The sequence below is a fragment of the Pseudomonas sp. WS 5532 genome, from assembly GCF_012985445.1.
Taxonomy (GTDB): domain Bacteria; phylum Pseudomonadota; class Gammaproteobacteria; order Pseudomonadales; family Pseudomonadaceae; genus Aquipseudomonas; species Aquipseudomonas edaphica.
On record NZ_JAAQWK010000005.1, the window covers coordinates 225,323 to 340,665 of the forward strand.

Annotated in this window: 97 protein-coding genes, 2 tRNA genes, 1 other RNA gene and 2 pseudogenes (2 of these 102 running past the window's edge); 60 read left to right on the plus strand and 42 right to left on the minus strand. The window is 58.0% G+C overall.

The genetic code is table 11. The annotated features are described in order from the left end of the window. On the plus strand, positions 1 to 27 hold the end of the coding sequence (gene ettA, locus HBO23_RS11605) for an energy-dependent translational throttle protein EttA (protein ID WP_056858231.1). The gene continues 1,638 nt to the left of window position 1, outside the view; only the last 27 of its 1,665 coding nucleotides appear in the window; its start codon lies beyond the left edge, outside the window; it ends in the stop codon at positions 25 to 27. A gap of 348 nt (positions 28 to 375) precedes the next feature. Next, on the plus strand, positions 376 to 1,713 hold the full coding sequence (gdhA, locus tag HBO23_RS11610) for an NADP-specific glutamate dehydrogenase (RefSeq protein ID WP_170038113.1): 1,338 nt from the start codon (positions 376 to 378) through the stop codon (positions 1,711 to 1,713). Here the strand turns inward: gdhA and HBO23_RS11615 are convergent. The 5 genes from HBO23_RS11615 to HBO23_RS11635 all read right to left on the minus strand — a co-directional run bounded on the left by HBO23_RS11615 (position 1,710) and on the right by HBO23_RS11635 (position 5,964). Further along, positions 1,710 to 2,198 carry a GreA/GreB family elongation factor gene (locus HBO23_RS11615; protein WP_017139298.1) on the minus strand — a complete coding sequence of 163 codons (489 nt, stop codon included), beginning with the start codon at positions 2,196 to 2,198 and terminating at the stop codon, positions 1,710 to 1,712. The genes gdhA and HBO23_RS11615 overlap by 4 nt on opposite strands. A 112-nt stretch (positions 2,199 to 2,310) precedes the next feature. Then, positions 2,311 to 2,664, minus strand: a complete 354-nt coding sequence (locus HBO23_RS11620; RefSeq protein ID WP_099547623.1) for a hypothetical protein — start codon at positions 2,662 to 2,664, stop codon at positions 2,311 to 2,313. 248 nt (positions 2,665 to 2,912) lie between these two features. Beyond that, a complete protein-coding gene (locus HBO23_RS11625; RefSeq protein ID WP_017139296.1) occupies positions 2,913 to 3,218 on the minus strand; it encodes a chorismate mutase in 306 nt (101 codons plus the stop codon). 288 nt (positions 3,219 to 3,506) lie between these two features. Continuing rightward, the gene (locus HBO23_RS11630) at positions 3,507 to 5,360 is read right to left on the minus strand and encodes a DUF4105 domain-containing protein (protein ID WP_065911148.1); all 1,854 of its coding nucleotides are present in this window, start codon (positions 5,358 to 5,360) and stop codon (positions 3,507 to 3,509) included. 115 nt (positions 5,361 to 5,475) lie between these two features. After that, positions 5,476 to 5,964: a DUF3015 domain-containing protein gene (locus HBO23_RS11635; protein ID WP_017139294.1), complete on the minus strand. Its 489-nt coding sequence runs from the start codon at positions 5,962 to 5,964 to the stop codon at positions 5,476 to 5,478. A 280-nt stretch (positions 5,965 to 6,244) separates the two neighbouring features. On the opposite strand from HBO23_RS11635, the gene HBO23_RS11640 reads away from it, so the two are divergent. Together HBO23_RS11640 and HBO23_RS11645 are read left to right on the plus strand one after the other, a co-directional pair. Beyond that, positions 6,245 to 8,683, plus strand: coding sequence for an ATP-binding protein (locus HBO23_RS11640; RefSeq protein WP_056858239.1), 2,439 nt, complete (start codon positions 6,245 to 6,247; stop codon positions 8,681 to 8,683). A 302-nt stretch (positions 8,684 to 8,985) separates the two neighbouring features. After that, complete coding sequence (locus tag HBO23_RS11645) at positions 8,986 to 9,315, plus strand: hypothetical protein (protein ID WP_099547625.1); 330 nt, start codon at positions 8,986 to 8,988, stop codon at positions 9,313 to 9,315. A 358-nt stretch (positions 9,316 to 9,673) separates the two neighbouring features. On the opposite strand, the gene HBO23_RS11650 is transcribed toward HBO23_RS11645, so the two are convergent. Beyond that, the gene (locus HBO23_RS11650; RefSeq protein ID WP_017139292.1) at positions 9,674 to 11,497 is read right to left on the minus strand and encodes a hypothetical protein; all 1,824 of its coding nucleotides are present in this window, start codon (positions 11,495 to 11,497) and stop codon (positions 9,674 to 9,676) included. Between the two features lie 162 nt (positions 11,498 to 11,659). Here HBO23_RS11650 and HBO23_RS11655 point away from each other — a divergent pair, with 162 nt between their 5' ends. Beyond that, entirely contained in the window at positions 11,660 to 12,148 is a 489-nt protein-coding gene (locus HBO23_RS11655; protein WP_017139291.1) for a TIGR00645 family protein, read from the plus strand. Positions 12,149 to 12,163: 15 nt separating this feature from the next. On the opposite strand, the gene HBO23_RS11660 is transcribed toward HBO23_RS11655, so the two are convergent. Together HBO23_RS11660 and HBO23_RS11665 are read right to left on the minus strand one after the other, a co-directional pair. Next, positions 12,164 to 13,597, minus strand: coding sequence for a glycosyltransferase family 39 protein (locus tag HBO23_RS11660; protein WP_017139290.1), 1,434 nt, complete (start codon positions 13,595 to 13,597; stop codon positions 12,164 to 12,166). Between the two features lie 127 nt (positions 13,598 to 13,724). Beyond that, the gene (locus HBO23_RS11665; protein WP_170038115.1) at positions 13,725 to 14,750 is read right to left on the minus strand and encodes a hypothetical protein; all 1,026 of its coding nucleotides are present in this window, start codon (positions 14,748 to 14,750) and stop codon (positions 13,725 to 13,727) included. A 230-nt stretch (positions 14,751 to 14,980) separates the two neighbouring features. On the opposite strand from HBO23_RS11665, the gene HBO23_RS11670 reads away from it, so the two are divergent. Both HBO23_RS11670 and HBO23_RS11675 read left to right on the plus strand, forming a co-directional pair. Next, positions 14,981 to 16,150 (plus strand): MFS transporter, encoded by a 1,170-nt coding sequence (locus HBO23_RS11670; RefSeq protein ID WP_170038117.1) that lies wholly within the window; start codon positions 14,981 to 14,983, stop codon positions 16,148 to 16,150. 457 nt (positions 16,151 to 16,607) lie between these two features. Next, on the plus strand, positions 16,608 to 17,237 hold the full coding sequence (locus HBO23_RS11675) for a LysE family transporter (RefSeq protein ID WP_017139287.1): 630 nt from the start codon (positions 16,608 to 16,610) through the stop codon (positions 17,235 to 17,237). A 153-nt stretch (positions 17,238 to 17,390) separates the two neighbouring features. Here the strand turns inward: HBO23_RS11675 and HBO23_RS11680 are convergent, their stop codons facing one another. Next, positions 17,391 to 17,753: an ASCH domain-containing protein gene (locus HBO23_RS11680; protein ID WP_099547629.1), complete on the minus strand. Its 363-nt coding sequence runs from the start codon at positions 17,751 to 17,753 to the stop codon at positions 17,391 to 17,393. Positions 17,754 to 17,810: 57 nt separating this feature from the next. Between HBO23_RS11680 and HBO23_RS11685 the strand changes: the two genes are divergently transcribed. Continuing rightward, a complete protein-coding gene (locus HBO23_RS11685; protein WP_170038119.1) occupies positions 17,811 to 17,963 on the plus strand; it encodes a hypothetical protein in 153 nt (50 codons plus the stop codon). Between the two features lie 40 nt (positions 17,964 to 18,003). Then, positions 18,004 to 18,444, plus strand: coding sequence for an Lrp/AsnC family transcriptional regulator (locus HBO23_RS11690; RefSeq protein WP_170038121.1), 441 nt, complete (start codon positions 18,004 to 18,006; stop codon positions 18,442 to 18,444). Between the two features lie 257 nt (positions 18,445 to 18,701). Here HBO23_RS11690 and HBO23_RS11695 read toward each other — a convergent pair whose 3' ends face one another. Together HBO23_RS11695 and HBO23_RS11700 are read right to left on the minus strand one after the other, a co-directional pair. Further along, a complete protein-coding gene (locus HBO23_RS11695; RefSeq protein WP_170038123.1) occupies positions 18,702 to 18,962 on the minus strand; it encodes a DUF6124 family protein in 261 nt (86 codons plus the stop codon). 674 nt (positions 18,963 to 19,636) lie between these two features. Continuing rightward, positions 19,637 to 20,199, minus strand: a pseudogene (locus tag HBO23_RS11700) (WYL domain-containing protein); the annotation flags it as partial. 141 nt (positions 20,200 to 20,340) lie between these two features. Between HBO23_RS11700 and HBO23_RS11705 the strand changes: the two are divergent. The 5 genes from HBO23_RS11705 (at position 20,341) to HBO23_RS11725 (ending at position 28,700) form a co-directional block, all read left to right on the plus strand. Beyond that, entirely contained in the window at positions 20,341 to 21,135 is a 795-nt protein-coding gene (locus HBO23_RS11705) for a hypothetical protein (RefSeq protein WP_170038125.1), read from the plus strand. A 1-nt stretch (position 21,136) separates the two neighbouring features. Continuing rightward, positions 21,137 to 22,876, plus strand: a complete 1,740-nt coding sequence (locus tag HBO23_RS11710; protein WP_170038127.1) for a hypothetical protein — start codon at positions 21,137 to 21,139, stop codon at positions 22,874 to 22,876. Beyond that, positions 22,848 to 24,581, plus strand: a complete 1,734-nt coding sequence (locus HBO23_RS11715; RefSeq protein ID WP_170038129.1) for a LeoA/HP0731 family dynamin-like GTPase — start codon at positions 22,848 to 22,850, stop codon at positions 24,579 to 24,581. The genes HBO23_RS11710 and HBO23_RS11715 overlap by 29 nt, the downstream gene beginning before the upstream one ends. Before the next feature lie 520 nt (positions 24,582 to 25,101). Next, entirely contained in the window at positions 25,102 to 27,399 is a 2,298-nt protein-coding gene (locus tag HBO23_RS11720; protein ID WP_346343057.1) for an AAA family ATPase, read from the plus strand. Next, the gene (locus tag HBO23_RS11725; protein ID WP_170038131.1) at positions 27,396 to 28,700 is read left to right on the plus strand and encodes an McrC family protein; all 1,305 of its coding nucleotides are present in this window, start codon (positions 27,396 to 27,398) and stop codon (positions 28,698 to 28,700) included. Before HBO23_RS11720 ends, HBO23_RS11725 begins: the two co-directional genes overlap by 4 nt. Positions 28,701 to 28,833: 133 nt before the next feature. On the opposite strand, the pseudogene HBO23_RS11730 reads toward HBO23_RS11725, so the two are convergent. Both HBO23_RS11730 and dcm read right to left on the minus strand, forming a co-directional pair. Beyond that, positions 28,834 to 29,274, minus strand: a pseudogene (locus HBO23_RS11730) (integrase arm-type DNA-binding domain-containing protein); the annotation flags it as partial. A gap of 413 nt (positions 29,275 to 29,687) precedes the next feature. After that, positions 29,688 to 31,124, minus strand: a complete 1,437-nt coding sequence (gene dcm, locus HBO23_RS11735) for a DNA (cytosine-5-)-methyltransferase (RefSeq protein WP_170038133.1) — start codon at positions 31,122 to 31,124, stop codon at positions 29,688 to 29,690. Positions 31,125 to 31,411: 287 nt separating this feature from the next. Here dcm and HBO23_RS11740 point away from each other — a divergent pair, with 287 nt between their 5' ends. The 6 genes from HBO23_RS11740 (at position 31,412) to HBO23_RS11765 (ending at position 37,845) form a co-directional block, all read left to right on the plus strand. Continuing rightward, positions 31,412 to 31,843, plus strand: coding sequence for a very short patch repair endonuclease (locus tag HBO23_RS11740; RefSeq protein WP_170038135.1), 432 nt, complete (start codon positions 31,412 to 31,414; stop codon positions 31,841 to 31,843). A 169-nt stretch (positions 31,844 to 32,012) separates the two neighbouring features. Continuing rightward, positions 32,013 to 33,647 (plus strand): ATP-binding protein, encoded by a 1,635-nt coding sequence (locus HBO23_RS11745; RefSeq protein ID WP_170038137.1) that lies wholly within the window; start codon positions 32,013 to 32,015, stop codon positions 33,645 to 33,647. After that, on the plus strand, positions 33,644 to 34,468 hold the full coding sequence (locus HBO23_RS11750) for an HNH endonuclease (RefSeq protein ID WP_170038149.1): 825 nt from the start codon (positions 33,644 to 33,646) through the stop codon (positions 34,466 to 34,468). Before HBO23_RS11745 ends, HBO23_RS11750 begins: the two co-directional genes overlap by 4 nt. After that, positions 34,461 to 36,281 (plus strand): DEAD/DEAH box helicase, encoded by a 1,821-nt coding sequence (locus tag HBO23_RS11755; RefSeq protein ID WP_170038151.1) that lies wholly within the window; start codon positions 34,461 to 34,463, stop codon positions 36,279 to 36,281. The genes HBO23_RS11750 and HBO23_RS11755 overlap by 8 nt, the downstream gene beginning before the upstream one ends. After that, a complete protein-coding gene (locus HBO23_RS11760) occupies positions 36,278 to 36,718 on the plus strand; it encodes an EcoRII N-terminal effector-binding domain-containing protein (protein WP_078739171.1) in 441 nt (146 codons plus the stop codon). The genes HBO23_RS11755 and HBO23_RS11760 overlap by 4 nt, the downstream gene beginning before the upstream one ends. A gap of 674 nt (positions 36,719 to 37,392) precedes the next feature. Continuing rightward, a complete protein-coding gene (locus tag HBO23_RS11765; RefSeq protein ID WP_222938108.1) occupies positions 37,393 to 37,845 on the plus strand; it encodes a hypothetical protein in 453 nt (150 codons plus the stop codon). A gap of 127 nt (positions 37,846 to 37,972) precedes the next feature. Here HBO23_RS11765 and HBO23_RS33845 read toward each other — a convergent pair whose 3' ends face one another. Then, positions 37,973 to 38,248, minus strand: a complete 276-nt coding sequence (locus HBO23_RS33845) for a hypothetical protein (RefSeq protein WP_078739170.1) — start codon at positions 38,246 to 38,248, stop codon at positions 37,973 to 37,975. A gap of 84 nt (positions 38,249 to 38,332) precedes the next feature. Then, positions 38,333 to 39,097: a hypothetical protein gene (locus HBO23_RS11775; protein WP_170038153.1), complete on the minus strand. Its 765-nt coding sequence runs from the start codon at positions 39,095 to 39,097 to the stop codon at positions 38,333 to 38,335. Between the two features lie 799 nt (positions 39,098 to 39,896). Here HBO23_RS11775 and HBO23_RS11780 point away from each other — a divergent pair. From HBO23_RS11780 to HBO23_RS11800, 5 genes are all read left to right on the plus strand, one after another. Beyond that, positions 39,897 to 40,433, plus strand: coding sequence for a LasR-specific antiactivator QslA (locus tag HBO23_RS11780; protein WP_170038155.1), 537 nt, complete (start codon positions 39,897 to 39,899; stop codon positions 40,431 to 40,433). Positions 40,434 to 41,498: 1,065 nt separating this feature from the next. After that, positions 41,499 to 42,899, plus strand: a complete 1,401-nt coding sequence (locus HBO23_RS11785; protein WP_032699727.1) for a YfjI family protein — start codon at positions 41,499 to 41,501, stop codon at positions 42,897 to 42,899. After that, positions 42,892 to 43,245, plus strand: coding sequence for a hypothetical protein (locus HBO23_RS11790; protein WP_170038157.1), 354 nt, complete (start codon positions 42,892 to 42,894; stop codon positions 43,243 to 43,245). The genes HBO23_RS11785 and HBO23_RS11790 overlap by 8 nt, the downstream gene beginning before the upstream one ends. Beyond that, complete coding sequence (locus HBO23_RS11795; protein ID WP_170038159.1) at positions 43,229 to 44,209, plus strand: integrase domain-containing protein; 981 nt, start codon at positions 43,229 to 43,231, stop codon at positions 44,207 to 44,209. Before HBO23_RS11790 ends, HBO23_RS11795 begins: the two co-directional genes overlap by 17 nt. Next, positions 44,206 to 44,475, plus strand: coding sequence for a hypothetical protein (locus HBO23_RS11800; RefSeq protein ID WP_170038161.1), 270 nt, complete (start codon positions 44,206 to 44,208; stop codon positions 44,473 to 44,475). Before HBO23_RS11795 ends, HBO23_RS11800 begins: the two co-directional genes overlap by 4 nt. Before the next feature lie 171 nt (positions 44,476 to 44,646). Here the strand turns inward: HBO23_RS11800 and HBO23_RS11805 are convergent, their stop codons facing one another. The 5 genes from HBO23_RS11805 to HBO23_RS11825 form a co-directional block, all read right to left on the minus strand. Then, complete coding sequence (locus HBO23_RS11805) at positions 44,647 to 45,903, minus strand: integrase domain-containing protein (RefSeq protein WP_170038163.1); 1,257 nt, start codon at positions 45,901 to 45,903, stop codon at positions 44,647 to 44,649. 186 nt (positions 45,904 to 46,089) lie between these two features. Continuing rightward, positions 46,090 to 46,486: a transfer-messenger RNA gene (gene ssrA, locus HBO23_RS11810) on the minus strand. Positions 46,487 to 46,590: 104 nt separating this feature from the next. Then, positions 46,591 to 46,869, minus strand: coding sequence for a hypothetical protein (locus HBO23_RS11815; RefSeq protein ID WP_170038165.1), 279 nt, complete (start codon positions 46,867 to 46,869; stop codon positions 46,591 to 46,593). 125 nt (positions 46,870 to 46,994) lie between these two features. After that, the gene (locus HBO23_RS11820) at positions 46,995 to 49,817 is read right to left on the minus strand and encodes an FAD-binding and (Fe-S)-binding domain-containing protein (RefSeq protein WP_170038167.1); all 2,823 of its coding nucleotides are present in this window, start codon (positions 49,815 to 49,817) and stop codon (positions 46,995 to 46,997) included. Positions 49,818 to 49,887: 70 nt separating this feature from the next. Further along, positions 49,888 to 51,582: a lactate permease LctP family transporter gene (locus HBO23_RS11825; protein ID WP_017139270.1), complete on the minus strand. Its 1,695-nt coding sequence runs from the start codon at positions 51,580 to 51,582 to the stop codon at positions 49,888 to 49,890. A gap of 252 nt (positions 51,583 to 51,834) precedes the next feature. Between HBO23_RS11825 and HBO23_RS11830 the strand changes: the two genes are divergently transcribed. Beyond that, positions 51,835 to 52,602 (plus strand): GntR family transcriptional regulator, encoded by a 768-nt coding sequence (locus HBO23_RS11830; RefSeq protein ID WP_017139269.1) that lies wholly within the window; start codon positions 51,835 to 51,837, stop codon positions 52,600 to 52,602. Positions 52,603 to 52,629: 27 nt separating this feature from the next. Here HBO23_RS11830 and smpB read toward each other — a convergent pair whose 3' ends face one another. Continuing rightward, on the minus strand, positions 52,630 to 53,112 hold the full coding sequence (gene smpB / locus HBO23_RS11835) for an SsrA-binding protein SmpB (RefSeq protein ID WP_003176160.1): 483 nt from the start codon (positions 53,110 to 53,112) through the stop codon (positions 52,630 to 52,632). 167 nt (positions 53,113 to 53,279) lie between these two features. On the opposite strand from smpB, the gene HBO23_RS11840 reads away from it, so the two are divergent. Both HBO23_RS11840 and HBO23_RS11845 read left to right on the plus strand, forming a co-directional pair. Beyond that, complete coding sequence (locus HBO23_RS11840) at positions 53,280 to 53,714, plus strand: type II toxin-antitoxin system RatA family toxin (protein ID WP_005791512.1); 435 nt, start codon at positions 53,280 to 53,282, stop codon at positions 53,712 to 53,714. Beyond that, positions 53,707 to 54,009, plus strand: a complete 303-nt coding sequence (locus HBO23_RS11845; RefSeq protein WP_170038169.1) for an RnfH family protein — start codon at positions 53,707 to 53,709, stop codon at positions 54,007 to 54,009. The genes HBO23_RS11840 and HBO23_RS11845 overlap by 8 nt, the downstream gene beginning before the upstream one ends. 63 nt (positions 54,010 to 54,072) lie before the next feature. On the opposite strand, the gene HBO23_RS11850 is transcribed toward HBO23_RS11845, so the two are convergent. After that, positions 54,073 to 54,600: an outer membrane protein assembly factor BamE gene (locus tag HBO23_RS11850; protein ID WP_017139267.1), complete on the minus strand. Its 528-nt coding sequence runs from the start codon at positions 54,598 to 54,600 to the stop codon at positions 54,073 to 54,075. A gap of 98 nt (positions 54,601 to 54,698) precedes the next feature. Between HBO23_RS11850 and fur the strand changes: the two genes are divergently transcribed. Next, positions 54,699 to 55,103 carry a ferric iron uptake transcriptional regulator gene (gene fur / locus HBO23_RS11855; RefSeq protein ID WP_017139266.1) on the plus strand — a complete coding sequence of 135 codons (405 nt, stop codon included), beginning with the start codon at positions 54,699 to 54,701 and terminating at the stop codon, positions 55,101 to 55,103. A 98-nt stretch (positions 55,104 to 55,201) separates the two neighbouring features. Here the strand turns inward: fur and recN are convergent, their stop codons facing one another. Further along, positions 55,202 to 56,875 carry a DNA repair protein RecN gene (gene recN, locus HBO23_RS11860; RefSeq protein WP_017139265.1) on the minus strand — a complete coding sequence of 558 codons (1,674 nt, stop codon included), beginning with the start codon at positions 56,873 to 56,875 and terminating at the stop codon, positions 55,202 to 55,204. A 254-nt stretch (positions 56,876 to 57,129) separates the two neighbouring features. On the opposite strand from recN, the gene grpE reads away from it, so the two are divergent. From grpE to HBO23_RS11900, 8 genes are all read left to right on the plus strand, one after another. After that, on the plus strand, positions 57,130 to 57,690 hold the full coding sequence (gene grpE / locus HBO23_RS11865) for a nucleotide exchange factor GrpE (protein WP_017139264.1): 561 nt from the start codon (positions 57,130 to 57,132) through the stop codon (positions 57,688 to 57,690). Between the two features lie 102 nt (positions 57,691 to 57,792). Beyond that, positions 57,793 to 59,709 carry a molecular chaperone DnaK gene (dnaK, locus tag HBO23_RS11870; protein ID WP_017139263.1) on the plus strand — a complete coding sequence of 639 codons (1,917 nt, stop codon included), beginning with the start codon at positions 57,793 to 57,795 and terminating at the stop codon, positions 59,707 to 59,709. Between the two features lie 318 nt (positions 59,710 to 60,027). After that, the gene (dnaJ, locus tag HBO23_RS11875) at positions 60,028 to 61,152 is read left to right on the plus strand and encodes a molecular chaperone DnaJ (protein WP_170038171.1); all 1,125 of its coding nucleotides are present in this window, start codon (positions 60,028 to 60,030) and stop codon (positions 61,150 to 61,152) included. Positions 61,153 to 61,162: 10 nt separating this feature from the next. Beyond that, positions 61,163 to 61,969: a 4-hydroxy-tetrahydrodipicolinate reductase gene (gene dapB, locus HBO23_RS11880; RefSeq protein ID WP_170038173.1), complete on the plus strand. Its 807-nt coding sequence runs from the start codon at positions 61,163 to 61,165 to the stop codon at positions 61,967 to 61,969. 258 nt (positions 61,970 to 62,227) lie between these two features. Further along, positions 62,228 to 63,364 carry a glutamine-hydrolyzing carbamoyl-phosphate synthase small subunit gene (gene carA, locus HBO23_RS11885; RefSeq protein ID WP_017139260.1) on the plus strand — a complete coding sequence of 379 codons (1,137 nt, stop codon included), beginning with the start codon at positions 62,228 to 62,230 and terminating at the stop codon, positions 63,362 to 63,364. A 105-nt stretch (positions 63,365 to 63,469) separates the two neighbouring features. Continuing rightward, complete coding sequence (carB, locus tag HBO23_RS11890; RefSeq protein WP_017139259.1) at positions 63,470 to 66,691, plus strand: carbamoyl-phosphate synthase large subunit; 3,222 nt, start codon at positions 63,470 to 63,472, stop codon at positions 66,689 to 66,691. Next, on the plus strand, positions 66,688 to 67,164 hold the full coding sequence (gene greA, locus HBO23_RS11895) for a transcription elongation factor GreA (protein ID WP_170038175.1): 477 nt from the start codon (positions 66,688 to 66,690) through the stop codon (positions 67,162 to 67,164). Before carB ends, greA begins: the two co-directional genes overlap by 4 nt. 28 nt (positions 67,165 to 67,192) lie before the next feature. Continuing rightward, a complete protein-coding gene (locus tag HBO23_RS11900; protein WP_170038177.1) occupies positions 67,193 to 67,597 on the plus strand; it encodes an MFS transporter in 405 nt (134 codons plus the stop codon). A gap of 8 nt (positions 67,598 to 67,605) precedes the next feature. On the opposite strand, the gene HBO23_RS11905 is transcribed toward HBO23_RS11900, so the two are convergent. Continuing rightward, a complete protein-coding gene (locus HBO23_RS11905) occupies positions 67,606 to 67,914 on the minus strand; it encodes a YhbY family RNA-binding protein (RefSeq protein ID WP_017139256.1) in 309 nt (102 codons plus the stop codon). A 105-nt stretch (positions 67,915 to 68,019) separates the two neighbouring features. Here HBO23_RS11905 and rlmE point away from each other — a divergent pair, with 105 nt between their 5' ends. The 16 genes from rlmE to HBO23_RS11985 all read left to right on the plus strand — a co-directional run bounded on the left by rlmE (position 68,020) and on the right by HBO23_RS11985 (position 84,218). Beyond that, positions 68,020 to 68,670, plus strand: coding sequence for a 23S rRNA (uridine(2552)-2'-O)-methyltransferase RlmE (gene rlmE / locus HBO23_RS11910; RefSeq protein ID WP_017139255.1), 651 nt, complete (start codon positions 68,020 to 68,022; stop codon positions 68,668 to 68,670). Positions 68,671 to 68,870: 200 nt separating this feature from the next. Further along, positions 68,871 to 70,781, plus strand: a complete 1,911-nt coding sequence (gene ftsH, locus HBO23_RS11915) for an ATP-dependent zinc metalloprotease FtsH (RefSeq protein ID WP_032865933.1) — start codon at positions 68,871 to 68,873, stop codon at positions 70,779 to 70,781. A gap of 8 nt (positions 70,782 to 70,789) precedes the next feature. Further along, a complete protein-coding gene (folP, locus tag HBO23_RS11920) occupies positions 70,790 to 71,641 on the plus strand; it encodes a dihydropteroate synthase (protein WP_017139253.1) in 852 nt (283 codons plus the stop codon). 15 nt (positions 71,642 to 71,656) lie between these two features. Then, positions 71,657 to 72,994 carry a phosphoglucosamine mutase gene (glmM, locus tag HBO23_RS11925; RefSeq protein WP_017139252.1) on the plus strand — a complete coding sequence of 446 codons (1,338 nt, stop codon included), beginning with the start codon at positions 71,657 to 71,659 and terminating at the stop codon, positions 72,992 to 72,994. 66 nt (positions 72,995 to 73,060) lie between these two features. Beyond that, entirely contained in the window at positions 73,061 to 73,816 is a 756-nt protein-coding gene (tpiA, locus tag HBO23_RS11930) for a triose-phosphate isomerase (protein WP_003194193.1), read from the plus strand. Between the two features lie 4 nt (positions 73,817 to 73,820). Then, entirely contained in the window at positions 73,821 to 74,204 is a 384-nt protein-coding gene (gene secG / locus HBO23_RS11935) for a preprotein translocase subunit SecG (RefSeq protein WP_010206600.1), read from the plus strand. A gap of 22 nt (positions 74,205 to 74,226) precedes the next feature. Beyond that, positions 74,227 to 74,312, plus strand: a tRNA-Leu gene (locus HBO23_RS11940). A 96-nt stretch (positions 74,313 to 74,408) separates the two neighbouring features. Next, positions 74,409 to 74,485 (plus strand) — tRNA-Met (locus HBO23_RS11945). A gap of 140 nt (positions 74,486 to 74,625) precedes the next feature. Beyond that, positions 74,626 to 75,084 carry a ribosome maturation factor RimP gene (gene rimP / locus HBO23_RS11950; protein ID WP_032865935.1) on the plus strand — a complete coding sequence of 153 codons (459 nt, stop codon included), beginning with the start codon at positions 74,626 to 74,628 and terminating at the stop codon, positions 75,082 to 75,084. 47 nt (positions 75,085 to 75,131) lie between these two features. Beyond that, the gene (gene nusA, locus HBO23_RS11955) at positions 75,132 to 76,613 is read left to right on the plus strand and encodes a transcription termination factor NusA (RefSeq protein WP_017139250.1); all 1,482 of its coding nucleotides are present in this window, start codon (positions 75,132 to 75,134) and stop codon (positions 76,611 to 76,613) included. A 27-nt stretch (positions 76,614 to 76,640) separates the two neighbouring features. Next, positions 76,641 to 79,160, plus strand: coding sequence for a translation initiation factor IF-2 (gene infB / locus HBO23_RS11960; protein ID WP_017139249.1), 2,520 nt, complete (start codon positions 76,641 to 76,643; stop codon positions 79,158 to 79,160). A gap of 159 nt (positions 79,161 to 79,319) precedes the next feature. After that, positions 79,320 to 79,715 (plus strand): 30S ribosome-binding factor RbfA, encoded by a 396-nt coding sequence (gene rbfA / locus HBO23_RS11965; protein ID WP_003176137.1) that lies wholly within the window; start codon positions 79,320 to 79,322, stop codon positions 79,713 to 79,715. 3 nt (positions 79,716 to 79,718) lie between these two features. Continuing rightward, a complete protein-coding gene (truB, locus tag HBO23_RS11970) occupies positions 79,719 to 80,636 on the plus strand; it encodes a tRNA pseudouridine(55) synthase TruB (protein ID WP_017139248.1) in 918 nt (305 codons plus the stop codon). A gap of 115 nt (positions 80,637 to 80,751) precedes the next feature. Continuing rightward, positions 80,752 to 81,021, plus strand: coding sequence for a 30S ribosomal protein S15 (gene rpsO / locus HBO23_RS11975; protein ID WP_003177875.1), 270 nt, complete (start codon positions 80,752 to 80,754; stop codon positions 81,019 to 81,021). Positions 81,022 to 81,216: 195 nt separating this feature from the next. Beyond that, the gene (pnp, locus tag HBO23_RS11980; protein ID WP_017139247.1) at positions 81,217 to 83,322 is read left to right on the plus strand and encodes a polyribonucleotide nucleotidyltransferase; all 2,106 of its coding nucleotides are present in this window, start codon (positions 81,217 to 81,219) and stop codon (positions 83,320 to 83,322) included. A gap of 296 nt (positions 83,323 to 83,618) precedes the next feature. After that, entirely contained in the window at positions 83,619 to 84,218 is a 600-nt protein-coding gene (locus HBO23_RS11985; protein ID WP_017139246.1) for a BON domain-containing protein, read from the plus strand. Between the two features lie 337 nt (positions 84,219 to 84,555). Here HBO23_RS11985 and HBO23_RS11990 read toward each other — a convergent pair whose 3' ends face one another. The 14 genes from HBO23_RS11990 to dksA form a co-directional block, all read right to left on the minus strand. Continuing rightward, positions 84,556 to 87,489, minus strand: a complete 2,934-nt coding sequence (locus tag HBO23_RS11990; RefSeq protein WP_170038179.1) for a DUF748 domain-containing protein — start codon at positions 87,487 to 87,489, stop codon at positions 84,556 to 84,558. 87 nt (positions 87,490 to 87,576) lie between these two features. Next, positions 87,577 to 88,593: a class I SAM-dependent methyltransferase gene (locus HBO23_RS11995; protein ID WP_170038181.1), complete on the minus strand. Its 1,017-nt coding sequence runs from the start codon at positions 88,591 to 88,593 to the stop codon at positions 87,577 to 87,579. Between the two features lie 56 nt (positions 88,594 to 88,649). Beyond that, the gene (locus HBO23_RS12000; RefSeq protein WP_170038184.1) at positions 88,650 to 89,519 is read right to left on the minus strand and encodes an oxygenase MpaB family protein; all 870 of its coding nucleotides are present in this window, start codon (positions 89,517 to 89,519) and stop codon (positions 88,650 to 88,652) included. Between the two features lie 18 nt (positions 89,520 to 89,537). Further along, on the minus strand, positions 89,538 to 91,475 hold the full coding sequence (acs, locus tag HBO23_RS12005) for an acetate--CoA ligase (RefSeq protein ID WP_017139242.1): 1,938 nt from the start codon (positions 91,473 to 91,475) through the stop codon (positions 89,538 to 89,540). Between the two features lie 105 nt (positions 91,476 to 91,580). Continuing rightward, complete coding sequence (pgi, locus tag HBO23_RS12010) at positions 91,581 to 93,245, minus strand: glucose-6-phosphate isomerase (RefSeq protein ID WP_017139241.1); 1,665 nt, start codon at positions 93,243 to 93,245, stop codon at positions 91,581 to 91,583. Between the two features lie 224 nt (positions 93,246 to 93,469). Further along, positions 93,470 to 94,321, minus strand: coding sequence for a pantoate--beta-alanine ligase (gene panC, locus HBO23_RS12015; protein ID WP_017139240.1), 852 nt, complete (start codon positions 94,319 to 94,321; stop codon positions 93,470 to 93,472). Next, complete coding sequence (gene panB / locus HBO23_RS12020) at positions 94,318 to 95,118, minus strand: 3-methyl-2-oxobutanoate hydroxymethyltransferase (protein WP_017139239.1); 801 nt, start codon at positions 95,116 to 95,118, stop codon at positions 94,318 to 94,320. Before panB ends, panC begins: the two co-directional genes overlap by 4 nt. 315 nt (positions 95,119 to 95,433) lie before the next feature. Continuing rightward, on the minus strand, positions 95,434 to 95,919 hold the full coding sequence (gene folK, locus HBO23_RS12025; RefSeq protein WP_017139238.1) for a 2-amino-4-hydroxy-6-hydroxymethyldihydropteridine diphosphokinase: 486 nt from the start codon (positions 95,917 to 95,919) through the stop codon (positions 95,434 to 95,436). A 2-nt stretch (positions 95,920 to 95,921) separates the two neighbouring features. After that, complete coding sequence (locus HBO23_RS12030; protein WP_099547644.1) at positions 95,922 to 97,325, minus strand: polynucleotide adenylyltransferase PcnB; 1,404 nt, start codon at positions 97,323 to 97,325, stop codon at positions 95,922 to 95,924. Between the two features lie 708 nt (positions 97,326 to 98,033). After that, positions 98,034 to 99,464 (minus strand): sigma-54 dependent transcriptional regulator, encoded by a 1,431-nt coding sequence (locus HBO23_RS12035; RefSeq protein ID WP_017139236.1) that lies wholly within the window; start codon positions 99,462 to 99,464, stop codon positions 98,034 to 98,036. Positions 99,465 to 99,486: 22 nt separating this feature from the next. Next, complete coding sequence (locus HBO23_RS12040) at positions 99,487 to 102,441, minus strand: sensor histidine kinase (protein ID WP_017139235.1); 2,955 nt, start codon at positions 102,439 to 102,441, stop codon at positions 99,487 to 99,489. Continuing rightward, positions 102,425 to 102,601: a hypothetical protein gene (locus tag HBO23_RS12045; protein ID WP_003176118.1), complete on the minus strand. Its 177-nt coding sequence runs from the start codon at positions 102,599 to 102,601 to the stop codon at positions 102,425 to 102,427. The genes HBO23_RS12040 and HBO23_RS12045 overlap by 17 nt, the downstream gene beginning before the upstream one ends. A gap of 62 nt (positions 102,602 to 102,663) precedes the next feature. Then, positions 102,664 to 103,551, minus strand: a complete 888-nt coding sequence (gene gluQRS / locus HBO23_RS12050) for a tRNA glutamyl-Q(34) synthetase GluQRS (RefSeq protein WP_099547646.1) — start codon at positions 103,549 to 103,551, stop codon at positions 102,664 to 102,666. Positions 103,552 to 103,646: 95 nt separating this feature from the next. After that, complete coding sequence (gene dksA, locus HBO23_RS12055; RefSeq protein WP_003194150.1) at positions 103,647 to 104,090, minus strand: RNA polymerase-binding protein DksA; 444 nt, start codon at positions 104,088 to 104,090, stop codon at positions 103,647 to 103,649. A 321-nt stretch (positions 104,091 to 104,411) separates the two neighbouring features. Here dksA and HBO23_RS12060 point away from each other — a divergent pair, with 321 nt between their 5' ends. Beyond that, complete coding sequence (locus HBO23_RS12060; RefSeq protein ID WP_170038186.1) at positions 104,412 to 105,584, plus strand: pyridoxal phosphate-dependent aminotransferase; 1,173 nt, start codon at positions 104,412 to 104,414, stop codon at positions 105,582 to 105,584. After that, positions 105,584 to 106,297, plus strand: a complete 714-nt coding sequence (gene sfsA, locus HBO23_RS12065) for a DNA/RNA nuclease SfsA (RefSeq protein WP_017139231.1) — start codon at positions 105,584 to 105,586, stop codon at positions 106,295 to 106,297. Before HBO23_RS12060 ends, sfsA begins: the two co-directional genes overlap by 1 nt. Here the strand turns inward: sfsA and HBO23_RS12070 are convergent. Next, positions 106,294 to 106,611, minus strand: coding sequence for a Rieske (2Fe-2S) protein (locus HBO23_RS12070; RefSeq protein ID WP_017139230.1), 318 nt, complete (start codon positions 106,609 to 106,611; stop codon positions 106,294 to 106,296). The two genes, sfsA and HBO23_RS12070, sit on opposite strands and share 4 nt — an antisense overlap. 156 nt (positions 106,612 to 106,767) lie before the next feature. Between HBO23_RS12070 and HBO23_RS12075 the strand changes: the two genes are divergently transcribed. From HBO23_RS12075 to HBO23_RS12085, 3 genes are read left to right on the plus strand one after another with little or no spacing between them, the layout of a single operon-like run. Beyond that, positions 106,768 to 107,646, plus strand: a complete 879-nt coding sequence (locus HBO23_RS12075) for an ABC transporter substrate-binding protein (RefSeq protein WP_170038188.1) — start codon at positions 106,768 to 106,770, stop codon at positions 107,644 to 107,646. Continuing rightward, entirely contained in the window at positions 107,643 to 108,680 is a 1,038-nt protein-coding gene (locus HBO23_RS12080) for an iron ABC transporter permease (RefSeq protein ID WP_099547649.1), read from the plus strand. The genes HBO23_RS12075 and HBO23_RS12080 overlap by 4 nt, the downstream gene beginning before the upstream one ends. Then, positions 108,680 to 109,447 (plus strand): heme ABC transporter ATP-binding protein, encoded by a 768-nt coding sequence (locus HBO23_RS12085; RefSeq protein WP_017139227.1) that lies wholly within the window; start codon positions 108,680 to 108,682, stop codon positions 109,445 to 109,447. Before HBO23_RS12080 ends, HBO23_RS12085 begins: the two co-directional genes overlap by 1 nt. Positions 109,448 to 109,690: 243 nt before the next feature. Here HBO23_RS12085 and HBO23_RS12090 read toward each other — a convergent pair whose 3' ends face one another. From HBO23_RS12090 to HBO23_RS12100, 3 genes are all read right to left on the minus strand, one after another. Then, on the minus strand, positions 109,691 to 109,963 hold the full coding sequence (locus HBO23_RS12090; RefSeq protein ID WP_017139226.1) for a TfoX/Sxy family protein: 273 nt from the start codon (positions 109,961 to 109,963) through the stop codon (positions 109,691 to 109,693). 202 nt (positions 109,964 to 110,165) lie between these two features. Continuing rightward, the gene (locus tag HBO23_RS12095) at positions 110,166 to 110,510 is read right to left on the minus strand and encodes a pentapeptide repeat-containing protein (RefSeq protein ID WP_017139225.1); all 345 of its coding nucleotides are present in this window, start codon (positions 110,508 to 110,510) and stop codon (positions 110,166 to 110,168) included. A gap of 93 nt (positions 110,511 to 110,603) precedes the next feature. Further along, positions 110,604 to 112,160, minus strand: coding sequence for a bifunctional aminoglycoside phosphotransferase/ATP-binding protein (locus HBO23_RS12100; RefSeq protein ID WP_170038190.1), 1,557 nt, complete (start codon positions 112,158 to 112,160; stop codon positions 110,604 to 110,606). 118 nt (positions 112,161 to 112,278) lie between these two features. On the opposite strand from HBO23_RS12100, the gene mrcB reads away from it, so the two are divergent. After that, positions 112,279 to 114,603 (plus strand): penicillin-binding protein 1B, encoded by a 2,325-nt coding sequence (gene mrcB, locus HBO23_RS12105; protein WP_170038192.1) that lies wholly within the window; start codon positions 112,279 to 112,281, stop codon positions 114,601 to 114,603. A gap of 16 nt (positions 114,604 to 114,619) precedes the next feature. Next, positions 114,620 to 115,343, plus strand: partial view of a hypothetical protein gene (locus HBO23_RS12110; RefSeq protein WP_170038194.1) — the 5' portion only. The gene runs 14 nt beyond the window's last position; the window shows 724 of its 738 coding nt (coding positions 1-724); it begins with the start codon at positions 114,620 to 114,622; its stop codon lies beyond the right edge, outside the window.

Genomic DNA, 115,343 nt, shown 5'->3' on the forward strand with positions numbered 1-115,343 from the left:
CGCGTGCGGCACAAAAAACTGGCCTGAGTTGGGCTGGTTTGAAAAAGCGGAGCCTTCGGGCTCCGCTTTTTTTTGCGTGTGTTTCAGGAGGACCGCGGTGGATTTATCGCAGGCAAGTCAGCTCCCACCTTCGACCGCATTTCACATTGGCAACCCGATCAAATGTGGGAGCTGGCTTGCCTGCGATAGCGGTTTCACGGATGGTGCATTTACTGATTTGAAATCCCCTTAATGGTGCAAAAAATCATAGTAATTTATATATAAAGCACCATTTAAATTCACAAAGGCGACATTTTGCGCTTTTCAGGTGCAACATGAATTGCTAAGGTCCGGCTCAATCTCATTTAAAAACAATCAATTTGCCGAGACTTCTCCATGATCGAATCTGTCGAATCGTTCCTTTCCCGCCTCAAGAAACGCGACCCCGACCAGCCGGAGTTCCACCAGGCCGTAGAAGAAGTCCTGCGCAGCCTGTGGCCGTTTCTTGAAGCCAACCCCCACTACCTGACCTCGGGCATTTTGGAGCGCATCTGCGAGCCGGAACGCGCGATCACCTTCCGGGTGTCGTGGGTGGATGATCACGGCAAGGTGCAGGTCAATCGCGGGTTTCGCATCCAGATGAACAGCGCCATCGGCCCCTACAAAGGCGGCCTGCGCTTTCACCCGTCGGTGAACCTGGGCGTGCTGAAATTCCTCGCCTTCGAACAGACCTTCAAAAACTCCCTGACCTCGCTGCCCATGGGCGGCGGCAAAGGCGGCTCGGACTTCGACCCCAAGGGCAAGAGCGACGCCGAAGTGATGCGCTTCTGCCAGGCGTTCATGAGCGAGCTGTACCGCCACATCGGCGCAGATGTGGATGTGCCGGCTGGCGATATCGGCGTGGGTGCGCGTGAAATCGGCTTCCTGTTTGGCCAGTACAAACGCCTGAGCAACCAGTTCACCTCAGTGCTGACCGGCAAAGGCATGGCCTACGGTGGCAGCCTGATCCGCCCTGAAGCCACCGGCTTTGGTTGCGTGTACTTCGCTGAAGAAATGCTCAAGCGCAACGGCCAGCGGGTGGAAGGCAAGCGCGTGGCCGTCTCCGGTTCCGGCAACGTCGCGCAATACGCAGCGCGCAAAGTCATGGACCTGGGCGGCAAGGTGGTTTCCCTCTCCGACTCCGAAGGCACCTTGTATGCCGAAAGCGGTTTGACCGAGGAGCAATGGTCGGCGCTGCTAGAGCTGAAAAACGTGCAACGTGGCCGCATCAGCGAACTGGCCGAGCGCTTTGGCCTGGAGTTCCGCAAAGGCAAAACGCCTTGGGAGTTGGCCTGCGATATCGCGCTGCCCTGCGCCACCCAGAACGAACTCGACGCCGACGCCGCCCGCACGCTGCTGCGCAATGGCTGTATCTGCGTGGCCGAAGGCGCCAATATGCCAACCACGCTTGAGGCTGTGGATATCTTTATCGAGGCGGGCATTCTGTTCGCACCGGGCAAAGCCTCCAACGCTGGTGGCGTGGCCGTGAGTGGCCTGGAAATGTCGCAGAACGCCATGCGCCTGTTGTGGACCGCGGGCGAAGTCGACAGCAAATTGCACAACATCATGCAGTCGATCCACCATGCCTGCGTGCATTACGGCGAAGAAAACGGCCGGGTCAACTACGTGAAGGGCGCGAACATCGCGGGCTTTGTGAAAGTCGCTGATGCGATGCTGGCCCAAGGCATCGTCTAGGCCTCGGGTTCGACCCGCAGCACTTCGATCAACTGATCGCCGACGGGGCGCTTCCACAGTACTTCGTCGCCGACCTGGGCGCCCAGCAATGCGCGGCCCAGCGGTGAGCCCCAGTTGATCAGATGGGCGTGGGCGTCGGCCTGGTCTTCGCCGACCAGTTGAATGCGTTGCTGCTCGTCCTGCTCGTTGGCAAAGGTGACCCAGCTGCCGATCTGTACCTTGTCGGTAGACGTCGCTGGTGGCATCACCTGGGCGCTTTGCACACGCTGGTTGAAGTAGCGCAAATCGCGCTCAAGGTCCGCCAGCCGCTGCTTATTGTCCCGGGCGGATTCGAGGCTGTATTCCTGCTGCAACTGCGCAACCTTGGCCTGCAACTGCGCTAACCCTTGCGCGGTGAGACGATTGGGCTGCTCACTCACCAGGCGCTCCACCGGCTGGTCAGCCTGGGCGGCGGCGTTGTCTTCATTTACAAAAGCTCGGCTCATGGAGTTCTCCCTCTATGGAGTTTGGGCCATGGTCGCCGCGTGATCGTTCCCACGCTCTGCGTGGGCATGCAGCCCTGGACGCTTTGCGTCCGCTTTTCAGAAAAACCACCTACTACTGGCGATAGACGCGGGCAGCGTCGCGATCCTTCTCCTGTTGCCAGGCGCGTTCACGGTCATCCCAGTGGTTGTCCTTGTAGTCGCGCAACTCCTCGTTCTCGCGCATGGCCTTGCACTGGCGAAAGCCATCTTCCCAGCCTTCGGCGTATTGACGGTCTTTGAGATAGCGCGGCACATTCTTGCGAAACTCCCCACTGATGACCCCAGCGGCCTGGCGACCACTGCTGCAACCGTCGTCAAAGCCATCGGCAAAGGCCGGAGGATAACCCTTGGCGATCAAATCCTGATGGGTGGACTGGCAACCCGACAACCACACTAGCGCACACAGCATTACCGCAGACCGCCACATGGCGTACTCCCTGGCCGCTTTACGGCTGATAGGGGAAGTCTAGTCAGGGATTTGTCGGGGAGGCGTGAAAGGGCGGTGAGAAAAGTGTTGAGTTAAAGGGCCAGGCCACGCTCTGCGCGGGAACGATCTAAAGACAGGCGCTGTCCTGTGGCGAGGGAGCTTGCTCCCGCTGGGGCGCGGAGCGGCCCCAAAAGATCGGGTCTGCTGCGCAGCCCAACGCAGGGCAAGCCTGCTCGCCACAAAGGGGGTTATGTCGTCTGGTCGGTCGTCAATGCGGCATGTTCAGCCAGCTCTTGCTGAATAAACGCCGCAATCATTGCGCGATACACCTGCTCAGTGACCTCAGGGTTGGCGCCCACCGCCTCGGATAAACCCCGCACTTTGGCGATCACCTGTTCAACCCGTTGCGGCGCCTTGACGCCATCGGCGTCTTTCTTAAAGCGCGCAGCCTGGGAAACGTAGTGGCCGCGCTCGGCCAGCAGGGTGACGATTTGTTGGTCGAGGCGATCGATGTTTTCGCGGACTTGTTCAAGGGAGGTGCAGTTAACAGCCATGTTGATGGAACTCCTGATTGCGATGTGTCGGGATATGCACGGACCAAATGTGGGAGCGGGCGTGCTCGCGAAAGCGGTGAGTCAGTCAATGCATCATTACCTGGACGACCGCCATCGCGGGCAAGCCCGGCTCCCACCTTTGAACTGTGAACGGCGCAGAGCTCAAGTCAGGCGCAAAAAAGTGTGGGAGCTGGCTTGCCTGCGATAGCGGTATGTCAGCTAAAAATCAACAACTGACACTCCGCCATTGATCGCTCCCACGCTCTGCGTGGGAACGATCCGGGGTGGTTAGTAGTGATACCACTTCACTTCAAGCATCACTTCATTCACTGGCGTCGACAAATGGCTGTACTCACGCTGGGCACTCAACCGCAGGCCCAGGTTGCGCGACAATTCCCACTGCTGGTTAAGGCTGATACTGCGCCGCACTTCGCCATTGGTGAAGAAATCACCCTTGGCCTCAAGGCTCAGATTCCCCAGCGGGTTTTTCCACAGCACGCCGGTGTTGAACCCGGCAGCCGGTGAGATGGCTTCGCTGAAGTCGTTGTTATGCTCCACACGTACGGTGCCGAGGGCAAAACCCAGCATGTCGTCGGTGAGTTGCCAGGTGCCGCCGGCGCCGCCGTTGACGTGGGCAACCAGGGTTTCGTCGTCGTGTTTGCCTGGCACGCGCTCCAGACCGCCGGTCACTTGCCAGGACCACGGTTGCAACAGCGCGTTGCGCGGGGTCAGGGAGCGGATGGTGGCCAGGTCGAGTTGCTGCAGCTGCCAGTGGTTGCCTTCGTACTGGCGCAGTTTCATTTGCAGGATTTCGATCTGCGCGCCCAGCGGGAAGCCTTCGGCGTTGTCGTTGAGGTCGTGGTAGGCCATGCGCAGGCCGTATTCGCCGAAGGTTTTGCTGCCGCGGGTGCCGATGCCGGCTTGCCAGGTGCGCGACTCGTGGCCGTCTTCGGGCAGGCCGGGGCGTTCGATTTTAAGGTCGGGCGCCGGGTTCTGGTTGATCGCGCGCAGCAGTTCGAAGCTGCGTTGCGAGCGTTCGGTGTCGCGCTCCAAGCCATTGGCGCGGTAGCGGCCGAGGCGATAGGCGGCGTCGATAATCAGTGCCTGACGCTCGCGGGGCAGGGCTTTGAAGGCCGGCTCCTGCAATTGCTTCTGGTCGTCGCTGATTTTCAGCACCCATTGCTGCTCGTCGCCATCCAACGGTTTGGCGCGTTCGAGCAGTTCACGTTCGCGGGACGGGCGATAGTCGATTTTCTCCACCAAACCCGCTTCTTTTACCGCTTTGACGGTGTCGGTGGGGATCGCCGTGAGCGGGAATTGCTCGGTCAGGCGCAGGCTCGGGCGCGCCACTTGCAGCAGCTCCAGCAGGCGATAGGAGCAGTTTTCATCAAAGAAGAAGTAGTCGAACTGGATCTGCTTGAGCTCCCACACGTGCTCGACCATGCGCTTGGTCTCGACTTCGGTGAGGTTCAGGCGGTATTCCCACAGGTCGCGGTTTTCGAGGCTACGGTATTCCGAGAGCTTTTCCTGGTACGGCACCAGCGCGAACAGGCCGGGGTAGCCGCCCATCAGGCCTTTCCAGGCATAGAGAATGCTGTTGTCGGAGCCTTCGATATAGGCGCCGAAGTTGATCGCGTAGCTCAGCAGCGCGGTGTTGTTGCTCTGCACGTCAGCCTGGTCGATACGCAGCAGGGTGTGGCCGAACATCGACGACGGGCTGTTGAGGTAGGCCGCCGGGAAGATCATCACCGCGCTGTGGGGCGCGACGTCCTTGAACCATTGGGTGAATTCTTTGCACTCCAGCGCGGGCAAGTCGGTGAGGTTCAACTGACTCTTGAGCCAGCGGGTACGTGCGGGGTAAACGCATTGGGCGTGCTTTTCGCCGAGGCTGGCCGGGGCGTACAGCGCCTCCACGGTGGCCTGCAGTTCCTGGTCCGGGTGGTGGGCGCCATCGGGGGCGAGGAAGAACTTTTTGTCGCTGACATAGCTGCGCCAGCCCTTGAGCTTGCCGGCTTCGTAATGGCCCAAAGACAGCCAGAACGGATCGTTGGCCAGTTGCTGCAAACGTTGATCATCAATATGCGGGGCCGCGTACAGCGGGGCGCAGGCGAAGAGTGCCAGCCAGGCAAAGCGTTTGAGCATAAGGGCAACTTAAGTCGGAAGTAGTGAGACCCAAAGGGGAGGCGGGCCCAAAAATAGAACCAAAAATAAAACCAGAAATAAAACCCGCGCCTCGAAAGGCGCGGGCCAGTCGAGCTTAAGCCTGGGTGGCGTATTTGGCCAGGCGGGTATCGCTTTTCAGTACAGCCAGGGTGTTGTTGTGCACGTCGTCGGCGGTCACGTCAGCTTTGCTGAAGATCTGCTGGAAGTGCTCGTGGGTCACGGCCGCGAAGTGCTCGCGATCTTCCGGTGCAACGCCCAGTACCACCGCGTAGGTGGTCAGCGCTTCGCCGTTGCCTTTGGCCATGTCTTCGGACAGCTCGTTCATCATGCCATTCATGGCAATCCAGGACTTGCCGCCGTAGGTCAGGGCGCTGTTGGTGCTGCAACCGTTGGTGCCCGAGGTCATGCCGAAGGTGGCGTTACCCGAGGTGCCGTTGGTGGTGGAAGCAAGGAAGTGAGCCGGAGTACCGCGCTGGCCTTCGAACAGCATGTTGCCCCAACCGCAGTTCGGGCCACCTGGCGATTCAGCCATTGCATTGAGGGAGACAACGGTGAAGAGAGTACCAAGAAGGATCCGTTTCATAGCTTTGTTCTCTTTGTGTGCAAACCAATGGACAAGGGTTCAGGCGCGTCGCAGCGCCCTAGGGGCCAGTTATTAGTCCAACCCGCGCAGTTTGGAGTTTAGGCACGTTCCTAGGGTTCCGTTATTTTTTATAAAACAATCCGTGTGGTTGTCGAGCGTGGCAGCGATTTTTTTGTAAGACGCATCCCCTGTCTATGCTTTCCCACAGGCTCGCCTTGCCAGAGCGCGTCAGCGAGAGCCAGAATGCCGTCATCTGCCCCGCCTGATGTAAGGAAGCCCGATGCCTGATCCTGTTGCTGCCAGCTTGCGTCTAGCGCCCGAAGCGCTGACTCGCCCTTTCTCCGCTGAACAGTTCAGCTTCTCGACCACCAATGATTTGGAGCCCTTTCGCGGTGTGCTTGGCCAGGAACGCGCAGTAGAAGCGTTGCAGTTCGGTGTGGCGATGCCACGCCCCGGTTACAACGTGTTTGTCATGGGCGAGCCCGGTACAGGCCGCTTTTCGTTCGTCAAACGCTACCTGAAAGCCGAAGGCAAACGCCTGCAGACCCCGGCGGACTGGGTCTACGTCAACAATTTTGACGAGCCGCGCGAACCGCGTGCCCTGGAATTGCCGGGCGGCGCTGCGGCGGCGTTCATCGCCGATATCAACGGCTTGGTCGACAACCTTGTCGCCACGTTCCCGGCCGTGTTCGAACACCCGACCTATCAACAGCGCAAAAGCGCCATCGACCGCGCCTTCAACCAGCGTTACGACAAGGCGTTGGACGTGATCGAGCGCCTGGCGCTGGAAAAAGACGTGGCGCTGTACCGCGACAGCTCCAACATCGCCTTCACGCCGATGCTCGACGGCAAGGCGCTGGACGAAGCCGAGTTCTCGCAACTGCCGGAAGTCGATCGCGAGCGCTTCCACACGGATATTTCCGAGCTGGAAGAGCGGCTCAACGAAGAACTGGCCAGCCTGCCGCAGTGGAAGCGTGAGTCCAACAACCAACTGCGCCAATTCAACGAAGAAACCATCACCCTGGCCCTGCAACCTTTGCTGGCGCCTCTGTCGGAAAAATACGCAGAGAACGCAGGCGTTTGCGGTTACCTGCAAGCCATGCAGGTCTACCTGCTGAAAACCGTGGTTGAGCAATTGGTCGACGACGCCAAGACCGACGCCCAGGCGCGCAAGCTGCTCGAAGAGCAATATTGCCCAAGCCTGGTGGTGGGCCATTCGGTCAATGGCGGCGCGCCGGTGGTGTTTGAACCGCACCCTACCTACGACAACCTGTTCGGCCGTATCGAATACAGCACCGACCAAGGCGCGCTCTACACCACCTATCGCCAGTTGCGTCCGGGCGCGTTGCACCGTGCCAATGGCGGTTTCCTGATCCTGGAAGCCGAGAAAATGCTCAGCGAGCCGTTTGTGTGGGACGCGCTCAAGCGCTCCTTGCAGTCGCGCAAGCTGAAGATGGAGTCGCCGCTGGGCGAGCTGGGCCGCTTGGCCACCGTGACCCTCAACCCGCAGATGATCCCGTTGCAGGTCAAGGTCATCATCATCGGCTCGCGCCAGCTGTACTACGCGTTGCAGGACGCCGACCCGGACTTCCAGGAGATGTTCCGCGTGCTGGTGGACTTCGACGAAGACATCCCGATGGTCGACGAAAGCCTGGAACAGTTCGCCCAGTTGCTCAAAACCCGCACCTCGGAAGAAGGCATGGCGCCGTTGACCTCGGACGCGGTGGCGCGGTTGGCCACTTACAGCGCACGGTTGGCGGAACACCAAGGGCGTCTGTCGGCGCGCATTGGCGACTTGTTCCAACTGGTCAGCGAGGCGGACTTTATCCGCCACCTGGCGGGCGACGAGATGACTGATGCCGGCCATATCGAACGGGCGCTCAAGGCCAAGGCCACGCGCACCGGGCGTGTATCGGCGCGGATTCTCGACGACATGCTCGCCGGGGTCATCCTGATCGACACCGCCGGTGCGGCGGTCGGCAAGTGCAACGGGCTGACCGTGCTGGAAGTCGGTGATTCGGCGTTCGGCGTGCCGGCGCGGATTTCCGCCACGGTGTACCCGGGCGGCAGCGGCATTGTCGACATCGAGCGCGAAGTTAACCTCGGCCAGCCGATCCACTCCAAGGGCGTGATGATCCTCACCGGTTACCTGGGCAGTCGTTATGCCCAGGAATTCCCGCTGGCGATCTCGGCCAGTATCGCGTTGGAGCAGTCCTACGGTTACGTGGACGGTGACAGTGCGTCGTTGGGCGAGGCGTGTACCTTGATTTCGGCCTTGTCGAAAACGCCGCTCAAGCAGTGTTTTGCCATCACCGGCTCAATCAACCAGTTTGGTGAAGTGCAGGCGGTGGGTGGGGTCAACGAGAAGATCGAAGGCTTCTTCCGCCTCTGCGAAGCCCGCGGCTTGACTGGCGAGCAGGGCGCAATCATCCCGCAGGCCAACGTGGCCACGCTGATGCTCGACGAGAAGGTGCTGCAAGCCGTGCGCGACGGGCAGTTCCATATCTATGCCGTGCGTCAGGCCGACGAGGCGCTGAGCCTGTTGGTGGGCGAGCCTGCCGGTGAGCCGGACGAAGAAGGGCAATTCCCCGAAGGCACAGTGAATGCGCGCGTGGTTGAGCGGTTGCGTGCGATCGCCGAGATGATCAGTGAGGATGATTTGAAGGAGGCGGAGAAGGAGCTGGCGCAGCAGGCGTTGGCGCAAACCCAGCCAACCTGATCTGCAGTTCGGAACGCGGTAAATGTGGGAGCTGGCTTGCCTGCGATAGCGGTGGGTTAGCCAGCAGAAGTGTCGGCTATGAGTCAGTCATCGCAGGCAAGCCAGCTCCCACATTGGATCGGTGGTGTTTCGTCACAAAATTGACTCCCATTTCAGGGACCAACGCCCGTTGGTCCCTACAACCTTGGTTTGTACTGGTTTTCTTCTATTCTGACTTTTAGGGATATCCACAGGAGTCGCAGGACAGAGACAGCCTCCCCGCGTGATTGAGGCTGAACACCGATCTACCGAGGGTCGCCGCCATGTCGCGCAACCTTTGCCTTACCCGCCAATGCCTGGGCCTGGTCACCCGTATCGAATGCTCCATTCGCCCGCTCGCGGGGGATAACGGCATGTGGACCTTATTGTTTGCTGCCGGCATGACCGGCGAGCAGCCGTCCACCATCAAGTCCCAAGGCCCGTTCCATGGGCCATTCGTGGCGGAAACCATTCTGGAGTCGATTGTGCAAAGCCTGACCTTGCACGGCTATGCGCTGGCCGATGACCCGCAGATCTGGTGCCTGCACCTGCAGGCCCATCTGCGACAACTTAACGGCGGGCGCTCGCATCCGGTCAGCGATACTCACCATTGATCGTTCCCACGCTCCGCGTGGGAATGCCGCTCCGGACGCTCCGCGTCCCGCAGCCAGCGCAGGTTCAAGCCGTGTGCAGGTGACGCGGAGCGTCACGGGATGCATTCCCACGCGGAGCGTGGGAACGATCGATAGCCTGACGTTGCATGGCTATGCGCTGCTGATGACCTGCAGATCTGCGACAACTCAACGGCGGGCGAGGGCGATTGGCGCTGTGATGATCGTTCCCACGCTCCGCGTGGGAATGCCGCCCCGGACGCTCCGCGTCCCGCAGCCAGCGCAGGTTCAAGCCGTGGGCAGGTGACGCGGAGCGTCACGGGATGCATTCCCACGCGGAGCGTGGGGACGATCGGCGGGGTTACTTGCTCTCGGGCTTATCCAGCTTGACCTCAAAACCGTATTGCACGGTGTTCAGTTCGGTGCGCTGGTAGCTTTCCAGGCTGGTGGGCTGGCCGTAGAAGTAATGCACATCAAACAGCGCCGTGCCGTATTCCTCGGCGCGGTGGCTCACGCCGAGGATTTCCTTGAGGTACTTGCCCGTGGCGTCCTTGGCGTAGAAGCGCCAGCTGTCGGCGGGGAATTCCTTTTGGTCGACGATCAGCGCGTTGTCCTTGAGCGATAGGCCTTTAGGCAGCTTGGCCACGTCTATCGTGTTTTTTTCGATGGTGGCCAAAAACAGCGGCACCGAGCCCACCACAAAGGCCGGGTTTTCCGGGAACAGGTTGAGGTCATAGGTGAGTGTGCCGCTGCCGGCGTTCAGCTCGAAGGCCTCGGTGGGCAGTTCAATCGGCTCGCCGCGCTCGCCTTTGTCGTCCGCCGTGAAGAAGGTGATGGGCGCGTCGCTGTTGTTGCGATCAGCACCGACCAGGTCGTCATTGAACGTGAACGGGTGGTCAAACACGATCTTTGCCGCGCTGGCGTCTTCGGTCGACTGGGTGATGGTCACGCTTTTTTTCAGCTGGTCCTCGGTCATGGCGGCGTCTTTAAGCCAACTGGCGGCGCTGTCGTCGTACACGGTGACCGGCATCGGCAGCGCTTGCACGCTGCTTTGCAGGCTGTTCTTGTCGAAGCGCTGCACCGGCAGGTCCAGGTCTTTGCGGGTGAGGGTGGCTTTGGAGAAGTCCAGTACATCGACCTGCAGGGTGTCGATCAGGCCATTGAAATACACCTTGGCGTAGTGGCTGCTCTGTTTGTGCTCGAAGGCTTTTTGTTCGTCGGTGAGTTGTTTTTCAAAGGCATCCGACCAGGCCTTCTGCTTTTGCATCTCGGCCAGTTGTTTCTCGTAGAACGCCACTTGCGCGGCATTTTCGTTGATTGAACCCGAGCGGGTCAGGTACTGCCCGGTGCTGTCGCGGGCCTGCACCAGCAATGGGTTGGGCGATTCATCGCCGACTTCCGGCGCCAGCGGTTCGCTGTTGGTCAGTTCAATCTCGGCGTAGTTTTTTTCAAGCAACAGCAGGTTGAGGGTGATATTGCCTTCGGTGCGCTTGTGGCCTACGTCTTTTTTCGACAGGTCGAAGGTCAGCACCTTGCCCGGCGCGACCACTTCAACCGAGCCTTTGAGGCTGACGGGCTGCGGCTGGCTCTTGTTGTCGGTCTCGACGCCTTCGATAAACGGGTAGGTCACGGTCAAGTCATCGGGGTTGGTCAGGTTGGAGCTGCTGGGGCTCAACTGGATACCCGGGTCGGTTTCCGACCATTCCGGCTGGAAGGGGATGACTTTATTGTTGCTCAAGGTCACCGACTGCCATTCCAGGCCGTGGGGGAAGGGGAACTGGTCGGGGCTGTTGAAGCTGAACGGGAATACCGGCTGCAAATCGGTCAGGTAGTCGGAGTGCGAGGCTTTGCGCAGCACGAACAGGCCGTTGATGTAGGTGTCGACCAAGGCTTGGGGCGTGGGGTAGTGCGTGAGCAGGGCCAGGGTATCTTCACCGTATTCGGCTTCGATGGGCTTGTTGGCGAGCTTGACGCGCGCCCGTTCCAGCAACAGCAGGGAGCCGCCGAGGTCGGCGATGGCGTCTCTGAGTTTGGGGTCTTGAATGCTGTCCAGCGATTGTTCGAACTTTGCGGTTTTCTCTTCGAGGGTGGCCTGCTTCTGCTCTTCTTTCGGGGAGCAGCCACCAGCCATCAGCAACACCGCACACAGGCCAAGGGTGGCCAAAGGGGATCGCACATCCGTCATCTGAATCTTCCTGTCCGACATCATCGAGCCGAGTGAGAGGACTCGACACTAGCAGAAAAATTCTCTTACAGATGCCGTACAGATCAGTTTTCTCGTGGTTCCAGCTGTTTGGAGGCGGCTGGTATACTCGCGGCCATTTTTAGCCTGGCTGTGTGAGATCTGATGGAACGCTTTATCGAAAATACGATGTACGCCTCGCGCTGGCTGCTGGCGCCGATTTACCTGGGGCTTTCCCTGGGTCTGCTGATCCTGGCGCTGAAGTTTTTCCAGGAAATCATCCACGTCCTGCCCAACATCTTCACCATGTTGGAATCGGAAGTGATCCTGTTGCTGCTGTCGTTGATCGACATGGCGCTGGTCGGCGGTTTGCTGGTGATGGTGATGATTTCCGGCTACGAGAACTTCGTCTCGCAGCTGGATATCGATGAGAACAAAGAGAAGCTCAACTGGCTGGGCACCATGGACTCTTCGTCGCTGAAGATGAAAGTGGCGGCTTCCATCGTGGCGATTTCGTCCATCCACCTGCTGCGCATCTTCATGGACGCCAAGAACGTCGATCCGCAGCATTTGATGTGGTACGTGATCATCCACATGACCTTCGTGGTCTCGGCGTTTGCCATGGGTTACCTGGACAAGCTCACCAAGCACTGATGCCCCGCGTTAGCCTTACTGCGTCACAAAGTAGTAAGGCTGGCGGCCGATCTTCATTTCCTTGATCACGTTGACCTTCTCGCTCAACTGTTCGGTGCGGTCCAGCAACGCAATGTTGCCGGGCTTGGCGGTGAGGAAGCTGCGCAACTCGGCTTCGGTCTGCAGGATCGGCAAGTACGCCTGCAGATAGAACACGCTGGCCCCGGCGATACGCTCGTTAGGCTGGAACAGCACCACGTCCTTGCCTTCGGTTTGAAAGGCTTTGGCCTGGCTGATCACCGGCACGAACGACTCGCGTTTGTCGGCCTTTGGCGCGAACCAGAACGCGGCGCTCATATAGCTGAGGATGGCCAGGGTAAAAGCACCGACGATCACGCGCCGGTGGTAGCGGTAAATCGCCGGTTTGTGGGCTTTAAGCCATTCCAGCAACACCCCGGCATATTCCGCGGCCAGCACGGCGGCGGCTGGCGTGAGGGCCATCAAATAAACCGTGCGTTTACTCGACGCCAGGGTCAGCAGGGTGAACTGCGCCACCAGCCACACGCTGAAAAACAGGCGGTAGCGGTTGCGCACCAGGCTTTTGCGAAAGTGCCACAGGCCCAGGTACACCAGGATATTCCACGGCAAAAAGGCTTCGGGCAGCTTGGCGATGTAGTAGTAGATCGGTTCGTAATGCCCGGCCTCGACGAAGGAGCCGCTGAAGCGTCCTACGCTGTTGGTCCACAGCACTTCAGCCACCGCCTGCATACCGCCGCGCTGGAACAGGAAGCCCAGCCAGATCAACAGCGGCACCAGCGCCAGCAGCGTGAACAACGCCGGCTTGAGCCAGTCGCCGATGCGCAGGCGTTTATCCATCAGGCTGGTGCTGAGCAAATACACAAAAATCACAATGCCCGGCATCGCCAGGCCCAGCACGCCTTTGCTCAACGTGGCGATGACCATGCCGACGGTAAACATCGCCCAGGCCCAACCACTTGAGCCTTCGCGATCAGTCCGCACGGCCTGGTAGAACCCCAGCAGCGCTGTGGTCACGCCGAGGCTGAGCAATGAGTCCTCACCCACGCCGCGCACATTGCCCCAGTAACTGGCCATGGTCGCCAGGATCAGCGCGGCGCAGAACGCCAGGGTTTGCGGCCGCCCGAACTTGCGCAGCATCGCGTAAAACAGCATCACACTGAACAACCCGGCGAACGCCGACGCCAGGCGCACCGCCCAACTGGTGCCGCCAAACAGGCGAATGGCGCCAGCATCCAGCCACAGGCTCAGGGGTGGTTTTTCCAGGAAGGGTTCACGGAACAGGCGCGGGATCACCCAGTCATTGTCCAGGTGCATGGCCATGGCGATCCCGGCGACGCGGGCTTCGGTGGAGCCTTGCAGCTCATGGCTGCCAAGGGCGAAGAAGAACAACACAGCAACGAGAAGGAGCAGCAGAGGAACGGGACGCGTCATGGTTCTGGCTACCGAAGCAGGGGACCGCTCGGGGGAGCGGCCATGTTAATCGGTCAGTATATGTATCCGTTTCTTAACATTTCGTGAACGAGTGTGGGGTTTTTGTACGGCTCGCTCAGCCCCGTATTCAAGGCAGTTTCAAGCTGGGCAGCGCCGCTTTGCCTGGCTCGGTGAGTACCGGTTCCAATTGCGCCCAGGTGAAGCTCAACTCATTGTCGCAGCCGTCGCCCGTGGCGCGCGTGGAGAGTTGCAGGCCTTGAGTGTTGAAGCTCAGGTCGAAACTGTCGTAACTGGTGATTGCCGGGCAGCCCTCGTCGGTGGTGGTTTGTTTGGCCAGCCAGGCGCTGAAGGTGGCAGGCAACTTCACGTGCCCGGAGTAGACGTCATACCCTTGTTGTTGGCCACCGAGCCAGGTCCACGGGTCAACACGTTCGCCGGTTTGCAGGTTCCAGGAGTGCAGCCCCCAACTGATGCCCCGCGCGCCAGTGCCCGCCGCCCAGCGATAGAACTTTACGGTGATGAATTGCGATGACCAATACGTAGGCTCGACGTCGATTTCGCTGGTGTAGCCCGAGCCGTTTCGCCCGAGGTACTCACGACGCTCCTGGAAATAGTCCGCCTGCGCCTCATCGCTGACGGCCAGGGCGGCGAGTTGCTGGTTGATCTTCTGAATCGCCGGGCTGTCGCCTTCGAGCTTGATCGTGACCTGTGCGCCTTGGGCCTTGAGCAAATAAGCGTGGTTTTCGAAGCTTTTTTTCTCGGTCTTCACCGGCAGCGGCGCGGCTTCCATGGGCGCGTTGTAGGCGTCGCTGCCGCAGCCGTCGGTGCTGATGCGTTTCAAGGCCAGTGGCAGCGATTTGGCGTCCTTGGTTTTGCTCCAGGCGCCCGCGAGCGTATCGCCCTGAGGTTTGTCCAGCTTCCACAGCCCGGTATTGCCGGCTTCCACCCACGGTGCGTTGTCGTTGGCCTGGGTCAGTTGGATCGGTGTGAGAATGCGCTGATAGTAGTAGCTGCCCTGTTCGCCGTCGGCGCCGTTGAAACAGGCGGTGATGGCGGATTTACCCAGCGTGCCCTGCCACACGCCCGCGAGGTCGGCGGCGTTGGCGAGGAAGGGCGTGAAGGCGAGGGCGATGACGGCGAGGGGCTTGAGCACGGGTATCTGACTTCCGGTTGTCTGATAAAGGTCGTCAGGGTAATGGGAAAGAGGTGTCTACGAAACCTGGGGCGATTCAAACACCTTTTTTTTAGATAGGGTAACTCTCGGTTTTTATATCCTTAGTCATTAAGAATATTGGTGCCTGGCAGGTTGGCAGGGTACTAATCGCTACTTTGCCCCTTGGCAGTTCGGGCGTTCTACTGCTGCCTAACCAAGGCCTGTCACCCATGGAAAGTCCGAGCATCGAATACACCGACAAGCAGCGCTGGTTTGCCTTAACCAAGATCAATACCCTCTCGGCACTCTCGCAGATCGTGCAGATCGGCACCGTTACGCCACTGCTTTCGCTGTCGCTGGAACAGCAAGGCGTGGAGCCGGCCAAGATCGGCGTGATCGTCAGCGCCTCGTGGCTGGCGATTCTGCTGCTGTACAAATGGGTGCCGCGTTTGCTCGCCCACCTGGGGCTGGTCAAGACCAACATCCTCAGTGCGCTGCTCACCGTTGGCGCACTGATCGGCATGACCTTGACCCACCACCTGGTGCTGATTTTTGCGCTGAATTTTGTCCTCGGTATCGGCCTGATCCTGCGCTGGATCGCCTGCGATACCTGGATCGTCGCCGTCGCTTCCAAAGACGAACGCGGCCGCGCGATTGGCGTACACGAAACCCTCATGGGCCTGGGCATCGCCGTCGGCCCGCTGCTGCTGGTGGTCTTCGGCGTCGGCAGCGCCGCGCCTTACTACGCCTGCGCCGTCATCGTCCTACTCTCCGGCCTACTGGCACTCACCCTCAAACCCTACGACACCCAACCACAAACCCCGGCAGAAAAACGCTACGGCAAATTATTCAGCGTCATCCCCACCGCACTCTGCGGCGCGTTTATCGCCGGCTTCGCCGAAACCTCATCCGTATCATTCCTGGCCAGCTACAGCCTCTCGGCCGGCTACCTGCTCACCGCCGCGACCCTGCTGATCTCAGTCTTCGGCATCGGCGGCACCCTGCTGCAACTGCCCATCGGCTGGATGGCCGACCGCAGCTCCTACAAAATCGGCCAACTGGTCTGCGGATTGATCCTGCTGCTAGGCACCCTCGCCATCCCATTCAGCCAGCCGCTTCCCTGGTTGGCGACGCTCATCGTATTCCTCTGGGGCGGCGCGATTGGCGGCATGAATACCCTGGCCGTGATCGAAGCGGGAGATCGGGTGGGGGAGCATCAGGTGTCTACGGCGATGACGGCGATTGCGATGTTTTATACGTTGGGGAGTGTGTTGGGGCCGATTGCTACGGGGGCGACGGTTTCTTATGTGAGTGGGGATGGGTTGATGATTGCGGTGGGGGTGGTGGGGGTGGTTTTTGTGGGGATGTTGGTGTTGCGTAGAGATACGGCGCGGGGGTGATTGGGGGCGAATTTCAGGTACAAAAAAAGACGTCTGTGGACGTCTTTTTTGTTGAAGGGCCTTCGGCGTAAATGCCGTTGAGCTGTAGGTATGGTGGTTTACTAAAATTGGATGTTTCATTTGGCGAAAATTCTCGCCACAAAGAAGGGGTGAAATCAAGCAGTGTTCATTCTCCTGGGGGCGCTCCAAGAATAGACGGATCAACTCGGAACCTCTTTTTTGACGCTCTCGTCGAGTGGCGTTCAGCAGGTCTATTGCTGAAGCAGAGGGGCGTCAATTGACCCGATGAGTGAATGATTTCGCTATGTGAAGGGTTTTTTTGCTTTCCTTAATAAGTAAGGTTGTTTTTTATTTATGCCTTAAAAATATATATAAACTTGTCAAAAATAGTTGAATATTTAATTCATCTGCGCGCGTTCAGCATCTAATCTATAAACTCAATTACGGAGGGGGATTTATGTTGATCTTTATGAAGTCGATGATTATTGGACTGTGCATAGCAGCCCCCGTCGGCCCAATAGGCCTTTTATGTATACAGCGCAGCCTTATGCGAGGCTGGAGGTCAGGTTTTGCAACAGGGTTAGGGGCAGCAACCGCCGACGCAATGTATGGCTTTATAGGCGCGTTAGGGATCACCGCGATTATCACAACACTGATTATGTTCAAACCCTGGCTGTGCATTTTCGGCGGGCTTTTTCTGGCGTACATCGGCTACCAGACGATAAAGTCAAAGGAGCCTGCAACCGCCTTGTCGGGCGAACGGGCCGGCATGATGAAAGCCTATTCGACGACATTGCTTTTGACCTTATCGAACCCGATGACCATCTTGTCGTTCATCGCCATATTCGCGTCAATGAGCGATGGCATGGTCGGCGACCAAGGCCAGCCTTCAGTGTGGCCAATGGTGACCGGTATATTTCTAGGTTCCGCGGTTTGGTGGCTTGGATTAAGCGGTTTTTCCTCCGCATTCAAAACCAGAATATCCAAGTCAAAACTCAAATTGATTAACTACTTTTCCGGATCGACCATCACCGTCCTTGGTGCGTATCAAGTGGTCACCGGTGTCATGCTTGCCGCTGCTGCATAAGGGCCACAGGGAGCGTGCAGCGGCCCCTATTAAAGCGCTAGGGGCTGCATTTTTAACTCGATATAGGCTTTCAAACGTCCTATCGCGAGATAGATGTCTGATACGGTTGCACTGCTAAAAGTAAGCGTCTGCCCAACACATCTTGCTCAATGTTCAGCGTTTGTCTGGGAGAAGGAAATCTACCTCGTAGATACCCCGTGCCGCACGGATGGTCACAGGGGGTGTGACTGGCCTTATGTCACTCAACTCCCATGCGAGCCAGCCATCCTCAAAATAGCTTGCACAGGCCGCTTGCATATCAGCGAGGATGAAGGGACGCACGGCTTTCACGCGCACAATTGCCACGGCAATACCGTTATCGTCTTCGTCCCCATCGTTATGGAGAAATCGCTCGTTTTCCACAATCAGGAGATCCTCGCAAGGATCTAAGTCTGGAAGCCAACGACGGACTTCGAGGATTTTCTCGCCAGAAGCGATTCGGCCGCCACTGGGCCGTACAATTGATAAAGCCTTTATGGCTTTCTCCTAAAAATTAGACGCTTGGAAAATAGTCGCTTCGACAGGATTCCACTTATGCGGCAGAAGCTCGGTAATCTTCACTCTGTTGGGCAGCTTTTAAAAAATGAAGCAGTTCGTCGTTTGTTTTTTGTAGAGTTTTCATGGGCTGAAAATAGGCTAGCACTTACTACTTTTTTGATGGATTATTTTTTAATGGAAATTGTATGAGCTTCATTAAAATTTTCACCTTTTTTCACGGAAGACCTTCATGGATCGTATAGACATCAAAATCTTGAGCGTGGTGCAAGATTTGGGGCGCATTTCCATTACCGAATTGTCAAAGCACGTGGGCCTTTCCATTCCTGCCACAACTGACCGTCTGCGAAAGCTCGAGGATGGGGGAATCATTTCTGGCTATTGTGCTCAGGTTGATCCAGCGAAGCTGGGGTTTGGCATATCAGCCGTTGTCGGCATGACGACCTTCAAACCATCAAAATCCAAGTTGATCGCGACGCTCAACGACATCCCAGAGGTCGTTGAATGCCTGCACGTTACGGGTAATGACTCTTACCTTATTAGAATCTATGCCAAGTCGATGGCAGACATTGAGAACGTTATCGCGAAGATTAATAATTATGGCGAAACGCGCACCAGCATCGTTTTATCGGTACCAATCGAGAGAAGGATACTGGTCCTCGTCGACAGATAGAAGCTGGTTACAAAGGGGGGACCCTCCTGCATGCCAAGATGAGTGCCAGGCCAGTGCCGCCAGATCCTTAGTCGGGTGCGATGTTTATGTGGTGGCAGGAGAATGACTGGCCGTCAGCCATGTGCAGTCCATACCTCGAGCTCTGCCCCGCGGGTCAACGGCCGCCGATAGCCTGCTTGTTTTGAACCAAGGTGCGCCGAGGATTGAAGGTTCTTAAGGCCGAGTTGCTGCGTAGCAAATCGGCCTTTTGATTTTTACTACTGCGGGGAAGGTGATGTGGCGGTTGTGGGGTGCAGTACGGACAACACCCGCTCGATCAATAACTCACCCAGCACGATCAATTGTTGGCTACCCAATAGCTTCTGACGGTTTTCACCTTCGAGCTCGAAGGCCAGATCGGTGGTGATAGCGTTAAGCGAGGCCAGAGTTTCGCTGGCTTGAATCAGGAGGGTTTCGGTGTCGATATCTTGAGCGACCGTGAAAAGGTTCGCTGGGGGATTTGGGGTGATTTTTTTCATGGCGCAAACTCCTTGATTGGTGGAGTCGCCAGGCATCGCTGCTAAACGAAGAGGGTGGCGACTGTACGCGGGTTAGCAGACCAGGAATCAAGGAACCCAGCGCACCCGAAAGTGCCCCACGCACAGCCGCCATAACGCAGTCCAGCTGATGCTGAACGGATGGTGGCGTTGCAGGCCTTGATATTAACCGAGCTGCTAAACCCGGTCGCTGATTTTGCAGCGACAGGAGGAGGTTAGCCGTGTAGGGGGAGTGGGAACAGTTCACCAACGGCGCGACATCTTGAAGGAAAAATCCGAAGGCCCGCCGGCTGGGCTTTCCAGCCTCCAGAAACAACAAAACCCGCACTAGGCGGGTTTTGTCGATGCTTCGAATTGGTGGGCCGGGGTAATTTGAATTCGCTTAGTAACAAATTGATTAATTGAGGTAATTCCTGATTTTATTTTAAGCTGGAATACCGATTGGAATACTGCGGAACGTATTCATGGCCTGCCTAACCAGCTCGGCCACCCACTGTCGGGCGACCCTGTTCCAGGAAAAACCACTGAGCTAAAGCACTACGGCGTAACAGGCGTTTCTAGTCTGTCCAGCATCAGCAGAACAATTAGTGGAAGCAGCGTGCCGAGTTGGCACAGTCATGCAGTTTATCGCGGTTGACGCTTCGAAGAGCTAAGCGTTAGTACTTCATCAGCCCCGGCTGCAGTTCCTGGAGATTGCTCACCACCAGTTGCTGGGCCTCAGGCAGTATTGCCATGTTGCGGTGGTCGATCTGATAGCGCTGCAGCACAAACGTCACCAGTGCCCGGCGGCTGGAGACCACCAGTTGTCCCTACGTCATGCCGAGGTCTGTTTCGATAATTGCCTTCTGCGCCGCGTTCAACGGCCAGTCAGGCTCGAAGATGATCGGTACCTCGATATTCCAGTCTTCGTCCTGCTCGCGGGTGTTTGGCGATGCGTCGAGCAAGTCTGGCTGCCCACGCAGGCGGCTGAGGACAAAGTCGCGGTACTGGCCGTTCTTTTCGCAATATGCTCGCACGTGCCAGCGCATGCCGGTGTAGGCCAGCGTGTGCGGGGCAATCAGGCGCACCTCGACGTTGGGGGTGTTGAAGGATACGTATTCGGTTTCCAGACGCAGGCCTTGAGCAAGGGGCGCAGCACCTCGGGCCGAATGGGTCGATCAGGCACTTCCAGCACCCTGGTATGCGCATAAGCCAGTGCCAGCCCGTGGATGTGCAGGGCATATCAACATTATGGCTATATGCCATTTATGGTCGAGCGTTTACCATAGCCTTGGCTACCCCGCATGTTCAGGGCTTCAGTTGATTGCGTTTATTGGCAAACAAAATCCTGCCTGACATTACTTCATTACAAGGACGCGCAATGAACGCCACTGAAGATCTCAACCGCCTCTATGCCGATGTCTCGGACAGTATTGGCAGCGCCATGGAAGACATAATCGCGCTTAACGTCGAGCACAAAGATGGCAAGCGTGAAATCGGTAACATCACCGAAAAACTGCGTGACATTCGGGGGCGGTTCGACAGCGAACTGGAACAGTTGAAAACCCACGCTGAGTGGGACACGTTCACCCTGGCGTTTTTCGGTGAGACCAACGCTGGCAAGAGCACGATCATCGAATCACTGCGTATCCTGTTCAAGGAAGAATCCCGAGAGGCACTGCTGCAACAGCATGCCGATGACCTGGAGCAGTTCTCGCAAGCCCTTACCGCTCGCCTCGAGCATGTGCGCGAAGGCTTGCACGCCTTGTACAGCGAGTACACGGGGGAAGTGGTCAGCATTCGCCAAAGCACAGCCCAGCTGGCGCAAATCGTTCAGCGCGAAGCCCAGGAGCGAAATGCGATTGTTCAAGCTGAAGCCGATGCTAGAGTGCGGCTTGCCCAGCAAGAAACTCAGGCACGGCAAGAGTTGCAGCAGCAGGAAGCCGCGCATCGCCAACAAGTAATTGAGGCAGAAGCGGAGGCCAAGCGCACCCTCGCCGAACAGGAGTCCAGCGCTCGCCTGGCACTGGAGCAACAGGAAACCTCACAGCGTCTGGACATTGCGCGAGCGCACGCGATATCGAGCCTCAAGGCCCGGCTGTCGATGTTCGCCATCGGTGGAGTGCTGATCGGCGCTGGTGCTGCGGTGGCGGTACTGAAGTTGGCAGGAGCCTGAAATGTCCCAGCACGAACTTGATGAGTTGTTCGATGAGGCCGTCTCGACCCCTTCGCCTGTCTCCCCCGATGACACGCCAGTTCTCCAACGCATTGAGACGCGCTCTCCTGCACTGGATGGCCTGCTCAATCAGCAGTTCAAAGGGCTGCACGACGATCTGTTGGCTTATGAACATAAGAAGGCCCAGGCACATCGTGTAGACGGCTCGATCATCGGCACGGGTGAAGCCGATTTCACCAAGGGCAATACGCTCTACCCCCTGAACTACAAGGGCAAACGCTTTCAGTTGATCGACGTGCCTGGTATTGAGGGTGACGAGGCCAAGTATGCGCATATGGTCCGCGAGGCCGTTGCCAAGGCGCATCTCGTTTTCTATGTAAACGGCACCAATAAAAAGCCTGAGAAAGCCACCGCAGAGAAAATTCGTTCTTATCTACGTTTAGGTACTCAGGTGTGCCCTTTGGTCAACGTGCGTGGCAATGCCGACGCCTACGAGTTCGAGGAAGACCGCGAGTCACTAACTGCGCACGGCGACTCCACCGCCGCCTTGCAACAGACCGAGGACGTACTGCGCTCGGTACTGGGTAGCAAAGTTTTACAGACAGGCCACTACGTGCAGGGCCTGCTGGCATTTTCGTCGTTGGCGAGCGATGCGCAAACTGGGCGTACCACAATCGACCCCGCCCGTAGCCAGGACCTGGTGATTCAGCAGCGCAATTATAAGAAGCACTTCGCCTCGTCGAAAGAGATGTATGAATTCAGCCAGATCAAGTCCGTCGCCAAGGTGCTGCATACTAAGCTCGCGACGTTCCGAGAGGATATGATCGAAAGCAACAAGACCAAGGTGTACGAATTGCTGGTTGAAAACATTTCGACCTTGCAAGCGTTGCACGCAACCCATGAAGCCTTCGTTGCCAGGACTGAGCCGGAATTCGAGAAGTGCCGCGAAGCGATCAAGGCGGCTTGGGAGCGATTCGAGCGGCTGGTCGTTGCGGGAAGGCGGAATCTTTGGGATAGCCTTTTCAACGACCTCAAGGAAGATGCCGACGATATCGTCGAAAAGAACTTCGGTGAAAACGACGTTATTTCCAGCCAGATCAATCGTGCTTTCAAGCGTGGGCAGAATGAGCTCAAGGATAAACTCCAGGAGCAGTTCGAAGCCTACCTAAATGATTTGGGGCAGGACATGCACCAAGCCATCCAGCGTCTGATGGAGGACGTTGCACGGGTAGAGTTCGAGCAGCTTCTCTATGACGCCGAATCCCTGAATATCAACTACAAAACACCTGACTTGGACCTTGGCTTCGAACTGGGTGACTACGGGTGGATGGCCTTCAACATAGGCTCCTACGCATTGGCTGGGGCAGGCATCGGCACCGCGTTTCCGGTGATCGGCAACCTGATCGGCGCCGTTGCTGGCGCTTTGGTGGGCATCTTTGTGAGTGTGCTGAGCATCTTTACCAGCAAGGAAAAACGCATTCGCAAAGCACAGGGGCAAGTTCAGGAGAAGATCGATGACGCATGCACCGAAGCCCGTAACGCCTTGAAGGAAGAACGCAAAACGCTGTTTACCCCTGTTCGCAAGCACATTAACGAAACCGTATTGCCCCGCGTGCAGCAGCTTGAGGAGTCGCTCAAGCGCCCTCTGGACGTTATCGAACAGCAGATCGCGCTGATGACCCTTATTAAAGAGCAGTTGGAGAACATACCGTATGGAACAATTCAATCAGTTCAACGTTGAGAAGCAGGCAGCGCTCAAGGGGCTGGAGCAACTGCGTGCGGTGCTCGATGAGTTGGGGGAGATGGGCGCCGACGTCGGTAGCGAGTTGCACAAGATCGACTCGGCAGTACAAGCCGTCGAGTCCGATGTGCTCCGCATCGCCTTGCTGGGTGCCTTCTCCGACGGCAAGACAAGCGTTATTGCCGCTTGGCTGGGTAAGATCATGGCCGACATGAACATCAACATGGACGAGTCCTCTGATCGCTTGGCAATTTATTCTCCAGAGGGGCTGCCGGAGAAGTGCGAAATCGTCGACACCCCCGGCCTGTTCGGCGACAAGGAAAAAAGTGTCGACGGCGAGCAGGTCATGTATGAAGACCTGACCAAACGCTACATCTCCGAGGCGCACCTGATTCTGTATGTCGTGGACGCTACCAACCCACTCAAGGAAAGCCACAACGACATCGTCAAGTGGGTGCTGCGGGACTTGAACAAGCTGTCCTCGACCATTTTCGTGATCAACAAGATGGACGAAGTGACTGACCTCACCGAGCAAGTACTGTTCGATGCTCAGGCCACGATCAAGAAGGACAACCTCAAAGGCAAACTGCAGCGTGCAGCCAACCTGAGCCCGGATGAACTGGCCAAGGTAAATATCGTCTGCCTGGCCTCCAATCCGAATGGACGCGGCCTGCCGTTCTGGTTTGGCAAGCCAGAGCACTATGAAAGCCGCTCGCGCATCAACGACCTCAAAGCCATGACCACGCAAGTGTTGCGGCACAATGTGCCTGCGGTGCTGATTGCGAAGACGGGCATGGATGTAGTGCGAGATGTCGTCGGCCAGCATGTGGTGCGCGCCGAAGAACAGTTGGAGCGGCTCAAGGCTTTTGCCGAGCAGAATGCCGAAGAATCGGCACGTATTACCCAAGACATTGAGTCGGGTCGTCGTGAAGTCAAACGCGTGGCCGGTGAGCTGTTCGAAGAACTTCAGAACCTTGAGAAAGGCATGCTGGGCAAGTTACGTCCGCTTGGCTTGGAAAACATTCGTGAATTCCTCGAAGACGAGCTGGGTTACACCGAGGATGGTGTAGGTTTCAAGTTGAACCTGAAAATCAAGGGCGCAATTGACCGCTCCTTCGACCAGTCTTCCAAAGTAACCAGCCGCATCTCTCAGGATATTGGCCGCCAACTCAACTCCAGCGAGAGCTTCCTCAATGCCATGGGTGACAGTGCATTGAAGTCGATGGGCGGGGCTGCCAAGGGCATTGCTAACTTGAGCCCCGACATCATCAAGGGGGCGGTGTTTGCAGCCCGCGATGCGCTCAGCGCAGTGACTGGCGTGGCGATCAAATTCAAGCCTTGGCAAGCGACCAAAATCGCCGGCGCTATTTCAAAGTGGGCAGGCCCTGCAGGCGCTGCAATCACACTTACCTCGGACCTGCTCAACGCCTATAAAGCGCATGAACTGGAACAGGAGTTGAAGAACGCCAAGGAGTCGATTGCCGAGATGATCAAAAGCGCCTTCAAGGATATCTACGACATCATTGCTGACGACGAAAAGCTGTTGGACTTCTTCGCACCGCAGCTTAAGGCGTTTGAGAAGATTGTCGAGACGGTGGAAGAGCGCTCGCGCTTCATCAGTGCCAATCAAGCCAAGCTGCAAACCGTGAAGGCCAAGCTGAATGCTCTGACATCATCGCCCGCGCAGCTTGAGGCAACTGCATGAGGAGGCTCGGCAAGGAGTAGTGCCAGTCAGTTGAGCCAAATTGGGCTGCCCTGCAGACCTTCGCGGGTAAACCTGCCCCTACAAGATTGCGCAGTACCTGTAGGAGCAGGTTTGCCCGCGAAGGGCCGCAAAGCGGCCTAACGGTATCTGGCGCACATCTTCACTTCCTGAACCCCCGCTCACTCCCCAATGAATCCGCGCAAAAAATACTATGGCCACTGCCGGCACCAACGCCGAGTAGCCAGGTTACCGTTCTCGTAGGGGCGTGTGAATTATTCGCACCTTGTTGGGTATCGACGGGTGAGCGATAACCTTTAGTGGCGAAATGATGTTAGGTTATTTTGTTGGGGAGAATGGATCGTTAATGCGGTGGCAGTGGGCTGGTTTGATGAGGTGGTGGGCTCGTATATGATCGAGTTCGGATATTGCTAGGACCATGCGGGCTCAAGGCGAAGCGTCATCGAACTTTTTCAAGATCTCGGTTGCGCCTGTTTGACGCTCAAAAAACTGGAGTACGCCTGTGAGTGATGCGCAAGGAAAGCTGTTCAAAGTTTGGTTGACCGATACCGGAAAATCACCGAATACCGCCAGTAGCTACCGTTCTGGCCTCAATACCATCAGCAACCACTTGGGGCGCCAAGTGCTTCTGATCACCGATGTGGATGAGCTGACCACTCTCTACCGGCAATATGGCCCAGGCGGTGAATTTGCGCAGATTGGTGCGAGCAACAGCAACAACGTGCAGAACGGGTTAAAGCAGTGGCTTGAATACCAGCGACAGATCGCGAGAGGTGCGATTGAGGGCTATGCGGATCAGCGTGTGATTCAGCTTCTGGACAAAGGTACCTCTGAGGAACAGGCGTGGGTCTGGATGCTGCTCAAGTACTTCCGTGAACACTACCCTCAGGCCGATCACTGGACAGTGAATATTACCCCCGCGGATATTCGAATTGGTGTGCGTGAGCAAAACAGTTTGAAAGGGAAGCCCGCATTCACCCTTTACTGGTACGGAGGTGAAATTTGCTGCTCAGTTCGCGGGGTCGCAGATCATCGGGCGCTGATGGACGCGCAAGAAGAAGGCTGGGAAATCAGCGCGCAACGCTGTCCCACTCACGCCGATGTAGAGGCTTGGATGAGCACCGTTGAGAAGGTACTTGAGAACCGGCAGTTACCATTGAAGGGGAGTGGGTTGGTACCTAGTGACTATGGCCAGGCTGAGCCAGAAGGTCCGGAGGCCGTTATCGACTTGTCGGCAACCAAGCCCCCGCTGAATCAAATATTGTTCGGCCCGCCCGGTACCGGCAAAACGTACGCCACCATCAACCAGGCATTGGCAATTCTCGCGCCTGAGTTCCTGGCGCAGAACACCGGCAATTCTCCTGAAACTCGCCAGCGGTTGAAAGCCGAGTTCGACCGCTTGGCTTCTGCGGGGCGCGTGCGCTTCGTGACCTTCCATCAGAGCTTCAGCTATGAAGACTTCGTCGAGGGCATCCGCGCGGATTCAGACAGTGAAACGGGGCAGTTGCGTTACCCCTTAGAGGCGGGTGTATTCAAGCGCATCTGCGATGACGCCAAGACGCAGCCTGTTGCAGACTTAGGGGTTCGCCCCAACGCCGCCATCTGGAAAATCTCCATCGACGGCTCTGGCATGTCACCCAGCAAAAACTATTGCCTGACGCACGGTGAGGCCCGCATCGGATGGGGCGATAGCGGGGACTTAAGCGAAGCTTATAAAACCAATGACTATTACCAGGGCCTAGGCTCTGGTGATAAAGGCACACTCAACTACTTTGCTGAGCAAATGGCAGTGGGGGACGTTCTGTTGTGTATCCAGTCGGCCGAAAAGGTCGGCGCCATTGGAGTAGTGACCAGCGAGTATCGCTATGAAGCCACGGTGCCCGATGGGGTGAAACCTGACTATCAGCATGTGCGCTCAGTGCGTTGGGTTTATCGGGACATCAACCTGTCCATTCTGCCCATCAACGATGGCTGTCAGTTCACGTTGAAAACCGTCTATGCGATGAATCGCTTCACCTGGGCAGACCTGCTGACTTACTTGCAGCACGAAGGTGTCAAAGCCGTCGAACCCTCAGTATCCAATTCGCCAGCGGACACGCCTTATGTGCTCATCATCGACGAGATCAACCGGGGCAACGTGTCGCGTATCTTCGGCGAGCTGATCACCCTGATCGAGCCTTCCAAGCGCGATGGTGCGGATGAAGCGCTCAGCTTGCAACTACCCTATTCGAAAAAGCCGTTTACCGTGCCTCAGAATGTGCACCTCATCGGCACCATGAATACCGCAGACCGTTCGCTGGCAGGGCTCGACATTGCGTTGCGCCGGCGCTTTGTATTCAGAGAAATGTTGCCAGAGCCACACTTACTGGAAAGTACTACGGTCGAGGGGGTGAACATTGGTCAATTGTTGAGGGTGATGAACCAACGTATCGAAGTGCTGCTCGATCGCGAGCACTGCCTGGGGCACGCCTACTTTATGCCGTTGCTGAACGGCGGCACGCTGGCGCAGTTGGAGCTGATTTTCCGCAACCAGGTACTGCCGCTGTTGCAGGAATACTTCTTCGAAGATTGGCAACGCATCCAATGGGTATTGAACGACCACCGTAAACCCGAAACCGATTGTTTCGTGCTGCGCGAAACTCAGAACTTGCTCGCGCTATTTGGCGACAAAGTACCTGCGCAAGACCAGGTGTGGCGTATCAACCCGCTGGCTTTCAGTCGGCCGACGGCCTATGCCGGGGTGATCAGTGCCCATGCCAGCACTCAGGATGCCACTACCCCGGAGGAGCAAACGGCGTGAGCACGAACGTTATCGTCCGGGAGTACGCCAGGCTTACCAGGGCGCCGGTGCCGCCGGGCAACCTGGATTGTGCGCATATCTCGGAAACGGCGTTCGACTGGCTGTGTGACCTCAGCGCAAGCTTCAACCGCGCTGGAGCGACCCTGCTGCAGGTCGAGGGCCGGCAGTCGCTTAAATGGGACAGCTATGTGGGCGTTATCGAAACTCCCTGCGGCACACGGCTTGAAATATTGCCCAAGCATTTCGAACAAGGTGACTGCGTGCTTAAGAGCCGCACGCTGTTACGAAAGTTGATTCAAACGGCGCTTTTTTTAAAGCCGCGGCAGGCATCAGTTACGGCGCTGGAGTTGTTCGATGCACCGCTCACTGAATGGGTGATGGGGCAGTATTTGAATGAGCTGGATGCCTTGGTGAAGCGCGGTATTCGCTTCGACTACACGCGCGTAGAGGAGGAGCGACCTTTTTTGCGTGGCCAGCTCAATGTAGTGGCGCAGCTCCGCCAGCCCCCGGGCCGGCAGCACCAGTTTCAAGTGCGGCATGACGTCTATCTGCCGGACCGTGCGGAAAACCGGTTGTTGAAACTCGCGCTGGAACAGGTCGCCAAGGTAACCCAACTGCCTGCCAACTGGCGTCTCGCCAACGAGCTGCGCGCCTTGTTAGCAGAGATACCTGCCAGCCGGCACGTCGCACAGGATTTCCGCCTGTGGAGCCGTGATCGTCTGATGGCACATTACGGCGCCATCAGGCCCTGGTGCGAGCTGGTCTTGAACCAGCAGATGCCGGTTGCGGTGCAGGGCGTTTGGCAAGGGGTAAGTATGCTATTCCCTATGGAGCGGTTGTTTGAGAACTATGTGCAGCAGTCGCTTGGCAAGCAGTTGAGGCGGGGTGCCACGCTGACAGCGCAGACGGCGCAAGCGGACCTCTGCCGCCATGGCGGCAGAGGAGTGTTCCGGCTGAAGCCGGACTTGCTCATAGATACTGCCGAGCAGCGCTGGGTGCTAGACACTAAGTGGAAACGCATTGACAAACGCAACGCTGAGCAGAACTACAACCTGAGCCAGAGTGATTTTTACCAGCTGTTTGCGTATGGCCATAAATACCGTAACGGCGGACGTGTGCCGAGACTGGTGCTGATTTACCCACACTGGGCTGGGTTGCAGCGGGCGTTGCCAGTGTTTGATTACGGGGACGGGCTGCAGTTGTGGGCGCTGCCGTTCGATTTGGAAGGGGAGTGTTTGCTGGATGCTGAGGTAGCTGGTGTGCCGTTGGAGGGAGAAACGCTCGGCCCGGTCAGGGCATAGCGTTGCTTGCTGCGGTTGTGGCGTGTGGAATTGCATCCACATTGACCTGCTTTTTGTCAGCATTTCGCTCATCGAACTGCTGGCTGCTCCGTTGGTGCATATTCCAGACAATGAGGAGTGCCGAATAGACCGGTAACGGCGTTGATTTCATGCTTGGAAAAACATGCAGTGTGAGCGAGCGCCAGATGTCTTCGGCATATGCCGGGGTGACGGAGTCCTTCTTCAATTCGAACCACGCGGTGGCTACGTTCTCGAACGTATGTTCCGTTTGCGCTCGTTTGGCTTCCTGCAGCTCATTGCGCTGAGCTTTTGGGTCGATGCCCTGTGCAAGCAGCTCTCTGGCCTCAATGGTTTTATTCCTCGCTTGCGCAAGAGAAACCTCGGGATAAGAGCCGAGTGCCATGTTGATTCGATTCTTGGTGACGGGATGCCGGTAGTTGAAATTCCACTGCATCGAGCGATTGACCCTGACTCGCAGCTGGAGCCCGTCGCCATCGGTGAGGACGTAATCTTTGTCTTTCGGTTTGACCGCCTTGAGCTGACGGTCGGAGAGGCGAGTGGTTTGAGCGCAAATGAGAAGTATTCCATGACACCTTTTGGTATTCCCAAGATTAGAGCCGGGTAGCCGGGAATACCATTGGGAATACCAAACTGCCTGGAACTCAAAAAGCCTGGAAAGCCTCCCGTGGTCCTGAAACCTCCGTATTTACTGGATTGCAGGCACAAAAAAAGACGTCCGTGGAGACCTGGGTAATCTGAATCGGTCCGTTATGCTATTGATTATTCTAAAAAATATTAGAGCTGTATTTTGATTGGAATACCAATTGGAATACTTCAGATGGCAATGCCATGACCCGCCGCTCGTAATCGAATTGACAATCTTGCTCGGCAGCCATGGTTTACGATTATTATTTGTTAACTGCCTACCCGTTGATAGAGGTCCACAGATTTCTATCGAGGACGAAATAAATTTGTAGGTGGCGACCGTTATCCCGGAAGCGCAATTTCAAGTTTCGGTCTTTCCGCATCTTGTGCTTTTGCCTTGGCCGCTAAGATACGGTCTTTCATTATTCGCGCGACCGCTTCGAAAACAGGCACTGCTACGGAGTTGCCGAATTGACGGTAAGCTTGGGTGTCAGAGACAGGAATCACGAAGCTGCTCTCGCCCGGTTTGTCAAACCCCATCAAGCGGGCACATTCATGAGGAGTAAGGCGGCGCGGCCTATTCATATGATTAAGTTCGCCATGAAATTCAAGTTTTTCCGAGAATCCGCGATCAACAAGAATTTCTGAGCCATCCTTGTGGTAGCGGGCGGACAGCGTACGCGCCACACTGTTGGGGCCAGTCAGGCCGAACCCGAAGCCGTTACCCTTCTCCTTGTGTTTCTGAGCGTACTTATAGAGATACTCCCACAGCTTGGGCGTGAGGATGTACTTGCTGTCGACGTCCTCGTCTAGAAGATCGCCGAACGAAGGCCGTTGTGCTGGCTGGTGCTTGACTATGTCTTTGAGAGTGAAGCCCTCATGGACATTTAAATCGCGTCTGAAGCCTACCAGTACGATCCGCTCGCGGTGCTGAGGCAGAAATTTCATGGCATCAATCACCTTCGGATCGGCACCCTTAGGTGCGTTTACATCAGCCACTTCGTAGCCGAGCTCGTCCAGCGTCTCGCAGATGATCCGGAATGTGTTGCCCTTGTCGTGACTCTTAAGATTTTTTACGTTTTCGAGCAAAAACGCTGCTGGCCGCTTGGCCGCTATGATTCTGGCAACATCGAAGAAGAGCGTGCCTTGAGTTTCGCATTCGAACCCATGCTTGCGACCTAACGAATTCTTTTTCGAAACGCCTGCCAAGGAGAAAGGCTGGCAAGGAAAACCTGCCAGCAACACATCATGATCTGGTATTTCAATATCAATATTGCGATATGCCTCGTCCTCGCTGACGTCAGGCCGATCGGATAGTGTCACGGACCTGATATCCAAGTTGAAGCGATGGCGAGCTGGGTCGCAATAATGGTTGGCTTTGTAGGTCCGAACTGCGTACTTGTTCCATTCGGAGGTGAACAGGCACTCGCCGCCGATCGCCTCGAAGCCCTTTCGAATACCGCCGATCCCGGCAAACAAATCGATGAAAGTGAATGTGCGCTTGCCTTCGACCTTTCGAGGTAGCAGCTCACTGAGGCGCGCGTGCTCGACGTAGGAGAGTTTCGGAGATGCCTTACCCTTGTGCCAGCGGTTGATCGTCTCGCGACACCAGTGCCCAGGACTGGCTTCGTTGAGGGTCTCAGCCAAAAAGCCTTGGTCGTAGATGTCGAGCAGCTTCTTTAACAACGCTAGGTCGTTGTCGGCATGATTAGCGGGACGATTCGCCAATAAGCTCGGTGCATCTCCATAAGCGTTTTGTTCATTGTCAACGAAATTCATATGAGCTCTTCTGGGTCAAATCTGTGACGAAATATCACTATAATATCCCTATGGCAGCTAATGTGAAGCGTTTTCTAAATTAGCTTGCAGGAGCAAAAAACGACTTGAAATTATCGTTTGGCTGTGTGCATGTACAGTGCTTTGCGGTGGCAGATTTTGTTTGCCGTTCTGGTACATGATCCAAGCTATTACCGAATCCAGCTCAACTGCTAGCTTGTCGGCATGTTTCTTGAACCTCGCAAAGCGAGAGTTACCGAACAGAGATCTTTCATGGTTACGGTTCAGATATGGACACTGTAGACACTGCAACTCGTTCTAGGATGATGTCCGCCATTCGCGGCAAGGACACTGTGCCAGAAATGGTAGTCAGGCGCTTTTTGCACGGTCGAGGTTACCGTTATCGCATCCATCGTAAGGACCTAGCCGGCAAGCCAGACATCGTGATCCCACGTCTGAAGGTCTGCATCTTTGTCCATGGCTGCTTCTGGCACCGTCACCCGGGCTGCCCTTACTCAACGGTCCCGAAGACGAGGCCAGAGTTTTGGGAGGAAAAATTCCAGAAAAATGTCGCAAGGGACCTCGCCAACATCAATAGCCTCGAGGCTGCCGGCTGGAATGTTCTGATTATCTGGGAGTGTCAATTGAAGAAGGAACCGGACACATTGGACCGGCTGGAGCGGAAACTTAGCCTGCTATCGTCCGATCAGGCACCCTCCTAAAAAAATGGTTGCGACATCGGACTAGGCTTGCTGGAACGGATGTTCATTAAAAGCCGATTGAGCGAGTTGTCCTGCAGCGTCAGAGTACAATTATACTGGCCCGAATTTTCGCTTGGTGCAGAAACTCGCCGGACTAGACGGTAGAAGCCCATGATAAAAGGATTTCGATGTGAACGATTTGATCAACGAGCCCGATGCTCCACGTTTGATTTTTGGTCTTAGGGATACTGGCTACAACGTTAGGACTGCGGCTGCGGACATCATCGACAATTCGATTGCCGCGAAGGCGGGGCAGATCAATGTCGAGATCACTCTCCGTGAAGACGGCCGAAAGTTTGTCTATTTCGGCGACAACGGCGAAGGTATGGATGCGCAGGGCATCCATCGGGCCATGCGCTACGGGGCTCCCGAACGCGAGAATCCTGAGAGCCTCGGCAAGTTCGGGCTTGGTCTGAAGACGGCGTCAAGCTCCGTATGTCTCAAATACACTCTGATTTCCCGCAAGAGTCCGGACCAGGAACTCGCAAAGCTTGCTTGGGATCTCGAGTATGTTGCCAAGCAGAAAAAGTGGGAAATGCTCAGGGAGCCAGTTACCTCAGACGAACAGGAGATGTTTGAAGAACTCTGCGGTGACAAGGGAACGCTCTTGATCTGGGAGAAATGTGACAGGATCCTGACGAAGGATTATGAGCCTGGCTCGGCTAAGGAACAGGCTGCGATCAAGCGGCTGGCAGAAAGCCTTGTCAAACATCTTTCGCTCGTTTACCACCGGTTCGTCGACTCGGCTGACGATAGGGAGCGCAACGTATCCATTTTCGTTAATCAAATCCCTGTCGATCCTTGGAATCCCTTCTATCCCTCCCGCTCAGAACAGGTCCTTGCCGAGACAAAGCAGAAGCTCCTAGTGGAAATGCCCGACGGCTCGGAAGAGATCGCGAATATTCGGGCGTGGATCCTGCCCCATCGCAGCGACATGACCAAAGATGAGGAAAAAGCCCATGCGCGGATCTCCAACCGCGCTCAGGGTTTCTACGTCTATCGAGAGGGGCGCTTGATTCAAGATGGCAGCTGGATGGACGTCTTCGGAGCTCCTGAACCGCATACTTCGCTGCTGCGGATCGAGTTCGACTTCGGCCACGAGCTTGATGATGCGTTCCGGATCGACGTAAAGAAATCCCGGATTCTTTTCCACCCCGACCTAGAGGATGGTCTGCGTGATCTACTGCAGCCAATCTACCGGGAAGCTGGGAAGCGTGCTCGAAGGCAAACTCGTGAGCAGACAAATGTTCGTCAGATCGACCACACCAGTGCGAACAAGAACATTGCGGATACAGGCAGTGCCAGTAAGGCTCAGGTGACATCCGTCGATCCTGCTGCCCAGTCGGCAGTCATCTCCAATAACATGGGTTCGAAGATCAAGCTCAAGCTTACTGTCCAAAGCAATGTGAGCGCGGACACGGTATATGTCGATGCGGTCGAAGACATCAATACTGGTGAGCTATGGCAGCCTGCCCTGCGTAGCGCAGGCGATAGCGGCCACATGCCGGCGGTACTGCTGAACAAACATCATGATTTCTACCAGAAGATATATAAGCGTGCCGCTGCCAACGGTTACGCGGTAGAGGGTATGGACCTACTTCTATGGGCATTTGCCGCAGCAGAGCAAAACAATACGAACGAAGAGCTGGAACCGATCTTCGAGGACATCCGTAGCGAGATATCGAACAACCTGCGCAAGCTCCTACGCAATGTTCCTGATCCTGACCCTGCTGACTTGATGATTGAGGATGAAGACGCAGAATGATCGTAGGGAAGAAGGATCTGATTTTAAAGGAGCTAGAAGAGGGAACCGGGGCTGCGATCGCTGCCGCAGTCGACGTCAGCGGACTGCGATCGGGCCTGCGTATATGGTTCGGCGATCTTGACCAGAAGCACGGACCGGTTGCCGAGCTTAAGCCTTACGGCTTGAAAGGGCACAGCGTCGGTCTGTCGTTTGGTAGCTTCTCAGGAGAGATAATCGGACAAATCCGAAGGGCAGCTTCGGAGGATGTGCAGTTGGCGCGTGCTCTTGTCGCCTCGATCCGGTCAGATATTGCGGTGGAAATCGCTGGCCAAAACCTCGCCGACTGGGCTGTTACGTCTGGCTCTTTCCGGATGACTGCACTAATCCGGAATCAGGACCATCCACACGATGACGTTGCGATCATCGCCATCTGTCGCGACGTGATAGTACCGATGATGGCCGCAATGGCCGAGCTCATCGGATATGACGTTATTGAGGAGGAGGTCAATGATGAAATTCCCGCATTTGAAGGCGCTATTCTTCAGTCAGTCGTGAAGCGAAGGGAGCGAAACCCGCGCAACAGGCTCTTGTGTATCCGCATTCACGGAGAACGTTGTATCGTTTGCGGACTCGAGCCCCGACGGGTCTACGGGGAGGCGGGGGCGATAATTGAAGTACACCATCTTGAGCCGCTTGCATCGCTTATCGAACCTCGCCCTTATGATCCACGTACCGATCTAGTTCCACTTTGTCCATCCTGTCATCGAGCGCTTCATACGAAGCGCCCAATTCCTTGGGATATTGAGGATTTAAAGCGGTTGAGGAGTGGCTGCAATGACTGAGCCTGCCGAGTTCCCAGAGAGTTATGAGTCGCTGCGACAGAACATACCCGAAGGCTTGATGCTTTCGGAGCGATTGATCGACCCAGTAATGATCATCGGCCGGGCTGGGGACTGGATTGTTGCGCGACTTGGTGGGGTCCGCTTGCTGAGAGGAAATCGCTATGTGCATCTCGCGCCCAGCAATCGCCATGCATGGGTCATAGACGGTACGACGATTCGGCCTCTGCCGCGAGATGCAGTCATCCTTTTCGAAAAAATGCTGAATGGCTGTTCTCCCGATAGGCTTACCTATAGCCAAGCAATCAGCCTTATCCGCGGCGTGGATGCAAGTATGCAGGTCGAGGTCGAAGAGGGGGTTCTTCAGGCTGGTAGAGTCGCTGCTGAGGACCTAGATGACGAAATGACTATTCAGGGGCTGACAGCTACCCTTTTTCCGTACCAATCGCGCGGCGTCAGTTGGATGTGGAACACCATTAGACATACCGGCGGATTGATCCTGGCCGACGAAATGGGGCTAGGGAAAACACTACAGATCATTGCGTTGTTGCTGATGGAACCGCCGAAAACCGATGCTCCTGCCTTGATAGTTTGCCCGACCAGCTTGATTGCCAACTGGGTGCGTGAATTTGAGCGCTTCGCGGCCGGGATGACAGTGATGGTTCATCGGGGTGCCAATAGAGCTGGAATTTACCGAGAGCTCCAACGGACAAGTGTGGTCATTACGACCTACGACACGATGGTTAATGACATTTCAATCTTTTCATCGTTTGAATGGTCATGGGTAATCTGCGATGAGGCACAAGCCATCAAGAACCCGGACTCGAATCGTAGAAGTGCAGTCGTATCGATCCCGCGCCGGCGAACCATTCCTATGACTGGCACTCCGGTTGAAAACAGTCTATTGGATCTGTGGTCACTCGCAGATTTTGCGATACCAGGTTTGTTGGGTTCGAGACGGGAATTTGAAGCAGCCTACTCGGACAGCCTCGAATCGGCACAAGCGATTGGGCACTTTACGGATCCGATCATTCTCAAACGCAGAGTGGTTGACGTGGCAGGTGACCTTCCCGCGCGAATTAATATCGATATTCCGTTAGAGCTGGATGATTTGCTCGCCGACCATTATTCCATGGTACGTGCGGCTACCTTGGCTAAGTACCCTGTGGCGGGAGCTTTGGTTGCAACGCTCCAACTGCAATTAGTTTGTGCGCATCCTTGGCTGCGGAAAGATGAAGAAAGTGACGACGAGGGCGAAGAGGCGAGCGTGCTCCGCTCAACTGGGTGTCCTCTCATGACTCCCAAAATGGAGCGTGTTGTGAGCCTGCTTCGTGAGGCATTCTGTAATGGACGAAAGGTCATTGTGTTTGCGCTCTTCAATCGGGTCGGGGGACTCTTGATGGAGGCGGTCCAGAGCCTCCCCAACACATATTGGGGAGCGATTAATGGTTCGACTCCTCAGCAAGACCGTCAGGCGATAATTGACGATTTTTCAAATCATGACGGGCCGGGATGTTTGGTATTGAACCCTAAAGCCGCAGGTGCCGGGTTGAATATCACCGCAGCCACAGTTGTAATCCATTTCACTCCGGTGTGGAACCCTGCATTGGAGGCCCAGGCAAGTGCGAGGGCCCACCGTCGTGGTCAGACACACCCAGTAACCATCTATCGTCTTTTCTACAAGGGTACAGTAGAGGAAGTGATGATTGACAGATCACTTTGGAAAAGTGAATTGGCAAATGAAAGTGTCCCTGTTTCGTCCAGAGATGCGGCCGACTTGAAGCGAGCCCTAGAAATAACTCCAGGAAGAATATGACTCATAGAACCTTTAGCAAGACACTTAGCGCAAATGACGTTGGCTCGACCGGAGGGCATCAGGGTGGCATTCTCATTCCGAAATCGGAAGGAGAGCTGCTAACTTTTCTGCCTCCGTTGGATGCGACTGTCAAGAATCCCGATGCATGGATCGATTGTGAAGACGAAATGGGGACTCTGCGAAAGTTTCGATTCGTTTACTACAATAATAAGTTACATGATGTCGGCGGAACCCGGAATGAGTATCGCATTACCTACATGACTAAATACTTTCGTGAAATTGGGGCTAAAGAAGGCGAGGAGCTGGAAATATCCAAGGGTGTGGCTTCGAGCACTTACAAAATTCGTGTGGTGCGTACAAATGTCCCCCAACAAGACGAACAAGAAGCTGACGTCGTTAGAATAAAAATCAAATCAGGCTGGAGGCGAGTCCATTAATGAAATAGCTGTTTTATTTAAGAGGCAGTAAAAGCGTATGTCAACTGAGTGGTCGAAGAATGGAGGTTGACGCTGACGATATTGGGCGAGGTGATTGTGTCTATCGTTTTGTATCAGTGATCTTCTGGCAAGGTTGCATATTTCTATCAAGCTATCATTGATGGCCTTCACTTTTCGAAAAAACGTATTTGGGGTGGGCGCTTTCCCTCTCCCCGCGTTCGTCTTGAGTTAGGGCTAACTCGTAGGTCTCAAATGGGTAGGTCTCGGTTTTCCCGAGCCGATCTCGAAAGGCCCGGCAGAAACTACGTCGAGTACATGACCTTGATTGCCCTAATTTGCGCCACTTATCTGGCCAACTCAAGCTGTGAGCATCGCTACGCGCATTGGCGAGCATTTTGAATAGTGATCTATTCCGCGCTCGCGGAGTATTTTTGTTCTATCTATATGAAAAATATAAGATTTTAATTGAATGCTATACCAAGTTTAATCCTTCGAATTGTGTTTTTATACTGCGGTCTCCGGCTTCATTGCGATCCAATTGTCGGCCTGTCCTAGGCATGAAAAATTTTTTGTTACGCATCCGCAGTCAGTCGGCAGCGATTTTCCAGCACTCGCTCTTGAAATGCTGTCGATTTGGCATCATATGGTAGGGGCAGAGTCTCTAGGCGGTTGCTATGGTGAGCCTCGATGATTACCCCCCAATATTTGAATTTCAGAAGGATTGGAATGCGATGTCGAATCGACCTATTGTGCTGAACCCCGCTTGTATCAAGACCCTTTCTGCGGTGGAGGCCCGCCCAGAGCGTTCAAACCAGCATGAGTTTAATGGCGTGGCTGCGCTCAAGGACGTGCTAGGAACCAATCGGTCAGAGTTGAATGTCCACTTCTCTGTGAGGGGGGAAAACATCGGCGCTCAAGCTAATGTTACCTGGTACGATGCTCGTGAGGACCACCCTACTCGCTCCGAGCATCGTCTCTACTTCCAAAAAAATGAAGTAATGGATCAAGCGCAAGAAGGTGACAACGTCATCATCGGCTACGATGGGCAGCGCACTCTTCACTGTATTCTCATTCGCACTGGCAGTAGCGAGCACCGTCCTGGGATCGGCCAGTGGGAAACATATTAAGAGTGAGTTTATGGCTGTGAGGGAGGGGTAGTAACGCACATGCTTGTGTCGAGTATTTGCATCCGAGCAGCCTCGGCTTCAGATTAAGTGCCGCACTGGAGGATCTGCTTGGCGGCTCCTCCAAGGCTCAAATATGATTAGCACTTCGTTCCTTGGCTGCATGTGCTGCCAGTTGCTCAAGTGCATACTGGACTGCATACGGAGCTGGTCGATAGGTAGCTGACTCTTGATCGCTCAAGTAGTAACGCATAACTCGATCAGTGATACCTAGTGCGGTCGCTGCTGCTTCTTGGGTGACGCGCGCGATCTCCAGAAGTTCACGTAGATAGACTGGTGAAGGATTGTGTAAGGAAGCGTCCGGTCTTTGAGGGTGCTTATCTTCATTTCGGTATTCGGGATGCACGCTAAGGCTCCTCAATAAGGTATTCCTCTTTATCAGTAGGTTTCAGCGAGCTTTACTTCTGTTCTCTTCAATGGCTGCTGCGTTCTAGGTAGTTGCAAAGTAATACTCGTCATCCGCGTGCGGATCGAACTCAGGTCGAGCGATGCGACCTTGATCCAATAAGTATTGGATTATGTCGCGCACTTCCAGCCAGCCATCGGATTCGATGATATTAAGATCTTCTATGGCTTTGCTAATTTCTCTCCAACCAGTATTTTTTGGCTTGATGACGGTCAGTAATGTATTCAGAACCAGATGCTGGCGCTCGTCTTGATTCATTTCAGTCAAGGGTTCCACCTCGTCGGTTGATTTCATTACGCTCGCACTTGCATCGACGCGGTAGTCACGAATGAATTCGTAAGCCTCTTCGCGGCTCATATCACCCTTGATAATCTCCACGCGATCACGCATCGGCTTGTCGTAGTGAACAACAGTCACATCATATTTGCCGCCGCCGACTTGGACAGAAATATTCACCCCCGTACGTTCACGAGCCTCTAAGACGATGTTCTGTTCTACTCGCATTTGAACTTCGGCATCAGTAACGACATCCCACTCTGGCCGTTCAAAAATGTCTGGGTACACACGATGTTTGGTCGTGAAGTAGCGCTTGGACATCTCGATGCAACTTTCACGATTGCAATTTGGCGTTTTAATCACATAGAGGAACGGTGTTTCCAGGTTCTTTTCGCGCCAGTTGTTGCATTTACGGAAGCTGGAAAACTTGACTGTTTGAAATAGCTCTCCGTTATAGAAAATCTCGAAATCCAGAAGTGTTGCAGCAGGCTTGACTGTTTTTTTGACGCTCATATCGTCCTGCTCCGTCGTTGTGTGTACCACTGCGTTACCTTAATTTCATTTTAGGAACAATGTTCCTGATTGGCAAGGGTGTGCGTGCGTGGCATTCCGATATGTAAGAGCGTCGTCCCGCTCAATGCGTTAATCAACAGGTCGTCGGGTACTATCCTGTCGCCTGCGTTGAGGGCTGTCCTATGATCTAAAACCCCACGGGGCTCTGCGGAGTCTCAGGCTCCCCGAATAGTGCCCAACGCATTTCTTTTTCCGTCGACTCTTCAGCAAAATCATTTTTTCGAAAGGATGTCATGTATGTCGTTTCCCGATCCTGTCAGGGTGATGGGGTTTAGGAGAAGACGCTGCATTCTATCGGGCCCGCAAAAGCCGCTAGATAACAACAACCGCTAGTTGTGCCGGACGCTTTCATCTGAATGCTGCACTTATTGACACTCATGCTTGTGTTGTCGTGGCTTCACATTTACGCTTTGCTCCGTCGCGGTCAATCCCGCGACCGGGTGTCGCAACCTGAATCGAAACCAAGGCGCGGTATGTGCCATATCGCACAGTCAGCACTTCAAGTGCTAGCTGCTGCTTTTCTATGGCGCACCGTGCAGGGCAGGCTTCGGCCTGGCCGGGTTCCTTGGTTTCCGGTTTGCGACCCCTGTACGGTGTGCCACCCATTCGTGTCGCAACGGTGGATGGCATTCCTTAATCAAACCAAGGAGATAAGGAAAATGGCATGTCCCCCTTTTAAGCTCGTGCGCCACCCCCGCCTAAATGGTTCAGGCAGCAAACTATCTCGGAGGATTCCGTGATGTTTGATCTTTCGTTTCTCATCGGACTCCCCAAACCCAACAGCATCGATACTTCAGTGCTTACCCCTGAAGATGCTGCGATTAAACTGCGGCAGGCTGCCACTCTCCGGCTTAACGGAGCCCAGAGTATTCTGCTTCATTTTCCGCAAGACGTTGAGCTGGCAGTAGAGCTGTTGGATGACGCGGCGGTGTTGTACGACAGGGCGTTCCGGAATCTGACTGGCATCCCAGCTCAAAGCGTCCATCAACAGATCCATGAATATGTCTCTGTCCCGTCAGTTGAAGGGGCTCCCGCGATCCAAACTCCGTGGGGCGATGAGTTCGCTCCGGTAATCAAGGAGGGCGTTCGTTGCGCAGAGACTTGGCTTGAGGGCTCATCATTACCGTTATGGTGGGCGCTGTCTCAGAACCGAAAGCGTCATCGTCCAGGTGATCCACAAGAGGCATTTGAAGCAGGTTTTTTGCTGCGGTTGCAGCAGACGCTGATCATGCGACGTGAGGCCGTCACTTCCCAATCAACCCGTTTCGATGCCTGAGTTTGTAATTGACGTTTGAGATTTTCTTTTCCCGCCAAACCCTCCGATCAAGCGATCTTTGATCGCGCCGATCGGAGGGTTCACTCGCTTTTTCTCGAAGCCGCCGCGTTCCACCCTCCATGCTCAAATTTAATTCACACCACGCCTACTATCACCATCAGTATTTCCCCCCGATTTCCATCGAGCGCAACGTTATTCAGTGTGTGTCCGAATCTTTTCGTTGGGCATGGATGTACGTGTGGCGACAGCGGCGACAGCGGCGACAACCCACGTATAATGTGGTCTGGGGCATTGCGACAGAAGTGGCGACAGTCGCCACTTTCTCAGCGCATTGGCTGTGACGCTTGACCACCTTTTCGAGTGGGTATAAAAATTGGTGCACGGATCGCTGTCGTTGACAGCACCTGCCCAGGTAGCCAGAACCTTTAAGGCTACGCCCCTCGCGTGGTGGTTCTCCAAAAGTGCGATTAGCATCCGGCGGCTCGCACGGTCACTCCCCAAGAGTGATGGATGCCTACTCCACTTATCTGTCCACTGCGACAGACGATGGACCTTCCTCGCTGCACTGCAGCAACCTCATCTCTCGGCACACTTCGCTGCGCCAGATCGCGCCCGTCTCTTTCTCCTGGAAAGAGACGGGCGCTCGTACCACTGCTGCAAGCCACGTCACAAAAGGCATTGCCGCATCTCTCCTCGTGACAATCGGCCTGACAAATCCGATTCGTCGCAATCCGCAACGACACAGGCGCCGGTGCCGCAGCCTATGGAAAGACTGCACCTGACTGACAGTCAGGCATGCCCCAGGTGTCGATGTTGTTGCCTTCTCCCGCTCAGGATCTCCAGGTGCCGAACTCGTCAGCCGGCACAGCCTCCACCCGCCCGCATCTTCGAATGCGTCTAAGGAGGCCAGATTCATGGGTCATGCCCTTGCTCCCGGTCGTAAGGAGCCGTTCGTTCCACGTCAGTGAACACCTCACAGGCCGCAGGGGCCTTGATCCCTGATAACACTCAACAGCCGTGGCGGGACTACGTGAGGACAGCCAGCAATGAACGAGGAGAGGGCCCATGCAACAGTTAGATCCGAAGCTTGAACTACCACGACCACCTCGACCGCTGATTGAGTCGAATCCCGTGGCCCAGCCTTATCCGGTGCAGGCACTGGGTGGGATTCTTGGGCCTGCGGTGGAACGCATGGCCGAGGTCATCGGCGTGCCCCAAGCACTGGCCGCGCAATCGGTGTTGGCTGCCTCGGCGCTGGCTACCCAAGGTCATGCGGGCTTACAGCTCGACGGGAGAAATTATCCCCTGTCGCTGTACCTGATCACGGTGGCAGCGTCGGGGGATCGTAAAACGGCGGCAGACCGATGCGCATTGCTGCCGGCACGGCAATGGGAGCGTGAGCAGTGGCAGCGTTACCGCGAACAGCTTGCACGGCACCGTGCCGCACAGCGGCAGGCGCAGCGTATCAATCCTGCCGATCCTGAGTCTGCGAACGGGGCGCCGCTCGAAGCGGAGCCCTCAGCCCCTAGGCTGATCACCACGGACCCAACTATCGAGGCCCTGATCAAGGGGCTCTGTCATGACCTGCCCAGCATGGGGCTGTTCTGTGATGAGGGGGGACAGTTTCTCGGCAGCAGCACCATGAGCCGGGATAACCGTTTGAAAGCGGTCACGACCTTGTCGTCACTTTGGGATGGCAGTCCGATAGATCGCGCGCGTTCCATGGTTGGTGAAAGCCTACGAGCCTATGACCGGCGTTTGAGCCTGCATCTGATGCTTCAGCCGTATTTAGCCATGCAGTTACTCAGTGATCCGTTGCTGCAGGGGCAGGGCATTCTCGGTCGCTGTCTGATGACCTGGCCCTCCAGCCTGGCAGGGCAACGCAGCTACCAGGCTGTCGACTTGTCGAAAGACGGCGACTTGAAGCGCTATCACCACCGCATCTCGGCGCTGTTTCATCAGCCCTGGTCACTTACATCTGACGGTGCTCTGCAGCTATCACCGCTGACCCTCAGTCCGTTGGCCCGCCGTCGGTGGATAGATCTGCATGATGCCATCGAAGCCCAGTTGGGTGAGTTTGGCGAGCTGGCCTGCGTGCGGCCTAGCGGATCGAAGGCCGCCGATAACCTGCTGCGTGTCGCCGGCATTCTGGCAGTGGTGGAGGAGAGCAGCGTCGTGGAGGTCGACCATATCCAACGGGCCTCCGCTTTAGTCGGCTACTACCTCAACGAGATCCAGCGCCTGACAGAGCAGGAGCCAGTGTGTCGAGTAAAAGAGGAGGCAGACCGGCTGCTGCGATGGCTACAGGTCAAAGATTGGAAGCGTTTCAGTATTCGTGAATTGAATCGCAACGGTCCCCGCTTTGCCCGCAAGAGCAGTCGTCATGCCGCCAAGCTACTGGTCGAGTTGATTGATCATCAGTGGTTGATCACTGATGGCCACACCTTCGAGGTGCGCCATGTTTAATCTTGATGAAGCGCTGCGCAACCATCTGGCTCAGCGTCAAAAGGAGCCCAAAGCGCGATTTGTCGCCGCTACTGTCGCCACTTTGTCGCCACGCTCAAAACCAAACAGGACAAGGGTTGTCGCCGCTGTCGCCGGTGTCGCCACTACCCACAAAACTATTGCCTCGACGACAGCCATCATCCAATGGTTGGAAGAGCAGGGCGCGCAACTCTACGTCGCCAACAACACGCTTTGTTTCCGTCCAACTGATTGGGCCCAGTTCGCTATGGTGAGTGCACACTGGCAAGCCCTTCTACATGAGCTTGCTGCAGTCGATCAGGAACAGAAAAATGGCTCGCGTCGGTAAGCGAGCGGGGCGAAATTTCGGCTTCGGTCGCCAGCTCAGCTATGCCGGACCGCAAGCCTTGAAAGATCTGTTTGGCGACGGCCATTTTGCTACCGTCAAAGCCCATAGCGATCGGTGGCAGGCCTTCGTGAATTGGTGTCGATCCGAGGAAGGGCCGAGGCTCAATGACGCGCGTCAGATCGACCGCGAGATCCTCATGCGGTACGCCGCCTATATGAGGCAGCAGGTTGACCAGGGCAACGTCGGCATCGCCACCGCGCAGAACCGACTGTCAAGCGTGAACCGAACGATGGCTGCGCTGCGCGGTGATCAGTACGTCAAAATCCCCAGTCCGAGCAAGGCGCTGGGTATGCAGCGCTCAAACGTGCGCGGGGAGGCACCGCAAGGCCAAGATCGTGCTCAGATCGAGTTGATCGCACGCGCACTGTCAGAGCGAGGTCAGCAACGAGTGACCGCAATTGTGCATCTGGCTCGAGAGACTGGTATGCGCCTGCGTGAAGCGATCCTGGCTGACCTGCCCCGACTGCAACGTGAGGCCGGGCAACTGGGCAAGATCAACATCCAAGACGGCACCAAAGGTGGTCGGTCAGGCGCGTCAGCACCGCGCTGGATCGCGGTCACTGATCAAATCCGTGGCGTCTTGGATAGGGCCTGGGAGGCTTCACCCAGCGGCAGTCGGAACCTGTTGGCTCCCAACGAGAGCTACAAAGAGTTTATGCAATCAGTTGTGCGACCGGCACGGGACCTCCTGCATGAACATGGATTGAAAGGCTTTCATGAGCTGCGGGCGGCTTACGCCTGTGAGCGCTATGAGCAACTAATCGGCTTTCCTGCACCCGTTAATGGTGGTCGTGTTCGTCAAGAGGATCGAGCACTCGATCAGCGAGCCCGTAAGCAGATCAGCCACGAGTTGGGACATAACCGCATCGATGTGGTGAGTGCCTACATCGGAGGCCGGCGATGACGGCCGAGTTCGACATAGCGTTGTTCCTGCGCCCCGTGCTCAAAGGTGCACATGCCACGCAGCAGCGGCACATCAGGCAAGCAGAAAGGATGCACGAGGTGATTCGTGAACGCTGGGGTTGCGCGACTCCCTGGTTCTGGAGAGAGAAGCACGTGAGATGGTTTCTGGAGCACTATTTGCGATGCTCAGCTCCAGCTACCATCTATTACTACGAGTTAACAGCAGGGTTGATCCGCCGTAGAAAGGCAAAAACCGTGGTTGCCTAATAGACCTTTAAGCGTGAGCCCCTGAGTATGGGAATGCAGAGCCTTCCCATACTCAGGGGCTTGGCTGAAAAAGCGCAGGCATACCAGAGATTTGGCAACTGTCGTCACTCCTTTCACCCTACGACACGACACGACACGAATCGTAGCCGGTGCCGCGTACCTTTTGGATGTTCAGCGAATCGGTACGACGTTGCGATCTCTGGTTTGATTGATAGCCGATGCCGACAGGCTGCCGGTGGCCGCGTTCTGGATATGTTCACTCCACCAAGCCATCATCGGACGCCGGCGTTCGATGTAGTCAGTCCTGTTGTAGGCGCTACGAACTTCGTCCTTGTCGACATGCGCCAGCGCGACCTCGATCAGTTCCGGATCCCAGCCATGCTCATTCAGGATGGTACTCGCCATCGAGCGCAAGCCGTGGCTGACTAGACGGTCCTGAAAGCCCATGCGCTTCAACGCCATGTTGGCGGTCTGGCTATTGGCATGGGTGCGAGGGTTTCTATCTGAGGGGAACACGTACTCTCTGTTACCACTGAGTTGCTTGAGCGTTTCCAGTAACGAAAGTGCCTGATCGGTGAGGGGGATTGTGTGCGGGCGCCGCTTTTTCATGCGCTCTGGCGGAATGGTCCAAATGCGCTTGTCGAAGTCGATATCTGCCCATCGTGTGGTGGCTGCTTCGGCGGGGCGGGTCATCGTGTGCAACTGCCATTCGATCAGGCAGCGGGTCGTGCGCTTGATGCTGGCATTCGCGATTTCCATCATCAGCTCGGGAAGCTCCTCAGGTGGCAGCGCAGCCATGTTCTCTTTCTTGGGTTTCTTGAACACCGCCCGAATTCCATTGAGGGGGTTCGCAAATATCAGCCCGGAGTTGACCCCGTAGGTCATGATCTCGTTGAGTCGTTGGCTCAATCGTTTCACGGTTTCGAGGCTCCCTTTGGCCTCGATTGGGCGAAGGATCTTGATAACCGTCGGAGCAGTGATTTGAGAGAGCGGCGTTGTTTTCATGCTTGGGAACACATGGAGCGTCAGCGATCTCCAAATGTCTTCGGCGTAGGCTTTGGTTACGGAGTCTTTCTTCAGCTCGAACCAGGCGGTGGCCACCTTCTCGAACGTGTGTTCAGTCTCAGCAAGTCTGGCTTGCCTTACCTCATCACGCTGGGTTTTGGGATCAATGCCCAAAGCGAGCAGCTCACGCGCCTCTGCTGCTTTCTTCCGGGCGTTGGCCAGCGAGAGGTCGGGGTATGGACCGAGCGCCATATTAAGACGGGCTCTGGTCAACGGCTCGCGGTAATTGAAATTCCATATCATCGAGCCGCTGGCGCGTACTCGAAGCTGCAGGCCGTCGCCGTCGCTGAGGACGAAGTCTTTACCAGTTGCCTTGACTGCCTTGAGCTGGCGATCGGAGAGGCGGGTTGCGTTAGTAGGCATGGGGGCTACCTCCAGCACAGTTTTGGTATCCTGAAAATAGCATTTGGTAACTCGGGATACCACCTGGGATACCAAAGCGCATGGAACTCAGAAACCCTCCAAAGCCGCCAAAAGAGCTGAAACCCTCGTATTTACTGGGTTTCAGGCACAAAAAAAGACGTCCGTGGACGTCTTTAGTTGATCAAATGGTGGAGCCGGGGGGATTTGAACCCCCGTCCGCCAGTACTCCGCTGTCGGTACTACATGCGTAGCCGTTTCTATTAAGTTAACCCTCAGCGACCCGAAGGGCAGGGTGCTTTGGGCGAGTTGTGTAAGTTTTAGCCGCTTCGTCCACAACGTACTGCACGGCGATTCTGTTCTATATGACAATCACTTTGGGTTTACAGACATCCCCTGGTGATTGCTGGACCCGAAGGTACCAGAAGCTCAGGGCTAAGGCTGCTTACGCAGCGAGAGCGAATTCCTGGCCGTAGTTTTCGTCATTGGCAACTATAAGAAGTTGCAACAGTGGATTTACGAGTTCTGTTACCAACTCGGCATGCACCTAAAGTTTCGCGACCGGCGTCGAATCCTAAACGGCCCCGTGCTTGTAACTCGTTGTTTCTTAGTGAGTGACAAGCCTGTGCAGTGTACGCCAAACCGTCACGGAAGGCCAACCCGAAGGTTGGCCCTGCGTATCAGCAGCGCTTATTGGCCACCTTTCTCGCTGTTCTGCAGATCTTGCAGGGCCTTGGAGGTGATCTCGATGCATTTTTTGTCATCGCCAGCGGCGTGCGCGGCTTTGGCCTGGGACACGGCGGTGTCTATTTCGCCCTTTTTGCCACTGGTGTCGGTGGCGAGCAGGGCTTGGCCGTTGTTGATTTTGTCCAGGTTGATTTTGCACAGGTCCGGCTCGCCGGCAGCAAAAACAGGCGAGGCCAACATTGCGGCGGTGATGAACACGCCAGCAAGAGCAGTACGCTTCATGGGGTATCTCCTTGAGCAAATAAGGCTCGATGCTGCGCCGAGGCGGGGCAGCCAGCGAGGTCACGGATGAGCCTCGTTCGCCGAGGCCTATTCAAGTGACTGCGCCGGCACGCAGGGGTTCTGTTTTATTTGCAGGTTTCATGGGCGCGGGCCTGGGTGACGCGGTCTACGAGGTAGACCAGGCCGTGGTAATCGATACCGCCATGCTGGCTCAGGCCGATCTCGCAGGTGCGGCTGGTGGAAATGCCTTCGCTGCAATGTTGCACCGCGTCCTTGAGCGAGCGCAGTGAGTGGGCGTTGAGTTCCGGGGTGGTGAAGCCTTTGTCGCCAGCGAAGCCACAGCAGTGAATGCCTTCCGGGATCACCACGGTGGTGGCGCAGCGCCGCGCAAGGTCGATCAAGGCCTGGCTTTCGCCCAGGTGCTGGGTGCTGCAGGTGACATGCACGGCGATGGGGGCTTGCTGTGGCGTGAAGTCGAGGCGGTCCATCAGGTGGGTGCGGATAAAACGCACCGGGTCGTAGAGGTCCAGGCGGGTTTCGCCGAGGTCTTGCACCAGCCGCAGGGTGCAGGGGCTGGTGTCGCAGTAGATCGGGTCGAGGCCGCCACGGCTGGCGTGGAGCAGGGCGCCGATCAGCTCCTGGCGCTTGTGCTCGGCTTGGTCGGCGTAACCTTTGGAAGCAAACGGCTGGCCGCAGCACAGGCTGTCCTGGTTGTCGGGAAACACGACTTGGTAACCGGCTTTTTCCAGCAGGCCGCGGGTTTTGTCGTACAGCGACATCTGCTCTTTATCGTCGGCTGATGGGCCCATGGCGCGTGAGACGCAGGCGGCCAGGTAAACCACGCGCGGGCGCTCGTCTTCAACTGCCGGGCTGAAGCGGATGGCTTTTTCCGGCTGTGGCATGGCCTTGCTCCACTGCGGGATCTGCCCCTTGGACAGCTGTGTGATTTTTGCCGAGAGCTTCGCCAGGCGAGGCGCGCCCAGCAGCATGCGCGCGCCATTGGCGACATGCAGGGTAAAGCGCGCACCTTGCATGGCCGTGGCGAAATGGCCGGCCAGCCAGTCGGCGGTTTTCGTACGGTCGGCGTCGCGAGCACGCAGCTTTTTCACCAGGTCGCCGGTATTGATGCCGACCGGGCAGCGTTGCGCACACAACCCGGTGGCGGCGCAGGTGTCGATGCCTTGGTAATGGTAGGCCGCTTCCAGTTCGGTGGTGTCGACGCCTGCGCGTCTCTTTGCCTGGATATCGCGCCAGATCACGATGCGCTGGCGCGGGCTGAGCGTCAGGCCTTTGGAAGGGCACACGGGCTCACAAAAACCACACTCGATGCACTTATCCACAAGCTCGTCGGCCGCAGGCAGCGGCTTAAGGTGCTTAAGGTGGATTTGCGGGTCTTCGCTCAGCACCACGTCGGGGTTAAGGATGCCGTTGGGGTCGAGCAGGCGTTTAAGCTGCCACATCAACTGGTAGGCATCGCTGCCCCATTCCAGCTCGACGAAAGGCGCCATATTACGGCCGGTGCCGTGTTCGGCTTTCAGCGAGCCACCGAACTCCACGGCTACCAACTGCGCCACGTCGTCCATGAACGCCTGGTAGCGTGCGACTTCTTCCGCGCTGTTGAAGCCTTGAGTGAAGACAAAGTGAAGATTGCCTTCCAGTGCGTGTCCGAAAAGTATTGCTTCGTCGTAGTGATGTTTGTCGAACAACTCGATCAAGCGGTTTACGCCGATGGCCAGTTGCTCGACCGGGAAGGTCACGTCTTCGATGATCACCGTGGTGCCGGTTTTACGCACGGCGCCGACGGCCGGGAACGTGTCTTTGCGGATGGCCCACAGGCGGGCGTTTTCCAGTGGGTCCTGGGTGAAGTCGACCTGTTTTTCTACCGGGAAGGCGGCCAGGGACGCCATGATCAGCGCCAGTTGTTCCTGGAGTAATGAAGGTGATGCGGCACGGGATTCGATCAGCAGCGCGCAGGCGTTTTCCGATAGCTGCTGTACGAAAGCCGGCATGCCGGGTTTGTCCTGCACCGAGCGCATGCTGCGCCGGTCCAGCAACTCAACGGCGGAGACGGGCTGGGTTTTGAGCACCGTTACAGCATTGCAGCAGGTTTCCACATCCGGGAACACAATCAGCGCCGAGGCCTTGTTCGGGTGGTCGATCACCGTGTCGTAGGTCACTGCGCTGATAAAACCAAGGGTGCCTTCGGAGCCCACCAGCAGATGGCTGAGGATATCCAGAGGTTCATCGAAATCCACCAAGGCGTTGAGTGACAGGCCGGTGGTGTTTTTCAGACGGTATTTGTGGCGGATTTTTGCAGCCAGTTCGGCATTTGCCCGCGTCTCCCGGCCCAGCGTGGCCAGGCGCTCCAGCAGCTCGCCATGCTGTTGGCGAAAGGCGCTGACACTGGCCGCGTCCTCGGTATCCAGCCGGCTGCCATCAGCCAGCACCAGGCGGATGCCGGCCAGGGTGTGATACGTGTTTTGCGCGGTGCCACAGCACATGCCGCTGGCATTGTTGGCGACGATGCCGCCGATCTTGCAGGCGTTGATCGAGGCCGGGTCGGGGCCGATCTTGCGCCCGAACGGCGCCAGCCACGCATTGGCCTGGGCGCCGATCACGCCGGGTTGCAGGCGGATCTGCGTGCCTTGGCCACGAATTTCGCGGCCATTCCAATTGTCGCCCAGCACGATCAGCACCGAGTCGCTGATGGCCTGACCGGACAAGCTGGTGCCGGCTGCGCGGAAGGTCACGGGTACGCGGTCGCGCTGGGCCAGATGCAGCAGCGCCACGACTTCGTCTTCTGACTCCACGCGAACCACCAGCTGTGGGATCAGTCGGTAAAAGCTGGCGTCAGTGCCGAAGGCGAGGGTGGAAAGAGGGTCGTCGAAGCGACGATCTTTCGGGATCAGTTGTGCGACGTCGCTCAGGAAAGCAGCAGGCAGGCTCATCGGTCCTCCAGAAATAGCTGACGCCGGCATCGTTGTCCGGCGTCGATTCTTACCCTGTTACGCGCAGGTTTTAGTGCACCAGCATACCGGTGAACCAGTAGGCCTGCGCCAGCGTGATCAGCCCGACGATGGTGGCAAAAAACAGGCTGTGCTTGAGGGTAAAGCGGAACAGGTCGGACTCTTTGCCCACCAGGCCGGTGGCGGCGCAGGCCACCGCGATTGATTGTGGCGAGATCATCTTGCCGGTCACACCGCCGCTGGTGTTCGCTGCTACCAGCAAGGTGTCGTTGACGCCGATCTGATGCGCCGTGGTGGCTTGCAGCGAGCTGAACAGGGCGTTGGACGAAGTGTCGGAGCCTGTCAGGAAAACCCCCAGCCAGCCGAGGAACGGCGAGAAGAACGGGAAGGCAGCGCCGGTGCCGGCCAATACCAGGGCCATGGTCGAGGACATGCCGGAGTAGTTGGTGACGAAGGCAAACGCCAGCACCATGCCAATGGACAGGATCGGCCAGCGCAGTTCGTAGAAGGTCTCTTTTAAAGTGGTAAGACCAGTCTTGAGGTTGATTTTCAACACCAGCATCGAAATCAGTGCAGAGAAGAAAATCGCGGTGCCGGTGGCTGAAATCGGGTCCAGCTTGAACACGGCCGGAATCGCCGTGGGGTTGGTGACGATCGGGGCGACCTTGATCACCAGTTGATCCAGGTGCGGGATCGCGAAGTTGAACACCCAGCTGTACATCGAACCGCCGGCGGCGAACATCGCTTTGAACGGCTTGAGCGTCCAGATAGTGACCAGCACGGTGAGGATCAGGAACGGCGACCAGGCTTTGAAAATCTGCCCCAGGCTGTAAGGCGAGGCGACGGTTTGGCGTGGTTGACCGAAGCCACCTGCGCTGGCGGTGACCGCTGCGGCGGAGGTGGCGCCGGCAATCTGTGCGCCGGCGCTGCGTTTGGGCTGCCAGACTTTCAGGAACAGCGTCAGCGCTACCAGGCTGGCCAGGGCCGAGGTGATGTCCGGCAGTTCCGGGCCAATGAAGTTGGAGGTGAAGTATTGGGTGACGGCAAAGCTCAGGCCCGCTACCAGTGCGGCTGGCCAGGTTTCGCGAACGCCGCGCAGGCCGTCCATCATGAACACCAGCCAGAACGGCACGAACAGCGACAGCAGCGGTAACTGGCGGCCGGCCATGGCGCCGATCTTGAACGAATCGATACCGGTGACTTGCCCGGCGACGATGATCGGGATGCCCAGCGCGCCGAACGCTACAGGCGCGGTGTTGGCGATCAGGCACAGGCCGGCGGCGTACAGCGGGTTGAAACCCAGGCCCACCAGCAGTGCGGCAGTAATTGCCACAGGGGCCCCAAAACCGGCTGCGCCTTCAAGGAAGGCGCCAAAGCAGAAGCCAATCAACAGCACCTGCAAGCGCTGGTCATCGGTAATCGACAGGACCGAGCTGCGGATGATTTCAAACTGCCCGCTCTTGACCGTCAGTTTGTAGAGGAATACGGCAGCGACGATGATCCAGGCGATGGGCCACAGGCCATAGGCAAACCCGTAACCGGCGGCGGCCAGCGCCATGTCTACCGGCATCTGGAACGCGAAAATCGCCACCAGGATCGACAGCGCCAGGGTGATGCTGCCTGCCACGTGGCCTTTTAGGCGGAACACGGCCAGTGCCAGGAAGAAAAATACGATCGGGATAACGGCGGCCAGTGCGGACAGGCCAAGGCTGCCGAGTGGGCTGTAGAGCTGTTGCCAGGTTTGCATAATGGGGTGGCCCCTGATTGTTGTTGTTTGGTAAGCTTGGATAATTGGTAATACCAATTTACAGTCGCTGTTGGCTAGAGTAAAAGCCTTGGCAGGGGTGTGTCAATTTGCCGCCCACGAAACTTTGGTCGTAGCGGTGTAGGTGAGGTGTTCTGGTTGGGTCAATCGAAGGCGTTCTGATAGGTGCCGCAAGCGCGGCGATAGGCGAGAATAGAGGGCCTGGCGAGTGGTCGGGTTTGTGGAGAGTGAGTTATGGGGTTTGATCAGGTGCGTCAGCGCCGTTTGTCTGACGATATTGTCGAGCAGCTTGAGGGCATGATCCTCGAGGGCACGCTCAAGTCGGGCGAACGCTTGCCGGCCGAGCGCGCTTTGGCTGAACAGTTTGGCGTGTCGCGCCCTTCGCTGCGGGAGGCGATCCAGAAGCTCGCGGCCAAGGGGTTGTTGGTCAGCCGCCAGGGCGGCGGTAACTATGTGGCGGATTCTCTGGGCTCGACCTTCAGTGATCCGTTGCTGCACCTGCTGGAAAATAACCCGGAGGCTCAGCGGGATTTGCTGGAGTTTCGTCAGACCCTGGAAGCGTCCTGTGCTTACTACGCCGCATTGCGTGCTACTGAGGTCGACCGCGAGCGGCTGACCGCAGCGTTTGAGGCGCTGCAGGATTGCTACACCCGCGCCGATGAAGTTAGCCGGCTGGAAGAGGGCGCAGCGGATGCGCGCTTTCACCTGGCAATCGCTGAGGCCAGCCATAACGCCGTGTTGCTGCACACCATTCGTGGGCTGTTCGATTTGCTCAAGCGTAACGTGGTGACCAATATCGGCGGCATGTACCAGCAGCGTACAGAAACCCGCGACATGCTCATCAGTCAGCATCGGGATTTGTATTTGGCGATTATCGAAGGGCGCGCCGAGCAGGCACGGGAAGTCTCAACACGTCACCTGCTCTATGTGCAGGAAGTGTTGGAGGAGGTGCGTCAGGAAGTTCAGCGCGTGGCCCGGGCGGAGCGACGTAAAGGGATGTAGCCCGCGTGGGCTACACCGTCACAAGGATTACTCTTCCTTGCCCTTGTTGCGCACGGCGCGATGCAACTCACGGTTGGAGTCGCGCTCACGCTCGGTATCGCGCTTGTCGTATTCCTTCTTGCCCTTGCCCAGCGCGATCTCGCACTTGACCAGGTGCTTGCTCCAGTACCAGGACAGGCAGATACAGGCATAGCCTTTCTGCTGTACGGCGGCAGCGAGCTTTTCCAGTTCGCGGGCGTTGAGCAACAGCTTGCGCGTGCGCACCGGGTCGGCAATCACGTGGGTGCTCGCGGTGGTCAGCGGGGTGATATGACTGCCCAGCAGCCATGCCTCGCCATCTTTGAGCAATACGTAGCTGTCGACCAGTTGCAGCTTGCTGGCGCGCAGACTTTTTACTTCCCAGCCGGCCAGGACCAGACCAGCCTCGAACCGATGTTCGATGAAGTAATCGTGTCGCGCCTTTTTATTTTGCGCGATGGTCCCTGTGGGGTGTTTCTTTTGTTTAGCCATAGGGGCGGCATTATAGGGAGTTGCGAGCGTATCGGCTACGGTCAACCTGCGTGCTTGAGCGTGTTGGACGAATCCCGGACAATACCGGCAGTTCTCTGGTTTTTTTCTCTCGCGGATCGGGCTGTTCTTTCGCGATGTTTGCCTCAAGCAGTGGAAGTAACGCTCACATGACGACGCATATTCAACGTTCGGCTTTATTGCCTTATCCGGCTCAGGCGCTCTATGACCTGGTCAATGACGTAGCGCGTTACCCGGAGTTCCTGCCTTGGTGCTCAACCGCCGAAGTGCTGGAAAGCAGTGATGAGCATATGGTCGCCAGTGTCGGGGTAGCCAAGGGTGGGCTTAGCCAGCATTTTGTTACGCGCAATGTGCTGGTGCCGGGCAAATCCATTGAGATGAACCTGCAGGAAGGGCCGTTCACCCAGTTGCATGGGGTATGGGTATTCAAGGCGCTGACCGACAAGGCCTGCAAGATCAGCCTGGACCTGTCCTTTGATTACGCCGGCCCGATTGTGCGGGCGACCTTGGGGCCTTTGTTCAACCAGGCGGCCAACACCCTGGTGGATGCATTCTGTCAGCGGGCCAAACAACTGCATGGTTGAGATTGAAGTGGTGTACGCCGCTGAGGATCGCCAGGTCTTGCTGGCGGTGACGGTGCCTGCGGGCACCAGCCTGAGGGCTGCGGTGCTGGCGTCGGGGATTACTGAGCAATTTCCAGGCTTGGTATTGGCGGATTGCCAACTGGGCATATTCGGCAAAGTGGTCGCCGATGCGCACGTGCGTGTTGCGCAGCCAGGTGATCGAATTGAGATTTATCGGCCCTTACTGGCAGACCCCAAGGAAGTGCGCAGGCTGCGTGCGGCCAAGGCGGCCTTGGCGCGGCAGCAGAACCCATAAGGCTGCCAATCGGCAGGCAACAAAAAGCCCGGCATGCCGGGCTTTTTATCGAGCGCCGCAAAATTACTGCGGGCTGGTGTCCAGAGGCTGTGGCGTCGGGACAGGAACGGTCTGCACGCCGTCGACGTCCTTCTGGATCTGATCCAGCAAGGAGCCAGGCTTGGCCGGTACTTCGGACTTAGGCTTCTCTGCTTCCTGCGCTGGCGCAGTCACATTGGTGCCGTTGTCCTTGCCGAGCAAGGCTTCATCACGGCTTACGCCGGGCATGAAGTCACCGGACAGGCTCACAAGCTGGTCATTGCCATTGAAGATGACACTGACGCGCTCCTGCTGGCGCTCACCGCCACCTGGCTGGATGCTGTAGAGATAATCCCAGCGATCGGCATGAAAAGTGTCGGTCAGCAGGGGGTTGCCCATAATAAACCGTACTTGCCGTCGGGTCATTCCCGGGCGTAACTGGTCTATCATGTCCTGCGTGACGACATTGCCCTGCTGGATGTCGATTTTGTAAACCCCGGGGAATGAACAACCGGCGAGTGCGAGCAGTCCCACAAGGGTGAAACTGGTTAGCAAGAGCTTGGTGTTTTGCATCGGTGGGCGACTTCCACTATCTTGGCTGGGACAACGTAAACGCCGATCATACCCGTATTAAGAGAAGCTGCGAAGCAGCATCCGCGAGAAAGCTAACCATGGTTGAAAATAGCGAACTACGCAAAGCCGGTCTTAAAGTGACTCTGCCACGAGTCAAGATTCTACAAATGCTCGATTCTGCTGAGCAGCGCCACATGAGTGCCGAGGATGTTTACAAGGCGCTGATGGAGTCTAACGAGGACGTTGGCCTGGCCACGGTTTACCGTGTGCTGACCCAGTTTGAAGCCGCAGGGCTGGTGGTTCGTCATAATTTCGACGGCGGTCATGCAGTGTTCGAATTGGCTGACGGTGGTCATCACGATCACATGGTTGACCTGGATACCAATGAGGTTATCGAGTTCACCAGCCCGGAAATCGAGAAGCTCCAGCATCAGATCGCTGAGCAGCATGGATTCGATTTGGTGGACCATAATCTGGTCCTGTACATCCGTAAGAAAAAGTAAAAATCGACACAGATTTGCTCTGTGAAACGATAGAAGGCGACCCTAGGGTCGCCTTCGTGCTTTCTATAAGAGAGAAAATAGAGCGAAAAAAGCTCGGTTCAAGCCTTGGCTGCCACTACCATCTTCTTCGCGTGGGCCAGGGACTCTTTCGTCAGGTCGATGCCGCCCAACATCCGCGCCACTTCTTCTACCCGCTCCGATTTGTTCAGCTTGGACACGGCCGTATGCGTCGCATCGCTGCCGCGCACTTTGTGTACAAATAAATGCTGATGCCCTTGGGCGGCCACTTGCGGCAAGTGAGTCACGGTGAGCACCTGGCCACGCTCCCCAAGGCGGCGCAGCAGTTGGCCGACAATCTCCGCCGTCGGCCCGCCAATCCCCACGTCCACTTCGTCGAATACCAGCGTGGGTACCCGCGAGGTCTGGGCGGTAATGACCTGAATCGCCAGGCTGATCCGCGACAGCTCACCGCCGGACGCCACTTTCGCCAGTGCCTTGAGCGGCTGGCCAGGGTTGGCGCTCACCAGCAGCTCCACCTGTTCCAGGCCATGGGGTTGCAGCTCGTTGCTGGTGTTGGCGTGCAGCTCAATGGTGAAGCGCCCGCCAGGCATGCCCAGGCGTTGAATTTCCTGCTCCACGGCACTGGCCAGGCTGGTAGCGGCTTGCTGGCGCAGGTCGCTGAGCTCGCGGGCCTTTTCCTGGTAATGGCGGGCGAAGGAGGCGAGTTCATCGCCCAGCCGTTCAATGGATTCATCATTGGCGTTGAGGGTTTCGATCTCATCCAGCAGCTTTTGCTGCATCGTCGCCACTTCGGTCGGCTGGATACGGTGTTTGCGCGCCAGGGTATAGATAGTGTCCAGGCGCTCTTCGATTTCCTGCAGGCGCGCCGGGTCGGCGTCGAAGTGATCGAGGAAGCGATTCAGTTCGCCTACGGCTTCTTCTACCTGGATCTGCGCACTGGTCAGCAGGGTGGTGGCCTCGCTCAAGGAGCCCGACCCGCTGTTCACGCTTGATAGGCGGTTGAGGCTGGCGGTGAGTGCATTGAGTACATTGCCCGAATCACTTTCGCTGCATTGCTCCACCACTTGGCGGCAGATACCCAGCAGGGTTTCGGCGTTGGTCAGGTTCTTGTGTTCCTGCTCCAGTTGCTCCAGCTCGGTTTCGCCAAGGCCCAGGCTCTCCAGCTCTTCAAGCTGATAGCTGAGCAGTTGATGGCGAGCGCGTTGTTCGTCGCCGGAATTGGAAAGTCGCTCCAGCTCCTGGCGGGTTTGCCTCCAGCGCTGGGCGGCAAGCTGCACCTGGCGCGCCAGGTCGGTGGCGCCGGCGTATTCGTCGAGCAGGCGGCGATGAGTGTCGGTTTTCAGCAAGGATTGGTGTTCGTGCTGGCTGTGGATATCGATCAGCAACTCGCCCAGTGCCTTTAAATCGCCAAGCGGGCAGGGCGTGCCATTGATGTAGCCGCGTGAACGACCTTCCGCCGTAATGACGCGGCGCAGGATGCACGGGCCTTCATTATTAAGGTCGCGCTCGGCCAGCCAGGCCTCGGCTTCGGGAATATCGGCCAGGTCGAACGTGGCCAGAATGTCGGCCTTGTCTGCGCCGGGGCGTACCACGCCACTGTCGGCGCGGTCGCCCAGGGTCAGGCCCAGGGCGTCGAGCATGATCGATTTGCCGGCGCCGGTTTCGCCTGTGATTACGCTCATCCCGCGATCCAGTTCGAGATCCAGGTGTTCAACGATGGCGTAGTTATGTACGGACAGGTGCACCAGCATGACGGCCGCTCCCAGGCTTTAGGTCTGGTTATTTATACAGTGTTTTATTCAGGGCTGGCAATCCTGGTGCTTAGCTCAATTTGCTTGAGTGCGCGGATTTTTTAGCGCAAAGCGCAATGACGCTGCCGGAATTGATCCAGAGCAAGCGAAAGACTTTTGGTAACGCCTGCGCCCTTGAACCTGAAAATTGTGGCCCCATATACCGGAACAGAAGCGCGAGTTGAGTTCGCGCATGATTTTGAAAGGAGAAATCTATGGCTGACGAACAGACGCAGGATACGCAAACTCCAGACGCCAATTCGGCTGCCGGTGATGAACTGGCAACTCGTGTGCAAGTGCTCGAAGAGCAATTGGCCGCTGCGCAGGATCAATCTTTGCGTGTTGCCGCCGATCTGCAGAACGTCCGCCGCCGTGCCGAGCAGGATGTCGAGAAAGCTCACAAATTCGCGCTGGAAAAATTCGCCAACGACCTGCTGCCGATTATCGACAGCCTGGAGCGTGGCCTTGAGTTGTCCAACCCGGATGACGAAAACATCCGTCCGATGCGCGAAGGGATCGAGCTGACCCTGAAAATGTTCCAGGACACCCTGAAGCGTTATCAGTTGGAAGCCATCGATCCGCAAGGCGGTGAGCCGTTCAATGCTGAGCATCACCAAGCCATGGCCATGCAGGAAAGCCATGACCTGGAGCCTAACAGTGTACTGAAAGTGTTCCAGAAGGGTTATCAGCTCAACGGTCGCTTGCTGCGCCCGGCGATGGTAGTGGTGAGCAAGGCTCCTGCACCCGTTGCACCTTCTATTGATGAGCAGGCTTGAAATCAGTCGTAACGGCCCCATCTATAAGTCAAGCGTTTAAGTGCTACCGCAGTTAGCCACCACTGCTGCGGCAACCTAATTAAAGTTTCGGGAGAGTAAATCATGGGCAAAATTATCGGTATCGACCTGGGGACTACCAACTCCTGCGTCTCCGTGCTGGAAAACGGCGTTGCTAAAGTTATCGAAAACGCCGAAGGCGCGCGTACCACGCCGTCGATCATTGCTTACGCCAACGACGGTGAAATCCTCGTAGGTCAGTCGGCCAAGCGTCAGGCTGTGACCAACCCGCACAACACCCTGTACGCGGTTAAGCGTCTGATCGGTCGTAAGTTCGACGAAGAAGTCGTACAGAAAGACATCAAGATGGTCCCTTACAAAATCGCCAAGGCTGACAACGGTGACGCCTGGGTTGAAGTAAACGGCCAGAAAATGTCGCCGCCGCAAATCTCGGCTGAAATCTTGAAAAAGATGAAGAAAACCGCCGAAGACTACCTCGGTGAAGCCGTGACTGAAGCGGTGATCACCGTTCCGGCCTACTTCAACGACAGCCAGCGTCAGGCGACCAAAGACGCCGGCCGCATCGCTGGCCTGGACGTAAAACGTATCATCAACGAACCCACCGCAGCCGCTCTGGCTTACGGTATGGACAAGGCCAAGGGCGACCACACCGTGATCGTTTATGACCTGGGTGGTGGTACTTTCGACGTCTCCGTCATCGAGATTGCTGAAGTTGATGGCGAGCACCAGTTCGAAGTGTTGGCCACCAACGGCGACACCTTTCTGGGTGGTGAAGACTTTGACATTCGTCTGATCGACTACCTCGTTGACGAATTCAAGAAAGAAAGCGGCATGAACCTTAAGGGTGACCCGCTGGCGATGCAGCGCCTGAAAGAAGCCGCTGAAAAAGCCAAGATCGAGCTGTCTTCGGCTCAGTCGACCGACGTGAACCTGCCGTACATCACTGCAGACGCCACTGGTCCTAAGCACTTGAACGTGAAAATCTCGCGTTCCAAGCTCGAAGCGCTGGTTGAAGACCTGGTACAACGCACCATCGAGCCTTGCCGCATTGCGCTGAAAGACTCCGGTATCGATGTTGGCTCGATCAACGACGTGATCCTGGTTGGCGGTCAGACCCGTATGCCACTGGTTCAGAAGCTGGTCACCGAGTTCTTCGGTAAAGAAGCACGTAAAGACGTGAACCCGGACGAAGCGGTTGCCATGGGTGCTGCGATCCAGGGTGCGGTATTGGCCGGCGACGTGAAAGACGTTCTGCTGTTGGACGTCAGCCCGCTGACCCTGGGTATCGAAACCATGGGTGGCGTGATGACCGCGCTGATCGAGAAAAACACCACGATTCCTACCAAGAAATCGCAAGTGTTCTCGACTGCCGACGACAACCAGGGCGCTGTGACCATTCACGTGCTGCAAGGTGAGCGTAAGCAAGCCGCTCAGAACAAGTCCCTGGGCAAGTTCGACCTGGCTGAGATTCCACCAGCACCACGTGGCGTGCCGCAAATTGAAGTGACCTTCGACATCGATGCCAACGGTATCCTGCACGTAGGTGCCAAAGACAAGGCGACCGGCAAAGAGCAGAAGATCACCATCAAGGCCAACTCCGGTCTGTCTGATGAAGAAATTCAACAGATGATTCGTGATGCTGAAGCCAACGCTGATGCGGATGCCAAGTTTGCTGAGCTGGCCGGTGCACGTAACCAAGGCGATGCCCTGGTTCACTCGACGCGTAAAATGGTCTCCGAAGCAGGCGACAAAGTGACCGCCGAAGAGAAGACCGCGATCGAAGCAGCTGTGGTTGCCCTGGAAACCGCCATTAAAGGCGACGACAAGGCTGCCATCGAAGCCAAGGTTGAGGAGCTGTCGAAAGTCTCCGCACCGGTTGCCCAGAAAATGTACGCCGAGCAAGGCCAGCCGGCAGAAGGCGCTGCACAGCACGCAGAGCCTGAAGCCAAGCACGATGATGTTGTCGATGCCGAGTTCGAAGAAGTCAAAGAGCAGAAGTAAGTTGGTTGCCCGGTTGACCGCTATCAAGCGGTGACTGGTAGGATGTCGCCGCGCGGGAGCTTGCTCCCGCGTTGGCGTGTCTGGGGTATGTGAATTTTTACAGCATGCGACAAGGTTCGGGTGCTGGCGGTGTGATCGGGAATGCTCCTGCTTTCCGAGCAGTAAATACCGCATTTTTGGCCGGGTCCCTGGCTAAAAAGTAGTTATGACCAGGATCGTTGAATTGACGTGAGTTGGGTCCGGGCCTGTATTGGGGCTCAACGAGTTCGGCAAGGCTCAGGAGGGCCGGGCTGAACGTCCTTAAGAGTGCAAAGACTTATGGCAAAGCGTGACTATTACGAAGTGTTGGGTGTGGAGCGCGGCTCCAGCGAGGCGGACCTGAAAAAGGCTTACCGTCGCCTGGCGATGAAGCACCACCCGGACCGTAATCCGGATAGCAAAGAATCCGAAGAGATGTTCAAAGAGGCCAATGAGGCCTACGAATGCTTGTCTGATTCCAGTAAACGCGCGGCCTACGACCAGTATGGCCATGCCGGTGTCGACCCGAGCATGGGTGGCGGCGGTGCCGGTTTTGGTGGTCAGAACTTCTCCGATATTTTCGGCGACGTGTTCAGCGACTTCTTTGGTGGCGGCCGTGGCGGTCAGCGCGGCGGTGCCCAGCGTGGCAGTGACTTGCGTTACACGCTGGAGCTGAACCTGGAAGAGGCTGTGCGCGGTACCACGGTCAATATCCGTGTACCGACACTGGTCAATTGCAAGCCGTGCGACGGTTCGGGGGCCAAGAAGGGGTCCTCGCCGATTACCTGCCCGACCTGTGGCGGTATTGGCCAGGTGCGCATGCAGCAGGGCTTCTTCTCGGTGCAGCAGACCTGCCCGCGCTGCCATGGCCAGGGCAAGATCATTTCCGATCCGTGCGACTCCTGCCACGGCGAAGGTCGTGTCGAAGAGTACAAGACCCTTTCGGTGAAAGTGCCGGCGGGTGTTGATACCGGTGACCGTATTCGCCTGTCTGGCGAAGGCGAGGCGGGCACTCAAGGTGGCCCGACGGGCGACCTGTACGTGGTGATCAATGTGCGTGAGCACTCGATCTTCCAGCGTGATGGCAAACACCTGTTCTGCGAGGTGCCGATCAGCTTTGTCGACGCGGCATTGGGCGGCGAGCTGGAAATTCCGACCCTTGATGGTCGGGTCAAGCTCAAGATCCCGGAAGGCACCCAGACCGGCAAGCAGTTCCGTATCCGTGGCAAAGGCGTTGCGCCGGTGCGCGGTGGCGGTGCTGGCGACTTGATGTGCCGTGTGGCGGTGGAAACGCCCGTCAACCTCGGCCGTCGTCAGCGCGACCTGCTTGAAGAGTTCCGCAGCTCGTTGGAAGGCGATGACTCCCATTCGCCGAAAACCACCGGCTTCTTCGATGGCGTGAAGCGCTTCTTCGGCGACTTGTAAGGACGTGAATATGCGACGTATAGCCGTAATGGGCGCTGCTGGGCGCATGGGCAAGACCTTGGTCGAGGCGGTGCAGCAGCGCTCGCCGGCCTCCGGGCTGACGGCGGCGATTGTTCGCCCTGGCAGCACGCTGATCGGTGCGGACGCCGGTGAGCTGGCTTCGCTGGGTCGCATCGGCGTTTCGTTGTCGGGCAACCTGGAGCAGGTGGCTGACGAGTTTGATGTGCTGATCGACTTCACCTTGCCGGAAGTGATGCTGAAAAACCTGGCGTTCTGCCGCAAGACGGGCAAGGCCATGGTCATCGGCACCACAGGCTTGAATGCCGAGCAGAAGCAGTTGCTGGTGGAGGCGGGCAAGGATATTCCGATCGTCTTCGCCGCCAACTTCAGCGTCGGCGTGAACCTGTCGCTCAAGTTGCTGGACCTGGCCGCGCGCGTGTTGGGTGATGAGGCGGATATCGAGATCATCGAGACCCACCATCGCCACAAGATCGATGCACCGTCGGGTACTGCGCTGCGCATGGGTGAGGCGATTGCCGATGCCCTGGGGCGCGACCTGTCCAAAGTCGCTGTTTACGGGCGTGAAGGCCATACCGGTGCGCGTGCCCATGACACCATCGGCTTTGCCACTGTGCGCGGTGGTGATGTGGTGGGTGATCACACCGTGCTGTTTGCAAGTGAAGGCGAGCGCCTGGAGATCACGCACAAAGCCTCCAGCCGCATGACATTTGCCAAGGGTGCGGTGCGTGCGGCGCTCTGGCTGGAAGGTCGTGAGCCTGGTCTGTATGACATGCGCGACGTGCTGGATCTGCACTAAGAGTAGCCAAAACCGGGCCTCAAGCTTATGCTTAGGCCCCGTTTTTACCCGCTAGGCGACGTCCTGTCGCATTCCCCTGCCTTTAAGGCTCATTAGCGGTGGACCAAAAAAGCCTTTTTCTGTAAGCTACAGCTTTAGTGTGTCCACTAAAAGCGCGCAGAATAATTCAGTGAAGAAGCGGGGTGACGTGTCCATACGTCACTCCGCTTTTTTACAACCTGCGATCGCCCTTTCAGGCTTTATTTACGGGAGGTCTTCTTGACTAAGCCAGCCATACTCGCCCTTGCTGATGGCAGCATTTTTCGCGGCGAAGCCATTGGAGCCGACGGTCAAACCGTTGGAGAGGTAGTGTTTAACACTGCCATGACCGGCTATCAGGAAATCCTTACCGATCCTTCCTACGCCCAGCAAATCGTTACCCTGACCTATCCGCACATCGGCAACACCGGTACAACGCCGGAAGACGTTGAGTCTGATCGTGTCTGGTCGGCCGGTCTGGTCATTCGTGATCTGCCACTGGTTGCGAGCAACTGGCGTAACACGATGTCGCTGTCCGATTACTTGAAAGCCAACAATGTTGTGGCGATCGCCGGTATCGATACGCGTCGCCTTACACGCATCCTGCGTGAAAAAGGCTCGCAGAACGGCTGCATCATGGTCGGTGACAATATCTCCGAAGAGGCGGCGATTGCCGCTGCCCAAGGCTTCCCTGGCCTGAAGGGCATGGACCTGGCGAAAGTTGTCAGCGTCAAAGAGAAGTACGAGTGGCGCTCCACTGTCTGGGACTTGAAGACCGACAGTCACGCGACCATCGACGCCAGCGAGCTGCCATACCATGTTGTGGCCTACGACTACGGCGTGAAGTACAACATCCTGCGCATGCTGGTTGAGCGCGGCTGCCGCGTGACCGTGGTGCCGGCGCAAACGCCTGCGAGCGATGTGCTGGCCCTGCAACCGGACGGCGTGTTCCTGTCCAACGGCCCGGGTGACCCTGAGCCATGCGACTACGCCATCCAGGCAATCAAGGACGTGCTGGAAACCGAGATTCCGGTATTCGGCATCTGCCTCGGTCACCAACTGCTGGCCCTGGCGTCCGGCGCCAAGACCCTGAAAATGGGCCACGGCCACCACGGTGCCAACCACCCGGTACAAGACCTGGACACCGGCGTTGTGATGATCACCAGCCAGAACCACGGTTTTGCGGTGGATGAAGCAACCTTGCCGAGCAACGTTCGCGCCATTCACAAGTCGCTGTTCGACGGCTCCTTGCAAGGCATCGAGCGCACCGACAAGAGCGCGTTCAGCTTCCAGGGCCACCCTGAAGCCAGCCCTGGCCCGAACGACGTAGCGCCGCTGTTCGACCGTTTCATCAATGAGATGGCCAAGCGACGCTGACTGAGAGGCCTGCGGGCGGCCCCGAACCTCGGTGGCCCCCGCAGGCTCTTCAACGATTGTTCAAGACGGCTTGCCGACTGACCTGCGGATTTGAGTGACAAACCCATGCCAAAACGTACAGACATAAAAAGCATCCTGATTCTCGGCGCTGGCCCGATCGTGATCGGCCAGGCTTGCGAATTCGACTACTCCGGCGCCCAGGCCTGTAAAGCCCTGCGCGAAGAGGGTTACCGCGTCATCCTGGTGAACTCCAACCCGGCCACCATCATGACCGACCCGGACATGGCCGACGCCACTTACATCGAACCGATCAAGTGGCAGACCGTTGCCAAGATCATCGAAAAAGAGCGTCCCGACGCGCTGCTGCCGACCATGGGTGGCCAGACCGCACTCAACTGCGCCCTGGACCTGGAGCGCGAAGGCGTTCTGGAGAAGTTCGGCGTAGAGATGATTGGCGCCAACGCCGACACCATCGACAAGGCTGAAGACCGTTCGCGTTTCGACAAGGCCATGAAGTCCATCGGCCTTGACTGCCCGCGCTCCGGCATTGCCCACAGCATGGAAGAGGCCAACGCGGTTCTCGAAAAGCTGGGCTTCCCGTGCATCATTCGTCCGTCCTTCACCATGGGCGGCACCGGTGGCGGTATTGCTTACAACCGTGAAGAGTTCGAAGAAATCTGCGCCCGTGGCCTGGACCTGTCGCCGACCAAAGAGCTGCTGATCGACGAATCCCTGATCGGCTGGAAAGAGTACGAGATGGAGGTTGTCCGCGACAAAAAGGACAACTGCATCATCGTCTGCTCCATCGAAAACTTCGACCCGATGGGCGTGCACACCGGCGACTCGATCACCGTTGCTCCGGCGCAGACCCTGACGGACAAGGAATACCAGATCATGCGTAACGCCTCGTTGGCGGTACTGCGTGAGATCGGCGTTGAAACCGGCGGTTCCAACGTTCAGTTCGGCATCTGCCCGGACACTGGCCGCATGGTCGTCATCGAGATGAACCCGCGTGTGTCGCGTTCTTCGGCACTGGCTTCGAAAGCGACCGGCTTCCCGATTGCGCGCATCGCCGCCAAGTTGGCGATCGGTTACACCCTGGACGAGCTGCAAAACGAAATCACGGGCGGCGCTACGCCGGCGTCTTTCGAGCCGTCCATCGACTACGTCGTGACCAAGCTGCCGCGCTTTGCCTTCGAGAAGTTCGCCAAGGCCGACGCACGCTTGACCACTCAGATGAAGTCGGTTGGCGAAGTAATGGCCATCGGCCGGACCTTCCAGGAATCCCTGCAGAAAGCCCTGCGCGGCCTGGAAGTGGGTGTTTGCGGCCTGGATGAAAAGCTCGACCTGAGCAACCCGGAAAGCATGAGCGTGCTCAAGCGCGAGCTGACCGTGCCGGGCGCCGAGCGTATCTGGTACGTGGCCGATGCTTTCCGCGCGGGTATGACCGTCGAACAGATCTTCGGCATGAACATGATTGATCCGTGGTTCCTGGTGCAGATCGAAGATCTGATCAAGGAAGAAGAGAAGGTCAAGACCCTCGGTCTGTCCTCTATCGACCGCGACCTGATGTTCCGCCTCAAGCGCAAAGGTTTCTCCGATCAGCGTCTGGCCAAGCTGCTGGGTGTGACCGAGAAGAACCTGCGCACCCACCGCCACAAGCTGGAAATCTTCCCGGTCTACAAGCGCGTTGATACCTGCGCGGCCGAGTTCGCCACCGACACCGCGTACCTGTACTCCACTTACGAGGAAGAGTGCGAGGCCGCGCCGTCGGGCCGCGACAAGATCATTATCCTGGGCGGCGGTCCGAACCGTATTGGCCAGGGTATCGAGTTCGACTACTGCTGCGTACACGCCGCCCTCGCGCTTCGCGAAGACGGGTACGAGACCATCATGGTCAACTGCAACCCGGAAACTGTTTCGACTGACTACGACACTTCCGACCGTCTGTACTTTGAGCCGGTAACCCTGGAAGACGTGCTGGAAATCTGCCGCGTCGAGAAGCCGAAAGGCGTGATCGTGCAGTACGGCGGCCAAACCCCGCTGAAACTGGCGCGTGCCCTGGAAGCGGCCGGCGTGCCGATCATCGGCACCAGCCCTGACGCCATCGACCGTGCCGAAGACCGTGAGCGCTTCCAGCAAATGGTCGAGCGCCTGAACCTGCGTCAGCCGCCAAACGCCACCGTGCGCAGCGAAGACGAAGCCATCCGCGCCGCCAGCAAGATTGGCTACCCGCTGGTGGTGCGTCCGTCCTACGTATTGGGTGGCCGGGCGATGGAAATCGTCTACGAAGAAGAAGAACTCAAGCGCTACCTGCGTGATGCGGTGAAAGTGTCGAACGACAGCCCGGTGCTGCTGGACCACTTCCTCAACTGCGCCATCGAAATGGACGTGGATGCGGTGTGCGACGGTACCGACGTAGTCATCGGCGCGATCATGCAGCACATCGAACAGGCTGGCGTTCACTCCGGTGACTCCGCTTGCTCGCTGCCGCCGTACTCGCTGCCAGCGCACATCCAGGACGAGATGCGCGAACAGGTCAAGAAAATGGCCTTGGAACTGGGCGTGGTCGGCCTGATGAACGTTCAGTTGGCGCTGCAAGGCGAAGACATCTACGTCATCGAAGTGAACCCGCGTGCTTCGCGTACCGTGCCATTTGTTTCCAAGTGCATCGGTGTGTCCCTGGCCATGATCGCTGCCCGCGTGATGGCGGGTAAGACCCTGAAGGAAATCGGCTTCACCAAGGAAATCATTCCTAACTTCTACAGCGTGAAAGAGGCGGTGTTCCCATTCGCCAAATTCCCTGGTGTGGACCCGATCCTGGGCCCAGAGATGAAGTCCACCGGTGAAGTGATGGGTGTGGGTGACACTTTCGGTGAAGCATTCGCCAAGGCCCAGATGGGCGCCAGCGAAGTGCTGCCGACCGGCGGTACTGCGTTTATCAGCGTGCGTGATGATGACAAACCACTGGTTGCAGGCGTGGCCCGTGATCTGATCAACTTGGGCTTTGAAGTCGTGGCAACTGCCGGGACCGCCAAGCTGATCGAAGCTGCCGGCCTGAAAGTACGTCGCGTGAACAAGGTGACGGAAGGCCGTCCGCACGTGGTCGACATGATCAAGAATGACGAAGTCACGCTGATCATCAACACCACCGAAGGTCGCCAGTCGATCGCGGACTCCTATTCCATTCGTCGTAATGCCTTGCAGCACAAGATCTACTGCACCACCACCATTGCTGCTGGCGAAGCCATCTGCGAAGCGCTCAAGTTCGGTCCGGAAAAGACCGTGCGTCGCTTGCAGGATCTACACGCAGGATTGAAGGCATGACCAAATACCCAATGACCGTCCAGGGCGCCAAAGCCCTGGAAGAAGAACACGCCCATCTGACCAAGGTCGTCCGCCCGAAGCTGAGCCAGGACATCGGTACGGCCCGCGAGCTGGGTGACTTGAAGGAAAACGCCGAATACCACGCTGCTCGTGAGCAGCAAGGTATGGTCGAGGCGCGGATCCGTGATATCGAGGGTCGCATGCAGAATGCGGTCATCATCGATGTCACGACCATCCCGAAGACCGGCAAAGTGATTTTCGGCACGACCGTAGAAATCGCCAACGTCGAAACTGACGAGCGCGTGGTTTACCACATCGTCGGTGAAGACGAGGCTGACTTCAAACTCGGTAAAATCTCTGTTGGCTCGCCACTGGCCCGCGCCCTGATTGCCAAGGAAGAGGGTGATGTGGTGACCGTTAAGACGCCAGGTGGCGTTACCGAGTACGAGATTGTTGAAGTTCGTCACGTCTGAAAGGCGGCGCCCGCTTCGTGCGGGCGCCATGCTTTGGCAGCTCGCCCAGATGCTTTGGGTGGGTGGCCTATGGTTGTTGCACATCGGTGTGCTGCCGGTGTTGGGCCTGATTGGCCTGGCACCGCTGCTGATCGATGAGCTCAACGGAATGCTGAGTGCGCTGCTGGTGGGTTTTGCAGCGGCGTGCGTGACGCTCCAGGCATTGGTGCTGGTCAAGACCGAGGGTTTGAGGAGCTTGTGGCGGGATATTCGCGGCCAATTGCTGTTGATGGCGCTGTATGCGTGCGCAATGTTTTGCGTGGTGCATGTGTGGCTGCCGCAAGCGTTGCGCTGGCAGCTATTCAGCTATCTTGTGCTAGGGTTCTCCGGCCTGGTGCTGGTTATACAGCCGGCACCGGGATGGAGCGGCGGGGCGCGCGAAGCACGCCCGTGACCCTTGTATTACTTGAAGCGGTGTACGTTCGACAGCTGCTTGTTGACGCTGAAGTTCTTGCGATACAGCAGTGCCATCTTGCCGATGACCTGTACCAGGTCCGCTTTGCCGACCTTGCACAGTTCTGCAATGGCGGCCAAACGCGCTTCGCGGTCAAGGATGTTGACCTTGATCTTGATCAGTTCATGATCGCCCAATGCGCGTTCCAGTTCGGCTAACACACCTTCAGTCAAACCGTTGTCTGCCACAATCAGAACTGGTTTCAGATGGTGGCCAATGGATTTGTACTGTTTCTTCTGCTCTTGAGTGAGCGGCATAATCTGACCCCTGCGTCTGATCTTGTAAAAAGCGGCGGCCAGTTTACCCGAGCGAGTCCGGGACCGCCCAGTTAATCACGACCCGTTTTATTTTCGAGGTGGCCCGTGGCCCGTTCCAAAACCAGCCTTAAGTGGCTACAAGAACATTTCAACGATCCTTACGTCAAAAAGGCGCAAAAGGACGGCTACCGTTCCCGGGCCAGCTACAAACTGCTGGAGATCCAGGACAAGGATAAATTGATTCGTCCAGGCATGAGCGTTATCGACCTTGGCGCAGCCCCTGGTGGCTGGTCCCAAGTGACCAGTCGTCTGATTGGTGGGCAAGGACGATTGATCGCTTCAGACATCCTTGAGATGGACAGCATCCCGGATGTGACCTTTGTACACGGCGACTTCACCCAGGACACGGTGTTGGCCGAGATCCTTGAGGCTGTGGGAAATTCGCAGGTAGACCTTGTGATTTCCGACATGGCCCCCAATATGAGTGGATTACCGGCCGTTGATATGCCGCGAGCCATGTTCCTGTGCGAGTTGGCACTGGATCTGGCGGGTCGGGTTTTGCGTCCCGGTGGTGATTTCCTGGTGAAAGTCTTCCAGGGCGAAGGTTTTGACGAGTACCACAAGAACATTCGCAAATTGTTCGACAAGGTACAGACGCGCAAACCAGACTCTTCGCGAGACCGGTCACGCGAGCAATACCTGCTGTGCCGCGGCTTCCGTGGTGTCGAAGGTGCGGAGAGCGAAGAGCGTTTTTGAGGAATTCGAGGAGGGCGATAGGTTTTTTTATATCGCTTTCGTCACGAAGCTTTACGAATATTGTGTAGTCAAAGTTTCACAAAGGGTTACAGACGGCGCCTGCCAGAGTTGTAGGTAATGTAGTAAGTTAGGCCGGTGAATATCATGCGAAGCGCGCGCCAGTAGCGGAGCTTGCTTCAGAGGGTAGTTAATTGAACGATATGGCAAAGAATCTGATCCTGTGGTTGATCATCGCGGCTGTCCTGGTGACGGTGATGAACAACTTCTCCAGCCCTAACGAGCCGCAGACCCTCAACTATTCCGACTTCATCCAGCAAGTTAAGGATGGCAAGGTCGAGCGCGTAGCGGTTGATGGCTATGTGATCACCGGCAAGCGCAACGATGGCGACAGCTTCAAGACCATTCGTCCGGCAATCCAGGACAACGGTCTGATCGGCGACTTGGTGGATAACCACGTAGTGGTTGAAGGCAAGCAGCCTGAACAGCAGAGCATCTGGACTCAGCTATTGGTAGCGAGCTTCCCGATCCTGGTGATTATCGCCGTGTTCATGTTCTTCATGCGCCAGATGCAAGGTGGTGCGGGAGGCAAGGGCGGGCCGATGAGCTTCGGCAAGAGCAAGGCGCGCCTGCTCTCTGAAGATCAGGTGAAAACCACCCTGGCTGACGTCGCAGGTTGTGATGAAGCCAAGGAAGAAGTCGGTGAGCTGGTTGAGTTCCTGCGTGATCCGGGCAAGTTCCAGCGCCTGGGCGGCCGTATTCCTCGCGGCGTGCTGATGGTCGGTCCTCCGGGTACCGGTAAAACCTTGCTGGCCAAGGCGATTGCCGGTGAAGCCAAGGTGCCGTTCTTCACCATTTCCGGTTCTGACTTCGTCGAGATGTTCGTCGGTGTTGGTGCCAGCCGTGTTCGCGATATGTTCGAACAGGCCAAAAAGCACGCACCGTGCATCATCTTCATCGACGAAATCGACGCCGTGGGTCGCCATCGTGGCGCCGGCATGGGTGGCGGTCACGATGAGCGTGAGCAGACCCTCAACCAATTGCTGGTTGAGATGGACGGCTTTGAAATGAATGACGGCATCATCGTCATCGCCGCGACTAACCGTCCGGATGTGCTCGACCCAGCGTTGCTGCGTCCAGGCCGTTTCGACCGTCAGGTTGTGGTGGGGCTGCCGGATATTCGCGGTCGCGAACAGATCCTGAAAGTACACATGCGCAAAGTGCCAATGGGTGACGACGTGGCTCCGGCCGTGATTGCCCGTGGTACGCCAGGCTTCTCCGGTGCCGACCTGGCCAACCTGGTCAACGAGGCTTCGTTGTTCGCTGCCCGTACCGGCAAGCGCATTGTTGAAATGAAAGAGTTCGAACTGGCCAAGGACAAGATCATGATGGGCGCCGAGCGCAAATCCATGGTCATGTCCGAGAAAGAGAAGCAGAACACCGCTTATCACGAAGCCGGTCACGCCATTGTTGGTCGCGTTGTGCCTGAGCATGACCCGGTCTACAAAGTGTCGATCATTCCTCGTGGCCGTGCGCTGGGTGTGACCATGTTCCTGCCGGAAGAGGATCGTTACAGTCTCTCCAAGCGTGCGCTGATCAGCCAGATCTGCTCTCTGTATGGCGGCCGGATTGCTGAAGAGATGACGCTTGGCTTCGACGGTGTGACCACCGGTGCTTCTAACGACATCATGCGTGCCAGCCAGATTGCGCGGAACATGGTGACCAAGTGGGGTTTGTCGGAAAAACTCGGTCCTTTGATGTATGCCGAGGAAGAAGGCGAAGTGTTCCTGGGTCGTGGTGGCGGCGGTCAAGCTGCCAGCTTCTCGGGTGAGACAGCCAAGCTGATTGACTCCGAAGTGCGCAGCATCATTGACCAGTGCTACGGCACGGCCAAGCAGATCCTGACGGATAACCGCGACAAGCTCGATGCAATGGCTGATGCGCTGATGAAGTACGAAACCATTGATGCCGATCAGATTGACGACATCATGGCGGGTCGCGCACCGCGTGAGCCTCGTGATTGGGAAGGTGGTTCGGGTACCTCGGGCACCCCGCCTGTGGTACAGAACGAACGTCCTGAAGCCCCAATCGGCGGCCCCGCAGCTGATCACTAAGGTTTGAAATGACTTCTGCGCTGTCCTCCACCCGGTTGCCTTGCGGCAACCGGGTTCTTGATTTGGCCCATACGCATGTCATGGGCATTCTTAATGTAACCCCCGATTCTTTTTCTGACGGCGGCCGCTTCAATCAGCAGGATGCCGCGTTGCGTCATGCCGAGGCGATGGTGGCGGCTGGCGCGACCTTGATTGATGTCGGTGGTGAGTCAACTCGACCGGGCGCTCGCGTGGTTTCTCCCTTGGAGGAGCTGGAGCGGGTCGCGCCAATCGTCGAGCGGATTGCCCGTGAGCTGGATGTGATCATCTCGGTGGACACCTCGACTCCCGCAGTAATGCGCGAGACAGCGCGCCTCGGTGCGGGGCTGATCAACGATGTGCGCTCCCTTCAGCGTGATGGCGCGCTGGATGCGGCGGCGGCAACCGGACTGCCGGTGTGCCTTATGCATATGTTGGGAGAGCCCGGCAATATGCAGGACAGCCCGCATTACGATGATCTGGTTGGTGAGGTGAGTGGGTTTCTTGCGCAAAGAATGACTCAATGCGCCAAGGTGGGCATCGCAGCCGAAAAGATTATCCTGGATCCCGGGTTTGGCTTCGCCAAGACCCTGCAACACAACTTGAGCCTGTTCAAGCATATGGAAGCTTTGCACGCCCTTGGTCGACCCTTGTTGGTCGGCGTGTCGCGCAAGAGCATGATAGGGCTGGCCCTGAATCGCCCTGTGGGTGAGCGGTTGTACGGTGGCCTGGCGTTGGCGGCACTTGCCGTGACCAAGGGCGCGCGTATTTTGCGGGTGCATGATGTCGCCGAGACGGTTGATGTGGTGCGCATGCTGGCCGCGGTAGAATCAGCCGAATAGAACGATGGAGCACTTATGACTAAAAAATATTTTGGCACCGACGGTATTCGTGGTCGGGTCGGCGAATTCCCGATTACTCCTGACTTTATGCTTAAGCTGGGCTGGGCCGCAGGTATGGCGTTCCGCAGCATGGGCGCTTGCCGCATCCTGGTGGGCAAAGACACTCGCATCTCGGGTTACATGTTCGAATCTGCGCTGGAGGCGGGGCTGTCTGCCGCAGGCGCCGATGTCATGCTGCTGGGGCCCATGCCGACGCCGGCAATCGCTTACCTGACGCGTACCTTCCACGCTGAAGCCGGTATCGTGATCAGTGCCTCGCACAATCCCCATGATGACAACGGCATCAAGTTCTTCTCGGGCCAGGGCACCAAGCTGCCGGACGAGATCGAGCTGATGATCGAAGAGTTGCTGGACGCGCCGATGACCGTGGTTGAGTCCAGCAAGCTGGGCAAGGTCTCGCGTATCAATGACGCCTCAGGCCGTTACATCGAGTTCTGCAAGAGCAGTGTGCCGACCAGCACCAACTTTGCCGGCCTCAAAATTGTTGTCGACTGTGCTCACGGTGCAACCTACAAAGTGGCGCCCAGCGTATTCAAGGAGCTGGGTGCCGATGTGACGGTGCTGTCGGCCCAGCCAAATGGTTTGAATATCAACGATAACTGCGGCTCGACGCATATGGAGCAGCTGCAGGCTGCTGTCCTGGCCGAGCACGCTGACCTCGGTATTGCCTTCGATGGCGACGGTGACCGCGTATTGATGGTGGATCACACCGGTGCGGTGGTTGATGGCGATGAGCTGTTGTTCATCATTGCCCGCGACCTGCATGAGCGTGACAAGCTGCAAGGCGGTGTGGTTGGCACGCTGATGAGCAATCTCGGGCTTGAGTTGGCCTTGGCCGAGCTTGGGATTCCGTTTGTACGCGCCAATGTCGGTGACCGCTATGTCATCGCCGAGCTGCTGGAGCGTAACTGGCTGGTGGGCGGAGAGAACTCGGGGCATGTGGTTTGCTTCCAGCACACCACCACGGGCGATGCCATTATTGCTGCGCTGCAGGTATTGCTGTCCTTGCGTCGTCGCAAAGAGAGTCTGGCTCAAGCGCGCCAGGCGCTGCGCAAGTGCCCGCAGGTTCTACTGAATGTGCGCTTTGCCGGTGGCGAAAACCCTATCGAGCACCCTGCTGTCAAAGACGCCTGCGAGCGTGTGACCCTTGCAATGGCTGGGCGTGGCCGCGTGTTGTTGCGCAAGTCCGGCACAGAGCCGCTGGTGCGTGTCATGGTCGAAGGCGAGGACGAAACACAGGTTCGCGGCCACGCCGAAGACCTGGCAAAACTGGTAACTGAAATTTGCGCCTGAATTCGGCTTGCCAGTGATGGTGTGGTTGGGTAACATCTGCGCCCACTTTGACCGACGAGGTACAGCATGCGTCGCACTATGGTAGCTGGTAACTGGAAGATGCACGGTACCCGCGCCAGTGTCGCTGAGCTGATCAATGGCCTTCGTCACTTGGCCTTGCCTAGCGGTGTTGATGTTGCGGTTTTCCCGCCTTGCTTGCATATCAACCAGGTGGTTGATGGTTTGAAAGGCAAGTCGATTCAGGTCGGCGCGCAGAACTCTGCGGTGGAACCCATGCAAGGTGCGTTGACCGGTGAGATTTCACCGAGTCAGCTGGTTGATGCGGGTTGTTCCTATGTGCTTGTCGGGCACTCCGAGCGCCGTCAGATGATGGGCGAGCGTGATGGGACACTCAACCGCAAGTTCGCAGCGGCACAGGCTTGTGGCTTGATTCCAGTGTTGTGCATAGGGGAGACCCTGGAGCAGCGTGAATCGGGCAAGACTCTTGAGGTTGTCTCGCGTCAGCTGGGCAGCATCATCGAGGAGCTGGGTGTTGGTGCATTTGCAAAGGCAGTAATTGCTTACGAGCCGGTCTGGGCCATTGGCACCGGGCTGACTGCTACACCGCAACAAGCGCAGGATGTGCATGCAGCCATCCGCGCGCAGTTAGCGGCAGAGAATTCTGAAGTCGCGCAAGGTGTGCGGCTTCTATACGGCGGCAGCGTGAAGGCGGCCAATGCGGTCGAACTGTTCGGCATGCCGGATATCGATGGGGGGCTCATTGGTGGAGCTTCCCTGAATGCAGATGAGTTCGGTGCGATCTGTCGCGCCGCGGGAAACTGAAAAAATGCTGGAAACAGTCGTAGTCGTTTTTCATCTGTTGGCTGCCCTGGGCGTAGTTGCCCTGGTTTTGTTGCAACAGGGTAAAGGTGCGGATGCTGGTGCGTCTTTCGGTGCAGGTGCTTCAAATACTGTGTTCGGAAGCCAAGGTTCCTCTACCTTTCTTAGTAAGTTTACTGCTATACTTGCCGCCGGTTTCTTCATAACCAGCTTGGGGTTAGGTTACTTTGCTAAAGAGAAAGCTCATGTGCTGACTCAGGTAGGTCTCCCAAACCCAGCAGTGTTGGAAGTACCAAAAGCAAAACCGGCTTCTGATGATGTCCCGGTGCTTCAAGAGCAAAAGTCGGCTACTCCAGCGACTGACGTACCTCCAGCTCAAGAGCAGAAGTAAGAAGGGTTGTAAACGCTGTATTGCCGAGGTGGTGGAATTGGTAGACACGCAACCTTGAGGTGGTTGTGCCCATAGGGTGTAGGGGTTCGAGTCCCCTTCTCGGTACCAATTATCAGGAGAGCCCGCTGTTGCGGGCTTTCTTGTAGGTGGAAGGTTACATTGACCCTGTAAGGGATCGGTCGTATACTTCCGCCCCAGCTTTGTCGCGGGGTGGAGCAGTCTGGTAGCTCGTCGGGCTCATAACCCGAAGGTCGTCGGTTCAAATCCGGCCCCCGCAACCAGTTTTAGCGGAGCCCCTTTTAAGGGGCTTTTTGTTAGCTGGACACTTTCAACGCCGCTGTTCGACGGCGTTTCAAGGATGGGCGTTTCGCCCATTTTTTTATTTTGCACAGCATGCACATACATGCACGAGGGGGTTCAGGTGTCGAGCAAGCTAGAAGAGTTGCAGGCCTTGCTGGCCCCGGTGGTCGTGGCCCTAGGCTATGAATGCTGGGGTATTGAGTTTTCGGCTCAAGGTCGCCACTCAATGTTGCGCGTTTATATCGATAAAGAGGGCGGCGTGCTGGTGGACGATTGTGCCATTGTCAGCCGTCAGATCAGCGGTGTGCTGGATGTTGAAGATCCAATCGCCGTTGAATACACCCTCGAAGTTTCCTCGCCAGGCATGGAACGCCCACTGTTCACTATTGATCAGTTTGCAAAATTTGCCGGTGAACAAGTGAAGATCAAGCTGCGCTCACCCTTTGAAGGGCGACGCAACTTTCAGGGCCTTCTGCGCGGTGTAGAAGAACAGGATGTCGTGGTGCAGGTAGAAGACCATGAGTTCCTGTTGCCGATCGATATGATCGACAAGGCCAACATTATTCCCAGTTTTGACTGAGACGCGGATCCCGCGGATCCAATGGCTTGCGAAAGGCGAGGCGTACGATGAGCAAAGAAGTACTGCTGGTTGTTGAGTCGGTATCCAATGAAAAGGGCGTACCGGCAAACGTGATTTTTGAAGCGCTGGAGCTGGCCCTGGCCACTGCTACCAAAAAGCGTTTTGAAGACGAAGTTGATCTGCGTGTGGAAATCAATCGCCACACCGGTGCCTATGAGACTTTCCGTCGCTGGACGGTCGTCGAAGAAGCCGATCTTGATGATCCGGCCATCGAAACCTGGCCGAGCAAGGTTGCGCAAACGCATCCGGGCGCCCAGGTCGGTGATGTCGTCGAAGAAAAGATCGAGTCGATCGAATTCGGCCGTATTGCTGCACAGACTGCCAAGCAAGTCATCGTGCAGAAGGTTCGCGAAGCTGAGCGCGCTCAAGTCGTTGACGCTTATCGCGAGCGCCTGGGTGAAATCATCTCCGGCACCGTGAAAAAAGTTACTCGTGACAATGTGATCGTTGACCTGGGCAACAACGCTGAAGCGTTGCTGGCCCGCGAAGACATCATCTCTCGCGAAACCTTCCGTGTCGGCGTGCGTCTGCGTGCGCTGCTCAAGGAAATCCGCACCGAGAACCGCGGCCCTCAGTTGATCCTGTCGCGTACCGCGCCGGAAATGCTGATCGAACTGTTCCGCATCGAAGTGCCGGAAATCGCCGAAGGCCTGATCGAAGTCATGGCTGCGTCTCGCGACCCGGGTTCGCGCGCCAAGATCGCGGTCCGCTCCAAGGACAAACGCATCGACCCGCAGGGCGCTTGCATTGGTATGCGCGGTTCGCGCGTCCAGGCAGTGTCGGGCGAGTTGGGCGGTGAGCGTGTGGATATCGTGCTGTGGGACGATAACCCGGCGCAGTTCGTGATCAACGCCATGTCGCCAGCTGAAGTGGCGGCAATTATCGTTGACGAAGATGCCCATGCAATGGACATCGCCGTTGGCGCAGACAATCTGGCTCAGGCCATTGGTCGTGGTGGTCAGAACGTGCGTCTGGCCAGCCAACTGACCGGCTGGACCCTGAACGTGATGACCGAATCGGACATCCAGGCTAAGCAGCAAGCTGAAACCGGTGACATCCTGCGCAACTTCATCGACGAGCTGGAAGTCGACGAAGACCTGGCGCAGGTGCTGGTAGATGAAGGCTTCACCAGCCTGGAAGAGATTGCCTACGTACCGTTGGAAGAAATGCTCAACATCGACGGCTTTGACGAAGACACCGTCAACGAGCTTCGCGCTCGAGCCAAGGATCGCTTGTTGACTAAAGCCATCGCTACTGAGGAAAAGCTGGCAGACGCCCATCCGGCCGAAGACCTGCTCTCGCTTGAGGGTATGGACAAGGATTTGGCGATGGAACTGGCGGTGCGCGGCGTAATTACCCGCGAAGACCTGGCCGAGCAGTCTATTGACGATCTGCTCGACATCGACGGCATTGACGAAGATCGTGCCGGCAAGTTGATCATGGCCGCCCGAGCCCATTGGTTCGAGTAACTAGGCGCGGCCTGAGGAGAGAAGTGCATGACGCAAGTCACGGTGAAACAACTGGCCGATGAGGTCAAAACACCGGTAGAGCGCCTGTTGCAGCAGATGCGTGAGGCAGGTCTGCCGCACACCGCCGCCGATGAAGGTGTGAGCGATAGTGAGAAGCAGTCTTTGCTGACTCACTTGAAGAGCAGCCACAAGGCGAAAGTGGAAGAACCGCGCAAGATTACATTGCAGCGCAAAACCACCAGCACCCTGCGTGTTGCTGGTAGCAAAAGCATCAGCGTTGAAGTGCGCAAGAAGAAAGTCTTCGTACAGCGCAGCCCGGAAGAAATCGAAGCCGAGCGCAAGCGCGAGCTGGAAGAACGTCGCGCAGTAGAAAATGCTGCTCGTCAGAAGGCTGAAGAAGAAGCCAAGCGTCGCGCCGAAGAAGAAGCGCGTCGCCAGCCTGCTGCTGCGCAACCTGCTGCCACTGAAGCAGCCGCTGCGCCTAGCGCGCCAGTTGAAGCTGTGCGTGAGGCCGCCCCGGTTGCCGCAGCTCCCGCAGCTGACGCTCGCAAGCGCGACGAACCTCGTCGTCCGGACAAACCACGTGCCGACGATAACAATCGTCGCGGTGGTGGTGGCGATGGTGAGCGTAAAAACGCTCCGCATCGTGCTTCGGTCAAAGAGAAAGCGCCTGCTCCACGCGTTGCCCCACGTACTACCGACGAAGAAAGCGATGGCTTCCGTCGTGGTGGTCGCGGCAAGGCCAAGCTGAAAAAACGCAACGCCCACGGTTTCCAGAGCCCAACCGGCCCTGTCGTGCGTGAAGTGAAGATCGGCGAGACCATCACTGTTGGCGATCTCGCCCAGCAGATGTCGGTCAAGGCAGCTGAAATCATCAAGTTCATGTTCAAGCTGGGCACTCCAGCCACCATCAACCAGGTACTGGACCAGGAAACTGCCCAGCTGGTTGCTGAAGAGCTGGGCCACAAAGTGACCCTGGTCAGCGACACCGCCCTGGAAGATTCCCTGGCTGAGTCCCTGAAGTTTGAAGGTGAGGCTGTTTCCCGTGCACCGGTTGTGACCGTAATGGGCCACGTTGACCACGGTAAAACTTCCCTGCTCGACTACATCCGTCGTGCCAAGGTTGCTGCAGGCGAAGCCGGCGGCATTACCCAGCACATCGGCGCGTACCACGTTGAAACCGAGCGTGGCATGGTGACTTTCCTCGACACCCCTGGTCACGCTGCGTTTACCGCAATGCGTGCCCGTGGTGCCAAGGCTACCGACATCGTGATCCTGGTAGTTGCAGCGGACGACGGCGTGATGCCGCAAACCATCGAAGCCGTTCAGCACGCGAAAGCGGCTGGCGTACCGCTGGTGGTTGCAGTGAACAAAATCGACAAGCCGGGCGCTGATCTCGATCGCATCCGTAGCGAACTGTCGGTTCACGGCGTGACTTCTGAAGAGTGGGGTGGCGAGACGCCATTCGTGTCGGTATCCGCAAAAATGGGTACTGGCGTTGACGAACTGCTCGAAGCTGTTCTGTTGCAAGCCGAAGTACTCGAGTTGACCGCTACTCCATCGGCCCCTGGTCGTGGTGTTGTGGTTGAATCGCGTCTGGACAAGGGCCGTGGCCCGGTTGCGACCGTTCTGGTTCAAGACGGTACCCTGCGCCAAGGCGACATGGTGCTCGTTGGTTCGAACTACGGCCGTGTACGTGCCATGCTCGACGAGAACGGCAAGCCAATCAAGGAAGCCGGCCCGGCTATCCCGGTCGAGATCCTCGGCCTGGACGGTACCCCGGACGCTGGCGACGAGATGAGCGTAGTTGCCGACGAGAAGAAAGCCCGTGAAGTGGCTCTGTTCCGTCAAGGCAAGTTCCGCGAAGTCAAGCTGGCCCGTGCTCACGCCGGCAAGCTGGAAAACATCTTCGAGAACATGGGCCAGGAAGAGAAGAAGACGCTTAACATCGTCCTCAAATCTGACGTTCGTGGCTCCCTCGAAGCGTTGAACGGCGCCTTGAACGGCCTGGGTAACGACGAAGTGCAAGTGCGCGTTGTGGGTGGCGGTGTCGGTGGTATCACCGAATCCGACGCCAACCTGGCACTGGCTTCCAACGCTGTACTGTTCGGCTTCAACGTGCGTGCCGATGCTGGCGCTCGCAAGATCGTCGAGCAGGAAGGCCTGGACATGCGTTACTACAACGTCATCTACGACATCATCGAAGACGTCAAGAAAGCCCTTACCGGCATGCTTGGCAGCGATGTCCGGGAGAACATCCTGGGTGTTGCCGAGGTGCGTGACGTGTTCCGCTCGCCGAAATTCGGTGCGATCGCCGGTTGCATGGTTATCGAAGGTACTGTGTACCGTAACCGTCCGATCCGTGTACTGCGTGAAGACATCGTTATCTTCGAAGGCGAGCTGGAATCCCTGCGCCGCTTCAAGGATGACGCTTCCGAAGTACGTGCCGGCATGGAATGCGGTATCGGCGTCAAGAGCTACAACGACGTCAAGGCTGGCGACAAGATCGAAGTCTACGAGAAGGTCCAGGTTGCTCGCAGCCTCTAACTCGCGCACTTCCGGAGCCACGCCGCGTGTGGGCATGCAAATGCCCCGCGCAGCGTACGGACTCTAAACGCAACGCCCGGTCTGGCTTTTGTCAGGCCGGGCGTTTGCCGCTTTCAGACCCCACGGGTTTCACCGTGTGGCAGTAACAGGTAACAAGACATGGCAAAAGAATACAGCCGTACCCAACGTATCGGCGATCAGATGCAGCGTGAGCTGGCCCAACTGATCCGTCGCGAAGTCAAAGACCCGCGCGTTGGCCTGGTCACCATCACCGCCGTTGAAGTGAGCCGTGACGTGGGTCACGCCAAGATCTTCATCACCGTGATGGGGCAGGACAACAGCGAAGAAATCGCGCAAAGCATCAAGGTGCTCAACTCGGCTGCAGGCTTCCTGCGCATGCAGTTGGCCCGTGAAATGAAGCTGCGCAGTGTTCCCCAGTTGCACTTCCACTACGACGAAAGCGTCGTGCGTGGTGCGCACCTGTCGGCATTGATCGAGCGCGCTGTGGCTGAAGACAGCCAGCACCCGTCCACACCTGAAGACGCCAAGGAGTAAGCGGTGGCTCAGGTCAAACGTATCCGTCGCAACGTCAGCGGCATCATTCTGCTCGACAAGCCCATTGGCTTTACCTCCAATGCCGCGCTGCAGAAGGTTCGCTGGCTGCTCAATGCCGAGAAGGCCGGGCACACCGGCAGCCTCGACCCATTGGCCACCGGTGTACTGCCGTTGTGCTTTGGCGAGGCCACCAAGTTCTCGCAATACCTGCTCGATTCCGACAAGGGTTACGAAACCCTCATGCAACTGGGCAAGACCACCACCACGGCCGATGCCGAAGGTGATGTTCTGCAGGTTCGCGACGTGACCGTTGGTCGTGCTGATATCGAGGCCGTTTTACCCGCTTTTCGTGGGCAAATCAGTCAGATACCGCCGATGTACTCGGCGCTCAAGCGTGATGGCCAGCCTCTTTACAAGCTGGCACGTGCGGGCGAAGTAGTGGAGCGTGAACCGCGTTCTGTTACTATTGCGCGGCTTGAATTGCTCGCCAGTGAAGGCGACACCGCACGATTGTCGGTGGACTGCAGCAAAGGCACCTATATTCGTACACTGGTGGAAGATATCGGTGAGCAACTGGGCTGTGGTGCATACGTTGCAGAGCTGCGACGTACTCAAGCCGGACCTTTCACCCTGGCCCAGACGGTCACGCTGGAAGAGTTGGAAGCGGTACATGCCGAAGGCGGCAATGAAGCGGTTGATCGCTTCCTGATGCCCTCGGACAGCGGTTTGCTGGATTGGCCATTGCTGCACTTCTCGGAGCACAGCGCGTTCTACTGGCTAAACGGTCAGCCGGTACGTGCCCCGGACGCTCCGAAGTTCGGTATGGTGCGGGTACAGGATCATAACGGTCGCTTTATCGGTATCGGTGAAGTGAGCGAAGACGGGCGTATAGCGCCGCGTCGACTGATTCGGTCAGAATGACCGAACGAGTGTGGCTGTTAACAGGCACGGTCAACACTCATTTTTAGATACAGGGATTTGTCCCTGGCCTGTTGAAACTGCCCTTTGGGTGGTTTCCTGAAAAAAGGATTGCCTCATGGCTCTCGACGTTCAAGAAAAAGCACAAATCGTTGCTGACTATCAGCAAGCTGTTGGTGACACTGGTTCGCCAGAAGTGCAAGTTGCACTGCTGACCCACAACATCAACAAGCTGCAAGGTCACTTCAAGGCCAACGGTAAAGACCACCACTCCCGTCGTGGTCTGATCCGCATGGTAAACCAGCGCCGTAAGCTGCTGGACTACCTGAAAGGCAAGGATCTGGGTCGTTATCAGACTCTGATCGGTCGCCTGGGTCTGCGTCGCTAATAAGCGATTGCGCTAGAGGTTGGTTGTCTGCCGTGTGTCAGTGGGATTTCCGCTGGCCCATGGCAGGCTCCCAGCCTCAAGTTTTATCTGGATACACGTTTTACCCTGGACGAGCGTCGGGCCGATTCCCGGCATTGCCCAAGAATTTCGCAAGAAGACAAGTTCCCCCAAGAGCCACAAAGAAGGTAGGACACCGTGAACCCGGTTATCAAAAAATTCCAGTTCGGTCAGTCGACCGTTACCCTCGAGACAGGCCGTATCGCCCGTCAAGCCTCCGGCGCAGTGCTGGTTACCGTTGACGACGACGTTACCGTATTGGTGACCGTTGTTGGCGCAAAGACCGCAGACCCGAGCAAAGGCTTTTTCCCTCTGTCCGTTCACTACCAGGAAAAGACTTACGCTGCCGGTAAGATCCCTGGCGGTTTCTTCAAGCGTGAAGGCCGTCCTTCCGAGAAAGAAACCCTGACTTCCCGACTGATCGACCGTCCGATCCGTCCGCTGTTCCCAGAAGGCTTCATGAACGAAGTGCAGGTTGTCTGCACCGTCGTTTCCACCAGCAAGAAGACCGATCCGGACATCGCTGCGATGATCGGTACCTCGGCTGCCCTGGCCATCTCCGGCATTCCTTTCGATGGCCCGATTGGCGCTGCGCGCGTTGCTTTCCATGAAAGCACCGGCTACCTGCTGAACCCGACTTACGAGCAACAGAAAGCTTCGAGCCTGGACATGGTCGTTGCCGGTACCTCTGAAGCCGTATTGATGGTTGAATCGGAAGCCAAAGAGCTGACCGAAGACCAGATGCTGGGCGCTGTACTGTTTGCTCACGACGAATTCCAGTCCGTGATCAAGGCCGTTAAAGAACTGGCTGCCGAAGCTGCCAAGCCAACGTGGGCCTGGGCTCCACAGGCTGAAGCGACTGAACTGCTGGGCGCTATCCGCTCCGAGTTCGGTGCTGCCATCTCCGACGCCTACACCATCACCGTCAAGGCCGACCGTTACGCGCGCCTGGGCGAGCTGAAGGATCAGGTTGTAGCCAAGCTGTCCGGTGAAGAAGGCCAGCCTTCTTCCAGCGAAGTCAAAGCGGCCTTCGGTGAAATCGAATACCGCACCGTTCGCGAAAACATCGTTAACGGCAAGCCACGTATCGACGGTCGCGACACTCGCACCGTGCGCCCACTGAACATCGAAGTCGGCGTTCTGCCGAAGACTCACGGTTCGGCGCTGTTCACCCGTGGCGAAACCCAGGCTCTGGTCGTTGCAACACTGGGTACTGCCCGTGATGCACAGCTGCTGGACACCCTGGAAGGCGAGAAAAAAGACCCGTTCATGCTGCACTACAACTTCCCTCCGTTCTCGGTGGGCGAGTGTGGTCGCATGGGGGGCGCTGGTCGTCGCGAAATCGGTCACGGCCGCCTGGCTCGTCGTTCGATCTCCGCGATGCTGCCTGCTGCTGACGTGTTCCCGTACACCATCCGTGTTGTGTCGGAAATCACCGAGTCCAACGGTTCCAGCTCCATGGCTTCCGTTTGCGGTGCTTCCCTGGCACTGATGGACGCTGGTGTACCGATGAAGGCACCGGTTGCCGGTATCGCCATGGGCTTGGTTAAAGAAGGCGAGAAGTTCGCCATCCTGACCGACATCCTGGGCGACGAAGACCACCTGGGCGACATGGACTTCAAAGTAGCCGGTACCGCCAAAGGTGTTACCGCGCTGCAGATGGACATCAAGATCAAAGGCATCACCGAAGAAATCATGGAAATCGCCCTGGGCCAAGCCCTGGAAGCGCGCCTGAACATCCTCGGTCAGATGAACCAGATCATTGGTCAGTCGCGCACCGAACTGTCGGAAAATGCTCCGACCATGATCGCGATGAAAATCGACACCGACAAAATCCGTGATGTTATCGGTAAAGGCGGCGCGACCATCCGTGCGATCTGTGAAGAAACCAAGGCTTCGATCGATATCGAAGACGACGGCTCGATCAAGATCTTCGGCGAAACCAAGGAAGCTGCTGAAGCTGCACGTCAGCGCGTTCTGGGCATCACCGCTGAAGCCGAGATCGGCAAGATCTACGTGGGTAAGGTTGAGCGCATCGTCGACTTCGGCGCATTCGTCAACATCCTGCCGGGCAAAGACGGTCTGGTGCACATCTCCATGCTGAGTGACGCTCGCGTTGAGAAAGTGACCGACATTCTCAAAGAAGGCCAGGAAGTGGAAGTGCTGGTACTGGACGTGGACAACCGCGGCCGTATCAAGCTGTCCATCAAGGACGTAGCAGCAGCCAAGGCTTCGGGCGTTTAATCACCCGCAGGCTTTACGCTGAAAAAGAGGACTCTTCGGAGTCCTTTTTTTATGCCCACAGGAAAGTAGCGGGAAATCAGTCGCTTAGTAAACTCTAAAAGCCGCAACTTGCATGCAGGCACGATCGACTTCATGCAAGTTGCACGATTTCGAAAATTGCCTGTTTTTATAAGTTGTTGTTTATAAAGGGGTTATTCCGATTTCGCGACTTGGCACACTGCCTGCAATAACCCTGTTAACGCTGCAGCATCAAGGTTTACACGCTGCAGACTTTTAATAAAACAGGAGTTACTCGTATGAAGAAGTTCGCTCTCGCTACTGCTACCGCTCTGACTCTGGCCATGGGTGCTAACGTAGCCTTTGCTCAGACTTCCCAAGCCCCAATGACCCTGGCGGCCGGTGAAATGACCAAGGCTAAAGAGTCCACTTCGGACACTTGGATCACCACCAAAGTAAAAGCTGATCTGCTGACCGAGAAAGGCATTCCTGGTTCGGACATCAAGGTTGAAACCAACAAAGGCGTGGTTTCCCTGTCCTCCACCGTCGCTATCTCTGATTCCCAGAAAGCCACGGCTGTAGCGATCACCAAGAAAATCAAAGGTGTTACCGCTGTTTCTGCTGACGGCCTGATGGCTGGCGGCGTAGCTAAAGCCGACAACGTCGACAAAGCCAAGACCAGCACTTCGGACACCTGGATCACCACTAAAGTGAAATCCGATCTGGTTACTGAGAAAGGCATTCCTGGTACCGACATCAAAGTCGAAACCAACCACGGTGTAGTGTCGCTGTCGTCGACTGCTGCTGTGACCCAGTCTCAGAAAGACACCGCAGTTGCGATCACCAAGAAAATCAAAGGCGTTAAATCTGTATCGGCTGATGGTCTGACCGTTCAGTAACGCTAAAAGAATCGTCTGAGCTAGACGGCGGCGGCTTAGGGTGAGTTAGTTATCCACCCGATGCACCTCTAAAGTTCATGCGACCGACCACACGGATGTGGTCATTACAGGCCCCGGCACTTGTGTCGGGGCCTGTTCTATTGTGTGGGGAATAGGATTGCGCAGGGCAGCTGACGTTCAACTGTGGGAGCTGGCTTGTGTGGGAGCTGGCTTGCCTGCGATGCAAACACCTCGGTTATTCAGTTAAACCCGGGTGATGCTATCGCAGGCAAGCCAGCTCCCACACAATCTATCTCCCACACAAGCCAGCTCCCACATTTTGATAGGGCCTTAGGGGTTACTCGGCATCCAGATGCATCGGCGTTACCACTCTGCCATCCTTCTCCGCCTGCCCCAGGCTGGCGTCAATGAAGTACACCCGGTCATCTTCCAACTGGCCTTTGTCCACCAGGTAGTCCTTGATAGTGCTGGCACGGTCCTGCCCCAGTTGGCGCAGCAGTACATCACTGGCGCCCCAGAACTTGATCAAGCCATCACGCAGCTTCGCAGTGCGGTCATCGCTGCTCAGGTCTTTCCATTCGGCCGGTGGTTGTTGCTTAAGACGGGTGCGGTAGATGCCTTCGAGCAATGGCGCTTTTTCCTTCTCCGGCACCACCAGCAATGACGCCTGGGCTGGCACCTTGTCGCCGCGACGCTGGAGGATTTTGTAGTAGTTGTATTGGTATTCACGCTCCAGGCGATCTGCGGCGATGAACGGACCATCGCTGCTGGCCGCTGCCGTGCCTTCAATCTCAAGGCGCAGGGTAGGGCGCTCTTTCAGTGCCTTGGCCAAGGTATTCAGAGCACCCTCGGCCTCTTTGTTCAGTTCGCTGGAGCCTGCGGCAAACGACACGTTACCCAGGTCTTCCGAGCCGCCACCGCTGACCAGCCCGCCGATAAACTTGAACGGCGCCGTGGCTGCGCGCACCACCAGGTTGCGCAGGGTCTGCCACACAATCGGCATGACGCTGAACTGCGGGTTATTCAAGTCGCCGGTCACGGGGAGTTCGATGGAGATCTTGCCGTCAGTGTCCTTGAGCAGCGCAATGGCCAGGCGAATCGGCAAATCGACGGCATCGGCACTGTCGACCTTCTCACCCAGTTGCAATTGCTCAACCACCACCTTGTTTTCAGCCTTCAACTGACCTTTGGTGATCATGTAGTGCAAATCGAGGTTGAGACGGCCTTTGCGAATGCGGAAACCCGCGAACTTGCCGGAATATGGCGTCAACGTGGTCAGTTCGACACGCTTGAAGCTGGTGGCGATATCCAGCGCCGCCATCGGGTCAAACGGGTTGACGCTGCCCTTGATAGTGACCGGCGCGTAGCGATCCACTTTGCCCTTGATGTCGACGCTGGCCGGTTTGGCCTGGCGACTGTCGATAGTGCCAATCTGCCCGTTGAGTTGCTGGATAGCCGTGGCGAAGTTGGGCGTGAGGCTGAAGTCGGCGAAGTTGGCCGAGCCGTCATTGATCGCAATCTGCCCGATATGAATGCCCAATGGCTTGTCTTTGCTCGCCGCCGGTTTGGTTGCCGACTTGGCGCCATTGTCGGCCGGTTGCGGGATCAGCAAGTCATCGATGTTGGTGGTGCGGTCATCGTTGATCATAAAGCGCGCATACGGCTGCAGCAGGTTGACCTTGTCGATCGACAGGCTGTCACCGTGCTGGTAGTTCACACCTTCAAGTACCAGGCGCTGCCACTTGAGGAAGTCGCGGGTCTTGAGGGTGTCCAGGGTGTGCAGCTGGTCGACCTGAGCGCGGCCGGTGACCTGCAGGGCCAAAGGCTCGGTGCTTTTGAGGTTCACATCGAGGTTGCTGCCCAGCATACCGCTGCGCAGCTCCAGGCGAATAAACGGACTGATATAGGATTGCGCGACGCGCAGGTCGATGTCCTGGGTGTTCACTTTCAACTTGGCGCTGACGGGGTTGAGGTTGACCTCGCCGGTTGCGCTGATCTTGCCTTGCTTGCCCAGGCCGGAGTCGACCTTCAGGGTAAAGGGGCTGCGGTTGAGGCTGTCGAAGTTCTGCATATCGACATTCAGCGGGCCTAGCTCCAATGCAACTGCCGGTTTGGCAGCTCGGTCCGCCAGGTGTACTTGATAGTTGCGCAGTTGCACGTCCTTGAGCAGCACTTGCCAGGGTTTGCTCGGTGCGGCAGGTGGGGCGTTTGGCGTATCGGCGGTTGCAGGCGCGCTGGCAGGCTTGAGTTCCTTGGCCGGTTTGCTCGGTTGGCTGGCAAACAGTTTCTGCCAGTCCAGTTGCCCATCGGCTTCGCGGGCGGCCCAGGTTTCCAGTTTGTTGCTGCGGATCTTGCCGACCACCACTTGCTGCTTGGCCAGGTCCACCGTGGTGTCGCTGACGTCCAGGCGCTCCAGGCGCACCAGTGGCCGGCCATCCGGCGCCTTGATCGCAAAGGGCGCGATGCTGGCGGCGGTGTTGGTCAGGTTCAGTTCGGTTTCTTTGGCCAGGCTGAATTTATAGTCGGTGCTGAAGTTCAGCACGCCGTCTTCAAGCACCAGCGGCAGGGCATCCCGCACATAGGGCCACCAGGCTTTCATCTTGCCATCGGTGACTTTCAAGGTGCCTTCGGAAGTGATCGGCACCAGGCTGAAATTGCCTTTCCAATCGATCTGACCGCCCTCGGGGCCGGCCGCCACCAGGGTCATGTCGGCATTGTCTTCGGGCAACGTGCTGAGGTTTTTCAGCTCGAAGTCGAGTTTGTCGTAGAGAAATTCGATTGGCTCGCTGGGGCGCAGGTCGCGAAAGTACACATAGCCGCCGGCCAGCTTGATGCTGTCGATGCGCAGCGGGAACGGCTTGGCATTCGGGTCAGCCGGGGTCGGCTCACTCGGCGGCAGCTTGAACAGCTGCGCCAGGTTCAACTGGCCGGTTTTGTCGAACAGCACTTCGGTCTTCGGCTGGTCCAGTTGTACGTCTGCCAGGTGCAGCGCGCGCGTCCACAGGCTGTCGATCTGCAGGTTGGCGTACAGGCGCTCGAAACCGACTTGCTCCTTACCCGGCTCGCCGAGCTTCAGGCCCCACACCGTCAGTTCCAGGCTGAACGGGTTGAGCTCGATACGCTCGATACGGGCCGGCACCGTGGCGTAATTGGCCAGTTGTTGGTTGGCAATGCGAAGGGCAATGCCCGGCAGAATCAGAAAGCCCAGCAAGCTGTACAGAGCCAGGGCGGTCAACAAGGCGCCAGCGGCGCGGATCAATCCTTTGGGCATGAGTGACGCCATCTATGTAGAACGAGAGTGCCTTGGAGTATGGCACGGGTTTTCGGTTCCGAAGTACTGGACTCCTTGGGAAAAGTACTACAACTGCAGGATCAGTGTTTTTAACGGTGGCTGCTGATCCAGGGACGGGAAGTCAGCCCCAGGCGTCATGATTTGCCACTCGCGTACCGGGCGGCCGGCTTTTTCGGCGCAACGCAGCACCTGCTCACGCCAGTCATCCATGCTGACTTTTGCCAGGTTGTTGCAGCAGATCAACACGCCATTGTCGGCGGTGGTCAGCAGTGCGGGCTTGAGCAGGCTCTGATAATCGCGCAACAGGTCGACGGTGCCGAAAGCACTCTTGGCCCAGGCCGGTGGGTCGAGCAGCACCAGGTCGAACTGGCGCTGCTCAAGGCGTGGATAACTCGGCAGCTTCTGGCCACGACGCTGGGTGATCGGCAAACCGGCCAGTTGGCGAATCGCCGGGAAGTAGTCGGACTGCACGAATTCCATGGTCGGCAAGTGCGGGTTGAGCAGGCCGTTTTCGCGCCCGACCGCCAGGTTGCCTTCGGCGAAGTCCAGGTTGCACACCTCGCTTGCGCCCCCGGCTGCGGCGCTCAAGCCTACGCCACAGGTGTAGGCGAACAGGTTCAGCACGCTTTTGCCGGCGCTGTGGTCCTTGACCCAGCCACGGGTGTTGCGCAGGTCCAGGAACAGCAGCGGGTCTTGCCCGGCATGGCGGCCGCGTACACGGTAGTTGAGGCCCCATTCGTGGCCGACCTGATCTGCCAATGCCGCAGGCTCGGCGCGGTACACCGTGTCTTCACGGTCGATGCGCGAGTTGCCACGGGAGCGGTCGTTGTACACGAGCTGCAATTCCAGCCCCATGAACTGGTTGACCTGTTGATGCAGGTCCAGCAGCTCCTCGGTTTGCAGCGACTGGTGGAAGCTTTGCACCAGCAATTGCGGGCCGTAACGGTCAATGGTCAAGCCGCCGGCGCCTTCCTGGCTGCCATGGAACAGCCGGTAGCAGTCGGTGCCTTGGGCGTGCAACTCGTTGATCAGGTCTTGGCGATGGTTGAGAGCGGCGCGCAGCGCCTGATTCAAGGGAGTCATGGAGCGCGCCTTGCGGGTAAAAGAGGGCGCGAAGTTTAACAGCTATGGGCCGCCGTCTACATCAACCCCATCCGCCGCTGGGCGCGTTGCACCGAACCGTTGCGCATCGCCCAGCGCAGCAAGGGCGCGCTGCGCTTCACACCCGCGCGGATCACCAAGCGTTGCATCGAGCTTTGGTGTTGCCCGAGCATAGCGCTGGCCCAGTCCGGTAGCAGGTCGATGCCGGCCTGCATCATCAAGCTGCCAAAGGGTTTGGCCAAGGTGCTGGGCGCAGGTGCGTTGACCAGCAGGCGCAGCACTTCGCGGCTGCGATCGTCGCACAGCAGTTGTGGACGAATGCGCGCCAAATATTCGGAAATTTCCTGGCGTGAACGCGGCACGTGGCGTGCGCCCAGTCGCTCGGCAACCAAGGCAATTTCACTGTAGTAGCGGTCCTGGTCGCGCCCAGACAGATGCGGGTTGCGATAACGCAGGTGTGCCGCCAGAAAGTTGCTGACCTCCGCCACGTGTACCCACGTCAGCAGCTCCGGGTCACTGGCCGCATAGGCTCGCCCATCCGGCGCATGCCCGACCACTTGCAGGTGGATGGTGCGCACCTTCTCAATCAGCCATTCGGCGTCCTGGCGCGAGCCGAACGTGGTGCCGGAAATAAACTGCGAAGTGCGGCGCAGGCGCCCGAGCATGTCCTGGCGAAAGTTGGAATGGTCCCACACGCCGGCCAGGGCCAGCGGGTGCAAGGCTTGCAGCATCAACGCGCTGATGCCGCCGATCAGCATGCTGCTGAAGTCGCCATGCACCTGCCAGCTCACAGAGTCCGGCCCGAACAGGCCGGGGTCGCCCTTGGGGTTTTCCAGGTCCAGTTGGCCGAGTGACAAGCCGGTGAGGCTCATCAACTGGGTTTCGATACGGCTGCGGATAAATTCCATGGCGACTCTGGGTGGCTCCTATCGGTTCAGGCGTTTATCGATCAGGCCGTCCACCACGCTCGGGTCGGCCAGGGTCGAGGTGTCGCCGAGGCTGTCGAGTTCGTTGCAGGCGATTTTGCGCAAAATGCGCCGCATGATCTTGCCCGAGCGGGTTTTCGGCAAGGCGGGCGCCCATTGGATCAGTTCCGGCTTGGCAAAGCTGCCGATTTCCTTGCTGACCAGCGCCAGCAAGTGTTTTTTCAGCTCATCGCTGGGCTCGACGCCATTCATTGGGGTGACAAACGCATAGATGCCCTGGCCTTTGACGTCGTGGGGGTAACCGACCACAGCGGCTTCGGCCACTTGGTCATGCAGCACCAGCGCGCTTTCCACTTCGGCGGTGCCGATGCGGTGACCGGACACGTTGATCACGTCATCGATGCGGCCGGTGATCCAGTAGTCGCCATCCTCATCGCGGCGCGCACCGTCGCCGGTGAAGTAGTAGCCGGGGTAGGGTTTGAAATAGGTGTCGAGCATGCGCTGCGGGTCACCGTAGACGCTGCGGATTTGCCCTGGCCAACTGGCCTTGATAGCGAGCACGCCACTGCCGGCACCGCTGAGTTCCTTGCCATGTTCATCCAGCAGCACAGGTTGTACGCCAAACATCGGTTGGGTCGCGCAGCCAGGTTTGATCCGTTGCGCGCTGACCAGCGGGCTGAGCATGATGCCGCCGGTTTCGGTCTGCCACCAGGTATCGACAATCGGGCAGCGCTGCTCGCCCACGGCGTTAAAGTACCAATCCCAGGCCTCCGGGTTGATCGGCTCGCCGACGCTGCCCAGCAGGCGCAGGCTGGCGCGCGAGGTGTTCTGCAGTGGCCCGTGGCCCTCACGCATGAGCGCGCGCAATGCGGTGGGCGCGGTGTAGAAGATATTCACCTGGTGTTTATCGATGACCTGCCAGAAACGCGAGCTGTCCGGGTAGCTCGGCACGCCTTCGAACATCAGTGACGTCGCACCGTTGGCCAGCGGGCCGTACACGATATAGCTGTGGCCGGTGACCCAGCCCACGTCGGCGGTGCACCAGAACACTTCGCCGTCACGGTAGTCGAGCACGTACTTGAAGGTCATCGCCGCTTGCAGCAGGTAGCCGCCGGTGGTGTGCAGCACGCCTTTGGGTTTGCCGGTGCTGCCGGAGGTGTAGAGGATAAACAACGGGTCTTCGGCGTCCATCGGCTCGGGCGGGCAATCAGCGCTGGCGGCGTCCAGGGCGGCTTGATACTTGAGGTCGCGGCCTTCTACCCAGTCAAGTTTCGCCCCCGTGCGCTCCACCACCAGTACCGTGCTGACGTTCGGGCAACTGGCCAGGGCTTTGTCGACATTCTTTTTCAAGGCCACCGGCTTGCCGCCGCGCACGCCTTCATCGGCGGTGATCACGGTGCGACAGTCGGCATCGAGGATGCGGTCGCGCAGGGCATCCGGAGAGAAGCCGCCGAACACCACCGAGTGCACCGCGCCAATCCGGGTGCAGGCCAGCATCGCGTAGGCGGCTTCCGGGATCATCGGCATGTAGATGCACACCCGGTCGCCTTTTTTCACCCCACGGCTTTTCAGCACATTGGCCAGGCGGCTGACGTTTTGATGAAGTTGGCGGTAGGAAATTTTGGAGGACTTTGCAGGATCATCGCCTTCCCAGATAAAGGCCGGCTGGTCGGCGCGTTGTGCCAGGTGACGGTCGATGCAGTTGTAGCTGACGTTCAGTTGGCCGCCGGCAAACCACTGGGCTGCGCCGGTAGTGATGTCCGAGTGCTGCACGGTGTGCCAGGGTTTGATCCAGTCGAGGAAACCCTTGGCCTGTTCGGCCCAGAACGTATCGGGTTGCTCAATGGATTGGCGGTAGAGGCGCTGGTACTCGTCTTGACTGAGCTGCGCGGCCTGGCGGACGTCATCGGCGCGGGGGAATGTGCGGATATCGAACATGAGCGGTCCTTATTCTTGTTTTAGCGACAAGGCATAAAGATGCACGCTGTGGGGAGAGGGTTCAAGGCCAACGTCCAAACGGACGTTGGCCTTGGTGTACCGGCCTCAGCCGCGGTGACGACCGCGGAAGTAGTTGATCAGGCCCTGGGTCGACGCATCGTCAGCCAGGGTTTCTTCGGCGCCGGTCAGGCGGTTGTAGACACCTTTGCCCAGCTCTTTGCCCAGCTCCACGCCCCATTGGTCGAAGGCGTTGATGCCCCAAACCACGCTTTGTACAAACACTTTGTGTTCATACATGGCGACCAGTGCGCCCAAGCGACGTGGGCTGATGCGCTCGACCACGATGGTGTTGCTCGGACGGTTGCCCGGGATCACCTTGTGAGGCGCCAGCTTCTGCACTTCGGCTTCCGGCAGGCCTTTTTCGCGCAACTCAGCCTCGGCTTCACTGCGGGTCTTGCCGAGCATCAGTGCCTGGCTCTGGGACAGGCAGTTGGCGTACAGCCACTGGTGATGGTCGGACACCGGGTTGAAGCTGACGATCGGCACAATGAAGTCGGCCGGGATCAGTTGAGTCCCCTGGTGCAGTAACTGGTGGTAAGCATGCTGACCGTTGCAACCTACGCCACCCCAGATCACCGGGCCCGTATCGGTGGACACCGGTGTGCCGTCCTGGCGCACGCTTTTGCCGTTGGACTCCATGTCCAGCTGTTGCAAGTGTTTGGTGATGTTACGCAGGTAGTGGTCATACGGCAGGATCGCATGGCTCTGCGCACCCCAGAAGTTGCCGTACCACACGCCCAGCAGGCCCAGCAGCACCGGCATGTTTTGCTCGAACGGCGCGTTCTGGAAGTGCTGGTCCATGGTGTAGGCACCGGACAACAGCTCTTTGAAGTTGGACATGCCGATGGCCAGAGCGATTGGCAAGCCAATGGCCGACCACAGCGAGTAACGGCCGCCGACCCAGTCCCACATCGGGAAGATGTTTTCTTCACGGATACCGAACGCCACGGCCGCCGCGTTGTTGCTCGATACGGCGATAAAGTGACGGTACAGTTCGGCTTCCGAGCCACCCTGGGCCAGGTACCAGGCGCGGGCGGCCTGGGCGTTTTTCAGGGTTTCGAGGGTGTTGAAGGATTTGGACGAAACGATAAACAGCGTGGTCTCGGCGCGCAGCTTCTGGGTCAGTTCGTGGAACTCGCTGCCGTCGATGTTTGCCAGGTAGTGGCAGCGCACGCCTTTGTGGGCGTAGGACAGCAATGCCTCGGAGACCAGCTCCGGGCCGAGGAACGAACCACCGATGCCGATATTCACTACGTCAGTGATCGGCTTCTCGGTGTAACCACGCCACAGGCCGTCGTGGATGCGGCCGACCAGGTCAGTGATCTGGTTCAGCACCTTGTGCACGTCCGGCATGATGTTTACGCCGTTGACCGACAGCTTGTCGCCCACTGGGCGGCGCAGCGCCGTGTGCAGGGCGGGGCGACCTTCGGAAGAGTTGACCGGCTCGCCTGCGTACAGCGCGTCAATCGCGGCTTTAAGGTTGACTTCTTTGGCCAGGCCCACCAGCAGGTCACGGGTTTCGCTGGTGATCAGGTTTTTCGAGTAATCGAGGAAAAGCCCGCAGCTGCTCAAGGTGAACTGGGAAAAGCGCTGGGGATCGGCATTGAACGCGTCGCGCATGCTGAAATCCTGCATGGCTTGGCGATGTTGATTGAGCGCTTGCCAAGCGGGCAGAGCGGTAACGTCATGAGGAGTGCGGTAGTACGCCATCGCTGCGGGTTTCCTTTTATTACGGGGACTTGCCTTTAGGACACTTCTAAATCCGGAACGTTGAGTCTTTCATCAGGCGTTTGAGTCCGGTCAGCGCCAACAATGGCGCAGGACGATTACATTAAACCTAGCGTGTCGATATGTCTTGGCTTTGTCTGCGCTGTTGCCGGTACTTTTTTATACCGGCACAGCGATCAGGGCAACAGGCGAAGTGCCTGGCGGGGTCAGTTGAGGGTCAAATGCAGGTTGTCGATCAGGCGTGTCGCACCCAGATAGGCCGCCACGAGGATGACGATATCCCGATCCTCAGGCGTGGCCGCACGCAGGTGCACGCCTTGGCGCACTTCCAGGTAATCCATGCGCAGCCCGGCAGCTTCAATCTGCGCGATCTGCTCGGCACGCAGCTTGGCGAAATCCTGCTCGCCGCCTTTTATAGCCGCCGCAATCTGGCTGAGGCTGCGGTAGAGCACCGGCGCAATCGCGCGCTGTTCTTCGTTGAGGTAGCCGTTGCGTGACGACAGCGCCAGGCCGTCGGCGGCACGCACGGTGGGCTCGCCGATGATCTGGATGGGCATGTTCAAGTCATGCACCATGGCGCGGATGACCGCCAGTTGCTGATAGTCCTTCTGGCCAAATACGGCCATGTCCGGCTGGACCATGTTGAACAGCTTGCTCACCACCGTCGCCACACCTTCGAAGTGCCCGGGTCGGCTGGCACCGCACAGGCCCTCGGACAGTTGCGGAACGCTGACGCGGGTTTGGCCGGTCATGCCGCCGGGGTACATTTCGTCAACGGTGGGCGCAAACAACAGGTTGCAACCGGCTTGCAGCAGCTTTTCCTGGTCGGCAGCCAGCGTGCGCGGGTACTTGTCCAGGTCTTCGCCTGCGCCGAACTGCAACGGGTTGACGAAAATGCTCGCCACCACAAAGTCCGATTGCTGTGCGGCCTTGGTCACCAAGGTGGCGTGGCCGCTGTGCAGGTTGCCCATGGTGGGCACAAAGCCAATGCGTTTGCCGGCACTGCGCGCGTGGGCGACGGCGGCGCGTAGTTCTCTTACGGTTTTAACGGTGTTCATGCAGAGAACCCATGTTCTTCGCCAGGGAACGTCACGGCTTTGACTTCACTCACGTAGGCGGCCAGGGCTGCCTGGATGCTGTCCTGGCCTGCCATGAAGTTTTTCACGAATTTGGGCGCACGGCCGGTCAGCGACAGGCCGAGCATGTCGTGTACCACCAGCACTTGGCCGTCGGTGGCCGAGCCTGCGCCAATGCCGATCACCGGCACTTTGACTGCCTGGGTAATTTCGGCCGCCAGTTCGCTGGGCACGCATTCGAGCAGGATCATCGCGGCGCCGGCTTGCTCCAGGGCAATGGCATCCGCACGCATCTGGCGCGCCTGGGCTTCATTGCGGCCTTGCACCTTGTAGCCGCCGAAGATGTTCACCGACTGCGGCGTCAGGCCCATGTGCACGCACACTGGAACGCCGCGCTCAGCCAGCAGCCGGATCGACTCCGCCAGCCATACCGCGCCTTCGACTTTGATCATGTGTGCACCGGCTTGCATCAGCTTGCCGGCGTTCTGGAAGGTTTGTTCAAGGGTGGCGTAACCCATGAACGGCAGGTCAGCGATGATGAAGGCGCCGTTGTTACCGCGTTTGACGCTGGCCGTGTGGTACGCAAGTTCGTCAGTGGTGACCGGCAGGGTGCTGTCATTCCCTTGAAGAACCATGCCCAGTGAATCGCCAATCAACAGCACTTCAACCCCGGCCTCACAGCTGGCGTGGGCGAAGGTGGCGTCATAGCAGGTCAGCATGGTGATTTTTTCACCTTTGAGCTTCAGGCTCTGCAAGGTGGTCAGGGTAATGTCTGGCATGGAAAGGGTCCTCGTTCAGGCGCTTGGAAACAGCGAGTAACGCGCGTGAGTCTTCGTTTATACAGGCGCACTGTCTTGAGAGCAGTGCTTATAAGGCCTGGATTGCGCCCTTCAGCGCCGGGTTGGCGGCAGCGGGACGCCTATAGTCGTGATGAGGACACGGGAAGTCAATTGGATGTGTTACCGCATTGTTACGAGTGGGGTGTTACCCCTGTTACGGGTGGGAGCTGGCGTGCCTGCGATGGCAGCATCGCGCAATAGCGGGTGTACCGAGTTGCCCGCATCGCAGGCAAGCCGGGTCCCACATTGACCGAGTCAGTCTCGGGGCACGCGCTCCAGGCCAACAAACGGGCAGGCGGCCAGCAAGTCGCTAAGTGTTTGGCCATTGGGCAGTTGCAGGTCGGCGGGTGCCAGCTCTGCCAGCGGGTACAGCACAAACGCGCGCAAATGCATCTGATAGTGCGGCACCTTCAGCCGCGGCGTGTCGATCAGGCGGTCGCCAAACAACAGGATATCCAGGTCCAGGGTGCGCGGGCCCCAGCGTTCAAGGCGCTCGCGGCCCTGGTCGTTCTCGATGGTTTGCAGGGCATCGAGTAAATCCAGTGGCGCAAGATCGCTGTCCAGGGCGGCGACCGCATTGGTGTAGCGCGGTTGGCCCGGGAGCAGGGAGTCACTTTGATAGAACGCCGACACGCCAACGAGGGCCGTGCCGGGCAATTGCGCCAGGGCTTCGACAGCGCTGCGCAATTGCTGGTCCGGGGCAGCCAGGTTGCTGCCCATGCCAATGTAGACACGTTCCACGTTTATTCGCCCGCAGCGCCCGAGGCATCGGCCGCGCTGCGTTTGCGCTTGGTGCCGCTGCGACGACGTTTTTTCGGGCCAGTGCCTTCGCCATCGCCTTTGCTGCCGAGGTCGCGAATCATGTCGCGGCGCTGGCTGTCATTGGCATCCTGGTAGTCGGTCCACCATTCGCCCAGGCCGTCGGTCTGCTCGCCGGCGCTTTCGCGCAGCAGCAGGAAGTCGTAACCGGCACGGAAGCGCGGGTTGTCCAGCAACAGGTCGGCGCGCTTGCCACTGCGGCGTGGCAGGCGCTCCTGCATGTCCCAGATCTCGCGGATCGGCATGGTGAAGCGTTTGGGAATGGCGATGCGCTGGCACTGCTCGGCGATCAGCTCATGTGCGGCTTCCTGCATGGCCGGAATCGGCGGCATGCCACGGTCTTGCAGGCGCAATACGCGCTTGGGCAGGGCAGGCCACAGCAGGGCGGCAAACAGGAACGCCGGCGTTACCGGTTTGTTCTGCTTGATGCGCAAGTCGGTGTTGATCAACGCTTCGCTGATCAGCGTGTGGGTGTACGTGGGGTTGTATTCCAGTGCCTCGGCGCTGGCCGGGAACAGCGGGTCGAACAGTTGCAGGTCGACCAGCATTTCGAACGTATCGGCGGCATAACCCGAGAGGAACAACTTCAGCACTTCTTCGAACAGGCGTGCCGAAGGAATTTCCCGCAGCATCGGCGCCAGCTCGCGAATCGGCGCGGCGGTGTGTTTCTCGATGCCGAAGTTCAGCTTGGCGGCAAAGCGCACGGCGCGCAGCATGCGTACCGGGTCTTCCTGGTAACGCTGCGTCGGGTCGCCGATCAGGCGGATCAGGTTGTTGCGAATGTCGTGTACGCCGTTGGCGTAATCGAGAATGCGCTCGCTGACCGGGTCGTAATACAGGGCGTTGATGGTGAAGTCGCGGCGCTGCGCGTCTTCTTCCAAGGTGCCGTACACGTTGTCACGCAGGATGCGGCCGCTCTCGTTGCGGGAAGACTGATTGGTGTCTTCCTCATCATCGTTTTGCGGATGGCCTGCGCGGAACGTCGCGACCTCGATGATTTCGCGACCAAAGTGGATATGCACCAACTTGAAGCGGCGACCGATGATTCGCGCATTGCGAAACTCGGCACGCACCTGCTCCGGCGTGGCGCTGGTGGCGACGTCGAAATCCTTGGGCGTGATATTGAGCAGCATGTCACGTACGCAGCCGCCCACCAGATAAGCCTGGTAGCCGGCGTTCTGCAAACGTTCGACGATGTTCACTGCATAGCGGCTGAATTGAGCGCGCTGCAATGAATGCTGATTGCTGTTAAGCACTTCAGGCGTGCTGCGAATGTGTTGCGTACGACGCAAGGGGGAACGGAATGACTGGAACAACTTCTTCAGCATGGGATGCACTGTTTGAAGGAATGTTCGGCCATAACGAAGAATGACCGCATGATGGGCCGGGATTCTAGCATTTAGTCGAGGGATGGTGTAGGAACAAGCTGCAAGGCTTGAGCCAGAAGCTTAAAGAAGGGTGTGAGCGGGTCAAATGCCGGAAACTACAAGGGGAGCCGAAGCTCCCCCAGAAGTAGTTGCGTGCTCTATTTTTATTATGGTTGCGGGCTTTTTGTTTTTGTTGATCGCCCTCGCCATGAAGTTTCACCTTCATGACACTCCCAATAGGGAGCCAAGAGCAAACGGATTGCTTTGGTCGCTGTGTTGCTGATCTACGATCCAACCAGTTCAGGCTCTGCCTTAGGGCAGTTTTTGTTGTTCTCGGCCTGGTTGCGGGGCAAGCCCCAAATGCAACGCCTCTCCAAAAGAATCAGTTAGCTGCGCCTCCGCCGTGTTGTTTTTGTTATGCGTGAGTCGATTCGTCTTATTTTTATTGTCTTGTACAAAGCTTGTTATTGTTTTTGTACTAAGCATATAGCAGGGTGCGTGCCAACTTTTGTGCCGCCCAGCAAAACCGGGGGTTTGAGCTGGTTCTGGCTTTTGGAAGGGCGAAAAAAAGCCGGGGCTTCGTTACCGTAAGCCCCGGCTTCTGTTACGTGAAAAAGCTGCGGTAACAGTTTTTTCACATCTGAGGGTGTTACCTGTGGGGGTGCGCCCTCAGCTTTCGCTGGCCACCCCGGTCTTGCGCCGTGGAATGCCCAGGCGTTGGCGCCGTTCCCACAGGCATTTGCGACTTACGCCCAGCTTGCGAGCCAGCTCGGTCTCGGTCATATGGTCCTGATGCTCAAGCACGAAGTGCTGGAAGTAGTCTTCCAGTGACAGGTCTTCGGTCGGCTCATGGCTGGTATTGCTGCCACCGCCCTGTTGCGGGGCCAGGCCGATGAAGTCGTCGTCTTCCAGGTCGCTCAGCTCGATATCGATACCCAGCAGCTCGGCAGAAATTTCCGGGCTCTCCGACAGAATCACCGCACGCTCGACCGCGTTCTCCAGTTCGCGGACGTTACCCGGCCACGAGTAATGCCGAATCGCCTGCTCGGCGTCGGCGGCAAACTTGAGGTCGGTACGGTTGATGCGCGCGCTCTGGCGCAGCAGAAACGCGCTGGCGATCTCATTCACGTCGGCGCCACGCTCGCGCAAGGCCGGCAGCTTGAGGGCGATTACGTGCAGGCGGTAATACAAGTCTTCCCGGAACTGGCCGATCTTGGCCAGGCTCTTGAGGTCACGGTGGGTCGCGGCGATCAGGCGCACATCGACCTTCTGTGATTGCACCGAACCGACACGGCGAATCTCGCCTTCCTGCAACACGCGCAGCAAGCGCGCCTGGGCTTCCAGGGGCAGTTCGCCAATTTCGTCGAGGAACAAGGTGCCGCCGTCCGCCGCTTCGACCAACCCCGCACGCCCGGCGCTGGCGCCGGTAAATGCGCCTTTCTCGTGCCCGAACAGTTCGGACTCGATCAGGGATTCGGGAATCGCCGCGCAGTTCACCGAAATCATCGGCGCTTTGGCACGTTTGGACAGGTTGTGCAGGGCGCGGGCCACCAGCTCTTTACCGGTGCCCGACTCGCCCTGGATCAATACATTGGAGTCGGTCGGCGCCACTTTGCGGATCTTGCTGTACAGATCCTGCATCGGTGGGCAGGAGCCGATGATGCCGATCTCGCCATTGCTGTTGTCGACCCCCGGCTTCTCGGCAGCCTTGCCGGCAGGACGCTGTTCGGCCGGCGCACTGCCAGCCGACTGACGGTCACGCAGAATGCGCGCCACGGCCTGGAGCATTTCGTCGTGATCGAAAGGCTTGGCGATGTAGTCCACCGCGCCCATCTTCATCGAGTCCACCGCCGAGCGCAGGCTGGCGTAGCTGGTCATGATCAGCACGGGCGTGCCCTGGCCAAGCTTGATCAGCTCGGTCCCCGGCGCGCCCGGCAGGCGCAGGTCGCTGACAATCAGGTCGAACGTGGGAATGCTGAAACGCTCTTGGGCTTCCTGCACCGAGCCGGCTTCGCTGACCTGGTACTGATTACGTTCAAGCAGGCGACGCAAGGCAGAGCGGATAATGGTTTCGTCTTCGACGATCAAAATGTGCGGCATTGATTCAATTCTCTCGACGGTCTCAGTTCACAGCGGACGTCGCTTCGACATGACGCGGCAAGGTCACCCGAATACGGGTGCCGCGTTGGCTTTCGGTGTCAGCCGGGCTGTCGATGGTGATTTGTCCATAATGCTCTTCAACGATGGAATAGACCAGTGCAAGGCCCAGACCGGTACCTTCACCCGGGTCCTTGGTGGTGAAGAAAGGTTCGAACAATCGATCCATGATGTTCTGTGGAATACCGCTGCCTTCGTCCTCCACGATCAGGTCGACCGTGTGCTCGAAAGCCTCGCTCTTGACGCGTACCGCACTGCCGGCGGGCGTTGCGTCACGGGCGTTTGAAAGCAGGTTGATCAGCACCTGCGCCAAGCGTTGGGAGTCGCCGTCAACCCAGTGGTCCGGGTCGCACAGGTTAAAAAACTGTACTTCGAAATTGCGCCGGTTCAAGGCCAGCAGCCCAATGGCATCCTGCGCCACTTCCGCCAGGCACACCGCTTCGTCATGGTTCTGATGCGCGCCGGCGTGGGCGAAGCTCATCAGCGACTGCACGATGCGTGACACGCGCTTGGTCTGCTCGAGGATCTGCCCGCTGATTTCGGTGATTTCAGCGTCTTCTTCGCGCTCTTCCCGCAGGTTTTGCGCCAGGCACGCGATACCGGTGATCGGGTTGCCGATTTCATGGGCCACACCCGCAGCCAGGCGACCGATGCTGGCCAGGCGTTCGGAGTGCACCAGCTTGTCTTCGAGCATCTGGGTTTCGGTCAGGTCCTCCACCAGCAGCACCAGGCCACTGTTGCCCGGCGCCAGCGGCTCGTCGATCGCCGCTTTGTGCAGATTGAGCCAGCGGGTCTGGCCGTCCAGCGCCAGGTGCTGTTTGTGCAAGTGCTCGTCGGGCAGGTTGATAAAGCCTTGCAACAGTTCTTTCCAAGGGTCGCCCAAGGTATTCAGGCGCGAACCCACAACACGTTGTGCGGCGATGCCGGTGAGTTCTTCCATCGCCTTGTTCCACATCAGGATCTCTTGATCCTTGGCCAGGGAACACACGCCCATCGGCAGTTCCTGAAGGGTTTGACGGTGATAGCGGCGCAGGGCATCGAGTTCGGCGGCGAGACCGGTGAGGCGTGAGTGGTAATCCTCCAGCCGGCTCTCGATGAAATGGATGTCTTCGGTGACGTAGTTTTCGCCGCCGGCCTTGTAGGGCAAGAAGGTTTCCACCATGTCCTGGGACACGCTCGGTCCCATCAGGCCGGACAGGTTGGCCTCAATGCGGTCGCGCAAACGGCGCAGGGCGTAGGGCCGGCGCTCGTCAAACGGCAGGTAAAGGTCGCGCAGTGCCTGCTCGACTTCCTTTTGCGCAGCCTTGGCGCCCAGCGGCTTGGCCAGTTGGGTGGCGAACTCTTGCGGTGAGGCGGCGTGCAGCTCGCGGCGTTGCGGGCGGCGCACGTTGTCCACCGCGCAGGCTTCGGCGGCGCTGGTTTCTTCGGGGCTGGCGTTGGTGAACAGCGAGATCAGGGTAAACATCAGCACGTTGGCGGCCAACGAGGCGATCGCTGCCATGTGCCAACTGGTGTCATCCAGCACGTAGATCATGTTCAGCAGCGGAATGTAGAAACCCTGCAGGTTGCCGACCAGCGGCAGCAGCATGGTCACCATCCACACCAGAATGCCTGCCAGCAGCCCGGCGATAAAGCCGCGACGGTTGGCGGTTGGCCAGTACAGCACCGACAACACACCCGGCAAGAACTGCAAGGTCGCTACAAACGCGACGATGCCGAGGTTGGCCAGATCTTGCCCAGCGCCCAGCAGCAGGTAGAAGCCATAGCCGGCCATGATGATGGCGACGATCAGCGCGCGGCGCGTCCATTTCAGCCAGCGGTAGATATTACCTTCGGCTGGCGGCTGATACAGCGGCAGCACCAGGTGATTGAGCGCCATGCCGGAGAGTGCCAGCGTGGTGACGATGATCAAGCCACTGGCCGCCGACAAACCGCCTACGTAAGCCAGCAATGCCAGGGATTTGCTGTTGGCGGCAATACCGACGCCAAGGGTGAAGTATTCGGGGTTGGTGGTGGCGCCGAGCTTGAGGCCGGCCCACAGGATCAGCGGCACCGCCAGGCTCATCAGCAGCAGGAATAACGGCAAACCCCAGCTGGCGCTGACCAATGAGCGCGGGTTGAGGTTCTCGGTGAAGGTCATGTGGTACATGTGCGGCATCACGATGGCCGAGGCAAAGAACACCAGCAGCAGCGTGCGCCATGGGCCTTCCTGCAACGGCGTGTGCAAAGCGGCGAGGGCGGTCTGGTTTTGCAGCAACCACAACTCCAACTGTTGCGGCCCGTCGAATACGCCATACAGCGCATACAGGCCGACACCGCCGATGGCGATCAGCTTGATCACCGACTCAAAGGCAATCGCAAACACCAGGCCTTCGTGTTTTTCGCGGGTGGCGATATGGCGTGAACCGAAGAAAATCGTGAACAGCGTGATCAGTGCGCAGAAGGCCAGGGCAACGCGGTGCTGCACCGGTTCGCGGGTGAGGATGCTGATGGAGTCCGCCACCGCCTGGATCTGCAGGGCCAGCAACGGCAGCACGCCGATCAGCATAAAGATCGTGGTCAGCGCGCCGGCCCAGGTGCTGCGAAAGCGGAAGGCAAACAAGTCCGCCAGGGACGACAGTTGATAGGTGCGGGTGATTTTCAGGATCGGGTACAGCAACACCGGCGCCAGCAGGAACGCGCCGGACACGCCCAGGTAGCTGGACAGAAAGCCGTAGCCATACTGATAGGCCAGCCCCACCGTGCCATAAAATGCCCAGGCGCTGGCGTAGACGCCCAGGGACAAGGTGTAGGTCAACGGATGGCGAATGATCGCCCGCGGAATCATTCCACGCTCACTGATCCAGGCAACCCCGAACAACGCGGCCAGGTAGGCGGCGCTGATCAGCAGCATCTGGGTGAGGCTAAAGCTCATCGGCATCTTTTTGGCTCTGCAGGATGAAGGTCACGACGATCAGGATCAACCACAGCAGATAAGGGCGATACCAGGCGCCCGTGGCGTCGATCCACCAATCCATGATGGCCGGGGAAAACAGGTAGATCCCGACGACCAGCAGCAGGACCAATCGATAGATGTACATGTTGGCCTCTGATTAAAAAACTGCCGCGATGGTAACGGATGCTTGGCAAGCTGCAAGCGCCTTCAGCTCAATTGCGCTTCGGCCAGCGTGAGTGTGCGCGGAATCTGGCTGGCGTCCCAGTGTGCAATGCCCCAATCCAGCAGTTCCCGTGGGCTGGCGTGCAGCATTTCGCTGCCGGGTTGCTGGCCGAGGGCGCGCAACGCTCTCAATAGCAAAGGTGTGGCCTGGTCGGGTGTCAACGGCGGCGAGCGGTAGGATTTGCCCAGCTTGTTGCCGTCCGGCTGGGTGATCAGCGGCACGTGCAGGTAGCGCGGTTGGCGCAGACCCAGCAGTTCCTGCAGGTAAAGCTGGCGCGGCGTGGAATCGAGCAGGTCGGCGCCGCGCACGATGTCGGTGACACCTTGCCAGGCATCGTCGAGTACCACTGCCAGTTGGTAGGCATACAGGCCATCGCGACGGCGGATGATGAAATCGCCCACATCACGGCCCAGGTGCTGTCGGAATTCGCCTTGCACGCGGTCGGTAAAGTGATACTCCAGCTCCGGAACGCGCAGGCGGATCGCCGCGTCTTGCTGATCGTGCCCGAGGTTTCGGCACAGGCCTGGATAGATCCCGTGGTAGGGCTCCAATTGTTTACGCGAGCAGGTACAGGCGTAAGCCAGGCCGTGGTTGAACATGTCGTTCAAGACTTTGGCGTAGGCATCATGCCGCTCGCTTTGCCGGACCAGTTCCCCATCCCATTCAAAGCCATAGCTTTCCAGGGCGTGCAGGATCGCCGCCTGGGCGCCGGGTTCTTCGCGGGGTGGGTCGAGGTCTTCCATGCGCATCAGCCAGCGGCCGTGATTGGCGCGGGCATCGAGGTAGGAGGCGAGGGCGGCAACCAGCGAACCGAAGTGCAGGTGGCCGCTGGGCGTGGGGGCGAAACGCCCGATATAAGTAGAGGCTGTCATGGGCCGGATACTACTGGAAAACCGCTGAACGCCAGAAACAAAAATGGAGCGTTTGCACGCCCCATTTTTTGTTTGTCGCGTTCAGCCCGGCAGGGTTACTTGCCGACCTGTTTTTCCTTGATTTCAGCCAAGGTCTTGCAGTCTACGCACAGGTCCGCGGTTGGGCGGGCTTCCAGGCGGCGAATACCAATCTCGACGCCGCAGGATTCGCACCAGCCGTATTCCTCGTCCTTGATCAGTTGCAGGGTCTTGTCGATCTTCTTGATCAGCTTGCGCTCTCGATCACGCGCTCGCAGTTCAAGGGCGAACTCTTCTTCCTGGCTCGCACGGTCGGCCGGATCAGGAAAGTTGGCTGCTTCGTCCTTCATGTGGTCAACGGTACGATCAACCTCCTGCATCAAGTCCTGTTTCCACTTGTTCAGGATCTTGGTGAAGTGCTCGCGCATGGGCTCGCCCATGTACTCCTCGCCCTTTTTTTCCACATAGGGTTCGAAGCCGCCGAGGCCTTGAGTCTGCTGTTGCTTTGCTTGGGTGGACATGAATAGACCGCCTCTCACTCTTCTAATCCATTGCGCAGGATTGCAACGTCACCGACACCTGCCGGCCCTGCGGCTGCAAGCGGGCGAACTTACCAGATAGATTCGGGGTGCGCCACTCCCGGTTGTCGAGGCCCAACGTGGCAGGCTTGCAAACTGTCATGGCCCGCCATGGCTGGGTATAGCGTGTCTCGAATGTTGATTTTAGTCGTTTTGCAGGCGCTTGCCCGGTTCAGCACGGAGGACCGAGCAGGCAATAGAGCATGTTTTACCGCGCGGGTTCGGTAGAATCCGAATTTTGTCCTCACCGTTTAAGGAAGGCTAATGGCTCAGCCCTACAGTGCGCGCAGTCGCGCCATCGAACCTTTTCACGTTATGGCGTTACTGGCGCGAGCCAATGAGCTGCAGGCGGCTGGCCATGATGTTATCCACCTGGAGATCGGCGAGCCGGATTTCACCACGGCCGAGCCGATTATCCAGGCTGGCCAGGCCGCGCTGGCCAACGGCAAGACGCGCTATACCGCGGCCCGTGGGCTGCCCGAACTGCGCCAGGCCATCAGTGGTTTTTACCAGCAGCGCTACCGCCTGAGCGTCGACCCCGAGCGCATTCTGATCACGCCCGGTGGCTCTGGCGCGTTGCTGCTGGCCAGCAGCCTGCTGGTCGATCCGGGCAAGCACTGGCTGTTGGCCGACCCAGGCTACCCGTGTAACCGACATTTCCTGCGGCTGGTGGAAGGCGCGGCGCAGTTGGTGCCGGTTGGCCCGGACGTGCGCTACCAATTGACCGCTGAGCTGGTGGCCAAACACTGGAATGCAGACAGCGTTGGCGCGCTGGTGGCCTCACCAGCCAACCCGACCGGCACCATTCTGACCCGCGACGAACTGGCGGGGTTGTCGAGTGCAATCAAGGCGCGTAACGGCCATTTGGTGGTGGACGAGATCTATCACGGCCTCACCTACGGCACCGATGCCGCCAGCGTGCTGGAAGTCGACGACGATGCCTTCGTCTTAAATAGTTTTTCGAAGTATTTCGGCATGACCGGCTGGCGCCTCGGCTGGCTGGTGGCGCCCCCGGCGGCAGTGGGCGAATTGGAGAAGTTGGCGCAGAACCTCTACATCAGCGCGCCGAGCATGGCCCAATACGCGGCGCTGGCGTGTTTCACCGAGCAAACCCTGAGTATTCTGGAAGAGCGCCGCGCCGAGTTCGGGCGCCGCCGGGATTTCCTGCTGCCAGCCTTGCGCGAGTTGGGTTTCGGCATCGCCGTAGAGCCCGAAGGCGCGTTCTACTTGTACGCCGATATCAGCGCGTTCGGTGGTGATGCCTTCGCGTTTTGCCGTCATTTCCTTGAAACCGAGCATGTGGCGTTTACGCCGGGCCTGGATTTTGGTCGTTATCAGGCCGGCCATCATGTGCGTTTTGCCTACACGCAAAACCTCGATCGGCTACAGGAAGCGGTGGAACGCATCGCCCGTGGCTTGCGGAGCTGGCAAGGCTGATGCGCTTTCATCCTCCCCTCGAAGAAGGGCGGCTGATCCGCCGCTACAAGCGCTTTCTCACCGATATCGAAACGCTGACCGGCGAGTTGCTGACCATTCACTGCCCCAACACCGGCTCTATGCTCAATTGCATGGTGGAGGGCGGCCAGGTCTGGTTCAGTCGCTCCACAGACCCCAAGCGCAAGTTGCCGGGCACCTGGGAAATTGCCGAAACCCCCCAAGGCCGGCTGGCATGCGTCAACACCGCGCGTGCCAACCAACTGGTGGAGGAGGCGTTGCGTGCCGGGGTGATCACTGAACTCAACGGTTTTACCGCCTTGAAGCGCGAAGTGCCTTACGGCCAGGAAAAAAGCCGTATCGATTTTCGCCTGGAGTACCCACACGGCGCGGCGTATGTGGAGGTCAAGAGCGTCACCTTGGGCTTTGATGGCTCGCCGGTGGCAGCGTTTCCCGACGCGGTGACCCAACGTGGCGCCAAGCATTTGCGCGAGTTGGCACACCTGGCGCGTGAGGGCGTGCGTGCGGTGCAGTTGTATTGCGTGAACCTGTCGGGGATCGACGCTGTACGCCCGGCGGTGGAAATCGATGCGGGCTACGCCGCTGCGCTGCGCGAGGCCAAGGCGGCCGGCGTGGAGGTGTTGGCCTATGGTGCGCGGGTCACGCCGCAGGAAATTATCATCGACCGGCGCCTGGACGTGATGATCGGCGACTAGAGTTGCACCCACAGGCCTTGCGCGTCTTCACGGCCGGGCAGGGCTTTAAGGCTTTGGCCCGCGCACGGCCCTGCGATGCACTCGCCGCTTTCGATCAGGAACAAGGCGCCGTGGGTGGCGCACTGGATCAGGCTGGCGCTGCTGTCCAGGAACTGGTCGGGCTGCCATTCCAGCGGGATGCCGCGATGGGGGCAGCGGTTGAGGTAGAAGTAGGCCACGCCGTCACGGCGCACAGCCAACACTTTGCAACCGTCTATTTCAAAACCACGGCTGCTGTTGGGCGCCAGGGCATCTGAGGGGCAGAGAAGCTTCATAACAATCCTTAAGTGCCTTGACGTTCAAATGCAAACAATTATCAAATGCCGGCTTCGCCCGTTAGCTGATTGGGTGCTCTGTACGATGCCAGACAGGGTTTATCTGTCACATCCATGAGTGCTTGAGTGGCCCCGCCCTTGGAAGGAAACCCTGTTATGCGCCTGAGTACCAGCGCTATTGCGCTTGTTGCCTCACTGCTGGTCAACCACGGGGCGCAAGCCTCTGAACTGCCGCAACGCTGGGTCAGCGCCGGTGGGGCGCTATCGGAATGGGTGACGGCGCTGGGCGGGGAGTCAAAGCTGGTGGGGGTGGATACCACCAGCCAGCATCCAGAATCGCTCAAGGCGTTGCCGAGCATCGGTTATCAGCGGCAACTGTCGGCGGAAGGGATTTTAAGCCTGCGTCCGCAGGTTCTGGTCGGGACTGAAGAGATGGGCCCACCGCCGGTGCTGGCGCAAATTCGCGGCGCGGGCGTGCAGGTGGAGATGTTCTCGGCAGAGCCGGATTTGCCGACCTTGAAAGGCAACCTTCAGCACTTGGGCAAGCTGTTGGGTGATGAAGCCAAGGCCAACGAATTGTTTACCGGATATGAACAAAAGCTGGATCAGCAGCAAGCCTGGGTCACCAAGGCCCAGGCCACGCAAAAGGCACCGGGTGTGCTTTTGTTGCTAGGGCATGCAGGTGGCAAACCGCTGATTGCAGGCAAGGACACGGCCGCCGATTGGATGTTGCAACAGGCGGGCGGGCATAACCTGGCGACCCACACGGGCTATAAGCCGTTTTCGGTGGAGTCGCTGGCCGGGCTGAGCCCTGATGTGCTGGTGTTTGCTGATCGCGCCCTCACTGGCGATGCGGCGCGGGCGGCCTTGTTCAAGGAAAACCCGATTCTGGCGTCGACCCCGGCCGCCAAAAACGGCCGCGTGTTTGAGCTGGACCCGACCCTGCTGGTCGGCGGGCTCGGGCCGCGTCTGCCGCAAAGCCTGGTGCAATTGTCTGCCGGGTTTTATCCGTCCCAGGCTAAACCTGCCCCATGACGACTCTGGTTAAACCGAAAACGCTGTTTATCGGGCTGGCGCTGTTATGCCTTCTGGCAATCTGGCTTTCACTGGCCCTGGGGCCGGTCAGCCTGCCGTTGCTGGATACGCTCAAGGCCGCCTTGCGCCTGATGGGCGTACCGATTGAAGCCCAGGGCCTGGAGCAGGCCGAATTGATCCTGGGGCAGATTCGTTTGCCGCGAACCTTGCTGGGTTTGGCGGTAGGTGGTGTGCTGGCATTGTCGGGTGTGGCGATGCAGGGCTTGTTTCGCAACCCGCTGGCCGATCCGGGGTTGGTCGGTGTGTCCAGCGGCGCGGCGCTCGGGGCGGCGATTGCTATCGTCGGCGGTTCTTTTTTTGGTGGCCTGCCGGATGCGTTCGGGCCTTATCTGCTGTCGTTGTGCGCGTTTCTTGGCGGTTTGGGCGTCACTGCCCTGGTCTATCGCCTGGGGCGCCGCAACGGCCAGACCAACGTTGCAACGATGCTGCTTGCCGGTATCGCGCTTACCGCCCTGGCCAGTTCGGCGGTGGGGTTGTTTACCTATCTGGCCGATGACGCCACCTTGCGCACGCTGACGTTCTGGAATCTTGGCAGCCTCAATGGCGCCAGCTATTCGCGGTTGTGGCCATTGCTGTTGGTGAGCGCCGGTGTGGCGCTGTGGTTGCCGCGCCGTGCAAAAGCCTTGAATGCATTGTTGCTCGGCGAGTCCGAAGCCAATCACCTTGGCATTGATGTTGAAGGGCTCAAGCGTGAACTGGTGTTTTGCACGGCCCTTGGTGTGGGCGCGGCGGTAGCGGCGGCGGGCATGATCGGGTTTGTCGGGCTGGTGGTGCCGCATCTGGTGCGCTTGTTGGCCGGGCCGGATCATCGGGTGTTGTTGCCGGCGTCTGTGCTCGCGGGCGCGAGCCTGTTGCTGTTTGCTGACCTGGTGGCACGCCTGGCGCTGGCGCCGGCTGAACTGCCGATCGGCATCGTGACGGCCTTTATCGGCGCACCGTTTTTTCTTTATTTGTTGCTGCGAGGGCGCGCCTGATGCTGCGAGTAGAAGCGTTGCAGGTTCGGCGTGGCGATAAAACCGTGCTGGCGGATGTCACCCTGGACTTGCTGCCGGGTGAAGTGCTCGGTGTGCTCGGCCCTAACGGAGCAGGCAAGAGCACGCTGCTCGGTGCGTTGTGCGGCGAGCTGAAGCCGGATCAGGGCAAGGTGTGGCTGGATCAGCAAGCCTTGACGGACTGGAGCGGGCCGCAACGTGCCCAACGTTTGGCAGTGTTGCCGCAGACTTCCACGCTGGATTTCGCATTTCGTGTCGAGGAGGTTGTAGGCATGGGCCGCTTGCCCCATCAGACCGGACGCGTGCGTGATGACGAAATCATCGAGGCGGCGCTGCACGCGGCAGACGTGGGCCATTTAAGCGGACGCAGCTACCTGGCGCTGTCGGGTGGTGAACGCCAGCGTGTGCATCTGGCGCGAGTGTTGGCGCAGTTATGGCCGGGGGAAGCCGGGCAGACCCTGCTGTTGGATGAGCCGACCTCGATGCTTGACCCCTTGCACCAACACACGACCCTGCAAGCTATACGTACATTCGCGGATCGCGGCGCTGCGGTGCTGGTGATTCTCCATGACCTGAACCTGGCGGCGCGTTATTGCGACCGAATTCTGTTGCTGGAGCAGGGGCGCCCACACGCGTTGGATACGCCGGCGCAGGTGATGCGGCCCGAGCCACTTAAGGCGGTGTTTGGTTTGGAGGTGCTGGTACAGCCGCACCCGGAGCGTGGGCATCCGTTGATCATTGCGCGCTGAATCGGCTTTTTTACAGGTAAAAAAAGACCCGGCAAGAGCCGGGTCAAATAACCGTGATTAGCCTGATGAGGAGATAATCTGAGAGTCCGAACCAATGGTCTTTCAGTTATCGGCTGATCTCGCGACCAGTTGTGATAATCATAACGATTCTCATTTGAGAGTCAACATCTGTTTTTCAACGATCTGCCGTTTTTCTCAAACACGTGTTCGAACTGCCCATGAACATTGGGGATTCTTGCAGACCTAAATTTTCTGACGCGCTGAAATCGCTTCCAACTGACGGTTCAATGCCTCCTTGCGTTCCGTCGGGATGTCGTTCCAATGCACGTCCATCAAGGCTCCCTCGATTGCATACAGCAGCACTTTCGAGGCCCGAAACCCGCGAGTGCGCACGGCTCGGTAGGCATCGACAGCTCCCAGGCGACGTAAGTCGGACGCGCTGTGGATGCCCACCGCATGCAGCCACTGCGCCGACGTCTTGCCCAGGTTTTTCAGGTGTTGCAGCTCATCGTTCATCAAGCCTCCTTGCGACGGCCGAATGGTGCGGTGGGTATCGTGACCAGGCAAGCCTGAAAAGGAGTGTAGCGCTCAGTAGGAAAAGCGTGGTTCTTTGGTCAGGAACGGCTGAAAAGCTTATAAGAATTTTTAAGGATATTGCCGACAAGCAGGCAGGAGGCGCCGCTACGCGTGAGGCGTAGCTGGGGCCCGAAAGATGAAGTTACTTGGTGCGGTAGCGCAAACGAGTGCCGAAATTGACCGACATGAGGATTTCGTCAGCCGTCAGTTCGGGGGAGAAGTAGGTGCCGGAAATCTGCGCATGGGCCAGGCTGGCGCCTTCCAGCGAGCACTCGCGCAGGTCCAGGCCGCGCAGGTCGGCAGAGCGGAAGTAGGCGTCGGTGAAATCCACGCCCGTGGCGTTCAGGTCACGCAGGTCCAACCCCCGGAAGTCGCCACCACGCATGTCGATGGGGCCGTCTTTGGGGCGTTCCTGGTTGAAGCCGCGGATGTCGTCTTTATGCAGGAGTGCGTAGAGCGGAGTATCAAGAAGCTTGGGCTGACTCATGACGGCGACTCCTGTTGGAATTATGACGCCATTATAGTGCCACTATTGCTCGGTCGTGCACCGAAGATCGGTGACACGACCAAGAAATATTTCTTACAGACCGGGCAGGCGCTGGCGAATGTGTGCCACCAGAGCGTCGAGTGTGCCGCTTTCGTTGGTTTCCACGCGTTTGCTCAGCAGCAGCTCTTCGGCGGTCAGCGGGTCACGGTTGGCCTGCTGTTCTTCGATAATGGTGAGCGTCGCGTCGGAAGGATCGTTTTTATCCGCCTGACGTTGCGCCAGCCAGCTGGCGATAACGGCTTGCGGTGCGTTGCAATCAAGGATCAGGAAGGGCGCACCGGTTGCCTCGGCAATCTTGGCGGCGGCATTGCGTTGTGCGCTTTTCAGGAAGGTCGCGTCCAGCACTACCGGGTAGCCGGCACGCAAGACGGTATCGGCGATTTCGTTGAGCCGAGCGTAGGTGGCAGAGCTGGCTTCGGCGGCGTAGATACCGGCTTGCGGGGTGTTCTCGACCTTTTGTTCGCCAAACAGGCGCTTGCGTTCCACATCCGAACGCAGGCGCACGGCACCCAAGGCTTCCACCAGACGCATGGCCACGTGGCTTTTACCGACGGCCGAAACACCGTGGGTTATCGCCAGGAAGCGCGATGGAATAGTGCTGTAGCTTTCCGCCAGGTTCGCATAGTTGCGGTATTGGCGCAGGGTGGTGGCGCGTTGCACCGGGCTGGCCTCGCTCGGCATGCTGAACAACGCCACCTTGGCGCGCACCAGTGCACGGTAGGCTTTATAGAAGTTCAGCACTTCCAGGCCCTGATAGTCGCCGGTCAGCTCCAGGTACTGGCTGATAAAACGGCGCGCCAGGGATTTGAGGCCGCGGTCTTCCAGGTCCATCGCCAGAAAGGCCGTGTCGGCATACACATCGGTGAAGCGGAACGGCTCGTTGAACTCGATGCAGTCGAAGATCACCACCTGGCCATCGATCAGGGTGGCGTTGCCCAAGTGGATATCACCGTGACACTCACGGGTGAAACCTTCGAGTTTGCGTTGGGCCAGCAGTGGCTTGAGGCGTTCGAAGCTGGCTTCGGCCCAGGCTTGCAGGGCTTCGAGTTGAGCCAGGTCGGCTTTGTCGCTGAGGAACGGGCGGATCTGGTCGAAGTTCTGGCGAACCGGTGCCATCACCTCATCCGGCGTGCCGGCGGGGTGGTCTTGCGGCACTTTCGGCGCAGTAAGGTGGAAGTGCGCAATCTGCTTGGCCATATCATCAATGTGCGCGCTGGTGACCTCGCCATTGGCTTGCAGTGTGCTGAGCAGCTGGCTCTGCGGGAATTGGCGCATTTTCAGCGCGTATTCGATGACCGGGCCATCACCGCCCAATTGCGGGGCTTCGGCGCTGCCGGTGATTGGCAACACGTCAAGATACAAATCTTCGGTCAGGCGCTGATTGAGGCGCAGCTCTTCGCGGCAGAAGTGGCCGCGATCATCCAGTTGGGTGAAATCCAGAAAGCCGAAGTTCATCGGCTTCTTCAGCTTATAAGCATAGGGGCCGGTCAGTATGACCCAGGAAATATGGGTCTCAATGACTTGAAACGCTTCAACCGGATGGGGATACAAAGCCGGGTTTTGCAGGGCAGCGATCAGGGACTGGCTCACGGGCGATCCTTCAAAGTCTGGGGGAAATCATGGCCGGCATTATGGCGGTTACGGTCGGTCGTGCAAACCGCTGTCCGGCTCATGTTGATCGTCAATAAAGTGCGTATAATCCGCCGCCATGACTCGAACCCGATCTCCCCGTTCCCGTAAAAAACCTCCTTCACGCGGCCTGCGCCCGTGGCTGGGCTGGGCCATCAAGCTGAGCCTGGTAGGCCTTGTGGTGCTCGCAGGCTTCGCGGTGTACCTCGACGCCGTGGTGCAGGAGAAATTCTCCGGCAAGCGCTGGACCATCCCGGCCAAGGTATACGCACGCCCGTTGGAATTGTTCACCGGCCAAAAGCTGAGCAAGGAAGACTTCCTTACCGAACTCGACGCCTTGGGCTATCGCCGCGAACCCGTGAGCAATGGCCCCGGCGCCGCTGCTGTCAGCGGCAATACCGTCGATTTGAATACCCGTGGCTTCCAGTTCTATGAAGGCCTGGAGAAAGCCCAGCCGGTGCGCGTGCGCTTCTCCGGCGATTACGTTGCCGAACTGTCGTCGCTCAATGGCTCCAAGTTGCCCGTGGTGCGCCTGGAACCGCTGTTGATCGGCGGTATTTACCCCAAGAACCTTGAAGATCGCATCCTGATCAAGCTTGATCAGGTGCCGCCGTACCTGCTCGATACGCTGATCGCCGTGGAAGACCGCGATTTCTACAGCCACTGGGGTGTGTCGCCCAAGTCGATTGCCCGCGCCATCTGGGTTAACACTTCCGGTGGCAAGATGACCCAGGGCGGCAGTACGCTCACGCAACAATTGGTCAAGAACTTCTACCTGACCAACGAGCGCAGCCTCACCCGTAAACTCACCGAAGCCATGATGGCCATGCTGCTGGAGCTGCATTACAGCAAGCAGGAGATTCTTGAGGCGTACCTCAACGAAGTGTTCGTCGGCCAGGACGGCCAGCGCGCGGTGCACGGTTTCGGCTTGGCCAGCCAGTTCTTCTTTGGCCAGCCCTTGTCCGAATTGAAATTGCATCAAGTCGCGTTGCTGGTGGGGATGGTCAAGGGGCCGTCTTACTACAACCCGCGTCGCAACCCGGAGCGCGCGCTTGAGCGTCGTAACCTGGTGCTGGATGTACTCGAACAGCAGGGCGTGGCCACCGCTGAACAAGTCGCGGCGGCGAAAAAAATGCCACTGGGTGTTACCACTCGCGGCAAGCTGGCCGACAGTTCGTTCCCGGGCTTTATTGATCTGGTCAAACGCCAGCTACGTGAAGACTATCGCGACGAAGACTTGACCGAAGAAGGCCTGCGGATCTTTACCAGTTTCGACCCGATCCTGCAGATGAAAGCCGAAGCGTCGGTCAACGATACCTTCAAACGCCTGACCGGCCGTAAAGGTTCGGATGAAGTCGAAGCAGCCATGGTCGTGACCAACCCGGAAACCGGTGAAGTGCAGGCCATGATCGGCAGCCGCCAGGCCAGTTTTGCCGGTTTCAACCGTGCCCTGGATGCGGTGCGGCCAATCGGTTCGCTGGTCAAGCCAGCGGTCTACCTCACGGCCCTGGAAAAACCAAGCAAATACACGCTGACCAGTTGGCTGTCGGATGACCCGCTGTCGGTCAAAGGGGCGGATGGCCAGGTATGGACGCCGCAGAACTTTGATCGTCGCTCCCACGGCACTGTGTTCCTGTACCAAGGCCTGGCGCATTCCTACAACATCTCCACCTCGCGCCTTGGGCTTGAAGTGGGCGTGCCGAATGTGCTGAAAACCCTGGGGCGACTGGGCATCACCCGTGAGTTCCCGGCGTTCCCCTCGATGCTGCTGGGCGCTGGCGCCATGACCCCGATGGAAGTGGCGACGATGTACCAGACCCTCGCCAACGGTGGCTTCAATACCCCGATGCGCGGCATTCGCAGTGTGCTGACCGCCGAGGGCGAACCGCTCAAGCGTTACCCGTTCCAGATCCAGCAGCGCTTTGACGCAGGTTCCATCTATCTGATCCAGAACGCCATGCAGCGCGTGATGCGTGAAGGTACCGGGCGTTCTGTCTATAGCGTGCTGCCGTCGAACCTGACGCTGGCGGGCAAGACCGGCACCAGTAACGATTCGCGCGACAGCTGGTTCGCAGGCTTCGGCCAGGATGTGCTGGCCGTGGTCTGGCTGGGTCGCGACGATAACGGCAAAACCCCGTTCACCGGTGCGACCGGTGCGCTGCAGGTGTGGACCAGTTTCATGCGCAAGGCCGATCCGTTGCCGCTTAACATGCCGCAGCCGGACAACATCGTGCAGGCCTGGATTGATCCGCATACCGGGCAGGGTTCCGATGCCAGCTGTCCGGGCGCGGTACAGATGCCGTATATTCGCGGCAGCGAGCCACCCGCCGGTGCTGCGTGCGGTGGCAGTGCCCCCGCTGACGCGGATTCGGTGATGGATTGGGTCAAGGGCTGGATGCATTAAGCAAAGAGGGTTTCAAGTGAACAAGTTGTGGATTCCAGCTATTACCGCCTTGGTTATGCTCGGCGGTTGCTCCAGCGTGCAGCGCGGTTCGATTCCCGTGGTGGACTCAAGCACGAACGTTTCCAATAACGACCGTATCTCGGCCACTGGCGGTTTCCGTCAGACCGTGGTCAAGCGTCCTGCCCAAGCCACGCCTCAGGCCATACCGCAGGATTCGGGCGTGGTGGTGATGGTGCCGGGCGGCGGTGCTGCGACGTCGGCGCCGATCAGTGCCGAGCCTTGGACGCCAGGGCCAAGCACTTCGGGGCCGGCAAACTCCGCGCCGATCCAGACGGCGCCGGTCAACCAGAGCACTTACAACATGCCGCCGTCCACGCCGAGCGGTATTCCGTCGTCGTCTAACGCGGGTGGCCTGTCGGCTGACGAGCAACTGGACGGGCCGGTGCTGGCTTTGCTGACCACCGCCCAGCAGCAACAGGCCGGTGGTGACCTGAACGGGGCATCGTCGAGCCTTGAGCGTGCCCAGCGTGTGGCGCCGCGTGAGCCGCAAGTGCTGTATCGCCTGGCCCAGGTGCGCATGGCCCAGGGCGACGCGCCGCAAGCCGAGCAGTTCGCCCGTCGCGGCCTGACCCTGGCCAACGGTCGCCCCGACCTGCAAGCCAACCTGTGGGCTTTGATTGGTGACGCGCGTGCCGCACAAGGCGACGCCGCCGGTGCTGCCCAGGCGCGGCAAAAAGCCA

What these genes read in the sequence shown, in the direction of transcription:
- HBO23_RS11780 (WP_170038155.1), top strand. Translation starts at nt 39,897, where the DNA reads ATGTTTGATCTTTCGTTTCTCATCGGACTCCCCAAACCCAACAGCATC.
- HBO23_RS11705 (WP_170038125.1), top strand. Translation starts at nt 20,341, where the DNA reads ATGAACGCCACTGAAGATCTCAACCGCCTCTATGCCGATGTCTCGGAC.
- grpE (WP_017139264.1), top strand. Translation starts at nt 57,130, where the DNA reads ATGGCTGACGAACAGACGCAGGATACGCAAACTCCAGACGCCAATTCG.
- HBO23_RS11685 (WP_170038119.1), top strand. Translation starts at nt 17,811, where the DNA reads ATGCGGCAGAAGCTCGGTAATCTTCACTCTGTTGGGCAGCTTTTAAAA.
- HBO23_RS11785 (WP_032699727.1), top strand. Translation starts at nt 41,499, where the DNA reads ATGCAACAGTTAGATCCGAAGCTTGAACTACCACGACCACCTCGACCG.
- pgi (WP_017139241.1), bottom strand. Translation starts at nt 93,245, where the DNA reads ATGGCGTACTACCGCACTCCTCATGACGTTACCGCTCTGCCCGCTTGG.
- dcm (WP_170038133.1), bottom strand. Translation starts at nt 31,124, where the DNA reads ATGAATTTCGTTGACAATGAACAAAACGCTTATGGAGATGCACCGAGC.
- acs (WP_017139242.1), bottom strand. Translation starts at nt 91,475, where the DNA reads ATGTTCGATATCCGCACATTCCCCCGCGCCGATGACGTCCGCCAGGCC.
- HBO23_RS11820 (WP_170038167.1), bottom strand. Translation starts at nt 49,817, where the DNA reads ATGAGCCTGCCTGCTGCTTTCCTGAGCGACGTCGCACAACTGATCCCG.
- panC (WP_017139240.1), bottom strand. Translation starts at nt 94,321, where the DNA reads ATGAACACCGTTAAAACCGTAAGAGAACTACGCGCCGCCGTCGCCCAC.
- HBO23_RS11620 (WP_099547623.1), bottom strand. Translation starts at nt 2,664, where the DNA reads ATGTGGCGGTCTGCGGTAATGCTGTGTGCGCTAGTGTGGTTGTCGGGT.
- HBO23_RS11905 (WP_017139256.1), bottom strand. Translation starts at nt 67,914, where the DNA reads ATGCCGCTCACTCAAGAGCAGAAGAAACAGTACAAATCCATTGGCCAC.
- fur (WP_017139266.1), top strand. Translation starts at nt 54,699, where the DNA reads ATGGTTGAAAATAGCGAACTACGCAAAGCCGGTCTTAAAGTGACTCTG.
- smpB (WP_003176160.1), bottom strand. Translation starts at nt 53,112, where the DNA reads ATGGCTAAACAAAAGAAACACCCCACAGGGACCATCGCGCAAAATAAA.
- secG (WP_010206600.1), top strand. Translation starts at nt 73,821, where the DNA reads ATGCTGGAAACAGTCGTAGTCGTTTTTCATCTGTTGGCTGCCCTGGGC.
- HBO23_RS11755 (WP_170038151.1), top strand. Translation starts at nt 34,461, where the DNA reads ATGACTGAGCCTGCCGAGTTCCCAGAGAGTTATGAGTCGCTGCGACAG.
- HBO23_RS11615 (WP_017139298.1), bottom strand. Translation starts at nt 2,198, where the DNA reads ATGAGCCGAGCTTTTGTAAATGAAGACAACGCCGCCGCCCAGGCTGAC.
- rbfA (WP_003176137.1), top strand. Translation starts at nt 79,320, where the DNA reads ATGGCAAAAGAATACAGCCGTACCCAACGTATCGGCGATCAGATGCAG.
- HBO23_RS12085 (WP_017139227.1), top strand. Translation starts at nt 108,680, where the DNA reads ATGCTGCGAGTAGAAGCGTTGCAGGTTCGGCGTGGCGATAAAACCGTG.
- HBO23_RS11775 (WP_170038153.1), bottom strand. Translation starts at nt 39,097, where the DNA reads ATGAGCGTCAAAAAAACAGTCAAGCCTGCTGCAACACTTCTGGATTTC.
- HBO23_RS11690 (WP_170038121.1), top strand. Translation starts at nt 18,004, where the DNA reads ATGGATCGTATAGACATCAAAATCTTGAGCGTGGTGCAAGATTTGGGG.
- HBO23_RS12080 (WP_099547649.1), top strand. Translation starts at nt 107,643, where the DNA reads ATGACGACTCTGGTTAAACCGAAAACGCTGTTTATCGGGCTGGCGCTG.
- carB (WP_017139259.1), top strand. Translation starts at nt 63,470, where the DNA reads ATGCCAAAACGTACAGACATAAAAAGCATCCTGATTCTCGGCGCTGGC.
- HBO23_RS11995 (WP_170038181.1), bottom strand. Translation starts at nt 88,593, where the DNA reads ATGACTCCCTTGAATCAGGCGCTGCGCGCCGCTCTCAACCATCGCCAA.
- HBO23_RS11625 (WP_017139296.1), bottom strand. Translation starts at nt 3,218, where the DNA reads ATGGCTGTTAACTGCACCTCCCTTGAACAAGTCCGCGAAAACATCGAT.
- HBO23_RS11795 (WP_170038159.1), top strand. Translation starts at nt 43,229, where the DNA reads ATGGCTCGCGTCGGTAAGCGAGCGGGGCGAAATTTCGGCTTCGGTCGC.
- HBO23_RS11710 (WP_170038127.1), top strand. Translation starts at nt 21,137, where the DNA reads ATGTCCCAGCACGAACTTGATGAGTTGTTCGATGAGGCCGTCTCGACC.
- HBO23_RS12075 (WP_170038188.1), top strand. Translation starts at nt 106,768, where the DNA reads ATGCGCCTGAGTACCAGCGCTATTGCGCTTGTTGCCTCACTGCTGGTC.
- HBO23_RS11760 (WP_078739171.1), top strand. Translation starts at nt 36,278, where the DNA reads ATGACTCATAGAACCTTTAGCAAGACACTTAGCGCAAATGACGTTGGC.
- HBO23_RS11640 (WP_056858239.1), top strand. Translation starts at nt 6,245, where the DNA reads ATGCCTGATCCTGTTGCTGCCAGCTTGCGTCTAGCGCCCGAAGCGCTG.
- HBO23_RS12045 (WP_003176118.1), bottom strand. Translation starts at nt 102,601, where the DNA reads ATGTACATCTATCGATTGGTCCTGCTGCTGGTCGTCGGGATCTACCTG.
- HBO23_RS12070 (WP_017139230.1), bottom strand. Translation starts at nt 106,611, where the DNA reads ATGAAGCTTCTCTGCCCCTCAGATGCCCTGGCGCCCAACAGCAGCCGT.
- HBO23_RS11645 (WP_099547625.1), top strand. Translation starts at nt 8,986, where the DNA reads ATGTCGCGCAACCTTTGCCTTACCCGCCAATGCCTGGGCCTGGTCACC.
- HBO23_RS11815 (WP_170038165.1), bottom strand. Translation starts at nt 46,869, where the DNA reads ATGAAGCGTACTGCTCTTGCTGGCGTGTTCATCACCGCCGCAATGTTG.
- HBO23_RS11790 (WP_170038157.1), top strand. Translation starts at nt 42,892, where the DNA reads ATGTTTAATCTTGATGAAGCGCTGCGCAACCATCTGGCTCAGCGTCAA.
- HBO23_RS11635 (WP_017139294.1), bottom strand. Translation starts at nt 5,964, where the DNA reads ATGAAACGGATCCTTCTTGGTACTCTCTTCACCGTTGTCTCCCTCAAT.
- HBO23_RS11900 (WP_170038177.1), top strand. Translation starts at nt 67,193, where the DNA reads ATGCTTTGGCAGCTCGCCCAGATGCTTTGGGTGGGTGGCCTATGGTTG.
- HBO23_RS11650 (WP_017139292.1), bottom strand. Translation starts at nt 11,497, where the DNA reads ATGACGGATGTGCGATCCCCTTTGGCCACCCTTGGCCTGTGTGCGGTG.
- HBO23_RS11660 (WP_017139290.1), bottom strand. Translation starts at nt 13,597, where the DNA reads ATGACGCGTCCCGTTCCTCTGCTGCTCCTTCTCGTTGCTGTGTTGTTC.
- dksA (WP_003194150.1), bottom strand. Translation starts at nt 104,090, where the DNA reads ATGTCCACCCAAGCAAAGCAACAGCAGACTCAAGGCCTCGGCGGCTTC.
- HBO23_RS11850 (WP_017139267.1), bottom strand. Translation starts at nt 54,600, where the DNA reads ATGCAAAACACCAAGCTCTTGCTAACCAGTTTCACCCTTGTGGGACTG.
- HBO23_RS12060 (WP_170038186.1), top strand. Translation starts at nt 104,412, where the DNA reads ATGGCTCAGCCCTACAGTGCGCGCAGTCGCGCCATCGAACCTTTTCAC.
- panB (WP_017139239.1), bottom strand. Translation starts at nt 95,118, where the DNA reads ATGCCAGACATTACCCTGACCACCTTGCAGAGCCTGAAGCTCAAAGGT.
- dapB (WP_170038173.1), top strand. Translation starts at nt 61,163, where the DNA reads ATGCGACGTATAGCCGTAATGGGCGCTGCTGGGCGCATGGGCAAGACC.
- HBO23_RS12030 (WP_099547644.1), bottom strand. Translation starts at nt 97,325, where the DNA reads ATGCTGAAGAAGTTGTTCCAGTCATTCCGTTCCCCCTTGCGTCGTACG.
- HBO23_RS11675 (WP_017139287.1), top strand. Translation starts at nt 16,608, where the DNA reads ATGTTGATCTTTATGAAGTCGATGATTATTGGACTGTGCATAGCAGCC.
- gluQRS (WP_099547646.1), bottom strand. Translation starts at nt 103,551, where the DNA reads ATGACAGCCTCTACTTATATCGGGCGTTTCGCCCCCACGCCCAGCGGC.
- recN (WP_017139265.1), bottom strand. Translation starts at nt 56,875, where the DNA reads ATGCTGGTGCACCTGTCCGTACATAACTACGCCATCGTTGAACACCTG.
- sfsA (WP_017139231.1), top strand. Translation starts at nt 105,584, where the DNA reads ATGCGCTTTCATCCTCCCCTCGAAGAAGGGCGGCTGATCCGCCGCTAC.
- HBO23_RS12095 (WP_017139225.1), bottom strand. Translation starts at nt 110,510, where the DNA reads ATGAGTCAGCCCAAGCTTCTTGATACTCCGCTCTACGCACTCCTGCAT.
- HBO23_RS12035 (WP_017139236.1), bottom strand. Translation starts at nt 99,464, where the DNA reads ATGCCGCACATTTTGATCGTCGAAGACGAAACCATTATCCGCTCTGCC.
- infB (WP_017139249.1), top strand. Translation starts at nt 76,641, where the DNA reads ATGACGCAAGTCACGGTGAAACAACTGGCCGATGAGGTCAAAACACCG.
- HBO23_RS11695 (WP_170038123.1), bottom strand. Translation starts at nt 18,962, where the DNA reads ATGAAAAAAATCACCCCAAATCCCCCAGCGAACCTTTTCACGGTCGCT.
- HBO23_RS11845 (WP_170038169.1), top strand. Translation starts at nt 53,707, where the DNA reads ATGGTTGAGATTGAAGTGGTGTACGCCGCTGAGGATCGCCAGGTCTTG.
- HBO23_RS11830 (WP_017139269.1), top strand. Translation starts at nt 51,835, where the DNA reads ATGGGGTTTGATCAGGTGCGTCAGCGCCGTTTGTCTGACGATATTGTC.
- HBO23_RS11805 (WP_170038163.1), bottom strand. Translation starts at nt 45,903, where the DNA reads ATGCCTACTAACGCAACCCGCCTCTCCGATCGCCAGCTCAAGGCAGTC.
- folP (WP_017139253.1), top strand. Translation starts at nt 70,790, where the DNA reads ATGACTTCTGCGCTGTCCTCCACCCGGTTGCCTTGCGGCAACCGGGTT.
- dnaJ (WP_170038171.1), top strand. Translation starts at nt 60,028, where the DNA reads ATGGCAAAGCGTGACTATTACGAAGTGTTGGGTGTGGAGCGCGGCTCC.
- glmM (WP_017139252.1), top strand. Translation starts at nt 71,657, where the DNA reads ATGACTAAAAAATATTTTGGCACCGACGGTATTCGTGGTCGGGTCGGC.
- HBO23_RS12000 (WP_170038184.1), bottom strand. Translation starts at nt 89,519, where the DNA reads ATGGAATTTATCCGCAGCCGTATCGAAACCCAGTTGATGAGCCTCACC.
- ftsH (WP_032865933.1), top strand. Translation starts at nt 68,871, where the DNA reads ATGGCAAAGAATCTGATCCTGTGGTTGATCATCGCGGCTGTCCTGGTG.
- HBO23_RS11985 (WP_017139246.1), top strand. Translation starts at nt 83,619, where the DNA reads ATGAAGAAGTTCGCTCTCGCTACTGCTACCGCTCTGACTCTGGCCATG.
- rpsO (WP_003177875.1), top strand. Translation starts at nt 80,752, where the DNA reads ATGGCTCTCGACGTTCAAGAAAAAGCACAAATCGTTGCTGACTATCAG.
- HBO23_RS11800 (WP_170038161.1), top strand. Translation starts at nt 44,206, where the DNA reads ATGACGGCCGAGTTCGACATAGCGTTGTTCCTGCGCCCCGTGCTCAAA.
- HBO23_RS11670 (WP_170038117.1), top strand. Translation starts at nt 14,981, where the DNA reads ATGGAAAGTCCGAGCATCGAATACACCGACAAGCAGCGCTGGTTTGCC.
- dnaK (WP_017139263.1), top strand. Translation starts at nt 57,793, where the DNA reads ATGGGCAAAATTATCGGTATCGACCTGGGGACTACCAACTCCTGCGTC.
- HBO23_RS11715 (WP_170038129.1), top strand. Translation starts at nt 22,848, where the DNA reads ATGGAACAATTCAATCAGTTCAACGTTGAGAAGCAGGCAGCGCTCAAG.
- HBO23_RS11630 (WP_065911148.1), bottom strand. Translation starts at nt 5,360, where the DNA reads ATGCTCAAACGCTTTGCCTGGCTGGCACTCTTCGCCTGCGCCCCGCTG.
- HBO23_RS11655 (WP_017139291.1), top strand. Translation starts at nt 11,660, where the DNA reads ATGGAACGCTTTATCGAAAATACGATGTACGCCTCGCGCTGGCTGCTG.
- greA (WP_170038175.1), top strand. Translation starts at nt 66,688, where the DNA reads ATGACCAAATACCCAATGACCGTCCAGGGCGCCAAAGCCCTGGAAGAA.
- HBO23_RS12040 (WP_017139235.1), bottom strand. Translation starts at nt 102,441, where the DNA reads ATGCCGATGAGCTTTAGCCTCACCCAGATGCTGCTGATCAGCGCCGCC.
- gdhA (WP_170038113.1), top strand. Translation starts at nt 376, where the DNA reads ATGATCGAATCTGTCGAATCGTTCCTTTCCCGCCTCAAGAAACGCGAC.
- tpiA (WP_003194193.1), top strand. Translation starts at nt 73,061, where the DNA reads ATGCGTCGCACTATGGTAGCTGGTAACTGGAAGATGCACGGTACCCGC.
- mrcB (WP_170038192.1), top strand. Translation starts at nt 112,279, where the DNA reads ATGACTCGAACCCGATCTCCCCGTTCCCGTAAAAAACCTCCTTCACGC.
- HBO23_RS12090 (WP_017139226.1), bottom strand. Translation starts at nt 109,963, where the DNA reads ATGAACGATGAGCTGCAACACCTGAAAAACCTGGGCAAGACGTCGGCG.
- HBO23_RS11990 (WP_170038179.1), bottom strand. Translation starts at nt 87,489, where the DNA reads ATGCCCAAAGGATTGATCCGCGCCGCTGGCGCCTTGTTGACCGCCCTG.
- nusA (WP_017139250.1), top strand. Translation starts at nt 75,132, where the DNA reads ATGAGCAAAGAAGTACTGCTGGTTGTTGAGTCGGTATCCAATGAAAAG.
- HBO23_RS11740 (WP_170038135.1), top strand. Translation starts at nt 31,412, where the DNA reads ATGGACACTGTAGACACTGCAACTCGTTCTAGGATGATGTCCGCCATT.
- HBO23_RS11825 (WP_017139270.1), bottom strand. Translation starts at nt 51,582, where the DNA reads ATGCAAACCTGGCAACAGCTCTACAGCCCACTCGGCAGCCTTGGCCTG.
- HBO23_RS11765 (WP_222938108.1), top strand. Translation starts at nt 37,393, where the DNA reads ATGGTGAGCCTCGATGATTACCCCCCAATATTTGAATTTCAGAAGGAT.
- HBO23_RS11840 (WP_005791512.1), top strand. Translation starts at nt 53,280, where the DNA reads ATGACGACGCATATTCAACGTTCGGCTTTATTGCCTTATCCGGCTCAG.
- HBO23_RS11750 (WP_170038149.1), top strand. Translation starts at nt 33,644, where the DNA reads ATGATCGTAGGGAAGAAGGATCTGATTTTAAAGGAGCTAGAAGAGGGA.